Raw genomic sequence first — 115,343 nt, 5'->3', positions numbered from 1 at the left:
TCGGCTTACTGCCTGCTATATCTATGTTTTTAGCTGTGTTAGTTGGCGTCTTGGCTACGCCATCTTTTCGTCAGCGAATATATGCTGCCGATAGTGTTAAAACGATTCGCCGCTCATTCATTCTATCGGGTATTCTGTATTTATTTTTTGCACTGCTACCTGCTTTAATAGGTACAAGCGCCTACCTAATGAATAGCGCGTTAGATAGTGCCGCCTATGCTTTTCCTTATATTGCATTGCATGTTTTGCCTGTTTACTTAGGCGGGTTTATTTTGTTAGCCGGTATTTCAGCCACCTTATCCAGTGCCAGCTCAGATGCAATCGCAGGAGTCAGTGTATTAATCAGCGATATATTCAGCAAGGCTCACAGCGATGTGCATAGTCAGGCTAAACAGTTGCTGTTTTCTCGTCTAGCTATGTTAGGGACGATTATTATAGCTCTGTTACTGGCTCTTTGGTCTGACGATATTGTCAGTTATATCACCAAAATGATTTCTATTTTAATGAGTGGTCTTTGTGTGATGGGTATTTTAGGACGATTTTGGTCTGATTACACTTGGCAAGGTGCTATAGCAACTTTATTGGGAGGCGCTCTAGCGGGAGTGCTGGTGGGGGTAAATCATCAGTGGGCGCTATTTTTTGGTAATCCGATCATCCCATCATGTCTTGCTGCCTTGTTATTAGGTATTGCAATAAGTTTTCTTACTAAAGGCCGAGAAACTGTTTATTCACAGTGTCAAGAAAACGAGCGGTTACAATGAATTACGCACATTTAACAAATATAAAAAGTATCGTGTTTTTTGGTGAGTGCATGGTGGAGAATCGTGCAAATGGCGATACTGGCTTTGCGGGTGATACTTTTAATACTGCTTGGTATTTGGCCCAATTGATTAAACCTGATTCTATTCTAGCTATTTATTATGCAACAGCTATTGGTGATGACCCAGCAAGTTGCGAGTTGAGTGATTTACTAAAATGTTCCGGCATAAAAACAAAATTTATAGCGACTCGAACAGGTATGAGTTTGGGGCAATACTGGGTCAAACTTGATAATCGCGGTGAACGCCATTTTGATTTCGACCGATGTAATAGCCCAGTTAAACAATACATTAAGCAACATCCGGCTTTGTTGCAGGCACTGAGAGAAAATGCGTTTGATGCAATTTATCTTTCGGGGATAAGCCTAGCGGTTTTATGTGATGCACAAAGAGAACTGTTGATTCAAACGCTGATGCAATTTAAACAACGTAGTGGAATAGTTATTTTCGATAATAATTACCGTTCTGCGTTATGGACTGCCTTTGAGGCTAAAGGTTGGTTTAAAAAGATAATGGCCCTAGCAGAGTTTGTTTTTTTAACCGATGAAGATGAATACAGCGTATATGGAACTACAAATGTAGATGAGATTATACAATATCATTTTAGTCAATCTAACCACCCCGAGACTTTAGTTATCCGATGTGGAAGTGACCCATGTATTGTTGCAAATAAAGGGTCTAACACTTTCTTGCGAATCTCACCAAAAGTTATAGCTAGTAGCATAATTACCGACACAACAGCAGCAGGTGATGCTTTTGCGGCAGGGTTTTTAGCCGCTAGTTTAAACGATAAAGATTATGAAGAGTCGGTTAAGTTTGCCCATCGCCTTGCTGGTATGGTGATTCAATACCATGGTGCACTTATTCCTAAAAACGTGCTCATAGATTTTATTGATGAGGAAAGTTAAATGCGTTGTAGCAAATTTATATTTATTTTATTTAGTTTACTATTTTCAAGTCTGACTTTTAGCTCGGTTCATCCTCATTCAGATTTACCCCTTATGCCCATGCCTAAACACATTATTCATAATGGCGCTGAGCTGAGCCTCGGCTCAACTTTATCTGTGTATATCGAGGGGATGAGTCAACAGCGAGAAAATTTTCAGTTACAGCGTTTGCAATTACATTTATCAAGAATAAACCAAAGTAGTGTAAAAATATTACAAGTCAGTAAAGAACTTGCTGATATAAAAATTAATATACATCAACCTGAGCTGGCCTTACTTGTACCTCAGTTCGGTGAAGATGAAAGTTATACTTTGTTAATTAATAACAGCGAAGTGAATATACAGGCAATGACGGTATTTGGTGCTCAACATGCACTGACTACATTAATACAGCTTGCTAATACCGGCGAAGCTCGCAGAGAAAAAAAGGGTATTTCTTTCCCAACACTCAGTATAGATGATGATCCACGTTTTGCTTGGCGTGGTTTATTAATAGACAGCGCACGACATTTTTTATCACTGCAAACAATTAAACGTCAGCTAGATGGTATGGCGGCGGCAAAGCTTAACGTATTTCACTGGCATTTGACGGACGATCAAGGCTGGCGTGTTGAAAGTAAAAAATATCCACGTTTGACAGCAACAGCATCAGATGGAAAATACTATAGCCAACAAGAGATTAGAGAAGTAGTCCAGTATGCCAGCTTGCTTGGGATTAGGGTGTTACCTGAAATTGGTATGCCAGGTCACGCCAGTGCAATAGCGGTGGCTTATCCAAAATTAATGACAAAAAATAAGCACTATAAAATGGAGCGCCACTGGGGAGTTTTTAAACCTTTACTCGATATTGCAAATCCAGAAGTGTATGAGTTTATCGATACGCTGATTGGCGAAATGGTGACTTTATTTCCTGAGCGCTACTTTCATATCGGGGGTGATGAAGTTGACCCTGCGCATTGGCTTGAAGATTTAAAAATTAAAAACTTGATGCAACAATACGCGCTGCGAACAGGTGCTGATCTGCAAAGTTATTTTAATAGTAAAGTTCAGACAATCATCGATAAACATCAACGAGTAATGGTAGGTTGGGACGAAATATTTCATCCCAACCTATCAAATAATATTGTGGTGCAATCCTGGCGAGGGCACGATTCATTAAACGCCGTTGCTAAAGCTGGCTATCAAGGTTTGTTGTCAACGGGGTTTTATATTGATCAACCACAGTATACAGATTACCACTATCGTAATGACCCTCTTTTGCTTTCCCCAAAAATTGACTTAACGCAGCCTAAAAGAATGGCGAAACAGTTCGTTATAGAACGACTAAAAGGCAAAGCTATTCAAGGAGAGCTGCTGTTAATAGGATCGCAACTGTTGATTAAATTAAATAATAATCATCATCAACTGGCTGTGGAAACAACCGAGTTATCTCCTACTCAACATTTATCAGCTCAATTAGATAGTTGGATGGGACCACTAACTTTCGAATTTAACTTTATTGAAAATACAGGTTTTGTATTGATTGGTAATAGCCGATACCCGATCACTATTAAAGACGTGTTATCACCAGCACCCGTTACTTTTTCACAACCATTGTCAAAAACACAGAAAACCTCAATTTTAGGGGCAGAGGCCACGATTTGGAGTGAAATGGTAACCGAAGATAATATTGACTTACGAATATGGCCAAGGCTATTTGCGATTTCTGAGCGCCTCTGGTCACAAGCCCAAGTAAATAATCCACAATCTATGTATGAACGGTTAGAAAGAATTAACGGTTTTACGCATAAGGTCATTAATCTAGCACACGTGAAACAGCAACAATCTGGGTTTAAGGCGCTAATAGACAGCAAGCTTACGAAGCATGAGCAAAGAAAGACGTTAAATTTACTGAACACTATGTCGCAACTACTGGAGCCTAGTCATTATTATACTCGTCATCATATTAAATTTTTAAACGATAAATATCATCAAAATGCATCACTTGATTCTTATGTTGATTTTTTAGCAGTAGAAAGTAAGCAAATACGCTCTTTAAAACAACAGGTAAGCGCATTTAAGGCGGGTAATAAAAAAGCAGCTGAAAACATATATAAACAACTTTTATTATGGGAGCAGGCATTAGCTCTTGAGCATGGCTTGCTGAGTAAAAGCAAGCGATTGAAACCACTTCAACCTGTTTTTGACAAGTTAACGCTGTTTTTAACACACTCTAAAACTGTTCTTGAGGTGTGCAAAAGCAGTAAGGTGGACAAAAAAATAGGGGATGATCTGCTGGCATTACAGTCTTTGAAAGATGAACTTGTGTTAGCCGGTATTTACCCCGTTCGAGATTTATATTTACACTGCGTTTCTTCGCAGGATAAGGAATAAAATGAAAGCGATAATTATATCTAGTTTACTACTTAGTTGTGCCGTGAGTGTAATTGCAGGTGAGAATAAAAAGTCTGATATTTCATATGTGTCAGAGGACTATATTAGTGACGGTATATTTACACAAGGCGTTGAAGGGCCTGCTGTTGATAAAAATGGGGTGTTATATGCCGTTAATTATCAACAACAGGGCACCATTGGAAGAGTTGTTGGCAAGCATAAGGTTGATACCTTACTGACGTTAAAAAATGGTTCAATCGGTAACGGAATTCGATTTGACGGTATTGGTAATATGTATATTGCTGATTATGTGAACCACAATATCCTTAAAGTGTCGGTTTCAGCCTTTAAAAATGCGGGGGATGTGTCTGGCTCAGTGCAGGTATTTGCCCATGAAAACAAGATGAATCAACCGAATGATATAGCAATTATGGATAATGGTATTTTATTTGCCAGTGATCCAAATTGGCCAAATAGCACGGGCAACTTATGGCGAATTGATCAAGACGGCATTGTAACCTTACTTGAGTCAAACATGGGCACAACCAATGGTATCGAGGTGAGTCCTGATAATAAAACATTATATGTAAATGAAAGTGTGCAACGAAACGTTTGGCGTTATGATTTAGATGAAGTTGGCAATGTATCTAACAAACAGTTGCTAATCAAATTTTCTGACTTTGGTATGGATGGTATGCGCTCTGATAAACAAGGAAACCTTTATATTGCGCGCTATGGGGCAGGACAAATTGCGGTTGTTTCACCACAAGGCAAGTTAATCAATACCATTGAACTTAATGGGGAATTTCCTACTAATGTAGCGTTTGGCGGCGAAAATGGCAGGGTTTTGTATATTACCATGCAAAAACGAGGCGCCATAGAGGCCGTATCTTTAGAAACTGCAGGTCGTAATTTTTAAATGTTGTTGAACCAAGATTAAACTACGAAACCTAAACCATCAGGGAAGTAAAACTGACTCTTTGGAGTATTACCTATGAATGACATAGTGTGCTCAGTTGTTCAAGAACTAGACGCGCTCAGAAAATTGATTATAATTTGACTTACACTTTTGGTTTATAAAGTAACCATAATTCGTAAGTTAGGATGGTAATGTCTAATAAAAATCAGCGTGATTTAGAAAAAGAAAATCTTCACTTAAGAGAGCAATTAGCAAAAGTCTCATTTGAAAGAGACAAATATAAAACGCTATTTGAGGTCTCAGGTGATGCTTTATCAATCATCGATTTGAGCTCAGGGAAGTTTATTCAATGCAATGATTCAGCAATCAAGATGCATGGCGTTGAGAGTAAGAATAACTTCTTAAATTTATCCCCATCAGACATCTCACCACCTATACAACCATGTGGTAAATCTTCTGAAGAATTAGCTAATAGGTATGTCGAAAAAGCTCACTCTGAAGGGCCACAGTTATTTCAATGGACGCATTCTAAAATTGATGGTACTGAGTTTCCTTGCCTAGTCTCTTTAAGTGCAGTGCAAATACAGGATAAGAACTTAATATTGGCGATCGGAAGAGATATCTCTGATTTAATGGAAGTTAAAGATCAGTTAGAAACTGCACACACTAATATAAAGCACTACAAAGCGGCGTATCAAAATGAAAAAATAAAATTTGAGAGTTTTGTAAACTTAGCACCTGTTGGTATTGCAGTGAACTCTTTAAAGGATGGCGCATTTTATTATGTGAACAATGAATTTAGCCATATAACAGGGTATACGGTCGATGAAATTAATGCCATTGATTATTGGAAAATCACCCCAGACAAATACAAAGAACAAGAAGAAAAGCAGCTTTTATCTTTAGTAGAGACTGGGCGGTATGGCCCTTATGAAAAGGAGTATATTAATAAAAGCGGGGTGACATTTCCTGTGCGCCTATCCGGTATAAAAGTTATGGATGAAAATGGCGATGATCTTATTTGGTCAGTGGTGCAAGATACATCAGAGCAAAAAAATACCGAACAACAATTATTAGATGCAATTGAAAAAGCAGATTTATTGGCATTAAGGATTCAATTAGCCAATACGTCTGCACAAATTGGTGTTTGGGAGTGGGATCTCATTACTCGCAAGCTATTCTGGGATGAGCTTATGCTCACACTCTATGGGTTGAAAAAAGAGCAGTTTAAAGAGTCTTATGGTGATTGGGTTAAAGCTGTTCATCCTGATGACTTTGAGCTTGCGAATGCGCAATTAAAAGATTCAATTGAAAATGGAGCCCTTTACGAACCAGAATTTAGGGTTGTTCACCCTGATGGAAAAATAAGAACTTTGAAAGCGAGTGCGCGAGTTATACGCGATAAATGGGGCACGCCATTAAAAGTAATAGGTGTGAGTTATGATGTTACCGATAAAATAAAAGCAATAGAAACGTCTGAAAATGCAAGAGTCGCAGCTGAGCACGCCTCTAAAATTAAAAGTGACTTTCTTGCAAATATGAGCCATGAAATACGTACACCAATGAACGCAATACTCGGTGGGCTTCAACTATTAGATAATGCTGAGTTATCTGCAGACTTACGAAAAATATTAGTAAATGCTACTTCATCTGCCAAAAGCCTGCTTACTATAATCAACGATATTCTGGATTATTCAAAAGTAGAGTCCAATAAAATTGAATTAGAAAAAATGCCATTGTCTATTGTGGATATTCTAAATTCAGTAAAATATGACCTAGATGCATTGATAAGCAATCAACAAATCGATTTTAAAATTGAGGTGAGTAAAAATTTCCATGATAACTGGCTAGGTGATCAGGTTCGAGTAAAGCAAATTATCCTAAATTTATCTTCTAATGCGGTCAAGTTTACTAATCAAGGCTGTGTAAAAATAGCCGTTGATTGTATAGAACATAAAAGCCAACAAACAATCCTAATTAAAGTAGAAGATTCCGGTATAGGCATGAGTGAAGAGGCTCAAGGACGTATTTTTGAACGTTTTTCTCAAGCTGATACATCTACAACACGAGAATACGGAGGAACTGGTCTAGGCATGTCCATAACTATTAGTTTGGTTAAGTTAATGGGCGGAGAAATTGCAGTAAATAGTATCAAAGGTAGAGGGACCATAATCGACGTCACTTTGCCATTAGAGAAAACGCATGTTGCACCAAAAAAAGTAAAAGCTCAGTCGTGTACTCCACCTGCCTTAAGAGGTAAACGTATATTAATTGCAGAAGATAATAAGATAAATCAAATGCTGATTAAAACGATGCTAAAAGAAACGGAGTCAGATTTAGTCATTGTTGAAAATGGTTTACTAGCGGTCGATGCCGTTGCAAAAAATACATTTGATTTGGTGTTAATGGATATACATATGCCGGTTATGGATGGTGTTGAAGCCCTGAAATCAATAAAAGCTCTAAACAATTCAATTCCTATTATCGCTTTAACTGCCAATGTAATGGTTGAAGATGTTCAGCAATATCTTAAACTAGGTTTTGATGCCCATGTGCCTAAACCTATAGAATTATCAAGGTTGTATGGGACTCTATTAGAGTACGAATAGCTACAAATATCAATGCAAGAAAGGATAGATATAAACTAATTACTTATGGGGCTGTTCCCTCGGTGTTTGTAAAATCTTTGCTTTTTCATTATCTGATAAAATGATCCAGTCAAAAATTTCGTCATTAGAACGACCGCACCCAGTGCAGTGACCTTTTAAGCGATGGCACTGACCAACACAATCAGTTTTAAATTTAGTCGTGATAGGTTTTTTATCTTTCATGTTAATTTATGTTTTGAAAGCCAGAATTTCTGGCTTTTAATATCAATAGGAACATTACTTAGTCGCAACAGGTTTACCTATTTCTAGTGAGGTAGACCAAGGTTTAGAGCGAGATAAAGTTTTACCCGTATGGATTGAAATCACAGGTTGAGTTTCATCAAGTACAAATGTTGTGCGAAGTGAGTCCGCGGACTCTTTTTGTTGTTCATACCAGTTTTTAGCCGATAAACATTGGCGAGTAAAATCAACCGCTTTTTGATGAAGCGCAACGGCTTTAGCCTGTTCAATGTACTCACCGTGACATCGGTATGTCATTGTATCTTTATCAAGAGCTGTGATTTGGCATTCATCACCTACTAAATTATATTTTGCTGTCCAAGTTTCCATGTATTTTGTGTTAACGCGTGCGCGTTTTAAGCCTTCAAAACGATTATCATAGGCCGACAGTAAACCGCTTATTTTTTCGCATGGTGTAAGGCTGTCAATTTGAGCTTGTTGCTCAGTAGTTAAGCTTGTGCAGCCAGATAAAACCATGGCCGTAAATACTACAGAAAAAGACTTCTTCATAGTGCGCTATCCTTTTGTAATAGCCGTTCCTAAATAATAAGCTAAAGGATACCTAAGGGCTTGAAAAATTGCCATTAACAGACAGAAATAAAATAGCAAAACCCTTAGTTTATATACATCGCGCAAATTTAAAGTTTGGTATTTTCTACATTTTTGACTTTTACTCTACCCGAACCATCAGCAAGCAAGGTAAAGCTTTTTGCTTTATTAACATATATGCCACCAGAACCATCCGTGATAGTAACTGAGCCTGAGGTATCTTCAACATCAATATTACCAGACCCATCGTGAATACTTACATCACCAGTACTCTTTACTAGATCTATGCTGCCAGAGCCGTCATGTATTTCAACATTACCTTTTATATTTTTTGCATCAATAGAGCCTGAACCATCTTCAATTGTTAACGAGCCAGAAATCATGTTTACCACTATTTTTCCTGAGCCATCGTGAATAGTTGTATCGGCGGTATTTTCTATTTCAATTGCGCCAGAGCCATCATTAATGTTTAGCTTAAATGTTCTAGGAATAGACACTGTTAAGTCAATACGTGTCGTGTTTTTATCATAGTTATCACAGCTATTTGCAATTAGTTCGGCGCTTTTCGCACGTTGTTTTAGTGACAAACAATAATTGTCGTGCGCGGCATATTGATAAATTTCAGCTTTTACAGTGATTGCAGCTGTATCACTGCCAACAATATTTAAAAAACCTGATCTTGCCTCTACATTTAATGTCGTTAGCGACTGCGCATCAAGTGTCAGCTGTTTTGTGTCCTGTAATGCCATATCGTCATTCCAAGCCAATGTTTGAGCTGATAGTAATGCTGCTACGATCAGAGTGAGTCGAGTGAATGTGTTAGTCATTATTATTCCTTTTCATTTTTGTGGTGTTATTAGCTTAGTCGCAGGTGCTGATAAAAAAGGTTTAAAGGCTTTAAAAATTTTTTACACAAATAGGCAATAAAGCGCGAGCTTCAGGCATTTATGGTTTTTCACACTGCTATAAACTGAAAGAGTAGAGCAAAACCTAAGCAACCCAAGGAGAAACACATGAGTGATTCAGCGCAAACAAACGATATGCAAGTAATTAAGTCAGGTTCTCAAGATCCAATCGCAGGGCCAGCTGAATGTTTCACAGGTAAAGTGCAAATCAGTACTTTATTTAATGCACCAGCACCTTCTCGCGTTGGTGTTGCTGTGGTGGAGTTTTCAAAAGGTGCTCGCACAAATTGGCATTCTCATCCACTCGGCCAAATTTTATTAGTTACAGAAGGCCAAGGTTGGACACAGTGCGAGGGTGGTGGGAAAACAGTAATCAATCCAGGTGATTTAATTTGGTGTAACTGCGGTAAAAGGCACTGGCATGGTGCGACTGCTGATAGTGCAATGAAGCATGTAGCAGTTCAAGAAGCACTTGATGGTAAACCTGTTGACTGGTTCGAAGCTGTTTCAGATGAAGATTATTTAGCATAAGGTACATTGAAATGTGTGACAAACATGAAACGCAAGACTTATCACGTCGTAATTTTATTAAAACGAGTTCAGCCTTAGGTGCAGGCCTTTTATTAGGCGGCTTTGCGGCGCCTTCATTTGCAGCATCATCTGAGCAGCTTGCAAATGGCAATATAAAATCACGTGGCTATGCGGCTTTTGATAATTCAGGCTTACTAAAACCATGGGAGTTCGAAAGACGCCCAGTAGGCGATAACGATATTTTAATCGACATTAAATTCGCCAGTATTTGCCACTCAGATATTCATCAGATGAAAGGTCATTGGGGCGCACAGCAATACCCTCAAGTGCCGGGCCATGAAATTGCAGGTATCGTAACTGCGGTCGGTAAGAACGTGACTAAGTTTAAAGTGGGCGACCGTGCTGGTGTAGGTTGTATGGTTGATAGCTGTCTTGACTGTAATAGCTGTAAAGATGAGGGCGAGCAATATTGCCCAGAAACCAAATTCACTTATGGCTACCCTGATGAGCGCTCACCGACAGGTATTACACAAGGTGGCTATTCGAATAACATCGTCGTTCGCGATCATTTTGCAGTGCATATTCCTGAAAACATTAGTTTAGAGCATGCAGCGCCTTTATTATGTGCCGGCATTACAACGTATTCTCCGCTGCTTAAATTCAACTTGAAAAAAGGCGATAAAGTAGGTGTTGTTGGTATTGGTGGGCTTGGGCACTTAGCTGTTAAATTGGCTGTGTCGCAAGGTGCTGATGTCTACGCATTCACTAGCTCTAAAGATAAAGTAGCCGATATTAAAGCTTTTGGCGCTAAAGTGGTTGTTGTTGACGGTGAAGACGCTTACAACGAGCATAAATCACAGCTTGATTATTTAATTAATACCTTGCCAGTGAAATATGATATTGCTAAATATGCTTCATTAGTAAAACCATTTGGCACGTACACCCAAGTGGGTATGCCAGAAGAGTTTTCATTAAACATGAATGCATTAGCATTGGCTGCAAGCCGCGTAAACTTTAATGCTTCGTTAATTGGTGATATGCAAGAAACGCAAGAAGTTGTTGATTACTGCGCTAAGAATAATATTCTGCCAGCAACCCAGTTAATTAAAGCGTCTGAAATTAATAATGCATGGCAAAGCGTGGTGGATAAAAAATCGCGTTATCGTTATGTAATTGATGCCTCAACATTTTAATTTCTGTTTAGATTGAGTAAGCCAAACGCCATCCCTAGTATGGCGTTTTTTATTGTTGCTTTTTTATTAGGTGATTTGTCGCTTAAAGAGTGAGTACTACCGTAAAAACATATCAATATTTTTTTCTTTTGCTAATTTAAACTCTTTGGCCCCCAAGGAGTAATAATGAAAAAAATAACTTTCCTGAGTACTTTGTTATGTACTAGCTTTTTTGTTTGTAGCGAAGAAACAGATACAACCTTAAACGCTTATACCGCTGGGTATGTCGCCAATTTTACCTGTAGTGCCACGTTTAACGCTGGCAAAAGTAAAGATCAAATTTATATTGATGAGCTTACCGGTATTTATCCATTAATTGCAGACACAGTAAAAACACTGAAAGCGAACATCGACAGTGAGCATAAACGAGTCATTGTTGATTATGATAAAGATAAGCAGCGCATATAGGTGTGGCGTCCACGTTTAGGCTGTGTTGATTTACCAGTAGGGGCAAGCGTTAAGGCTGCGTCACTTGTGCAATCACCGTTTAAGGAAAACTTAGCTGATAAAAAGGATGATGGTAAGCCATGGCAAACGCTAAATGGTGTTAATAAAGTAACGGGAAATAAGGCGCTTGATGAGGTCATTTCTAAAGCTTTTACTAGTCACTATGGTGAGGGTGCACGTACGTCAGCAATTTTAATAGCCAGCCCCAAGGCGATTTTAGTAGAGCAATATAAAGCAGGTTTTACCCCTGAAACTGCCCAGCGAACTTGGTCTGTGGCAAAAAGTATTGGGGCGAGCATCATAGGTGTCGCGGTAGAGCAAAAGCGACTTGATGTTACAAAGCCTGCAGGGCTTGAAAGCTGGTCTCATCCGCTTGACCCACGTGGTGAAATTACCCTTGAAAACTTACTTCACATGGCATCAGGTTTAGACAGTAATAAAGCGGGTAACCGCACAGATCGTGTCTATATGGGAGGCGGTTTAGTGTCTGATACTGCAACGCATACCGCACTAGAAGTAAAACCTGGTAGCCGCTGGAAATACGCTAATAACGACACTATGTTAGCGCTTCGCACCTTACGAAAAACATTCAACGACGAAGCGAGCTATTTGCGTTATCCATATGACAACTTACTCGATAAAATCGGCATGCAGCACACATTTTTAGAGTCAGATTGGCAAAGTGACTTTATTTTGTCATCGCAAGTGTGGACTACTTCACGGGATCTTGCTCGCTTAGGGCTATTACACCTGAATAATGGCCGCTGGCAAGGGGAGCAAATATTACCAAAAGACTGGTTAAGTTATATTAGTAAACCAGCTCCTGCTCAACCCCCAGAAACAGCACCGGAATACGGCGCACAGTGGTGGCTTTATAACGAACATTTTCCTGAATTACCAAACGACACCATCGCAGCGCGAGGCAACCGTGGTCAATTTTTAGTGATTATTCCAAGCGAGCAGTTAGTGATTGTTAGGCGAGGGTACGACCTTGCTGATCTTAAAGGCTTTAGTGAACATGACTTTAGCCGTGATGTTTTAAAAGCACTGGGTAAAGGTAACTCGTAGTAGAAAGAAAACGCCATGCGATTGCATGGCGTTTTATATATGTTTAAAAAATAGTTAGCTTGATATTATTAATACCTCGCTCAGCTACTGGGCGCCCTTGTGGGCCTAAATGTTGAGCTGTGTGGAACTTAGTGCCGATGGCACTGATCCTGTGTAAAAAACTAATCTCACCATCATACTTCAAAGCTAATGTATTATCAGGGCGATCGCCATCATCTGGCTGCATTACCCGTGCGTACAAGTCAGGCGTTGATGTTGTAAATGTAATCTTATTATCTTTACCCATTAAGCTTAGCCAATGAATATCTGAAAAGTAGCCTTTAAAATCAGGGAAAGCCCAGTTTTCACCGGCAACACCTTCATTGTAATCATTTTCCCAGACTGAGAAATTAACACCCTCTAGGCGATTAGCCCACACTCGATAAGGGCCATCTCCTAACCAACGTTTTTGCTCAATGGCTTGCTTGGGGTAGCTAAAGCCAACACCATGCAGTATATATTCTCCGTTTAACCAGTAGTTTACATCCATCATTAGCTGGCCTTGATTATTTACTGTCCAAATCAGTTTAGTAATACCTTTAGGCGGGTTTTTCACTTCAATAACCAGTGAACCGTCAATGTACTGAGTGATAAGCTCTGTGGCTTTAGTCTCTTGCTTAGCTTCTTCCTCAGCATTAGGGTCATGTAATGTCCAAGTGCCTTTGCCATTATAAACCCCTTTATTCAGAGTGTTATCTGAACGAAGTAACCTAGGGCCATTCGTCAGCTGTGCTGTTTGACCTTGCTTTTGGTAAGACTGCAGTAAGCCTGTTTGAGCATCGAATGTAATCGTACGATCAGCTGCTTTGACAACCAACTGTTCACCTGTTTGTGAGATAAGTTGCACTTTGTCATTATTAACTGAGCTCGCATTTGCAAGCTGCTGTTTAGTAAGGGCTTGAAGTTGTGCAGCCGTTTGAATAGGCCAAGAATCAGTCCATATAGAGTTTTGCTGTGCATCAAAAATCTCAACTTCTAACCAGCCTTGTTGTTGCCAATCTGTAGGTAGGTCAAGTTGTACAGCACCAGTCATATCAGGTTGAATTGCAGGTAGTGATTGTTGCGCACTGGCCACTAACTGTTTTTTATGATTTAGTGCGGTTACAGGTTGATATAAACGCCATTCTAATGAAGCTGTAGAAAGATCGATAAAATCGTACAAGTTTTTGATTTGTAATTGACCATTAAATGATATTGGTAATTGCTTACCATTTTCTAGGTTATCTATTTGTATAGGAGCCCAAACTTCTTTGATGGTAAAATAGCTAGCTTCTTTTTCACCATACGGGCCAACAATACCATCCGGGGCATGGTTAAAATCAGTATCAACCTTACCATTTTGGTCAGTACGTTCAATGCCTTCATCTGCTAAAACCCACAAGAAGCCGCCTGCCCCTAGTGGCGTTGACATCATAAAGTCCCAAAAGTCTCTTAAACCAGCACCGTGGCCGCCATCATATAAACCATGTAAAAACTCCGTTGGCATAAATATTTCGTTTTGTGCTTTTTTAGTCAGCAACTCAGAGTAAGTTGGGTAATGATCAGTATCAAGGTTACGGAATAACTCAAAAGGGTGGAGCACAGGGCGTTTTTGAATATCATAAATATCGTATTCATCATCAACTTCAGTATTCCAACCTCCTTCGTTACCATTAGCCCAAAAAAGTATACTTGGGTGCGTTTGGTCACGTTTAACCATTTGCGCTATCAGGCGTTTAGCAGGTTTAGTATCAAGTACAGGTTTTTGCCATGTACCCAGCTCATTAATGACATAAATACCTAAGCGGTCAGCGGCTTCAAGAAAGTGAACATCCGGCGGATAGTGAGACATTCTCACAGCATTCATATTCATGCTTTTAATTAGTTTGATGTCGTCAATACTTTGTTGCACAGTCATAGTGCGGCCTGTATCAGGTCTAAAGCTATGTCTGTTTACACCTTTAAGAACAATTTTTTCACCGTTTAGATATAAGCCATCATGTGGTTTTAACGCAAAGGTTCTAAAGCCGAACTGCTTGTTTAAACTATGAAGTACCTTTTCGCCTTGCATTAATTTAATCTGCACTTGGTATAAATTCGGTGTTTCTGCATTCCATAATTTAGGTGAATCAACCCGTGTTGTAAGCTGCGTTTTATTGGCAGTTAGCTGACTGCTAAAAGGTTTACTTACAGCCTTGCCATTTAAGTCGAAAATTTGTGCCTCAACATTGCTCGCACTTGAACCTTCAATACCTTGTAAATATACGTCCATAGTAAACGCACCATTAGCTTGCGCATCTAGGCTAACCCACTCTACATGCGTTTTAGGTAAAGCTTGTAAAAATACCTGTCTATAGATGCCACCAAAAACCCAGTAATCAGCAGCACGCTCGGCTGCTTCTATACTTTTATCGGACGATACTTTATCAACAACAACTTTTAGTTCATTACTGCTTTTGGCTTTCACATAATCTGTAATGTCATAGCTAAATCGGTAAAAGCCACCTTGATGGGTAGGGCCTACTTGTTGTTCATTAACATACACCGTGGTGTCTGTCATCACACCATCAAAAACGATTTCAATCGTTTTACCTTGCCAATCATCAGGTGTTGTAAAAGTGCGACGATAGATGCCTTGCTCATTGTGTTTTTCAACAGTGTAACCGTAATCATAGTTGCCAAAGCCTTGCTGCTCCCAATTGGAAGGGACTTTGATTTTTTGCCACTGGCCACAGTTTTGACCTTTGTTGCAATAAAAATCCCATTCAATGGCGTCATCACTGCCTGTGCCACTTAGCATCATTGTTTTAGTTTGTGTGTCGTTGTGCTGCACTTGTTCAATTGATGATTGGCTGTTACATGCCATAATAATCAGCCCAAGTGCCATTACGGCGGGTAATCTCAGGACCCTTATTTGTAAGCGCTTGGCCTTATTTTTGAGGGCTATACAAAGTCGCCTATAATATTCCTTGTTCATAAATCTTGCCTCTACCATGTTGTTGTCTTTCGTTAAAATATAGAAAAATTGAAATGTAAAAAAGTTACATATAAACCAAGTTTATACATATTATAATACAAATGATACCGGTAGCATTCCGTCTTTTTGAAAACTCAAGTGCAAATAGTATTTGATAAAATATCACAACAAATTGATTTTAATAGTTTATTTTTAAGTGGGGGCTTTCATTGGCTACTAACGGCTAACACAAATATTATTTGCAATAAAGGTAATACATTACATGTAGCTAGAACTTACATATGAATTGAAAAATAAGGTTTTAAGCGAAGTTTTGTATTACAAAAGCGGGTTATAAAAGTGGTTTTTGGTAAATTTGTTAATTTTTAACTGTGTAATCAGATTTTTTTTTTAGTTAGTCTGTTGATTTTGCTGTTTTTATGTTTGGCTTTTGTGATTGTTTTTAATAAAGAGTATAATAGTACTTTATTTGTGCTGTTTTGCTATGCTATAAAAATATACAGGCGACGGTCCAATTGAGAAGTTATTTATTTTAAGTTAGACATCGCTTATTACTATTAACGACATAGTTACCCTAAATTTACCATCTGTGGCATTTATTATTTTCTTTAAAAAAACACACAACTAAGTAGTTTAAAATACTAATTAGTAAAGTGATAAGTAGCTGAAAATAAATGGATTTATATTCAGTGACAATACAACAATGATGGGGTTCTGAAATGTTTAAGAAAAGTAAACTGGCAAGTGCTTTGGTTATTGCGCTCACCAGTAGCACACTTTATGGTGCACAGCAGGGTGGCTTAGATGATCCGAAGCAACAAGCTAATTCGACTGATGACCTAGAAATTATTGAGGTAACAGGGATCAGAAGTAGTTTAAACAAAGCTATCAATATAAAACGACAATCAATTCAAGTCGTTGATGCGATTGTTGCTGAGGATATTGGTAAGTTTCCTGATAATAATTTAGTTGAAGCGTTACAACGAGTGACGGGTGTTCAAGTAACAGATCGTGCTTCTGGTGAAGTGAATACCGTGACCATTCGTGGTTTAACAGATGTGACAACGACTATCAATGGCCGTGAGATGTTTACCGCTGCGGGTAGACAGCTTGCCGTAGCAGATATACCCGCGGCATTACTTGAAAGTGTAGAAGTCTACAAAACACGAAATGCAAGCCAATTGGCAAGCGGTATTGCAGGGCAATTAAACGTGCGAACACAGCGCCCATTTAATTTTGAAGGTTCAAAGTTTGTTATTAACGCGAGAGGCGTTTATCAAGACCAATCTGAAGAGACAGATCCAATAGTGAGTATGTTAGCAAGCAACCGCTGGGATTCTGATATGGGTGATTTTGGAGCTTTGGTTAATTTGTCGTTCGCAAGAACAAGCTATCGCGATCAAAATAGTGCCCCAGGAGGTCTTGTTCCATTCAGGGCAGACAACTTAAATCGTATTTACCCTTGGCCTACAGGTCTTGAGCATGGTATGGATAGAACGCCTGGTGCTACTATGTATGATCCTGCGACGGACAGTGACGTAGAGTATTATTTGAGCCGTGATGCACTAAATCAATCTGATGCCACTGGTGAACGTGAGCGTCCTGCAGTTAATTTATCACTGCAGTGGGCACCAACAGATACATCAGAGTATGTTTTTGAGGCCTTTTATAACGGCTATCGGAATGAAAGTAACAACCACCTATTGTTTTCATATGCAGATTCATCACGGGTTGAAACGCAAACAAAACCAGTACTTTTTGAAGGCACGAATGTAATAAAGTCGCGAGCTTGGGGGGATTCAGGTGCATTTACCAGTGGTGATTATGCAACTAGCAAGACTGACAGTTATATGTTTGCACTCGGTGGTAAATGGGAGTTGACCCCAGACGCTTTATTGAATTCTGAAGTTATTTATCAAACAAGTGAGTACGCGCGTGAGTTTGTAGCAATGCAGGCAAATACACGTTTTCCATTTGTCATGGCTGATTTTAACCATGAAGATGGCATTATGGCGTGGGAAGTTTTTGATCAAGAGTTTGGCACACCACTGGACTTAACCGATCCAGGATTGTGGACGACCAGTACCATGTTCGACAATGGCGGTAAGGATAAGGGGGATGCGATTACCTTCACATCTGATCTCGAGCTTTATCTAGACTGGGGGTTTTTTACAAAGGCTAAAATGGGTATTCGTTATGATAAACGCACGGCAGAAAGCTCAAGTCGTGACTCAAATCGATTTAATACAATCCCCTTGAACTCATTAAGTTCAGACATGCACTATGTAAACGATAATTTCTTTGACGGTAAAGTAATCTACCTCGTCAATGGGTAGCCTTCAATGCAAATAGTTTGTGGCAAAACCGTGCAGAATATCGTGACATTTTTAACTTCTATGACACAGCAGATGGTCAAAGAAGAATGGAATTGCAGAAAAACTTTGATATTGACCAAACTTCGTGGGCAGCTTATATCCAAAGTCAATTTGAAACGGAGTTTTTAGGTAGGCCCCTCGATGGTGATATAGGTTTACGTTACACCTATGCTAGTGCTGATATGGAATTTTACCAATGGGATAACGAGGTTGGAGATATTGTCCAGAGTGAAGGTAATAATAGCAGCGCAAAATTTTTACCTAACCTGACATTACGTTATCATTTGACTGATGATTTGATCACGCGCTTTGCTTACACACAGACTTTACGTCGCCCTGAATTTGGTCAATTAAATAGTTTTATTAATCTCAACCCTGATACAACAAATGTTGGTTATGGTAATGCTAATGGTGGTAATCAAGACCTACGTCCAGTAGAGTCAACAAACTATGACCTGTCGTTGGAGTATTATTTTGGTGAAGGAAGCTCAGCTTACGCTACTTACTTTTACCGTGATATCGAAGGGTTTGTTTTTGATTCATTACGCCAAGCTCAGTTTCCTAACCCAGAAACAGGTGAGATGGAAGATTATATTCTGTCGCAACCGGGTAATACTTCAAATGGAACACTTGATGGCATTGAAGTTGGTTTAGTTTACTTCCTAGAAAATGTCCCACAGTGGTTAGATGGCTTTGGTGTTCAAGCCAGTGGTACTTTTTTAGATTCGGAGCAAGATATCCCCATTTTTAGTGATGATGGCGAGTTAACAGGCTACACCACACGCAGTGTGTTTGGTGTGTCTGATGCTTCATACAGTGGTGTATTAATCTATGAAAAAGAGGATTTCAGTACGCGTTTATCTTATGTTTGGCGTGATTCATTCTTAAATCGTTATGGTTCAGGACGCTTTGCTCACCCACGAGGCGTGTATCGTCGCCCCGAACAAAGTTTAGATTTTCAAATAAGTTATAATGTCAGCGATGACTTGGTCCTCACCTTTGATGCAACAAATCTGACCGATGAAGTATATAGGCAGTATTACGAACTTCCTAATGTATTAAATGATAGTGCGTCTATTTATAGTCGTACATTTGGGTTAGGTTTTAGATATAGCTTTTAACGAAAAAATGCCGCCTAATTAGGCGGCATTAATAAATCAGTAATTAGGTTTTATGCTTTCAATCAGCTTCAATTAAAACCTTACCCTGTTCTATATGCTTAAAAAACTGTGGGGTCTGTTCAATTGCCCCAAGCTTAATTAAGCCATTAGCATAGCCTGCATTTTTATAAAACAATGCAAGATTGCCCCAAGGTGCATAGTAAGTAATATCACCTGCTTTAGCATCAGTACCTGCGGATAAGCCTTGTTGGCTTAGCGGTTTTGGTAGTGTGGCAATTTTTTCTGCAGCAGCAAAGTCTTCCATATTTAATGTTAATGGTAGTTGTTTATAAAACTGGATGGCCGCGGGGTTATTATCCAACAGGGCGTATGCAGTTTCACCATTATGGGTAAACTTTATTCTCATCACTATTCTTTTTTTAAATATTGTGCATCAGTGACAGGCTCAAGCCAATCAACAACCTTACCGTCTTTTGACTCTTGAATAGCCAAATGCATCATGGCTGTTTTATCTGTGGCACCATGCCAATGTTTTACATTAGCAGGGATATGCACAACATCACCTGGTTTTATAACCTTAGGTTGTCTATGCCACTGATTAACCGAGCCCATACCTGATGTAACAATTAAGGTTTGCCCAACAGGGTGAGTGTGCCAGTTTGTGCGAGCGCCAGGCTCAAACGTTACCATGGCACCAGCGGCTTTCGCTTCGCCATGAGCTTGGAAGCTAGGCTCGACGCGTACTTTGCCCGTGAAATACTTGTCGAGCCCAGTTATTGGGTACTGAGTGCCATTTTTTTGTACTGTGATTTGCGGTAATTCTAAACGTTGTGAAGAGGCGTTTTCTGCATGACTAAATGCACTCATCGTTAAGATAAGGGAACCGATAATATACTTCATACTTTTCTCCATGTGCTTGTAACCGAATGAATCTTCATTTTGGCTAATAATTGTGCCTTCAAAAAGTACAATGCACGCAAGTTGTTGCCTATTATTCCGAAGGGTTAATTTTTAAACTAGCCAACCTTATGAAATCGAGCGTATAGTTAAGTATCTTAAATTTAATAAGATTGGTTATGCATTCAGATCATGAAACTGTTGCTAAAATGAGTGCCTCTTTAGCAGATAAAATTGCACCGCTTATCGGCCAGCAAGAAACAGCTGATAGCGTAATTGAGGATTTATTTTTTTATCGACAAACACAGGCCGCCACCTCTTGCTCAATGTGTGTGGTTGAACCAAGTATTGCGCTGGTTCTACAAGGGGCGAAAAGCATGACCTTGTGCGAGGATGTGTTCAAGTATGACCCACACAAGTATTTGATCACCTCAATTGATTTGCCTGCAAAAATGCAAGTTCTCGAAGCAAAGGACGATGCACCTTATTTAGGCTTAGTGTTAAAGCTTGATTTGGCCATGTTAGGTGAACTAATTTCGCAAGTGCCGCTCGATAAATTAAACAAGCAATCACTGAACAAGGGTATGACCTTAGGTGAGATGACAGAGCCAATGCTTAACGCTTTTACACGACTAGTTGAGCTGGTTGATGATCCTGAGTCTATGCCTGTGCTTGCGCCATTAATAAAGCGCGAAATTTTTTGGCGTGTACTTAATAGTGAGCATGGGGCGGAGCTTCGCCATATAGTATCGACCGGTAGCCAAGGGCTGAGAATTGCACGTAGTGTTAAGTGGTTAAAGGAAAACTATGATCAACCCTTGAGTGTAGAGGACTTAGCGGGTCTTGCGAAAATGAGTAAATCGACTTTCCATCATCATTTTCGAGACCTAACTTCAATGAGTCCGTTGCAATATCAAAAGCGTTTGAGGTTAATGGAAGCAAGAAGGTTGATGGTTGGCGAGAGTATGGATGCGTCAGGTGCCGCTTTTAAGGTTGGCTACGAAAGCCCCTCACAATTTTCTCGCGAGTATTCTCGGTTTTTTGGTTTATCACCAAAACGAGATGTTGAGGCGTTTTTAGCAACGGCTAAATAAACCATTACGTATAATACCAATCCGCAATAATACTTAATCATTTTGAGGGATTAAACCTGTCGCTATCTGCGTTAAAAATCTCTGATTTAGAACAACTAAATAACGAAATTTTTGCCTTGCTATCAACGAGGTTTCATTGCCTCAAAATAGACCACTTAATTAAGCGAATTGGTATAAAAAAACGAATGGGCATATCCCTGTGTCCCATTCGTTACCATGACACGTTTTACTTAAAGGCTTGCTGTGAAAAACTCAGCAATTTTAGTGAATGGAATTAAACCCACATTATCATATAAATCAACATGACCTGCATTTGGCACAACCAATAATTGTTTAGGCTCAGCCGCTAAATCATAGGCTTGTTGGCTAAACTCAAATGAGTGAGCGTGTTCACCAGCAACAAACAGTAATGGACGTGGTGAAATAGTCTCAATATCGTTAAATGGATAAAAGTTCATAAAACGCACATTGCTGCTTAATGTTGGGTGTGTTGTTAAATCAGCTGATGAGCGCTCTGGTGTATATTCGCCACGCTCAGTGCGGTAAAAGTCATAAAACTCTTTTGCAATTGGGTGTGAGCTTTCATCGATTTGATGCGGGCAACCGCCTGTGTATTGTACTTCGCCACCTAGGTACTCAACATTACGTTGCTCAGCGGCTTCATCAAGCATACCTTTACGCATATCAAGGTCAATAGAGTTGCCTAAACCATTGCGCGTTGCGCCACCCATGTCATACATACTTACTGTTGCCACAGCTTTGATACGTGGGTCAATTTTTGCGGCACTAATGATGAAACCACCACTACCACATACACCTAAACCACCAATGCTTTCTTTGTTGACGTATGAAAGGCTAGCAAGGTAATCGACACCGGCACTGAATGACTCTGCGTATAAATCAGGTAAAACAGTATTACGTGGTTCGCCGTCACTTTCGCCCCAGAAGCTAAGATCAACTGCCAACGTTACAAAGCCAAGTTCTGCAAGTTTAGTTGCGTATAAAGTCGCACTTTGCTCTTTTACCGCACCCATAGGATGACCAATTACAAGTGCCGGAAGGTTCGCTCCTTTCTCAGCATTCTTTGGTGTAAAAAGATTACCGACTACATTCATTTGTAATTGGTTTTTGAAAATTACTTTTTCAAAGTTAACAGCATCGCTTTGGTAAAAATTATCAGTTGAGGTTGTCATAACACTCTCCTATTTTGTGATTAACAGGGACTGCAATTTGTTTTCACAATGCAGCTTTGATGAGGTTATTGTCGGTTATTTGTGCAGTTTAGCGTTATATTAGAACAGTCGATTTATTGCCTAAAAGTGTCGAATGTATTTTTAGGCGCTTAAAATGAATATTAGGTAGCCCAAGTATGAGCTACCTAATGAATTTTTAGTGGATTTTTATAGTGAAATAGCTGGCAATAGCTGCAAAAAATAAGATAGCTGCGCTAACAAAGAAGGTAATAGGGTAGTCATAAACATCGAATAATATGCCTCCGAACGTTGAGCCTAGCGCTATTGAAAACTGAATAATTGCGACCATCAATCCTCCTGCAACTTCAGCATCTTTTGGTAAAGCACGAGCTACCCAGCTCCACCAAGCAACAGGGGCAGCAGTTGCAATTAACCCCCATAATCCAAGTAATATGATGTTGATATTAAAAAGGGATATTTGATTTGCTAAACAAAATGCAACTAAAGCCATAACCGCAGGAGCAGCTATTAATGCAAACGCTAAACTGAGCTTTATGACCTTGCTGATCAAAAAGGTGCCAATAAAGCCTGCAAAACCAATAACAAGTAACACCATAGAAACTTGTTGGCTGGTGGCTTGAAACGCTGACTCTAAAAAGGGCCTTAAATAGGTAAATAAAGTAAATTGCCCCATAAATAGCAGCGCAACAGCTAGCATACCAAAACAAACGAGTGGCTTTTTGAATAATTTAAATGTAGAAAAAGGCCCTTTTGATTGCTGCTGAGCTGGCATGCTAGGCAATGCGTGCCATTGCCAAAATACAGCAATAGCAATGAATGGCACTAAACACATAAACGCGCCTCGCCAGCCAAGAACACTGCCCAAATAACTGCCAAGTGGTGCTGCAATTATCATGGCAAGACCATTGCCACCATTAAATACGGCCAGTGCTTTAGGCACTTTTTCCTCAGGGACTAGGCGCATTGCAGAAACCGTTGAAAGTGACCAATAGCCACCAATGACTAAGCCGATTAACGCTCGACCAAGCATATAAACAGCGTAACTATCAGCTACAGAGATTGTTAAAGTTGACAGTAGCATTATCAAGGTCAGAGTGACTAATAAGGTCTTTCGGTCACTTTTAGCAAATAAAGGACTCATGAATAGACTCGTGATCACCGCAAAAAAACCCGATATTGCTAGCCCCTGACCAACCATGCCTTTACTAATTGATAAATCTTCAGCCATAGGTGTTAATAAGCTTACAGGCATAAACTCACAGGCGATTAAGGCGAATATACATAATGTCATCGCAAAAACCCCACTCCAATTAGCTTGCTGCTCGTGGTCATCTTGATAAGTTGAGTAATTTGTCATGCTAGTCCATACGGTTAAATGTGAGGGAGTATTTTTTCAAACATAGGTTGAATAGACTAGCTAATGAATACTAATATGCTTTATTAGTAATGCTTATTAATGGGCTAGTGGATGATCAAACAAAACCTCAATGAATTGAACTATTTTGTCATTGTGGCAAGAACTGGCAGTTTTACACGTGCTGCTGCGCAGTTAGGCGTGACTCAGTCAGCTTTGAGTCAGGCTATTCGTTCACTAGAAGCAAACTTAGATATTCGTTTGCTAACAAGAACAACCCGAAGCGTATCGCCTACACTCGCCGGAGAGCGTTTACTCAATGCAATAGGGCATCGTTTTGATGATATTGAAAATGAGTTAGAAGCCTTAACTGAACTCAGAGACAAACCTGCGGGTACGGTAAAAATTACCTGTGGTGACTTTATAATTCAGAGCACATTACTCCCTAAACTAGCCAATGTACTAAAGCAATATCCCGATATTAATATTGAGTTTAATGTTAACTATGGCTACACAGACATTGTTGCTCAGCGAATTGATGCAGGTGTGCGTCTTGGCGAAACCATAGATAAAGATATGATAGCAGTACCTATCGGCAAAGAGCTCAATATGGCAGCCGTTGCAAGCTCTGAGTATTTTGCTAAGCATCAAAAGCCTAACACGCCAAAGGAACTTACAGCACATAATTGTATCAACATTCGCTTTCCAACCCATGGCGGCTTGTATGCGTGGGAGTTTGAAAAAGAGGGGGAGGAACTCAATGTGAATGTACGCGGTCAATTAATCTTTAATACCTCTCATCATATTGTTGAGGCGGCGTTACAAGGTTTAGGTATTGCGTTTCTACCTGAAGAAGAGTTTGGTGATCATATAAAAAATGGTAATTTAATTAAAGTGTTGGCTGATTGGTGCCCAGCATTTCCCGGCTATTACTTGTACTATCCAAGCCGTAGGCAACCGTCTCCGGCATTTAAAATTGTGTTAGAAGCATTAAAACAGCAATAGAGTGTGGTATTTAGATACCACACTCTATATTGATTACTTATGGCGACCTTGCAAACATGCGACAACATCTTGCAGCTCAAGGCCTTGGCGCTGTAGTAACACGATTAAGTGATATAACAAATCGGCAGATTCGTTGGTTAGTTCATCGTTGTCGTGCTTCATCGCGGCAAGGGCGACTTCAACGCCTTCTTCACCGACCTTTTGACAGCTGCGGCTTAAGTCTTTGGCAAATAACGATGCGGTGTAGCTTTTTGCTGGGTCATCGTTTTTACGCTCAACAATCACTTGCTCTAGCTGGGCTAAAAAACTCAGGCTTGGTTTTGCAGCATCACCAAAACAGCTTTGCGTACCTAAGTGACAGGTTGGACCCAATGGATTTGCAAGTACTAAGATTGAATCGTAATCGCAATCGGTATGTACCGATACTACCTCTAAGTAGTTTTCAGAGGTTTCGCCTTTGGTCCATAAACGGTTTTTTGAGCGTGAATAGAATGTCACTTTTTGTTTTTCAAAAGTGACTTCAAGGGATTCTTGATTCATAAAGCCTTGCATTAATATAACCCCCGTACGGGCATCTTGTACAATGGCGGGGATCAATTCGCTTTTAGCAAAATCAACTTGGGTCAGGTTTTGTTTAGTTAGTTGCATAGTCGTGCCGCCACTTGGTTATTTATTAAATATTGTTTTAATTCGCCAATATTGATCACATTTTTGTGAAAAACACTTGCTGCGAGTGCGCCATCAACTTGGCTTTGTTGAAATACATCAACAAAATCTTGCATGGTGCCGGCACCACCTGAAGCAATCAGAGGAATATCACACAAAGCGCGCATTTGAGATAGCTGTTGGTTATCGTAGCCGTTACGGACACCGTCTTGGTTCATGCAATTGAGTACGATTTCACCCGCACCTAAGTCTTGTACGCGTTTAACCCATTCCTCGGTTTTGTAACGCGTGCGGCTTGATGCATTAGGATCGCCCGTGAGCTGATACACTAAGTATTCGCCAGTAACTTCATCATAAAAGCTATCAATGCCAACAACAACGCATTGCTTACCAAATTCATCGTGTAACTCTTTGATAAGTTCAGGGCGCGCAATAGCTGGACTGTTGATACTGATTTTATCGGCGCCACGTTCAAGTACGCGGGCTGCATCAGCAACAGATTTAATACCACCGGCTACACAAAATGGAATATCAATGTGGCGGGCAATGCTTTCAACCCAATTTACATCAAGGAGCCGCTTTTCAACGCTTGCGCTAATTTCATAAAAAACCAGTTCGTCTGCGCCTGCTTCATTGTATGCTTGAGCAAGAGTGAGAATATCGCCAACAATTTCGTGCCCTTTAAATTTTACGCCTTTCACTACTTGGCCGTCTTTTACATCTAAACACGGGATTATGCGTTTTGATAACATGCCAACGCCTCCTCAACATTAAATGCACCATCAAGTAGTGACTTACCTAAAATAACACCGCCAACACCAAGCTCTTTGAGCTTTTTAATATCATCAAGCGAGCTTACACCGCCTGATGCTTGTACTTTTATATCGCTATTGTGGTTTGCTAAATCTTGGTACAAAGCAAATGAAGGGCCGGTCATGGTGCCGTCTTTACTGATGTCCGTACATAAAAAATCAATCACGCCAAGGGCAACATAAAAGTCGATGAGTTCAAATAAGCCAAATTCTGATTCACTTAACCAGCCGTGAGTCGCAGGCGCCCAGCCGCTGTCAGTTTTATTGACATCAAGGGCAATCACAAAATGTTTAGCACCAAACTTTTCAATCCAGCCTTTCACCTCATCGCGTTTTTCAACCGCCATTGAACCTATGACAACCTGATTTGCACCAGCGTTTAGCCAATCACTGACGTCTTGCTCAGTACGAATACCGCCGCCCACTTGATAGGGTACGTTCAGTGCTTTGGTCGCGGCCTGAATATGTTGCCACTGCTTTTTACTTGGATCGCGTGCACCTTCTAAATCAACTAGGTGTAATTTACCTGCGCCGCTTTGTGCATATTCTTGTAATCGTGCGCCAAGCTCAAACGGGTAAAATTGTGCAGTATCGTATTTACCTTGATATAAACGCACGATTTGATTTTGTAATACATCTAATGCTGGAATAATCACGTTAAATTCTCTTTTAATTTTGTTTGCCAGCAGCCTATAGCTGCCAGTCTAAAAAGTTTTGTAATAATCGCGTGCCGACTTTTGCGCTACGCTCTGGATGAAATTGCATGCCCGCGTAGTTGTCGTTAGCTACAATCGCTGAGAACGTTTGCCCGTATTCGCCGCTAACCATTGTCGCGTCGTTAACGGTGTGGGCAAAACTATGCACAAAATACACTTGGTCGTTTATATCAAGGCCTTTAGTTAATGCATGTTCGCGATTAAGCGTTAAGTTGTTCCAGCCCATGTGTGGTGATGTTAAATTACCGACATCCAGCGCTTTAACTTGGCCAGGGATTTTACCTAAACATTGCACATTACCTTCTTCAGTGCTGTCGCATAACAACTGCATGCCTAAACAAATGCCCATGAGCGGGCGTTGGTATTCATTAATCGCTTGTTGCCAACCGCCTTCAACTAAACGCTTCATGGCAACGGATGCATGACCTACACCAGGTAAAATAGCACGCTCAAAGTTTTTTAGTTGCTCAGGGGAAGTGATCACCTCAGGTGTTTCACCAAGGCGTTCAAAGGCAAAACGTACTGAGTTTATATTGGCACAACCGGTATTGATGATGGCAATCATAAACACCCCTTAGAGCTGGCTGTTTGTTGGCTTGCATCAGCGGCAATGGCCATACGTAATGCACGTGAGAATGCTTTAAACAAGCCTTCAACTTGGTGATGGCAGTTGCCGTCGCTCACCGATAAGATTAAACTCACAGCGGCGTTATCACTTAAACTTTTAAAGAAGTGCTCAACCATTTGTACGTCTAAATCACCGGCTTTTTCACGGCTAAAGTTGGCATTTAATACAAATGAGGCACGCCCTGATAAGTCAATCTGTGCTTCTGCTTTGCATTCATCCATTGGCAGCGCAAAACCATAACGGGCAATTTGCGATTTAGTGCCTAGTGCTTCTTTTAATGCAAGGCCGAGCGCTATACCAATGTCTTCAACTAAGTGATGCTCATCTATGTGTAAGTCACCTTTAGCTTGAATATCGAGGCCGATGTTTGCATGAGTGCGAATTTGATCCAGCATGTGATCAAAAAAGCCAAGGCCTGTGCTTATCTCACCATTTTTACTTTGGTCTAAATTGAGTTTTACATCAATTTGCGTTTCTTTGGTATTGCGGGTAACACGACCTTTACGGTCGGCTGTAGTGAGCTTAGTGACAATAGCGTTCCAATCGCCGTCATACAAAATACCTTCACAGCATAAGTTTTGCGCCAAGCCAATATCTGTTTGGCGGTCGCCAATCACAAAAGAGCGACCTAAATCGACTTTACCAGAGCGCATAAGTTTGGTGAGTAGCCCCGTTTTAGGTTTGCGGCAATCGCAATTTTGCTCATCAAAGTGAGGGCAAATTAGTACGTCGTCAAACTTAATCCCTTGGCTTGATAAAATATCCATCATTTTATCTTGAGCGATATCAAAGTCAGCTGTTGGGAAGCTGTCTGTGCCTAAGCCATCTTGGTTTGATACCATCACTAAGCGATAACCCGCACCTTGCAGCTGCAAAAGGGCAGGGATCACATTAGGTAAAAATTCTAGTTTTTCAAGGCTATCGACTTGTTTATCAGTAACAGGCTCTGAAATGATAGTGCCGTCACGGTCGATAAATAAATAGGGGTTACTCATGATACTTCCTGCTCTTTTTGCGCGGTTGATTGGCTGAGGCCATCTAACCATATTTTTACTTGTTCTAACTCTTGCTCACTGCCGATAGAAATACGCAGCCAATCGTTTTCACCATACAAGGTAAATGCTCGCATTACTAAACCTTGCTCTAGGGCAATATTAAAACTGTTTTTATTGGCAAGCTTTAGGGTAACAAAGTTACCTTCACCGCTTAGTACGTTTAATACCGCAGGTGAGGCATTAAGCCACTGTTTAAGTTTTTCTTTTAAGGCATTTAAAATACTTACTTGACGGCGCATTGAGGTAATTGCATCAGGGCTTAGAGCACTAGCTGCAATGCTTGCGACGACCGTTGATACAGGATACGGCGCAATGACTTTGCGAATAGGTGCTAGTACTGACTCTTGTGCAAGCGTAAACCCAGTACGCAAACCTGCCAACGCAAATGCTTTAGATAGCGTACGAAGAACAACAACATTTGCGTAATCGTTGATGAGTTTGCTGGCACTTTGCTCTGGGCAAAATTCAATATAGGCCTCATCAACAATCACCAGTGCTTTACCTTCAAGGGCCGTTGCAATGGCTTTAATTTTATCAAGCGAGGTTAAACTACCTGTTGGATTATTTGGGTTACAAATAAACACCAGTTTAGAGTCGCCAACCGCGCTTACAATGTCATTTACTGAACCTTCTAACAGCAGTGCTTGGCTTAAGCCATTAATAGCAACATTGTGGGTATCAGCGGTCACTTTATACATACCGTAAGTGGGTAAAAATAATGCGATGCTGTCTTTAGCTGGTTCACAGTATGTGCGTACCAGTAACTCAATGCCTTCATCTGCGCCGCGGGTCATTAACACTTGCTCGGGGCTAAGCTGTGCATACTCTGCATAGCGGCTGATCACGCTAGTAGGTTGAGGATCTGGGTAACGGTTTAAATCATCAATATTAATATCAATGTTTTTTACATACGGGCTTTCATTAGCATTGAGCCAAGTGGTGCCTGTGAGCTTTTCACTTTTAGCTGAGCTGTAAGCTGCTAATGCATCAATATTGGCGGGTAATAACGCATTATTACTCATAGTTCATTCTCTTTATTAATAGCCTCTAAACGTATCTTTACGGCATTGGCGTGGGCGTCGAGTCCTTCAGCATCAGCCAGAGGTAAAATTGCTTTTGATAAGTTTTTTAAGCCATTTTGGGTAATGGTTTGTACTGTATATGTGCGGAAAAAGTCGAGCAAATTTAAGCTCGAATAGGTTGCACTATAGCCGTAAGTAGGCAATACGTGATTAGTACCTGAGGCATAATCACCGGCTGACTCAGGGGTATAATCACCAACAAACACAGAGCCTGCATTTTTAACTTTAGCTAAATAAGGGTTAGCATCGGCTAATTGCAAAATTAAATGTTCAGGGCCATATTGCGCAGACACATCGAATGCTTGGTCAATTGAATCAACCAATATTAATGATGAGTTGGCCAATGCTTGTGCTGCGATATCTTGGCGCGATAGTTTAGCTAATTGGCGCTCGATAGCTTGTTGTGTGCGCTCGATGGTTAATTCACTATTGCTTAGTAGGATAACCTGAGAGTCAGCACCATGCTCAGCCTGTGATAATAGATCAGCAGCAATAAAATCCGGATTGGCGCGCTCATCAGCGATAACTAAAACCTCTGACGGACCTGCTGGCATATCTATCGCCATACCGGGTATCGTTTGTGCTACTAGTTGCTTAGCCATAGTGACAAAACTATTACCTGGGCCAAAGATTTTATTTACCTTTGGTACAGAGCCAGTACCATAAGCCATTGCGGCGATTGCACCGGCGCCGCCACTTTCTACGATTGTATTGATTCCGCATAATTTAGCCGCATATAAAATTGCTGGATTGATTTGCGCATCACCTTGCACAGGTGTTGCTAAAACGATTGTTTTAGCGCCACTTAATTGGGCTAGTACACCTTGCATAATAACCGACGAAGGTAATGGCGCGCTGCCACCTGGTACATAGATACCCACCGCTTCAATGGCTTGATATTTAAGCTCGCATAACACACCCGGCTGGGTGGTTAGTTTTATATCTTTTGGCAATTGTGCCTGATGAAAGCGTTTAACATTTGCATACGCTGTATCAATGGCATACCTAAGATCAGGGCTTAGTTGTTGTACTGCATTATTTATTTCTTCAACAGGCACTAATAATCGTGGCGTAGGGCGATTATCAAATTCTTTTGCCATGTCGAGCAAGGCATCGTCACCTTGCTCTTTTACATTTGCCATAATTGTTTGGCAAATTTCTTCTACTTTCGCACTCGCAGTTACAGCAGGGCGCATTAGCGCCGCTGCTTGCTTGTCTGCGGATACCTCATTCCAGCGCAGCATTGAGTTACTCCATCATTTTTTCAATTGGCATAACTAAGATAGAGTTTGCGCCTAGCGCTTTTAATTGCTCCATCGTTTCCCAAAATAATGTTTCGCTGCTCACCATGTGCAGTGCTACATATTCATCAGAACCTGCTAATGCAAGAAGCGTAGGTTGGCCAGTGCCTGGGAGGAGGTCACAAATCTCATCAAGCTTATCTTTTGGTGCGTGTAGCATGATGTATTTGCTTTCTTTAGCTTGTTTAACACCGCGCAAGCGTGGCATTAGCTTTTCAATAAGGGCTAATTTGTCAGCATCTTGTAGGTCTTTATTTTGAATCAAGCATGCGTTTGACTCTAAAATAGTGTCGCCTTGCATTAAGCCGTTTGCTTCTAGAGTTGCACCAGTTGATACTAAATCACAAATTGCATCAGCAAGGCCTGCACGAGGGGCTACTTCAACCGAACCTGTTAGCATAACAGTGCTTGCGTTAATGCCTTCACGCTTTAGGTATTGAGTGAGAATTTCTGGGTAAGTGGTGGCAATGCGTTTGCCTTCAAACCAACTTTTATCTTGTGGACCTAGCTCTTGTGGCCATGCTAGGGCTAAACGACAAAAACCAAAATCAAGTTTTGACAGTTTATTTACTTCACTTGGTACACCTTGGCGCTCACGCTCTGCTTGAACTTCTACTAAAACGTTTTCGCCTACGATTCCTAAGTCACACACGCCGTCCATAACAAGGCCAGGGATATCGTCATCGCGCACACGCAGTACGTCAATCGGCATATTAGTTGAGTGTGCGATTAAGCGTTGCTCACGTAAATTAAGTTTAACACCTAATTGTTTTAGTAAGTCTTGGCAATCTTTTGAAAGGCGGCCACCTTTTTGGATGGCGATACGTAGACGGTTGCTGTTACTCATTATTCATTTTCCTTTAATTTAAAAACTAAAAACCCCGAGGGAACCTCAGGGCGAAAATGAATCTTTTATGTTGATTCGCCAGAGGTTCCTTTTAGGAATAACCTCTCAGCGAAAGACCTGACAGGTTATTCCGATGAATGGTGGTGATGATGTACTGTTGTCAGGTTTAAGCGCATTATAAAATCCTAGAAACTTTCGTTTTATTTTGAAGCTGTATTTTACAACTATTCAACAAAAGTTGTTAATCTGTTTAAGTAAATTTCATATATAGAAAAACATATTTTGATAAACACTGGCAAGTCTTTTTTGAATTAATTAAAGAATAAGGTATAACAGCCGATACTAAACGTATTGATTGGAGGTACGTATGGATATGATGATCCCTTTCCTTGGGAAAATATCTCGTTTAGATGTTGAGCATAAAGGTGCATTTTACATTGCTGGGTTAAAGGACTCTAAAATATCGCAAATAGAGCTCGAGAAGAGAAAAAAAGCCGCTTATGAACGAAAAAAAATGTTAGAAAAAAATCAGCCTAAAGAGCAGGAAACTGCTGTGACAACGGATGAGGATGGTCAAAAGCACCTCGATACATGGGCTTAAGCTTATTTAAAATAGTAGATAACACACAAAATTAGTCTGCTATGTTTATAAGGTCCGTTTAAATAATGTGATAGTAAGGTTTTATATGGAAAAGCCCACGCTCCCAGAAAATGAAACAGCTAGATTAGCAATGCTGAGATCACTCAATCTTTTAGACACGCTACCAGAGGAAAGTTTTGACCGTGTAACACGACTTGCAAAGTACATATTTGATGTACCAATTGCATTAATTACGCTGGTTGATGGACAAAGACAATGGTTCAAGTCGTGCATTGGGCTTGATGTAAATGAAACTCCACGGGAAATTTCATTTTGTGGACATACAATCCTGGATGAAAGTTCACTTATCGTTAATGACACATTGAATGACTCGCGCTTTGCAGATAATCCTCTTGTTACCGGTCACCCTCATATTCGTTTTTATGCCGGTCACCCCATTACGTTGTCAGATGGTATTCGTATTGGCACTTTGTGTATTATAGATTCAAAGCCTCGCGAATTTTCAGCAAAAGATATACAAGCATTAAAAGATTTAGCGCTCATTACACAACGAGAATTATCAATAATGCGCTTAGCAACTCGTGATGAGCTCACAGACATTCCAAATCGCAGAGGGTTCAAGTTACTCGCTGAACGCTATCTTGATTTATGTGTTCGCCAACAAACTAATGCAATTACCATATTTATTGATTTAGATTCGTTAAAATACATCAATGATCAATATGGACACCCATGTGGTGATGAAGTGCTACGTATTTTTGCATCAATTATCGCCCAATCTTGTCGTAAATCGGATCTTTATGGTCGCTTTGGCGGGGATGAATTTGTGATAATGTTGACACAAGTAACACATAAACAATGCCAATTACTAATCTCTCGAATCGAAGAAGCTTTTGCTACTGAACCAACTTTGCAATCGTATACTGAAACACTTGGCTTTTCATACGGTATAGCAGAATTTGACCCAACAGCGCCTGTTGAACTTGACCAATTATTAGAGACTGCAGACAGCAAAATGTACGTGTGTAAAATGGCGAAACGCAATGTAGTATAATAATTTGAATTTTATAGATATAATTGTCTAATTTTTTGTAGGACCTCAAGTTAATTTAAGACATGTAATTTAGTACATTGTTGTGCTGATTTTAACTGCATTTTACCTACACACCTTTCATAAACCACACATACTTTTGAGGTTATTGCGTTACTTAAGTTGTATTCGCTTGCTCTGTACACATTGCTTTTGTAAAATCCGTTTATCATTTTTCGTCGAGCGGACGTTATTATCAAACAGCTCTTTAGTGCAACGGGTCCTTTAGCTTTATCTTTAGAGGGGTACACACCTCGTCAACCTCAAATAGATATGGCTGTCGCAGTGAGTCAGGCATTAAAAAACCGTTCTCAGTTAGTTGTTGAAGCGGGAACGGGTACCGGTAAAACTTATGCTTATTTAGCACCAGCATTAAAGTCTAAAGGTAAAACAATTATTTCGACGGGGACTAAAGCCTTACAAGAACAGCTCTACCATCGTGATTTACCTCAATTAGTTAAAGCCCTAAGTGCATCTAAAAAAACGGCTCTATTAAAGGGGCGAAGTAACTATTTGTGCTCCTACAGGCTTAATCAACACGTTGCACATGTACCAACCGATGACTCAGATGTTATGCACCAATTAGCAATGGTGGCAAAGTTTGCAAGTGAGACTCATACTGGTGATTTAGCCGATTGTATTGGTATTGAAGAGGACGCTAAAGTTCTACCCTATGTTAGTTCAACAGCGGATAACTGTTTAGGTAAAGAGTGCCCAGACTTTCAAGAGTGTTATATTCGTAAAGCCAGATTAAAAGCTATGGATGCCGATGTAGTGGTAGTCAATCATCATTTGTTTTTTGCTGATATGGCAGTCAAAGACACCGGGTTCGCTGAGCTTATTCCCACAGCTGATGCCTATATTTTTGATGAGGCACATCAATTAAGTGAGATTGCGAGTGATTACTTTGGTGAAAGTGTAAGTACTAAAAAGCTGGTGGATTTAATCACTGATCTTCGTGCTATATATCGCTCAGACATACCAGATATGCTGCAATTAGGTAAAACGCTCAATAAATTAGAGACTAGTGTTGCTGATCTTCGATTGCAATTTGGTGTAGACGGTAGCCGCGGCGATTGGCGCCAAATGCTAGCCGACAAAGATATTTGCGCAGCACTACACCGAGTCATTAGTGATTTAGATTTCTTATATCAAGTACTTAAACATTGTTTAGATCGAAGCGAAAAGATTGAGCATCCGTTTGAACGTACACTTGCTTTTAAAGGCCAGCTTGAGCGAGTTTTTGATATAAGCCAAACGGGTTACAGTTACTGGTATGAAACAACGCGCCGTTATTTAACTGTGCATGTCACACCGCTCAATGTATCAGTTAAATTTGCACAAATGATGCAAGACACAGGTGCAGGCTTTGTGTTTACCTCGGCAACCTTATCTGTTGATAATGAGCTGGATCATTTCAATGCAAGCTTAGGGTTAAAACCTGAGCAAAGTATGATGGTTGATAGTCCATTTGATTATCAGAATCAAGCCTTACTGTGCTTACCGCGATACTTACCAGAAACGCATGCTGCAAATATGCCTCATGCAATTATTAAATTAACATTAGACTTGATAAAGGCAGCAAAAGGCCGATGCTTTGTGTTGTTCACCAGTTACAGAATGATGCACTTAGTTGCAGAGGGGTTAAGCACGCAAATTGATTATCCCATTTATATGCAAGGGCAAATGTCTAAGCGTATTATTCTAGAAAAATTTACCCGACACGGCAATGCAGTGTTACTCGGTACTGCATCTTTTTGGGAAGGGGTAGATGTTAGAGGTAGTACGCTCAGTTGTGTTATTATTGATAAGCTTCCTTTTGCTGCACCTGATGACCCATTACTTCAAGCAAAAATGCAAGATGCCCAAATGCAAGGACACGACCCATTTGCCTATATTCAGCTACCACAAGCGGTTATTGCGCTCAAGCAAGGTGTTGGTAGGTTAATACGCGATAATCGTGATAAAGGCGTTTTAGTAATATGTGATAACCGTTTAGTTACGCGGCAATACGGGCAAGTATTTTTAAAAAGTTTACCGCCAATGCGTCGAACCCGAAGCATTGAACAAGCGAGTGAATTTTTAGAACAGATAAATTAGAGATTATAAAAAATGAGTAAATCAACTAAAACAGCACCCATCAATTTTTTAGCGCTCGACGCATCTACAGAAGCGCTTTCAATAGTATTAAATGTGAATGGTGATGTTCTCCATCATTTTGAAGAGTGCCCACAACAACATAGTCAAAAAATTCTGCCGCTAGTAGACTCATTGTTAGCGAAAACAAATTGTAATCTTAAAGACTTAGATGTTATTGGCTTTGGTCAAGGGCCTGGTAGTTTTACAGGGGTTCGTATTAGTGTCGCTATTGCTCAAGGCTTAGCATATGCTTGCAAATTGCCACTGGTAGGCGTCTCAACATTACAAATGATGGCACAACAAGCATATCAACAAACAGGCGCAACCCAAGTTTTTAGTGCAATTGATGCACGCATGGGTGAAATCTACTTTGCAGAGTATACACTAGGTGAAAACGGTACGATGGAACTCGTTGCAGAAGAACAAGTGTTAAAACCTGAGCAATTAGTGCTTCAAGGCAAGCAAGGCGTTGCAGTAGGTACAGGTTGGCAAACATATCCGGATGCATTAAAAAGCTGTCCACATATAACAATTGATCCAACAATAACACTGCCTGATGCATTATTTATGTCAGCCTCAGTAACGGGTAACTTTGAGTTAGGTAATACAGTTGAAGCAGCTCAAGCACAGCCTAAGTATGTAAGAGATACGGTCACTTGGAAGAAGCTGCCTGGTAGAGAATAATAGTCATACTCGTGTTTATATCAATCCGCAATAATACTTAATCATTTTGCGGGGCTAAACGTGTCGCTACCTGCGTTAAAAAATTTTCATTTAGAACAACTAAATAGCGAATTTTCTGCCTTGTTATCAACACGTTTTTCTACCCTCAAAATAGATTACTTAATTAAGCGAATTAGTATTATTTATTGCAATTACTTAAGTTGTTTTTGTAAAGAGTAGTTTATTTAACCTGAACTCTGGTTAAGAGATATACTAATGTATTGATATTAAATTACAAATATATTTATTCGTCTCCAGCCGGAGACTTTTAGCGATAACAAGGTGAATTTACGCGTCAATAGCTGGTCTATTGCAAGTAAATTCAACGCAGTTAGCGTTGAAAGTAGCCGCTGGAGATAAATTTATTATCCAGAGTTCAGGTTATTTAATATACTTGCAAGGATGCAAAATATAACACATAATTATTTAATGCGTATCAGTGAGAAACCGCTATGACTTTACCCATTGGCTCAGGTTTTTTTACAGGTGATATACCAGGTAAAATTACACCAAAACAGAATATAGCTAGTAAACCACAAAGTTTATTAGATAATTCTGCTGCAATTGATAAAAAGCCAGAGTTTGTAAAATCCTCACAAGCCGGTATTGAACTTGCTCAACAGCTGCAATCTAAAAGTACGAATGCTTCGGCTGAGTATCAGCAAACTATATACGATCAACCAACTCCAAAAGTTAGCAAAGCTATTTCTACTTACTCAGAACTTGCAAACCTTGAGCGACGTGCCGAGGTGCAAAACCTCATTGGTGTTGATATTTACGCCTAGCCTAGAAGCACGAATTGTTTTCCAGTCCGATTAATACTCCCTCAAAAACCAAACTCTACTAACTTTGAATTTTGTAAATGTTGAGTTAATTAAAGTTAAATTAATTCATCTTAATGTGGATGTTCAAGCTTGTTAATTTTCCTGAAATAGGTATTGTAGTAAGAAAAATAATAAGAATTTATCGTGCTGTTTTCTAAAGTTTTTCATCAGTTTAATCAAAGCGCAGTTAAGGTGTCTTCAAACACTGTTATTTTGTCTTTGCGTGAAGGATATATTGCGCTCATACCATTTTTTATTGTCGCTTCTGTAATTACACTACTAAACCAGTGGTTTGACTTAGCTGATAAAGGCGGGGATCACGCATATTTGAATGATTTCAATCAACTGATATGGGCCCTATTACCAGTTATCACGGTTATTTCTTTTAGTTACTATTTATCAAAAAATTTACGTCTGCACACAATTGCTGCACCTGTTTTAGTTCTTACGTGTTTTTCGGTTAGTACAGGGTATATAACGGCAGATGTTGACAATGTATTGGTAAATAATCGCTCAGGCGTTTTGTATTCAATTCTAATGCCTATTTTATGTTGTTACTTACTGAAGTACTTTTCTTCTTTTAGCGCTTTAAAAATTGTGGGTATTAGTACGATAAGCTTATTTTTAAGGAAGCACTTAAATTTAATATTTCCTTATTTACTCGTAAGCATTATCACACTACTGCTAATTCCATTTATCACTAACTTAGGTGAGTTCTTTCTTAGTTACTTAATAAATTTAGATCACAACCCTTCTATATTGGATAAGCTCAGCTTACAAATGATTAGCGCTCATCTACTATGGTTTGTGGGGATCCATGGTGACAATGCTTACCATATTTTAACGCCGATTACATATACCGAGTATGATGTATTTGAAGGGTTAAGTAGTTACAATTTTTTTAGCACTTTTATTTTATTGGGTGGAACTGGGTGTCTTTGGGGATTAATTATCGCATGCTTTATGATCAAAAATGCAGAGCATGAACGCAGTATAGCCCGTATTTCTATGCCTCTTGCTGTTTTTAATATTAGTGAGGTAATGATTTATGCACTTCCTATAGTATTTAATCCATTTTTTTTAGTGCCATTTTTGCTAACTCCTATCCTCAATGGTGCCATTTCATATGTTCTTATTGATAATGGCTTTTTAATATTAAATACAAGTGAGCAAATTCCATGGTTTACACCTGTTATTCTAAGTGGATGGATGGCAACACATAGTTTGACTGGGGTTGTTTTGCAACTTGGGCTAATTTTACTCAATGCTATTGTTTATTATCCGTTTGTTTTAGCCAATAAACGTCATAACATTACAGGGAAAGCATTAGATATGTTGGTAAAACGATACAGTGCAGGGGAGAGCATTGAAGGGCAGTCAGAGCAATCATTTGCGCGTTCGCATTCGTTAAACCAGCTTGAACAATACAGTTTGAAAGCTGTAACTGATGCGCTTAATTCAGGCGCTTTATCCTTATATTATCAACCTAAAATAGACCCAAAAACCAAAGAGATTGTTGGTTTTGAAGCGTTACTAAGGTTAATTCAATCCGATGGTGTGGTGGCTGGGCCTTGGTTTTTAGAAACTTTAGAACAACATAATTTGATGTACATTATTGATGATTTTGTGATTGACCAACTTGAAGTTGACCTAAGTAACTTTGCAGCTCAAGGGTTCAAGCCTAATATTAGTTTTAATATCTCCCCACAAAACTTGTTAGCCGGGGGCTATAAACGTGTCGTTAATGCGTTTGCTAGATATCCAAATCAGGTTGAAGTGGAAATACTCGAATCAAGTTACATAGAAGACTTTGAAGCGACCGTTAAGCTTGTTAATTATTTAAATAAACATCATATAAAATGTGCAATGGATGATTTTGGCACGGGTTATTCATGTTTATCTGTTTTATCTAAGCTAAACGTTAATACCATAAAGTTAGACAGAAGCTTATTACCAGAAGGCGATAATACAAAATCAGTCGTGTTATACCAACATTTAGCTAAGATATGCGTAGAGCTTGGCTTTAATGTTGTTGCTGAAGGAGTTGAAAGCCAAATGCATGAAGCAGTTGTTAAAAAAGCCCGGATACATTCTGCTCAAGGCTTTTTATATAACAAAGCATTGCCATTCAATGTAGCAATGGCTTTGTTAAATCCTAAGAATTAATTTTTGTTGATGTATCCAATAAGTTTATCCGCAATATCTGTATTGTTCATCGAGCCAACAAAGTCATTCGCACCTTTGCCATAAGCAAAGATTTGTACATCTACAGCGGTATGACCGCCAGTAGTCCAGCCCGTAAAGCTTGCTTTGCTAATAATATCTTTAATTGCAAGGTTTAATGGTTTCTCTCCCATTTTTTTGGCTTGCTCTAATTTGACTTTGTTTTCAGGTGTGAATGCTATCCCGGTATGCTCTTCCCATACTGGCTGAAGGTTTGAAGCGTCGAGTAGTAATTTTGTTAATGTTCCTGCCGTTGCTTTAACGCCCTTGATTACATCGGTTTCCCACTTATACTGACCATGCGCACCAATTGTTAAGCCGCCAGTAGAATGATCAGCTGTAACAACCAATAGTGTATTGGGGTTTTTATCAATATAAGCTTTAGCTAATTCGATTGATTTCGCAAAATCATCCATTTCAGCCATCGCACAAGCAATATCGTTAGCGTGGCCACACCAATCAATTTGACTGCCTTCAATCATTACAAAAAAGCCGTCGCTTTTTGTATTGTCGAGTAAATTTAAGGCTTTATTAGTCATTTTAGCTAGGCGAGCGGGGTTTTCGTCAAGAGCGAAAGGCATACCTGATGGCGCATAGAGTCCAATTGCAGGAATTTGTTTGATATTTGCTAATTCATTGAAGTTGCCACTGTATTGATAGCCAGCAGCTTTAAATTCAGCGACTAAATCACGATCCTCACGGATAAAATATTTTGTACCGCCGCCAAGCATAAGGTCAACAGGTAACTTACCTGCGATTTTATTATCAATGTAGTCGTTAGCGATTTCATCATAATTGCGTCGAGATTCATTGTGAGCGGCAAAGCTAGCTGGGGTTGCATGGTTTATTTGTGATGTTGCAACTAACGCTGTGATCATACCTTTTTCTTTGGCTATTTCGAGCATGGTTTTTACAGGCTTTTTGTTTGTATCAACCGCAATAGCGCCATTGTAGCTTTTATGACCAGAACTCAGTGCGGTTGCACTTGCAGCGCTGTCTGTCACCACAGTATGATCGTCAGGGTAAGTGTGAGCCATGCCCGTCAATATTGAATCAAAAACTGTTTTTTCAACTTCTTTGGTAGTTGGGTCATCTTTATAGTATCGGTATGCTGTTGTATAGGCTGGGCCCATACCATCACCAATCATATATATTATGTTTTTAGGAGTTTGTTCAGCATAAACTGCGCTTGAACACATTAACGCCAATAGGCTTAATTGTTTTTTCATTTTTGTACCCTATCCATTATGTGTTGTTATTGTATACCTACTGTATTATAAATAAACGTCTTTTTCGTTGAACAGACTTAAATTAAAGAGGAGTAACTTAGTGCAACCTTTTTCAATTCAAAGTGGCAAATTAGCACTTCGTGGCCTAACCTTTGGCGATGGGAATGAAGTCGTCATTGCATTGCACGGTTGGTTGGACAATTGTCACAGTTTTATTCCAATGCTTGAAAACGGAAATTTAAATGAAAAATGGTATTGCATCGACTTTCCCGGACATGGGTTATCGGATTGGCGAAGTGAAGACGCACATTACTATTTTGTAGACTACGTTGACGATGTTTATAATTTGATTAACCAAATTGGTGCAGAAAAAGTCCATTTGGTTGGTCACTCTATGGGCGCTATGGTTGCTGGCTTATTCGCAAGCTGTTTTGCAGAAAAGGTCAAGTCAGTCACTATGATAGAAGGGGTTGGAGTTATTACAACGCCAAGTGACGATGTTGTAAAGCAGCTTAGGCAAGCGATTCTAAAGCGTTATGAGGTTAAAGGCAGAACGCAACGCGTATATAAATCAAAAGAACAAGTATTTAAAGCGCGTGCGGTGTCGAGCGACTTACCGCATAAAGAAATTGCTCTTTTAATGAACAGAAACCTGACAGGTACAACTCAGGGGTTTATGTTAACAACGGATCCTAAGCTTAAAAATCACTCAGGTTTTAGATTTGATGAACAGCAATGTATAGCAGTAATAAGTAAAATAAATGTACCCTGTCAACTCATTATAGGTGATGATGGTTATTCCTTTGTTAGCGATAATTTAGAGAAATATAAATTATATTTCAAAGGTTTAAATGTAATTTCAGTCAAAGGGGGGCATCACTGTCATATGCAAAGCGCACAGCGGTGTTTAGTGCAAGTTCATGAGTTTATGCAGCAAAATGGTGCATGTTAATTGTATATCTGCCCCAAATGTGGGATTATTTACTCATTAGAGTATTTGCTCGATTGTTAAAGTGCCTTACATAGTTTAAGGTTTAATAAAAATAAATTATAAATAGAACAGGAGCTAAGAGTGGAAAAGATCTGGCTTAAGCGCTACCCAAAAGGTATGCCTGAAACTATCGACCCTGAACACTACAACTCGTTACTAGAAGTGTTTGAGAAAAGCTTCTCGGATTATAAAGATTTACCCGCATTTACTAATATGGGTAAAACACTAAGTTATAACGAAATGGACAGCGCCACAAAACGTGTCGCTTCATATATTCAAAATGATTTAGGGTTGAAAAAAGGTGCTAAGGTCGCGGTTATGATGCCGAACCTATTGCAAACACCGATCACGATTTTGGGTATCTTACGCGCGGGCTGTGTTGTTGTTAACGTAAACCCACTTTACACTGTGCGAGAACTTGAACATCAGTTAAATGACTCAGAATCAGAAGCAATCTTTATACTTGCGAACTTTGCAGATACGTTGGAAAAATCGCTATCTAAGACCAATGTAAAGCATATTGTCGTAACGCAAGTGGGCGATATGGTAGGTGGCCTTAAAAAGCACATTGTAAATTTAGTTGTCAAGCATATTAAAAAAATGGTTCCAGCTTATAGTTTACCAAACCCAATTAAGTTTTCAGAGGTTTTAAAGGGCGATGAAAGCCGCTATATCAAACCAGATGTGAACTTAAATGACTTAGCTTTCTTACAGTACACAGGTGGAACAACTGGTGTATCTAAAGGAGCAATGCTAAGCCATGGTAATATGGTAGGTAACCTTGAGCAGGTTTCAGGTTGTTTAGACAACGTGCTGGAGCGTGGCAAAGAAGTAGTTGTTACGGCTTTACCGCTTTATCATATCTTCGCCCTTACAGCTAACTGTTTAACGTTCATGAAATATGGCGGATTAAACCTACTGATCACCAACCCACGTGATATGCCAGGTTTTGTGAAAGAACTTAGCCAGCATAAATTTACAGCTATTACTGGTGTTAACACATTATTTAATGGTTTGCTAAATACGCCGGGTTTCTCAGATTTAGATTTTAGTCATCTTAAAATGTCTTTAGGTGGCGGTATGGCTGTTCAGCGACCTGTAGCTGAAAAATGGCAAAAAGTAACACACTCTAAGCTTATGGAAGGCTATGGCCTAACTGAATGTGCACCACTTGTAACAATTAGCCCTTATGACTTAGATGCTTACAATGGATCTATTGGATTACCTGCACCAAGTACTGAGTTAAAGCTTATTTTAGACAATGGCCAAGAAGCAGCGAAAGGTGAGCCAGGTGAGTTATGGGTTAAAGGCCCACAGGTCATGTTAGGTTATTATAATCGTTCGGATGCGACATCTGAGTGTTTAAAAGATGGCTGGTTTGCAACTGGTGATATTGCAACATATGACGATGAAGGTTTTTTCTACATCGTTGACCGTAAAAAAGACATGATTATAGTGTCTGGCTTTAATGTTTTCCCAAATGAGATAGAAGAAGTTGTGGCAATGCATGATGGCGTTCTTGAATGCGCTGCGATTGGTATCCCTCACGACGTTAGTGGTGAACAAGTTAAAGTTTTTATTGTTAAAAAAGACCCATCTTTAACTGAAAAAGATATAATAAAGCACTGTCGTGATAATTTAACTAATTACAAAGTTCCAAAACTCGTTGAGTTTAAGGATGAGCTGCCAAAAACAAATGTTGGCAAAATACTCAGAAGAGCTTTAAAAGATTAGCAACTATAAAAAAACCGGCAATTGCCGGTTTTTTTATTGTAGGAGCACAAGTGCAATACCAATTGATTCAAACACAAATTCAATTAAACACGTTTGTTGAGCAAATTCGCAATAAACCGTTACTGGCAATTGATACAGAGTTTATGCGCAGACGTACTTTGTATCCTGAAGTAGCGCTTATTCAAGTCTATGATGGTGAGCATTTAGCGCTTATTGATCCCCTATCCGAGTTATCATTATTTGATTTTTGGGAAATCTTGCGTGATGAAAGTGTACTAAAAATACTTCATTCACCATCAGAAGACATTGAAGTATTTCAAAAGTACGCAGGGTTTGTTCCATCTCCTTTATTTGATACTCAATTTGCACTGCAATTACTAGGTCATGGAAATTGTATGGGGTTTGCCCATATGGTTAAGTCATTACTTAATATTGAAATTGATAAAAGTGAATCAAGAACCAACTGGTTGCAACGCCCGCTAACAAATAGTCAGCTTGATTATGCAGCCGCTGATGTGTTTCATTTATTACCGTGTTTTGACATCATCATTGAGCAGATCAATGCTGCAAACTATTTTGAGTTAGTGATAAATGAAAGTAATTTGGTTGCTCAAAAGCGCGCTTATCAAACTCCAGATGAGTTATTATATAAAGATATTAAAAATGCATGGCAGTTAAAGCCTTCTGAACTTGTTGTTTTAAAAGAGCTTGCTGCTTGGCGAAAGAACAAAGCAATACGCAAAAACCTTGCACTAAACTTTGTGCTTAAAGAGCATAACCTTGTTGAGATTGCTAAACGCAAACCCACTAGTCTCAACGGCCTTCGCAATATTCCAGAAGTAGAGAATATTGAGGTGAATCGCTCTGGGGTAGAAGTTTTAAAGTGTATAGAAAAGGCAAAAGTAGTACCTGTGTCTGATTACCCTGAGCAATTAAAGCGATTAATCGACTTTCCTACATATAAAAAAGCAGCAAAAGATATTAAACAAACAATTACTAAAGTTGCAAAAGAGCAGGGCATTCCTGAGGATGTAATGGCATCTAAAAAGCAAATAAACCAGCTTATCAGTTGGAACTGGAAGCTCACACCGGAACAACGTAAAACCCATTTAAAGCCTGATTTACTCAATTCTTGGCGTTATGAATATCTTAAAGATGCCCTCAAAGAATGGGATGTCTAAATAGACTGAGGAACTCGTTTTACATTAAACGAGTTCCAATAGTTTAGTTTTGCATGGCTTTTAAAACTTTATCTAAGTTTGCTTTTGATTTAGCAACGCTTTGTAATGGAGTCATACCCACTGGAAACTCCTCTTGTTCTATTACCAACCATTTTGTGCCTCCATCGGTAATAAGAGAATTGATTATTTTTTTCCATGGATAGTTGTTTTCACCAAATATAGGGTTTAAGCCGTCTTCTTTGCGGGTGCGTACTTTTAAATGCGCTGCGTAAGTCCTACCAGCGTATTTCTGTATAAAATGCATAGGCTCTTTACCTGCATAATGTAGCCAACCTATATCAAGTTGCAGTGGCAAGTTATTTGGAGTATTGCTGGCTAAGGCATCCCAATAAGTTTCATTATTAAATTGTTCAAACTCTTTGTTGTGATTGTGAAAACCAATATGCATATCATATTTTTGTGCAACTTCATTAAGTTCTTTTAGTTGTTTTGCCAATGGCATTATACCTTTGGGGTCCCATGCTCGCTCATCCCACGGCACGAACAAATTAGTCACGCCGAGTGTCTTATAAAATAATAAAGTACCCATTAAGTGAGTGTCAGAAAGCTTATCAAAGCCAATATGTGCACTACTGGCAACTAAGTTTAAATCATTTAGTTTGTTTCTTAATGCGCTTGGATTATCTGCATAGGGACCAAAATCACCTGCAAACTCAAGTCCTTCAAAACCCATATCAGCAAGTGCTGTGATGGTTGCATTAAAATCAGCCTTTAAATCATCTTTAACGGACCATAATTGCACGCTTACCTTAGGTGGCTCGAACGTACTTGCGTTACTTGTGAAAGGGAGCAGCATAAGCATGATTAAAATGCTCACAACAGAATTAATTAAGAAGGAATGAGAGGATTTGAACATAAGATTACACCTAAATATAAGCAGGGAATAAATCCCTGCTTGGACTGGGCTTAGAAAAATGGGACTTAGATTACTGATTAGTCAGTGTAAGCATATTGGCTTAAACCAAGTTCACTCAACACGCTATCAAGATGCTGCTTTGCTTCATCTGTAGGGCCAGGGTAATCACCAGCTATAGGCACATTACCTAAGTAACCAATGTCTTTACATCCTTGTGGTGAGCAAAAATAAGCGCCAAGAACGAGATTCTTTAAACGTAAAAATGCATTGCCAATTTGCTGAAACTGCTCTGGCGTAGTGTCATCGAAATACGCAATATCATTCAATATTGCTGTTTGCTTTTCACGGTTTAGCGCAACAAATTTGGTTTTAAATCGCATAACTGATTCATCATCAATCCAAGCGAGGCCATGTAGAATAGTGACGCGATCTTTTTGTTGGCCGTTATAGGGTGAGCTGACCCACTCATCGATAACACTGGGAACATTTACCTCGGTTGCACTTGGGTTATCACCTTCCCTAGGTACAATATAATCTGATAAAACTGCTACTAGCGATAGTTGTTCTTGCGATAATGTGAGCGGCCAAGGTGATTCAGGTGGTATAACTAAATTAGGATCAGTGCCATAGCCTTTCGCAGTGATAGGCTTTATATCTATAGTAGGCCAATGACCTTTTGTACTGATACTTTCTTCAAGTGCTTTACTGCAACCAGCTGAGAGCGACACTGCTGAGCCCGCAGCTAATAATCCAAGCCATTTAAGTGATTCTCGGCGTGTCATTCCGGAAATATATTTGTAAGAGTCAACACGATCATCATTATGCATATCAAAGTACTCCTTGTTCTATTTGTTTGGAGATCCAAGTTGAGTTGCGCATGGCTAAAGTCATAATTGTTAGCGTACAGTTTTTGTGTGGGTTAGAAGCAAAGGTACCTGCATCCATTACAAATAAGTTGTCACAATCCCAAGTTTGTCCCCATTGATTAGTGACCGACTCTTTAGGTGAGCTGCCCATACGGGTTGTACCAACTTCGTGAATTATTTCACCTCCTTTTGAAATTGCTTTTTCAGCAGGGGGTAATTTACCAACTTTAGCACCCATGTTTTCGAGGATTTGCTTTGCTGTTTTTAAACCGTGCTCAATCTGTTTGAGCTCTCTATCAGACCATTTAAAATGAAATTTAGAAACTGGAATACCCCATTTATCTTTTTTATTTTCATCAATTTCCATGAAAGAGTCATCGTTTGGTAGCATTTCACCGCGCAGTGCTAGGCCTACATATGAACCATAAGCATCACGTACTTGCTGTTTAAGTTCTACACCAAGACCCCGTTTATCACCTGAAACACCTGAACCTGGCTGGTTGAAACCACTGCTTATTTCAAAGTGATAGCCTCGAGGGAAATCAAGTTCACCTTTTGACTGGGCTTTATGGCCCCACCAAGGAATAAATAAGTGGTTACCTGTATGTCCATCTTCGTTATAACGAGGTCGGCCTTTTAAAGCTGGGATTTGAGCACCTAACCATGCACCCGTCGAGTCCATCAAGTTTTTACCGATTTGACCACTCGAGTTAGCAAGGCCTTTAGGGTGCTTTTTGTGTTTTGAGTTCAGTAGAATACGCGCTGATTCGCAGGCACTTGCAGCAAGTATAACAATATCAGCATTTAGTGATTGTTCAGTGACTGACTTTTTATCAACATAAGTTACACCAGTCACTTTACCATCATCATTCACTGCAACAGACTTAACCATAGCATCAGTTATAATTTCTAAGTTACCAGTTGCTTTGGCCATTGGTAGAAGAGACGTAGTTGTTTGAAATGCAGCACCAATAGAACAACCAGAACCACAAGGTGTTGCATAAAAACACGCCAAGCGGTCATCTTTAGGGCGCGTTAATACTGCTCTATGCATCGGGACTGCTGGGATCCCAAGCTTTTTCGCTGATGCTGCAATCAATAACTCAGGAATTCTGGGTGTTGGTGGTGGCTGCAATACACCTGGTGCCGATGGTGGCATATCATCAAGACCTGTGTTTGTACCACAAATGCCCACTAACTCTTCAGTTTTGTCATACCATGGTGCTATATCTTCGTAGCTAAACGGCCAGTCTGCACCGTTTCCGTCTTGGCTTTTTCCTTTGAAGTCGTGCTCACTAAAACGCAACGAATAACGGCCCCAGTGGTTTGTTCGGCCACCAAGCATGCGTGCACGCCACCAATAAAAGTCAGTGCCTTTGGCATTTGTATAAGGTTCATCAGGTACTTGCCAGCCACCATCAACGGTTGCATCATAAAAGCCAAAGTTTTTATCTTTATTACCAGCGCCCATTAACGGAGCCTCACTGTTTCGGCGAAACATCGGGCTTTCTGTTTTAGGGTCGTAATCACGACCGGCTTCCAGTAACAAAACTTTGTGACCAAGTTTAGTTAAGGTATATGCGGCCATTGCACCGCCGGCACCAGAGCCAACAACGAGCACTTTATGGTTGAATTTTGTCATCGTTATAGCTCCTTAATTTTTATATTTTTGAACCAGACTTTGTCACCATGATCTTGCAAGCCAATATGGCCTTGTTTTGAGGTTGCAAAGTTAGACCATGTAGCAAATTTACTGTTGTTTACTAATGTGTTCCAAGGGCTACTGCCTATCACCATACTGACGGTACTCACGCCGTTCTGCCAAACTTGTAAGTGGTTATTGAGCATTTTTATACGTACTGTATTCCATTGCATCGCTGGTTTATGTGAAGCAGTCGGTGCTGAAAGTAAATCATAAATTGACCCCGCTAAATGCGAATCTATTTCGGTATCCGCATGGCGTTCATTATCAATTATTTGAATTTCTGGGGCGTGAGAGTAAATATAACTTCCTAGTTCATCAGCAAGGACAAAAATACCACTATTGCCAACTTCACTAATTTTCCAATCGAGTTTTAGGTCAAAATTCTTATAGATTTTTTTTGTTAAAATGTCACCGCCACCTTTAGTAAGTAACATTGCATTATCGTCTATCTTCCATTTAGAGCTAAGTTTATCACTTTTAAAGTTACGCCAATGAGACATATCTTTGCCATTGAATAGTAAATGCCAGCCTGTGGCGCGTTCTTCTTTTGTTAATTCATTATCTTGAGTCTGTGCAATTACACTGCTACTGAAGAGCAGTGCAAGTGACATAATCGAAATTGATTTAAGCATATATTACCCCTTTATTTTGTGTGCTACTTATTGCTATTAAACGCATTTTTCTACATTTTTTTGTTTTGTTATAAATAAGTGAAAACCAAAAAATACAACAATCAATATAATTGGAAAGATTAATAGGTTCTGTAAAACAGCTTGTCCAGCAACGATTTCAATTTGTTCAATTGAGATATTGCTCGCTTGCGCTTGTTGTTTGGCATCATCAATCCAATAACCTATCACTGGATTCCATAGGCTCATTGCAAACATGCCTGCACCACCAATTAACGACATACCTAATGCGCCGGTTTTAGGTGTATATTCGGCAACACAGCCAATCATGGTCGGCCAGAAATACGTTACACCAATGGCGAATAGCGCTGCGGCAAAATAAATTGCACTTCCTTGAGCTTGGCTCATTAAAAAAATGCCGATTGTTGAAAATACCGCTGAGCCTAGAAGCACGCCAGATGGACTAAAGCGATGAACAATTGGACCTGCAAAATAACGACCCAGTGCCATAAGGCCAGTAATAAGCGCTAAAATGACCATTGGGGATGCGCCTGAAGACCCTAATATTTGTTCAATCCATTGCTGAGTGCCAAACTCTGTTACCGCAGTTATCGTCATACAAATGATTAAAAATATATACAAAGGTGAAACGAGGTTTCTCACATTACTGCTGGTGGAGTTTTGCTGTGCATCAAATTTAGGAAATTGCGCTGTAAGCATCATCGCGCCATAAATAGCGGTAGGAATTAATATCAAAGCGACTTGCCATTGCCAGTTAAAGCCTGATGCTGTCATTGCACTTGAAGCTAATGCGCCTATAACTATACCGCCGGGAAACCAAACATGGAATCGGTTCAACATCGTTGTTTTGTTATTTGGATACATTTGCGCAATAAGCGGATTACAGCCGGCTTCGACAGAGCCATTAGCAAAACCGATTAAAAATGTTGAGATAAGTAATGCCCAAAAACCATCTGCTGAGATTGTTAGTAACAGGCCAAATAAATGACAAACAAACGCGAGTGCGACTAATTTTTTAGCGCCAATGGCGTTATAGATAATACCGCCAAGCATAGTCGCTATCGGAAACCCTAAAAAGGCCATTGCATTGACCCAACCAAGTTGGGTGCTCGTTAAGCCAAACTGTTCACCAAGTTGACCTAGAATACCGGCACGAATCGCGAATGTCATTGAGGTGACTATTAACGCGATACAACATAGTCGAAAAATGAGGCTGTGATTATTATTGTTATTCATTGTGTAGTCCTATCTAGTTGATACCCAATATCCGCTTATTACGTTGGGGATTGGTATTCATTGCACTAAAATCATCAAACGCTTTGCTGGCAGGAGTAATTATGTGCTGTTCAATAAACGGTGCGCCTTCTTTGGCCCCTTGTTCAGAATCTTTAATGCAACATTCCCATTCCAAAACAGCCCAGCCTTCAAATCCATATTGGGTTAATTTACTGAATATTGATTTAAAATCTATTTGACCATCACCGAGCGAGCGAAATCTGCCCGGTCGATCTTGCCAATCTTGATAGCCACCATAAACACCACTGCGGCCGCTTTGATTAAACTCTGCATCCTTCACGTGAAAAGCTTTTATTCGCTCGTGGTAAATATCAATAAATGCAAGATAATCAAGTTGCTGCAATACTAGATGACTTGGATCGTAAAGAATATTTACCCTTGGATGATTACCTGTTGCAGCTAAAAAACGCTCAAATGTAATACCATCATGCAAGTCTTCGCCTGGGTGTAATTCATAGCAAACATCTATTCCCATTTCGTCAAAGTAATCTAGTATCGGTAGCCAGCGTTTAGCAAGCTCGTTAAAGCCTTCTTCAACTAAGCCTTGTGGTCGTTGCGGCCAAGGGTAGAAGGTATGCCAAAGTAGCGCACCCGAAAATGTGACATGGGTTTTAAGTCCTAAATTTTTACTTGCTTTGGCAGCAAACATTAATTGTTTAATTGCCCATTCAGTTCTTTGTGTTGGGTTACCACGTAACGCTTCTGGGGCAAAATTATCAAACATTTCATCATAAGCAGGGTGCACAGCAACTAACTGCCCTTGTAAATGCGTTGATAACTCGCTGATTGTAAGCCCTGCTTGTTTAGCAATGCTAGTCACTTCATCGCAGTATTCTTGGCTTTGAGCCGCTTTTTCTAAATCGAATATCTCAGTATCTGATGTTGGTAGTTGAATTGCTTTATAACCGAGCTCTGCCGCCCATTGGCAAATATCTTTAAAATTATTAAATGGTGCTTCATCGCTGATAAATTGCGCTAAAAATATTGCTGGGCCTTTTATTTTTTTCATACTCTCTCTATCCAATTTTAAATGAGTGCCATTTAGTCTCTTCTTTAGAGGCGGCTACTGCATTTTCAATAAATGCCATGCCTCTAATCGCATCTTTTATACCGGGTACATCGAACTCTTCATTTGTTGCTGTTTTCCCTGCTTTTTTCGCGTTTATTTGATTTGCAAAGTTGACGTATATATTGGCAAAAGCTTCGAGGTAACCTTCTGGGTGGCCTGCGGGTGCTCGAAGCGAGTTTTGTGCTGCTTCACTTATTAGCCCAACGCCCGCACGTAATAATGTTGTTGGCGCGTTATGACTTTTGAGCCATAAACTATTTGGCTCCATTTGATTCCACTCTAAACTTGCTTTATCACCGTAAATGCGAAGAGATAAATTATTCTCTTCGCCAAGAGCGACTTGGCTCGCGAGTAGCACACCTTTACTATCATTATTAAAACGCAACAAAACTGTACCATCATCATCGAGTGTTCTGCCCGGCACAACGTGATTCAGATCAGCACAAAGTGAGCTAATCTCAAGGCCGCTAACATACTCTGTTAAATTAGCTGCATGTACGCCAATATCAGCGATACAACAGCTTATTCCAGCTTGCTTTGGGTCTAAGCGCCATTGGGCTTGCTTTACTTGTTCGTCTTCTGTATCACAAAGCCAACCTTGAGAGTATTCAACAATGACTTTACGAATTGTGCCTATCTCGCCTTGGGAGATGCGATATTTCGCTTCTTTAATCATTGGGTAACCGGTATAGGTATGGGTTAAGCCGTATAAACAATCACTGTTATCTAAACTTAGTTTTAAGCTCAGTGCTTCTTGTAGGTTTAATGTGGCAGGTTTATCTGATAAAACGTGAAAACCGCTCTCAATGGCTAATTTAGCGATTGGGAAATGAAGGTGGTTAGGGGTAACAATAACTACAAAATCTATGCGCTGATCAACAGGTAACTTTGTTTCTTCAATAAACATCTGCTGGTAAGTGTCATAACTCCTACAGGAGTCAATACCAAGCATGGCTGCTGTTTTTTCTGTGAGAGCTGGATTAGAGCTAAAAGAACCCGCTACAAGATCAATTAACCCATCGAGTCTAGCTGCAATACGATGAATTGCACCAATAAATGCACCTTCAGCGCCACCCACCATTCCCATTCTGATTTTGGGATTATTCATCTAAAATACCACCTCAATAGCAATCTATTGAATTTAGTTAATATCATGTTATTAATAATAGTGAATGGTCATCGTCAGGGGTAATAAAAATTCGGTTGACAATGCAACAAAATCGGCGTTTTATATATTTAGTTTCAAGTTAATTATCGAGGTTAAGTGTATTGGATATTCAACAAATTATTGATAGAGCAGGGGTCAATCAACTAATATCAGCATTTGATTTGTTGCCTGATATTTTGTTTTGGGTAAAAGATACTGAAAGTCGGGTTCTTTTTGCTAATCAACACTTTATTGAACATCAGGGTTATAAAACGTTTGAGCAAATAGCGTTAAAAACTGATTACGATTTTTCACCAAAGCATCTTGCGTTCCAATACGTAAATGATGACAAGCGAGTAATGCTAGGGGGAACTGTCACCGACAGGCTTGAATTAAATCATACATCAAATGGAGAACTAGCCTGGTTTTCTACATCTAAAAAAGCAATTTATTTGGATAAAGAAATTGTCGGTACTTATGGTATTACACGCCACCTTCAAAAAACCTCTAAAGCCTTGTCCCATGTAAGAGCAATAGAAGGGCCGGTAGATTATATTCGCGAACATTATTCACGCCCTATCAACATAGAGCACTTAGCGGAACTTGCACACTTATCTGTGAGTGCATTAGAAAGGCGCTTCAAAAAACATTTAGCTAAAACGCCGAACCAATTTATTAACGAAATACGTTTAGAAAATGCACGCAAATTGTTAGTTGAAACACGCTTACCTATTTCGCAAATAGCTTACCAATGTGGCTTTGCAGAACCCAGCTATTTTAGTAAACAATTTAGACGTTTATTTGGTGAAGTACCTTCACAAATGCGTGAAAACATTAACCGTTAGTATAATTTCTAGCCAGTTGAATAGCCCCTTGCTCCGGTGAATACTTCGCATCACATAGGTATCCTTGTATATTTGTGGATAAGTAAGCGCTTATTTTATCTGCGACGCCACCGACTAAGGATATATCTGTAAATCCAAGCTGTACTAAATGTTCGATGTAACGGGTGGTGTAGTCTACTGCTTTTTGAATAATAGACTTAGCAATAGGGTCTTCATGCATAGCAAATACCAGTGGTGCGAAACGTGCGAAATAAGCTGGTTTTTCGTTCATTGCATGTTGAGTTAGCTGGTGCGCAGTGGCAAACTTGGTCTGAGCTAAAAACTCCTCAACTAATGGCGTACTTGAATAAAGGCCATCTAGCACTTCTAAAGTATGACGAAAAAGAGCAAGACCAATCCAGCTACCGCTGGCACCATCACTTAAAAGTAGTCCATGGCCACCTAGTTCTGTTACTTTGTTATTATTAATTACACCAGCACAAAAACCTGTACCAAGAATGATAATTGCGCCATTGTTACTTTCGTGTGCACCATGACAGGCTATATGTAAATCTGTAGAAAAATTAAATTGTGCAAACGGGTGCAACCATTCAGACATAGCAATTTTTGCGCTTTCAATGTTTGCCCCTGCAAGTCCCGCATAAGCATTTATAGAAGGCAGTACAGAGGCTGGTAAATTTGCCTCTTTTAGTGCCTGCATTGTTGCATCAACAATAGATTTTTGTGCTATTTGTACTGACGTTGCAATATTTGCAGCACTACTTTGTGCTTGAGCGAGTAAATCGCCTTTTGCGTTTTCAAGCCTGACACGGCATTTTGTTCCGCCGCCATCAATACCTAAAAATAACTGTGGTTTTTTATCAATCATTTAATGCCTGCTTTTCAGTATTATCTAAAATTTTACTTATCAATAATGGATTGATAAAGCCCTTGCTGTTAAGTACGCCTGAGTGTGTATGAAGCGATACTAAATTGCCATCCGCGAGTTGCCATAGTTTAGCTGCGTTTTGGGCTGTTACACCACCACCTATAACGACTTCTATGTTATTTTGTGCCTGTTCAATGAGTTGTTCTAATTGATATATGTTATGCAAAATAGGCTGATTTTCATTCCAATGATTGCCATTGGTTAGGACTCGCTCAATACCTAAATCAATAAGTTGCTTTATTGCTTGTTGTTTATTACTTATACAATCAAATGCGCGATGAAATGTTGTTTTTAAACCGTGCTTTTGTGCACATGACACAAGTTGTTGAGTTGCATTTATGTCTACTTCTGATCCACATATTGCGCCAAACACTACACCCGTTGCACCTAGATCTGCTGCACTTATTATTTGAGAGATCATCGTATTTAATAGTGTTTTATTAACAGTAAACTTATTTGCTACAGGTCTTATCATTACAAGAAGCTCACCGTGTGCAGGTATTTGCTGTGCACACATTTTGATTGCAGAACTTTCTGGTGTTAGCCCATCAAGATGCATTGCACTGCACAACTCAACTCTTTTTGCTCCTCCGATAAATGCGCTATTTAAATTAATAGGTAGGCTTATGAGGTTATCGGAATTTATACAAATTTCTAAGTTTTTACCTATCACTACTTTTCCTAAAAATAAATTATTTAACAGATATAAATTATTAATTGCTTGGCGCTAGTCAGAAATAAACTATAAAATCCTTTTTAATTAGTAATATAGCTCTTTATTTTCTGAACAGTTAATACACTTCACAATAACTAATTTAAGTTTTTACGGTTTAAGACTATAAACCAATTCAAATTAAAATAGATAATAAAATATACTAAACGCCGATTTTGTAGCATTGTTAACCGAATTTCTATTATCGCTTTTAATTGTAAAACCCTATTCTGGAATTGTGATTTAACAACAATTTAACCTTGAAATTATTTATTGGTTTTTAGGTTTAACTCATTGTTTGACCTCATTAAGGCTTACACAACACAAGAATACACACAGTGAATGGAGATAAACATGAACAATAATAATAGTTTAGGCTCGCCAAACCTTGCTTGGCGGTTTCGAAAGTCAGCATTGATGTTGGCGATAATTGCAAGCTCGAGTAATGCATTGGCGCAAAATGAAAAAAACGAACAAGAAGATGACATTGAAGTTATAGAGGTGCGAGGTATTCGTTCTTCAATGGCAGAGAATCTAGCTATTAAACGTCTTTCAAATTCAATTGTTGATGCTATAACGGCTGAGGATATTGGTAAATTTCCTGATAAAAATGTAGCAGACTCCTTACAGCGTGTACCCGGTGTTGTGATCTCTAGAAGTGGTGGCGAAGGAGAAAATGTGAGTATTAGAGGGCTTTCATCTGATTTAACCCTTACCCAGTTAAATGGTAACTTTATAGCGTCGTCTCCGGGCTCTCCATCACGTTCCTTTAGTTATTCTTTATTGCCATCAACCATGGTTAAGTCTGTTGAAGTGTTTAAATCATCTGAAGCTCGTTTAGATGAAGGGGGAGTTGGTGGTACTGTTATTCTAAATAGCCGAACACCCTTAGACATGGAAGCTAACTCTGGTGTATTGAATGTTGAGTATACTTACGCTGATGTTACAAAAGAATATGAACCCAACTTTAGTGGTGTTTACTCTTGGAAGAATGAAGATGAAAATTTGGGTTTTTTACTTGGATATACAAATCAAGAGCGTACAAACAGATCGCTTACAGGCAATATGTCAGGCGGCGGGGGATGGCGCTGGGCAACGAGCAGTGATTTACCTGCAACAGATACTAATGGCAACGAAATAACAGATAGTACTAGACGTTTTGATGCATTAGAAGATGCATACGGCAACACATACGATGGTGTTTGGGCACCTCAAGTTGCTGGTGTTGGAATTACGCAAGAGGCCCGTGAACGAGTTGGAATTCAAGCGACTTTTCAATGGCGCCCATCAGATAATTTAGAACTTACCTTTAATCATTTTCACTTCGAACTGGGGCAAGATCGCACGACATCTCAATTAATGATCCCAGAATGGAAATACAATCCTGATTACTTAACAGGCGTTTTACTCGATGAAACTGGAACAATTGTCACCGGAATGGATTTTACCAGCGGGGCAGGTGGCAGTGAGGGTAATTTAGAGTTTCCTTGGATTATAGGTAGCTATACAAAAGAAAAAGACACATCTGATACTTATGACTTTTCATTTGAATATGCAGGCGACCTCTTTGACTTAAGCGGTAAATTTGGTCGAACAGAAGCAAGTGGTGGGCCTTCTGAGTCATTTAATGCGGCTTATAAAAGTGGTCAACCAGCAAGCCGAAGTGATTCAGGCGTTAATGAAAATGCCGCATCATTTGCAGGTTGGCGTTTAGGTGATCGCGTATCACTTTATGCAGATCCTGCACTATTAGCAAACTTACAATCGGGCGTTGCAGGCGACCCCGATCCTGGTTCAACTGGCTCAAGCTTTATTGTCAGTGACTTGGTTGAAGATTATGGTCAATTGGATTTAGATTACCACATAGCTTATGGCATCGTAGATACAATTCGTGTGGGTGTTAAACATCGAAAAGCAAGCTTACACCGTGAAACCAACAATACATTTTTTATAACACAAGAGGGCGCTAACCGCATCGCGAGTGGAGATTTAGACCCATTCAGCCAAGGTGCGATTGACGAAGTAGCCTATCAATGGATCGGTGGAATGCCAAGCCTTCAAGACGTGCTTAATGCAGAGTCAGAACAAAACATAGCGGGTGGTTTTGAAGTTAATACTATGCCAAGCATCAACTGGCAAAAGTACCGCAGTATAGTTACCAGTGAATACGCTAAATATACCAGACGAGAGCCAGATTTTGTGTTTGATATTGAAGAAGAAATCACAGCGGCTTATTTACAAGCTGACTTTTCGTTTGGTGATTTCCGCGGCAATGTCGGTGTACGTTATGTTGAAACACAAACCCAAATTATGTCGTCAGACAAGATTAATTATTTTTTAGATGATATTAACGATGTAACTGGCGAAGACATCTTAGGCGATGAGCGTTTAGTTGATGTGGAAACAATGACCACGCGCAGGGTAAAAGATGAACGTTTTCTGCCTAGTTTAAATCTAGTCTGGGAAGCAAATGATTCACTTGTGGTTAGAGCCGCTGCTGCTAAAACCATGTCACGAGCACCATTTAATGATTTAGGTGCGCCAGAACAACTTACTTTTATATCCCAAGAATGGGCTGATGATCGCCTTGAGTTTAGAGGTAACCCAGTTGATCAAGGGTGGAGTGGCTCGGGCGGCAATAAAGCCCTTGAACCATTTGAATCAGTACAATTAGATTTGTCGGCTGAATATTACTATGGTGTTGGCTCTGCCGTTGGTGTTGCTTTATTTAATAAAGATGTCGATAACTTTATCGTGCCATTAATTATAACCTCAGAGCGCCCATTTGAAGGTTTTACAAACCCATTCACAAATGAAGAAATAGTACCTGCAGGTGATATTACCGTTACTCCATTTACAACAACAGCAAATGGTACTAACGCAACATCTCGCGGCATTGAAATCTTTGCACAGCATTCTTTTGAAAATGGTTTTGGGATCAATGCTAACTACACCTTAAATGATACAAATCAGGCTGATGTTAGTGTGGATGGTGAGAAAGTTGGTGAGTCTGCACTTGTTGGCAGCGCAGATGATCAATTTAACTTTTCTGCATACTTTGAAAATCAAGACTACAGCGTTAGAGCTTCTTATAACCGTCGAGGAAAAATGGCATTAGGCCTTGCAGATGGCTTAACCGTTTCACAAGAACCCTATCAACAAGTTGATTTGAACGCGTCTTATAACATTATAGAAAATCTTATTCTGTCTGTATCGGTAATCAACTTAACCAAGGAAGAAGCGCGTACTTATTATGGTGACGATAGTAAAAATCGCCTGCGTAGTAGTAGTTACAGTGGACGTAGATACTATGCCGGCATGACTTATCGTTTTTAAAACCATATCAATAAGTACATATTAATACACTAATAAAATCAACTGGCTACGCCATAAAAAATAACGACTAAGGCAAGTTGGTGTGTAAACGATACCTGAATTTTTAAGGCACTATTATGAATAAACTAAAATTTTTTAAACTTGTAGGGACTCCTATTCTCACTGCTGGATTATTAAGTGGCTGTGGAGGAGGGAGTAACGATCCTCAAAAAGAGGATGTTCCTGTTAAACCAGATATGACATATGCAGAAATTGCAGGTTCAGTAGTAAAAGGTTCAATTGCAAACGCAGATATATCAGTAAGCGCATTAAATGGTACTGAGCTAACAATTAGTGGCACTCAATTTACAGACAATGAAGGAAAGTTTTTTGTCGAATTGGCATCAGCCCCTGGCTTTGGAATTAACACCACCGTTAAGCTAAATGTTGTAACGAGTGAAAGCTCAACTATGTTGTGCGATGCTTTGCAGTGTGGTGAGACAGACTTTGCACAGTTAACAGCAGAAGGAGCAATTGCAGGAAACACCTTTACTACTTTAGGTCAATTATCTGTTGATTATGGTAATACAAACAATGGCGTAGAGGATACAACACTTCAAGCTAATGCACTTACCACACTTGCAACACAATTATTAGAACAACAGATTAATGAAGGTAAGAATGTATCCACACCAGAATTGATGGTATTAGCACAAAGTCAGGTGTCTGATCTGTTATTAAGGTTGTTGGGTTGGAACACAAGTAACAGTAATGTATTTACAACACCGGTAATTGGCGCGGATAAACTTGAAAACTTTATTGAGGGTGAAAACTGCGAAGAAAATGATGCTGGTGAGCAGGTCTGTTCAATTAAATATGCTGATGAAACAACCATTAAATTGTCTTTACTTAATGCATCATTCGCTCAATACAGTGACACTCAAACATTAAAAACAATTTTAGATTCTGCCCAGCAGAATATTCAGTTGGCACTCGCAGAGGATAGCGTTGCTTTAGAGACGCTTCGTCAATCAACCTTTGATGCTATCAGTATTCATCCGTTAACAGAGCAACTTGGATTAACGGCTGATCTAATTGTAGATGTATCACTGTCATTATTTGATGAACCCGTATCAACGGGTCCATTACAAGAGGTAACAACACAAGCAAATTTAGCGGGTGCTGTTTACACTGCAAGAAATGCAATAAGTGATGCCGAGGATGCAGCAAAAGCATTTGATTCAAATATTGATACTAAATGGTTAGACCACAATGATTGGTTAGGCGCACCTACTGAGGAGGATCCTTCTTGGATACAGGTTGATTTTACAAATCCTCATGCAGTGAACAGTCTATTTATTACAAGTGCTAATGATGCTCCTGAGCGAGACCCAGAAAACTTCACAATCTTAGGATCGAATGATGCTGGAGAAACATGGTCAAACCTTGCCAGCTTTGTCGGTGCATCATTTGATGAACGTTTTTTGCGACAAGAGTTCAGCTTTACTAATGCTCAAAAATTTAAAAGCTATCGCATCAATATAACAAAGAACAAAAATAATGACGGCTTAGTGCAGTTATCAGATATTCAAATGATTGGCCCAGTGTTTAATAGTGTTGACCATACGAATGAAATGAATGGCGTAGCAACGGCTCGATACAGCATTGGCGATGCAGAAAACCAAGATAAGGCATTTGATAACGACCCATCTACTAAATGGCTTGATCATAATGACTGGAACGGCGCTCCAACCGAAGCTGATCCATCGTGGATACAAATGGATTTCGACAGTGCTGTTGCAGTTGATACGTTAGCGATTACAAGTGCTAATGATGCACCAGAGCGCGATCCAGAAAACTTTACATTATTTGCCTCAAATGATGGCGGAACAACTTGGCTTGAACTTGCAAATTGGGTAGGTGAATCATTTGATGAAAGAGCGCAAAGAAGAGCCTTTACATTTCAAAATCAAGTAGCATTTACAAGCTACCGATTAGAAATCAGTAAAAATAAGAATAATGATGGGTTGCTGCAAATAGCCAATATAGACTTAATCGGCCCTGTGAAACCAGGTTTAGATCACAGCAAAGCAGATGGCGTGAAGTATAGTGCGCGCTATAGTATTAGCGACAGTGAAAGTGCAGCCCAAGCTTTTGATAATGACGTTAACACAAAATGGCTTGACCACAATGATTGGCAAGGCGCACCAACTGACGAAGACCCTGCTTGGATACAAGTTCAGTTACCCCAGGGAAAAGCGGTGAATGTATTGTCAATAACCAGTGCTGGGGATGCACCAGAGCGTGACCCAGAATCATTTAGTATTTTGGGTTCTAATAATGCAGAGGATTGGGTTAATTTAGCTTCGTGGGTTGGTGAAACATTTGAACAGCGTTATGAACAAAAAAACCTCCCATTTAGTAATAACTTAGCTTATAGCTATTATCGTTTGTCAGTAAGCAAAAATGCTAATAATGATGGTTTAGTACAAATTGCTGAAATCGCCACGGTTGGCCCTGATTATGCCTACACAGACTTAAGTCGCTTACCTGATGCTATTTACAGCGCTCGCTATAGCATTGGCGATGGTGAAAGTGCTGATAAAGCGTTTGATGGTGATGTTAATACAAAATGGCTTGATCACAATGATTGGCAAGGCGCACCTACAACTGATGACCCTTCTTGGATCCAAGTAGATTTTACTCAAAAACAAGTTGTTAGCGGTCTAGCTATTACAAGTGCAAATGATGCGCCAGAGCGTGACCCAGAAAACTTTAGTTTACTGGGCTCAAATGATGGTGGAGAGACATGGGTTGAAGTTGCAGCATGGGTAGGAGAAAGCTGGGCTACCCGTTTTGAACGCCGTACCTTTGATTTCAGTAATGGTTTTGGCTATTTAAGCTATCGTTTAAACATTAGTAAAAATGCAAACAATGATGGACTCGTTCAAATCGCAGAAATTGAGTTACTAGGCTTAGAGCAGTAATTTTAACAGACCAAAGGTCAGAGCTTATTCTGGCCTTTTTTATTATTGATGAAAAGCTAGGTTAACCAATGAATACTAAACGAACATTTTTAAAACAATCAATTACAACTTTACTTGCTTTAGGTGCCTCAACATTAACGAGTAAAAGTATGGCAAGCTCGCCTCAGATTACAGCTAGAACCAACAAGTCAAAAATACGCAATATGCCTATCGTCGTGTCAACTTGGCAGCATGGCTTAGCCGCAAATCAAGCCGCTTGGCAGGTTCTTAGCCAGCAAGGCAAAGCTATAGATGCAGTTGAAGCAGGTGTTAGAATCCCTGAAGCCGACCCAGATGTAATGACTGTTGGGTACGGTGGGTACCCAGATAGAGAAGGTAACGTCACCCTTGATGCATGCATTATGGATGAAAATCAAAATTGTGGCTCAGTGGCCTATCTGCAAAATATTAAACACCCAATTTCAGTTGCTCGTCTAGTAATGGACAAAACACCGCATGTGATGTTGGTTGGTGAAGGCGCACTGCAATTTGCTAAAACACAAGGATTTGTAGAGGAAAACTTACTCACAGCAAACGCCAAGAAAGTCTGGCAAGATTGGCTGGTGGAATCAAAATACGCACCTGTTATCAATATTGAAAATCACGACACCATAGGTATGTTAGCACTAGATAGCCACGGTAACTTATCAGGAGCGTGTACCACCAGTGGTGCAGCATTTAAAATGGCAGGGCGAGTGGGTGATTCACCTATTATTGGGGCTGGCTTATATGTAGACAATGACATTGGTGCTGCGACAGCAACTGGAATGGGCGAATTGATGATGAAAACTGTAGGGTGTCACCTTGTGGTTGAAATGATGCGCCAAGGTATGTCACCTACGGAGGCATGCAAAGCAGCTGTTGAGCGTATTGCCAGCAAGTTAGGTGATTATAAGCGATTTCAGGTAGGGTTCTTAGCATTAAATAAAGCGGGTGAGTATGGCTCATATTGCATTCAACCAGGTTTTAATTATGCGGTTAAATCAAAACAAGAAAATAAGTTAATCGATGCAAATAGCTTGGTTTAGCGCAATAGAATAGTACTCAATAACCAGGCTGCAAGTGACCTATAAACATGTATTTGGATATATATTTATAGGTTAAGGTGCATTTCGTTGAGATGGTGAGCTTTTAAAATTGCCTATCATATCATTCGGTTTTACTTCATTTTTGTATTGGTTTGTTGCTGATGCCCACCACATTAACTGGTTAAATGTGCGGCTGTAATAGTTCATCCATGCACTTTCCTCTTCGGCTATTATATTAGAACCATCCTCTTTAAACACATCTTGTGCTTTAGAAATATGAATCATTGCAGAGACCGATAAGCAACCAAGTTCAGCTAAAAACGTACGCATACCAATCGCTGCTCGCATTCCGCCCCATTGACCTGCAGAATAGGTAACAATCGCGCTCGGCTTATAGGCGAACGATGAGCTAGCAAAATGATTTAATAAGTTAGCAAGGGCAGGGCTCATAGAATGATTATATTCAGGGCTTACCATAACATATCCATTAGCTGCGGCTATTTTTTCTGCAAGGGTATTGAGTAGCTCGGGTGCTTTACCTTTGGCATAGACAAATTGCGGTTTAAATACAGGCTCTAATGGATAATCTAATGGATCAACTAATTCAAATTGATGGTCTGAATAAGTGCTTTGTAAATAACTTAGGCATGATTTTGCAACCCGTAATCCTAAGCGAGCAGGTCTTGGTGGAGTACTGTCGCGCACAGTGCCTAAAAAAATAAGAAACTTCATCCACTTTCTCCTGACTGATATTAACAGTTTATTATAAATCGCCATTCATTACTTAAGGTATAAAGTCTAAATGCTAGTTAAAAATTACCTTAAGTAAAATGCCTAAACCCAAACTTTACGGGTTAGTTAAGTATATGGTTAATTGAATAAAGTGTATTTTATTTTTGGGTGTTATGTCATCAAGTAAGCAATTGAATAACATCAATTCTAGCTAATTGAATGGCCTATCATACTAAAATTTTGTAGCTCAACATATATTAAGTGGTTCTAAAAAAGCTAGGAAACAAAATTTTGGTGCTTAGATAAATTTTGTATTCTAAATACTCAGCTAATACGTTAGCTAGTAAATTAAGTTGATATACTATAACATCACTATAACATATCAATTAAAGAGCTATAAAATGAATAAGAAACTGCCCGTCACAGTTTTGTCTGGTTTTCTTGGGGCTGGTAAAACCACCGTATTAAGCCATATTTTAAATAACCGAGAGAGTTTAAAAGTGGCTGTCATCGTAAATGACATGAGCGACATCAACATAGATGCCGCGGTTATTAAAAACGAGGTTTCCCTTAATCATCTTAACGAAAAACTGGTAGAGATGAGTAACGGGTGTATCTGTTGTACCTTGCGAGAAGATCTTCTAATAGAAGTTACAAAGCTTGCCAATCAAGGACAATTTGATTATTTAGTCATTGAATCGACGGGTATCTCAGAGCCTCTACCTGTTGCTGAAACGTTTACGTTTGCCGATGATAATAATGTCTCTTTATCAGATGTAGCAAGATTAGACGCAATGGTGACAGTTGTTGATGCTGTTAATTTCCTACAAGACTATGAGCAAGCTCAATTATTACATGAAGTCGGAGAGTCTTTAGGCGCAGAAGATGAGCGCAGCATTACGGACTTGCTTGTTGATCAAGTTGAATTTGCAGATGTTATTTTGATCAGTAAGACTGACTTGGTAAGCGCAGAACAAGTCTCTCAGCTCACCGCAATCTTAAAAACACTCAATACACAAGCTAAGATTATTCCTATATCGGCTGGTAATGTGGCTGTAGAAGAAATTTTGAATACGGGCTTATTTGATTTTGATAAGGCTCAACAAGCACCTGGTTGGCTTAAAGAAATGCGTGGTGAGCATATCCCAGAAACGCAAGAGTACGGAATAAGCAGTTTAAATTATGTTGCACATAAACCTTTTGATCCTGATAAATTTTATCAGTTCCTACACTCTACTGAGCAATATGGCAAATTGCTTCGTTCAAAAGGTTATTTTTGGCTAGCAACACGGCCTGATTTTTGTGGTCAGTGGAATCAAGCAGGCGGCATTGCCGATTATGGTTTTGCAGGAATGTTTTATAAAGCCTTACCTAAAAGTGAATGGCCGACTGATGAAGAAACATTAGCTGAAATTAATGAAAAATGGCAAGAGCCATTTGGTGATATGCGCCAAGAGTTAGTATTTATAGGACAGTCATTAAATAAAAGTGCGATGAAAGGCGCGCTTGATGCTTGCTTATTAAACGATGATATTTTGCTTAAAGGCAAAGAGTTTTGGGCATCGTTAAATGACCCATTTCCAGTATGGGAGGAAGGTGTATGAATTCCCTTGCAACTGTTACATTAGCTGAAGAGCTTTTAGAGCGTCGTGCGGCTATAGATACTCAACCCAGTATATTTGCTGATATTTATAAACCCGATGTAAACATTGTTATTTGGCAAAGACAACTTGCAGACACACTTTGTGCGGCAGTCGATCAGCTTATAAATTCCAAGCAATTAAAACCAGTAGAAATAGCGGTTGCACCCGAGAATACATATGACGAGCTCACTGGTATTCTCGGTGATTCTAAAGCTACATCAATTTTGAGCCAAGATATTGCGTTGCAAGTGGATATGTTTTGTTGTTTGTTTGATTTAAAGAGAGCAGGCTTGCGCTTAACCATGCTCGACAAAGCGATGTGCCCACGCTTTCACGTTGATAAAATACCGTGTAGATTAGTTTCAACCTATCAAGGCGTTGCTACTGAGTGGCTTGCACATGAGCATGTTGATCGGACTAAGTTAGGTGCTGGCAATAATGGTCTTAAGGATGAAGATTCGGGTTTATTTGATAAATCTGAACATATACAACAATTAACCCAAGGTGATGTTGCATTATTAAAAGGTGAGAATTGGCAAGATACAGAAGGTGCCGGTTTAGTTCATCGCTCTCCAGCAGTTAAAAATAATACTCAGCGTATTTTATTAACGTTGGACTTTATGTAGTCAAAATTAGCTCGAAAATTAACAACAAAAAGGGCGCAATGAAGCGCCCTTTGATTAAACATTTATTTTGTGAAAGCTATTTTTTCTCTTCGTCAGGCAAAGTGACATTAAGCTCAAGCACAGCTAAATCATCTTCATTTTGATCGAATTGTACTTGCACTGCATCTGTATTCACATTGACATACTTGCGTATCACATCAAGAATGTCTTGTTTTAACTGTGGTAAATAATCCGGTGTACCACGCTGTGAGCGCTCGTGGGCAACAATGATCTGCAATCGCTCTTTTGCCAATGATGCGGTATTTTTCTTTTCTGAGCGGAAGTAGTCAAGTAAAGACACATTAACCTCCAAATATCCGTTTAAATAACCCTTTTTTCTCTACATCTAAGAAGCGAAAATCGACAGTTTCACCTAATAATCGCTCAATCGCATCTGCATATGCAAGGCCAGCGTCAGATTCAGAGTCTAAAATTACAGGTTGCCCTGAGTTTGACGCGCTCAACACAGCTTGTGACTCAGGTATTACACCTAACAATGGAATAGAGAGAATGTCTTTTACATCTTCAACTGAAAGCATTTCGCCTTTCTCAACACGCTCTGGGTTATAGCGAGTAAGTAAAAGATGTTCTTTAATATTTTCAAGGCCTTCTTCAGCACGTTTTGATTTGCTGTGTAGAATTCCTAAAATACGGTCTGAATCTCGAACCGATGAAACCTCTGGGTTTGTTGTAACAATTGCTTCATCAGCAAAATACATTGCCATCATTGCACCTGCTTCAATACCAGCGGGTGAATCGCAAACAATGTAGTCAAAATCTTTTTTCAGCTCGTTAAGCACGCGCTCAACACCATCACGTGTTAGTGCATCTTTATCGCGAGTTTGCGAAGCGGGTAGTAAGAATAGCTTCTCTACACGCTTATCTTTTATAAGTGCTTGGTTAAGATTTGCCTCACCATTGATTACATTTACAAAATCATAAACTACTCTGCGTTCACAACCCATGATTAAATCAAGATTACGTAAGCCAATATCAAAATCAATAATAACTGTTTTATAGCCTTTAAGCGCTAAGCCTGTGCCAATTGCAGCACTTGATGTAGTTTTACCCACACCACCTTTACCAGATGTAACGACAATTACTTTTGCCATAAGATTTATCCTTTAACCAAAGCTGAAATTTCTAAAGATTCGTTTTTTTGTTGTATTTGCACAGCCTGTCCCCAGTGTTCACCTTGCAATGAATCACTGATCCAGTAATTACCATCAATTGAAACAAGTTCAGCTTCTAACTTTTGGCAAAAAATGTGCGCTTCTTTTAAACCTTGCGCGCCAGCAATAGCGCGACCACGTAATGTGCCATATATATGGACATTGCCGTCAGCAATTACTTCTGCACCATGGCTAACCGCGCCAAGTACAATTAGATCTCTGTCTTTCGCGTAGACCTGTTGGCCAGAGCGAACCGTGCCATTAATTACTTGTGCGGGTAAATGTACGGCTTTTTCAACAATTGACGTGTTAGATTCTTTTTTAACAGGTTCACTCTTAACGTCTTGTGAATAATTTAAAACAGACAGGCCTGCTGATTTAGCGAGTGCATGTTGTTCATCGGAGCCATTACATACACCAACAGCATTAAAATTGAGCCGCTCAATCAAAGATTTTAAATGTGCAAAGTCTATTTGCTCGTTCTTAACTTCAATTAAGTTAACAACAATAGGCGCACCTTCAAAGAATCGTGGGGCTTGTGATATTTTTATGTAAAGTTGTTCTGCTAAAAGGTTTATATCAGTGCTGTACAGATGCAAGACTGATAGCGTAAATAGATTTCCCTTTAACTCAAATATTTGGTCCGACATATACACTCAATTGTATTATTTGATCAGAAATTAAATCTAGATAAAAACAGGCAAAAACGACCCTAAATTATGTGGATTTAGTTGAAATTTCTAATCTATTTTTTCTAACTTATTATTACTCTCATGGTATAGTGTGCGGCACTGTTACGCAAGAATTTATAGGCTCATAATGCTCACTGCGGTATATAAAAGTAAGAAAAAAGCGGATACCTTTCTTTTTGTCGAAAAAAGAGATGATTTTAGCAAGGTACCTGAACCTCTAATGGGGATGTTTGGTAAACCTGTATACGTCATGCTAATAAATTTAGCGAAACGAGAGCACTTAGGTGTTGCTGATCTAAATACAGTTAAGCAAGCGTTAACCGATGATGGGTTTTACTTGCAGATTCCACCACCACAAGATAATTTACTTGCTGAGTTTAAGAAACAAAATGGAGTTGAGAGTGACTAAAAAAGTATTAACAAAATTGGCTGCTATTATTTGTAGTGCGTGCATTAGCACATCGGCACTGGCCAATACACAAGAAAAATTTGATGCATATGTTGCAAACCTTAAACAGGAAGCAACGCAAAAAGGCTATGATAAACAGCTTATTGATGCTGCGTTTGCAACGGCTAAGTTTAAGAAAAAAGTAATTTCAGCTGATAAAAACCAGCCTGAAGTAAAAGAAACCCTCGAAACATATTTACCTAAACGTGTACCGCAATGGAAAATAGACCGAGCTCGTAAATTGTATGCTGAAAATAAAGAAATTTTAGAACAAGTTGCAGAGGAGTTTGGTGTACAAGCTCGCTTTATCGTTGCACTTTGGGGGCTTGAAAGTAACTTTGGCAAAATTCAAGGTGGACATAATGTTATTTCATCAGTGGTAACACTGGCGTTTGATGGCCGCCGCGAAACCATGTACAAAAACCAACTTTGGGCTGCGCTGGATATTTTAAAAGCTGGGCATATTACGCTAGATAAATTCAAAGGTTCATGGGCTGGTGCAATGGGCCAAACGCAATTTATGCCAACTTCATTTAATGCCTACGCGGTTGATTATGATAAGGATGGCCGTAAAGACATTTGGACCACACAGGCTGATGCCTTTGCATCAATCGCAAATTACTTAAAACAAGCAGGTTGGAATGACGATTTAACCTGGGGGCGCCAAGTTAAGCTACCAGATGGCTTTGATAAAAACTATGTATTAAAACGCGGCACGCGCACCCGTAAGCAATGGCTAGAATACTGGGCTGACTCTGAGCGTTCATTGGCTGACTGGCAAGCGCTTGGCCTTCGTAAAATGGACGGTACAGACCTTCCTAATGTTGATGTGACAGCTGCGCTGGTCATGCCAGATGATATGGGCGGGCGTATGTATCTTGCCTATGATAACTACAAATCATTGATGCATTGGAACCGTTCATACTACTTCGCCACCAGCGTAGGTTACCTATCAGACCGCATTGGTTACCCAGCGATTTAGTAAATTATTGGGTGATAGATTGCTAGGACCTAGGTAACTAGGTCCTAGGGTGTTTGCACAAAGCGCGAGTATATCTCGCGCTTTTGTTTATAAAGAATATAAGCGAGCTAGGAGCGGTAAGCTTTAAGCTTTAAGTTGTAAGCTCGGAGTTCAATTTGGCTACGTAGGTTGGGTAGAGTGCAACGAAACCCAACGAATAAATACCCTATCAGTCTCCATCACGGCTCTGTATTAACAAGCCTTTCATAGCTCTTTATATTGTGGTTAAAAACATTTCAAGTAATTCATTCACAAAGAGGGTAAGAGACGCCGCGCTTAAGAGAAGACAGTAAACTTTTCAGTGTTCAGTTTGTTGTTCAAGTTGGCTACGTAGGTTGGGTAGAGTGCAACGAAACCCAACGAAAAAATATCCTATCAGTCTGCATCTAAGCCTAGCATTAAAGGGTTGTTTAATATTGTTTCTGCCTAATGTTACTATGCTTAAAGTAATATTGAGAATATCAACTTTAATTACAATTGTATTTATAGCTTGTGAAAGCTATCTTTTCACCAGCTTCAAATTATAAAAATTATCCCTTATAAACTTATAAAGTCTTAAATTGGGCCCATGTTCTACTAAGTCCTTAATGGGTAAAGTCCACTCATCAAAGCCTTTCATTTTAATAACCAATATGTGCATCTCAGCTTCCTCAGCATTACTACCTGCGACAGCCCGCTTATGGCCAATTTCATAACGCATAGATTCTAGTAAATCTTTATGTATAATATCAGTGCCGAATACGCCATCTCGGATATGTAGTTTACTTTTGGTAATCCATGCTGCTGGCTTACTTGCGTTCTTGAACCAAAATATTAATGAAGCCAAGTAACAAAGAATAATTATGGCTAACGAATATGCCCATTCAAACTGCAACTCTGCGAGAATAATTAATACGAATGCCATTGGTGATAATGATGCAAAAAATATTTGAAAGTAATTTCTATTTCTAGCTAGTACCATGGGTTAATTTAAATTCCTTGTATAGTTATTTATGACCTTTGTACTCTTTTTCACTTCTCGATGAACTCTGTGGTTAAAATTTTTAGAACCTAGAACCTAGAACCTAGAACCTAGAACCTTGAACCTAAAAACACAACGCGATATAAAATCGCTGCTACGGTTTCTTCAATATCTTATCTTTAAAGTCGAGTACTTTACCTATGCCTGAGCCGAGCTTCATTAAGCTTTGGAGTTGTTCTGGGCTAAGACGCTGCAGTTCAGAAGACCATTTAGTCACGGTTTCGAGTAAGTCGTGAATTTCATGCATTTGTTGTTGGGCAAATTTTTCATCATCGTTAGTGGGTGTTTCGAGGATGTTGTCACGGAGTAGGCTGAGTGTTGGATCTATCTCGCGTTTTTTGCGCTCTTCAAATACACGGTTGGCCATGTCCCAAATTGTACCCGCAGGGGCATAATACTCTTTACGGTCGCCGGGAATATGCTGCACTTTAATTAAACGCCACGATTGCAGCTCTTTTATACCCATACTGACATTACCGCGAGATATGCTAAGGGCATCTGCAATTTCATTGGCCGTCATGGGTTCTTTAGTAATAATAAGTAAACCGCACATTTGACCAATTGTACGATTAAACCCCCAGCGACTGCCCATTTCGCCACAGTGCATTACAAATGCGTAGTTTTTTTCTGATAATGTCATAGTTTTTAAGTTTCAATAAACAATGAAACTAATGCTAGCACGCTTAAATGGTATAGCAAGCACTACAGTCATTGATAATACTCGTTGTGTATTTTTTGTGCGACCAAAGTTTGATTTAGATTAAATCACATTCCTTTATATTGGCGTAAGCTATACCCATAACGATGACAACTCTCACAAGGAATTAAATATGAAAGCTGCTATAAATACTGAATATAAAGGACGCTTAGAAATTACTGATTTACCTATTCCAACGGTCGGTGTAAATGATGTGCTGGTAAAAATTGCTGCATGTGGCGTTTGCCATACAGACTTACATGCATGCCATGGCGATTGGCCTGTTAAACCTAAAATGCCTTTGGTGCCGGGGCATGAGGGAGTGGGGGTTATTGAACAGTTGGGCAGTAATATACATCATTTAAAAGTGGGTGATAGGGTCGGTGTGCCTTGGCTTTACAGTGCGTGTGGGCATTGTGAATTTTGTTTAGATGGCAAAGAAACGCTTTGTTTGTCACAACACAATACAGGGTATTCAATTGATGGCGGTTATGCTGAGTATTGTTTAGCGCATGGTGATTACGTGGTTAAAATTCCTGATGGTTTAGGCTTTGCTGAAGCTGCTCCCTTATTTTGCGCGGGCGTTACTACTTATAAAGCGTTAAAAGTATCAGATGCAAAACCAGGGCAGTGGGTTGCTATTGTTGGCGTGGGTGGCCTTGGGCACCTTGCAGTGCAATATGCAAAAGCCATGGGGTTTAACGTAATCGCAGTTGATACGGGTAATGAAAAGCTCGCTTTAGCTGCAAAGCTCGGTGCAGATATCACTCTTGATTTCAAAGAGTGTGTGCCAAGTGAAACAATTTTTCAAAAAGTAGGTGGAGCCCATGCAGTTGTATGTACAGCTGTTTCAAAGCCAGGTTTTGAACAAGCGTATAAAAGTGTAAGGCGCGGTGGTAAGTGTGTATTAGTTGGCTTGCCGCCAGAGGAAATGCCACTGCCAATATTTGATACAGTTTTAAATGGAGTTTCTGTCGTGGGTTCAATTGTTGGTACGCGTAAAGATTTACAGGAATGTTTAGAATTTGCAGCACAGGGCAAAGTAAAAGCAATTATTGAGGAGAAACGCCTTGATGATATTAATGACATTTTTGATGATATGTTAAAAGGCGAAATCAACGGCCGGATTGTAGTAACTATCTAATAGTAAATTAATTATAGCGCACAAGAAGTGCGCTATAATTAGCAACATGGTAAAAGCCTACAACTTATAACTCAACGTTAATTTTGCATTACGCTCTTCACCTGGCATACCGCCCAAAAACATGGCTTTTGAATAATATACTTTATTAAATAAGTTATTTAAGTTTAGCTGTACGGCCCATTTATCAGCGTTATAACTCAGTGCGGCATCATAAACGGTATAATTGGGTACATACCCGTCAGGAATACCGAATGATGATGAATTTGTACTGCGATCATCCACATATTTAACACCGGCACTTATTTTTAGCGGCTCTGACAGTTCAAACCATTGGGCGCTATAGGTCACCCAGGTACTTGCTGTTACATAAGGCACGCCTTTTTGACGGCTATCAAATGCGCTAGAGTTAGGGTTTTTCTTATCACGGGCATCTTGATAAACACCATTGATATTCACTTTCCACTGCTCATTTAAATACGCATTTAAATCAAGCTCCACTCCTTGAGTTTTTTCTTCTCCATCAAAATAGCTTTGTGGTACTGATGCAGGTGAAGTAGCTTCATCGTAATCAGGGTTTGCGTATTCTAAATTAGTACGTGCTGTATCAAACAATACAATAGAGGCGAGTAGTTGATCGTCAAACCCTTTTACACGTAAACCTAGATCAGTGCTGAGTGATTCAGCGTCTTCTCTGTCTGCTTCATTACCTGATACAGACCCTAAAACACTATACGCTGTACGGCCTTTTGAATGATTAATAAATATTGATATATCATCGCTAGGTTGATAGGTTGCGCCTAAATTATAGGTTAAACCATTATCTGAGGTGCTTGCCTCTGGAGTTGCAGCTGCTGCACTTGTGCGGTAACGGGCATCAACACCAAAGTGTTCATATTTTTGTGTTATTTCGTTATAAGCAAAACCTACACGAGTGGTAAAAGTATCGTGAATATAGGCAACATGTTGCATGCCTACACCCCACGCTTGTACTTTTTTATTGTAGTTGCTTGTTTTAAGTGGGTCGTAATCACTAAACTGACCATCGCCCCAGTTTGGCGTTCGTATATCAAAAATATACGGTAGCGACCCTTGGTATGTTACATCGCCATTCTTATCAGTTAACACATAGTCTTTATCCCAAATAGAATATTGCGTGAAGCGTACGTCACGGTCTTCGTAATTGGCATTAACTAATAGCTCATTATCGATATCACCTAGGCTAAAGTCATAGCGTAAATCAGCAAAGTACTGCCACGATTTTTCATCAGCTTGAACTTGGCGATATTCTTGTCTGCGCGCTGCAAAAGGATATAGTACGTCGTCAATAACCAGAGGCGCACGTGGGTTTGCGTTAATCACACCTCTGCGGTTCCAATATACATAGTTGTAAGCACCAGTTTGACGAGCAAAGCTAGATTCGTAATTGCGATATTGCAGTTGTTGGTTTAAAAACAAATCATCAGTAAGGTAATAATTATGCGTTAACTTAAAGCGCAGTTCTTCACCTTCGTTGTCTTTAGCCATGGGAGAAATTATTCCGTTGTGGCCAAATGTATAAGGCGTTAAACCATCGGAACTGGCTAATGAATCAGCAAGTTGTTGGCGTTGCGTTTGTGTTAACTGTAAACCAGCCATGGATGGGTCATTTACTAAATCATCGCCAGTTACCTGGTTTGGTGTCTTCCCATTAACCGACTCTGCATTATAAATACGAATAGGGTGGCCGATAGAATCAACAGCAATGGCATCTCTAATATAAGCTGCCGATAACATGATGTCTTGGTCATCATTAAATACATATTTTAGTGAGGAATATATTTCATCGCGGTCATCTTTTAAATCACGGTAGCCGTCACTGCGAGCCGTTTTCGCGTTTACGCGATAAGCTAAGTTATCCGTAATTGCATCTGTACTATCAAATGCAAGCGAGTAAGTGTTCCACTGACCAACTTCAGCTTGCACTGTATGCTTTGCTTCAAATTGCGGTTTTTTTTCAATCAGGTTAATAACACCACCAGCGCTGCCCATACCGTACAAACCGGTTGCAGGGCCTTTGAGTACTTCAACAGCTTCAACATTAGTTAGCGAGCGAGTCGGGTTAAAGGTATTGCCTAAGCCTGCACCCCCGTACATGCCATCATAGGTGTAATTAGCACCTAATCCACGAATAACCAAGTTATCGCCAATACCATAGTTATTCCCTGCTTGCGTAACACCGCTGACATTTCGAGCAAGGTCTTGAAGGTTATCAACCCCTTGTGAATTTATTAATTCTTGATCGACCACCACAATAGGGGCAGGGGTTTCCATCAATGACATATCAGATTTAGTTGCTAAACCAGAATTTAGCACAACATGATTTTGCTTTTGATATACAGTGATGTGTTCAAGTTCAGACTCTTGAGCTGAGAATGCATTAAATGATGTTAAGCACGCGAGTGTAATTAAAGAAAGTTTATGTGTTGTCATACATAGTCGCCATTAAAGTTTTTCGCAATGATAATGGGTTGTATTTGCATTACAAGTAAAACTTACCTTTTATAGGAATTAAATTGGCTGTACACATTTTACTAACGTTATGTTTTATATGTATTTACTTTTGATGGGTAGCATGGTGGGTAAATAGGTTAATACGTGGGGGGAGGATACCCCACGTTTTAAAAAATAGCGCTTTGGTTTATTTAATACGTACACCCTGTTTCATAATAAACTCAATTTGTTCTAAGCGGGTAATATCATCTAATGGGTTTCCTTTCACTGCGATTATATCAGCGGCAAAGTTTGGTTTGATCTGCCCTAAAGTTTGGTCAACCTTTAAAAGTTTAGCACTGTTAATTGTTGCCGACTGTAACGCCTGTAATTCAGTCATACCTAATTTGACCATGCGTGAAAATTGTTTAGCATTATCACCATGCGGATAAATTGCAGCATCAGTGCCAAACACCATGTTAACACCCGCTTTAACTGCACGAGAAAAACTATCGCGCTGTCTTTTAGATACTAAGCGCTCTTTGGCGAGATTTTCTTCTGCAACACCGTTTTTTTCACCGTAGGTCAGAGTGTATTCAGTATTATAAATATCCATTGAAAACCACGTGCCATGCTTTTTAGCAAGGGCGATGGCTTCATCATCAACATAACTTACGTGTTCAACACTGTCTACTCCCGCCACAATAGCTGCCTTAATGCCACTGGTTCCATGTGCGTGTGCTGCAACGGTTAAACCTCGCATGTGGGCTTCATCAACAATCGCATTCATTTCATCTTGGCTATATTGCTGAATACCCACCTTTGTGCCCTTTGAAAAAACACCGCCCGTTGCGCAAAACTTTATAGCATTGGCACCGTACTTTATATTTTCGCGTACTTTTGCTCTAACAGCCCAAGGGCCATCGGCAACACCCGTTGCCGTATACTTTAGTTCGGGCGGTAGTCGATTATTATCACAGTGACCACCGGTCACACCTAAAGAAGGGCCTGCTGCCCAAATGCGCGGGCCGATTATATCACCTGCGTTTATTCCGTCTCTTACAGCAATGACACTGTAACCGTCTGCGCCTACATTTCTCACTGAGGTAAAACCAGCATGTAGAGTTTTTTTAGCAAAATAGGCAGCCTTAATTGCTTTACGTGGGATTGACTGCCCAATGCGTTCGCTCCTTGGTACGGTAGGATCGCTAGTTAAATGTACATGCATATCCATTAAGCCTGGGAGCAGGGTCAATTCATCAAGCTGAATGTGCTCATCGCCTGGTTTTAAGTTTGGTTGCTTGGCGTACTCAATATGTGTAATTACACCGTCATCAATACTTAAAAGGGGTTGGCTTTTTAACTTGCCTGTTTGTACATCTACCATTGCTTTGGCTGTTATATAAGTAGTTGCGTCTACCATCGGGCTACACAAGGTAAGCGCACTTAAGCTCAGTGTTATTATTTTTATATTCATTATTTTCGTTTTGCCGTTTAATTAATGCATTTAATTTAGCAATGCGCACCTAACAAGTAAATATAATGTCAAAGTAAATACAAAGCTTGCTATGCAATGTGCTCAAACCGCATAATCTACCACTCTCTCATTCAAGGAATAAATTATGAAAAAAATAAAATTAGCAGTGCTAAGTACTGCTATTGTGTTGTCGCTGAGTGCATGTAGTGGTCAAAACAAAGACAATAATCTCAGTGTTAATAATCAAACACCTCTCAGCACAGAGCAGGTTATGAATGAGAGCGAAAAATTAACCCAGTTATTGACACATTATTTTGATGATGGACTGGCATTTAATCCCATTGGTGGCACATTTTTAGGCCGTAGTGAATATAACAACCAATTTATTGCACCAATTACGCAGGCAAACATTGATGCCAAGCGTGATTTTTATGCCTTATATCAAGACAAGCTAACTAACATTGATAAGTCCGCTCTACAAGGGCAAGACTTATTGAGCTATGAAATACTTGAACGTGATTTAGTATTAGCACTACAAAGTGCACAGTTTCCAAGTCATTTAATGCCGATTAATCAAATGGGTGGGGCGCATAATACGTTTGCTGGTTTTGGCTCAGGAAAAAGCGCACAACCTTTTAATACACCAGAAGATTACATTGCGTTTATAGAGCGAGCGCAAGCATACACTGCGTGGTTGCAAAGCGTTGAGAATATGATGCGACAAGGGATTAAAAAAGGGGTTGTATTGCCTAAACCGCTAGCACAAAAATTACTTCCTCAGTTTCAAGCGCATATTGTATCAAAGGCAACAGACTCTTTGTTTTGGGGACCTATAGAAAATCTCCCTGAAGATTTTACTCAACAACAACGGGTTGAAATAAGTACTGCCTATAATACGATGATTTTGCAAACCTTAGTACCTGCCTACCAACAAATGAGCGACTTTTTAGCAAGCGAGTATATCCCAAATAGTCGCGATACAATTGGCTATGCTGACTTACCAAATGGTAAATCTTGGTATGAGTATGAAATTAAAAAACACACCACGCTTGAATTAAACGCTGATGAAATCCACCAAATCGGTTTAGACGAAGTCTCGCGTATTTTAAGTGAGATGAAAAAAGTTAAACAGACTGTTGGGTTTGAAGGTGACTTAAGCGCATTTTTTGAACACTTACGTACCTCAGATGAATTTTATTATGATACCCCTGAGGAATTAATTGCGGCTTATGAAGCTGTTAAAGCCAAAATAGACGCTAAGGTCCCTTTGTTATTTGATGTAGCACCGAAAGCGGATTACGTTGTAAAAGCAGTTGAAGATTTTAGAGCCGAGTCAGCGGCGGGGGCTTCTTATCAATCACCTGCGCCAGATGGCTCACGCCCAGGTATTTTTTATATCAATACATTTAACTTAAAAGCACAGCCAAAATTTTTACTTGAAACTCTGTCAATTCATGAAGCAGCACCGGGCCACCACTTTCAAATTGCATTACAACAAGAAATTGAAGGGCTTCCGTTATTTCGTAAATTTGGCGGTTACACGGTTTTTGCCGAAGGCTGGGCTTTATATGCTGAAAGCCTAGGCAAGGAGATGGGCTTATTTACAGACCCTTACATGTGGTATGGGCGTTTATCAGATGAGCAGTTACGTGCAATGCGTTTAGTACTTGATACGGGGTTTCACGCTAAAGGTTGGACTCGCCAACAAGGTATTGACTATATGTTAGCTAACTCATCGATGGCTAAGAGTGACATCGTTGCAGAGGTTGAGCGTTATATTGCATGGCCTGGTCAGGCATTATCGTACAAACTTGGGCAGTTTAAAATTCAAGCTTTACGCGATTATTGTAAGCAAGCCTTGGGTGAAAAGTTTGATATTAAGGCCTTTCATACGCAAATATTAATTGATGGCGCATTACCTATGCCTATTCTTGAAGCTAAAATAAAACGATGGGTTGCTCAACAGCAATAATCATTACGCGCATGGCTGCTAGCTTTGCGCGATGACCTTGTTTACGGTAAACTGCGCGCTCTTAGGGGCGCTGAGTTTTAACATGTTAGATAATCAATTTTGGCTAAAAAAATCATTAGAGCAGATGTCTCAACCAGAATGGGAAGCCATTTGCGATGGTTGTGGTAAATGCTGTTTAAACACTTTTATAGACAGTGAAGATGAAGACGAATTTACGGCTACGGATCAACTCCGTGAGGGCGAAGAGCTCATTTTTACAAATATTGTATGCCAATACCTAGACAATAATACATGTGGCTGTAGTGAATACGAAAACCGCCAAACACTTGTACCGTCATGTGTAAAACTCACCAAAGAAAACCTCGACAGTATTTTCTTTATGCCACAAAGTTGCAGCTATCGACGTTTACATGAAGGACGTGGTTTAGCTTCATGGCATCCATTAAATAATAACGGTAGCAAAGAATTGATGCACGAACTGGGTATATCAGTGCGAGACAAGACCGTTAAAGATTGTGATGTAGACTTGGACGACTTTGATTTATATGTTGCTCAATGGCCCACACAGGACTTCGATTAATGACCCAGCTACTCTCAACAATAGGATTAATTAACCCTAAAAGCCCTACTAATGTTGGCGGTGTGCTACGTGCCGCGGGTTGTTATGATGCAAAACAAGTGTTTTTTACAGGCACGCGATATTTGAATGCCCAAAAATTTCATACCGATACAAAAAATGTGGTTGAGCGAATCCCATTGACGGCCGTTGATGATCTAAAAAATGCAATTCCAGCAGGTGCAAAAGTGGTTGTCATTGAGTTGATAGAAGGAGCGACGCCGCTACCTGATTTTAAACATCCTGAGAATGCGTTTTATGTTTTTGGACCAGAAGATGGCTCAATTAGCAAAGACGTCCTTAAATGGTGTGATGAAGTGGTGTATGTACCGACGATTGGCTGTATGAACTTGGCTGCGACGTGTAATGTTGTGTTATACGACAGGCTTGCAAAGTTAGGTGGGGTTGAATGCTCAGATAGTACAATTATCAAAAGCCGTGATACAAACAACAAAATGAGCTGGAAAAAGTCTGGCTAAAACTGGAATGATGCACTGATCACAGGCCCATGCGTTAGTGCTTCGTAATCAAAGTTGTAGTTTTCTACAGTATTACGGCTATCAAGCTCCAAATAACTGCCTTTATAAAGGGCTGAGACATCCCATCGAGGCGTCAATTTATATGTCACTCCAAGCTTAACACTCCCCGATAAGGTATCTTTAAACCCGTAACCGCCAATATCACCTGATGATGTTAACTCCCAATTATACCCAATAGGCTGGCTTATCTGATAAGCTAATTTTAAACCATCTGACTTATAATTGATTGGACCAATAAGGTGAGGAATTTTAATTTCATCATACAAATCAACTTGTGCGTTAGAATAGGAGTGATTTAGGCCAAAAGAATTTACCCACTTTGATACAGACGACTTGGCTGAATAATTAGATTTTAAAAAAGGAGCAAGCGACACTGATATAAGCGTTTCAGTTTTAACAACAGCAAATGAATGATTGTTTGTTGAAGTAGCATATAAATTGTCTAAAGCAGCATGTTGACTACTAATTAACTCTCTAACCTTGGATTGCATTTGCAATGTGTCATTCTCGCTAACACTTACAGCGGTTGTATGGTCTAATTTAAGTTCCCACGATTCGCAATATCCATTTAATGTATACAAGCTCATAAGCATTACAGATAAATTCAACAATTTGTTGTTCATTCGCTCTCCAATAAGCCACATTCATTTATGTAAAATAAAATTTTTAGACCTTAGGGTCTGTTCTTTTTATAGGTTGAAGAAAATTGCATCCTGAAATACGTTTGAATCTTAAATTATAAAATTGAAATTTAACTATAGTCGTAAAAAATGCTAAATGAAAAATACCTATTTAAAAATAGCTGTATAAACTTATCAAGCAGAGGTATCACCGCGCCAGCTAAATTCACTATTTTAACTCGCTAAAGCTAGTTATAGGTAGTTGAGCATTGGAACGTTCCTAATAATAGTTTGTGATCTTCTTGGTGCTATGTGTAGAATCGATAGCAACTTGTTAATGGAGTGAAAACCACGTGAGTGAAATAAATACAAACGAACATTTTGAAACAAATGAGCAGCAGCAAAATAAAAACTATCTGCCCGCTTTAACGGCGATGACCACCCTGTTTTTTTTATGGGGATTTATAACGGTTTTAAATGATGTGTTAATTCCACGTTTGAAAGGCGTTTTTGATTTAACTTATACCGAAGCAATGCTGGTACAGTTTTGTTTTTTTGGTGCTTATTTTATTGTTTCTTTACCTGCTGGCTTATTAGTTAAAAACTTTGGCTATAAAAATGGTGTTTTATCGGGCTTGGTAGTTGCTTCAATAGGGTGCTTATTGTTTTACCCTGCGGTTGTTGTACATGAATATTGGCTATTTTTAACAGCTTTGTTTGTACTTGCTGGTGGCATTACCGTATTACAGGTTTCGGCAAACCCTTATGTTGCCGCGCTTGGGCCAGAAAAAACTGCTTCTTCGCGTTTAAATTTAGCTCAAGCATTGAATGCATTGGGTACTACAGTAGGCCCGTATGTTGGAGGTATTCTTTTCTTTGGTGCTGCCGGGTCTTTAACCGCCGGTGCTGCATCAGCAGAGTCGGTTAAGATTCCATATTTAATGCTCGCCGCTGCATTATTAACCATTGCTGTTGTATTCGCATTTTTAAAATTGCCTGAAATAAAAGCCCACAAAGAGCAAAACGACTGTAAAGCGAAGGATCATTCGTTAACTAAAGCGCCTCATCTTATTATGGGTGTTGTTGGTATATTTTGTTATGTAGGTGGTGAGGTTGCTATTGGTAGCTTTTTAGTTAACTTTTTTGGTGAAGCACATATCGCAGGGTTAGAAGAGCATGCAGCTTCAGCACTGATTGCGTATTATTGGGGTGGGGCAATGGTCGGTCGCTTTATCGGTTCAGCTTTGATGCAAAAAGTTGCGCCATCTAAAGTACTAGCCTTTAATGGGTTTGCAGTTATAGCATTGCTGTTAATCACTATATTTACGCAAGGAAGTGTTGCTTTGTACAGCGTGCTTGCGATTGGTTTATTTAACTCAATCATGTTTCCAACCATATTCTCTCTGGCGATTGAAGGTTTGGGTTCTCAAACAAGTAAAGGTTCTGGTTGGTTATGTTTGGCTATCGTAGGCGGTGCACTGATCCCATTACTACAAGGGTTTGTAGCAGATACTGTGAGTATTCAAGATAGTTTCTTTGTACCTGTTATCTGTTATGTTTTCATAGCATGGTACGGCCTTAATGTTGTTAAATTATCAAATAGATGGCAACAGCTAGTGAGTAAATAATAGTTCATAGAGTACATCGTTTTTATAAATGCACTTACTTAGGTAAGTGCATTTTTTATTTACTGTATTTATAAAGTTAATTATTGAACCGAGACAATTAATGCTGGAAAGCATTAAATAACCTGCCAATGAAAATCACTGAATACGTATTCAAAACTAAAATAATGAAAAGCTCTAGGAACGTTCCAATATTTGCTTTGCATGAATAATTGATAATTTCTACTACACTGAAATAACAATACTTAAGTGAAATTGTTAACTATTATATTTACCTAACCTGAACTCTGGTTAAGAGATGTAATAATGTATCGATATTACATTACAAATATATTTATTAGTCTCCAGCCGAAGACTTTTAGCGATAACAAGGCGAATTTACGCGTCAATAGCTAGCCTATTGCAAGTAAATTCAACGCAGTTAGCGTTGAAAGTAGCCGCTGGAGATAGATTTATTATCCAGAGTTCAGGTTACCTAACATGCTTATTCATTCATATTAAATAAATGATAAGCAGTACTAAATACTTATTTTTGTTGTTAATAGCGTGACAAATAGCGATTAAGTGAGACAAATTCACTGTTATTTGTTAAAACTAAGATGCTAATAAAGAAAAATAAATAGGCTCCCTATGCAAAGCTCCCTAAAGTTTACAACCAAAGTTACTATTGCTGCATCGATTGTTTTAGTGCTGGTACTTGGTTTGTTTACTATCAATAATTTTATTTCAATGCGGACCCAAACCCAGCAGCAATTATCAGCAGTGTTGCAAGAAAGCTCTCAATCGGTGTCACAAAATATTGCTAACTGGCTTAATAATAAACTGGCGATTGTTGTTTCCGTTGCCAAAACTCACCAACAAGCAGACAGTGAAGCTGTAACCTTGAGTCAACTGAACACCGCTGAAATGGCTGGTAGTTTTAAAAATACTTATATAGGTAAGCCTGATGGTACATTTGTACTAAACGATCAAAGTATCGTTCTCCCTGCGGATTATGATGCCACTAAGCGCCCTTGGTATAAGTTAGTCGAAAATAAAACTAACACTGCATTTACTACACCTTATATAGATGTAACAACGAATGAGCTTACAATATCGGCTGTTGCACCAATCACCATCAATGGTTCATTTAATGGTGTAGCAGGCGCGGATATTGACATGAAAACAATTACTAAAATTGTAAATGAGATTGATTTTTTAGGGTTTGGTTATGGCTTTTTACTTGATAGTAATGGTCGGATTTTAAGTCATCCAAATACTAAATTGAACGATCAAAATATGGATAAATTGTTTTCTAAAAACCTTCCTTTAGAATCTCAATTTGTCGAAGTTGACATTAATGGCGATGACTTTCTTGTTTCTTTTACCAAAATTAAGGGAATTGAGAATGTTAATTGGTATCTAGGTGTTGTAATTAATAAAGAGATTGCGTATTCCTCTGTTGCATCATTTCGCAATATGGCTGCAATCTATATGGTTTTAGGCGTGTTTGCTATTGTTCTTATGATGCAGTATTCACTGCGTTACTTAATGCGCCCAATGCGAAGATTAAATGATGCTATTAAAGATATTGCTCAAGGTGAAGGTGATTTAACACGCCGCTTAGAAATAGAAAACGACGATGAATTTGGCGAGCTATCAGCCTATTTCAACGCATTTATTGATAAAATACATACTTCAATTGATCAAGTTAAAACCACAACAGTGCAACTAGAGCGCTCTGTTGAAAGCCTTGTAGAACAAACAGAATCAACCTTGAATATGTATAGCGATCAAACTAAACGAACAGATAGTGTTGCAACTGCAATTAACCAACTTTCATCCAGTGCTGTTGAAATATCTAATAGTGCAAGGCATGCCTCTAGCCTCGCTACTGATGCAAACGCGCAATCGGTGCAAAGCCAAAAATCGTTAAACGAAAATATAGCGGCAATTAACTCACTCTCTACCAATATGGAAAAAGCCCAAACAACTATTAACAGTGTTGCCAAACACTCTGCCAGTATCGAACAAGTGCTTGAGGTAATAAAAGGTGTGAGTGAGCAAACCAATTTACTCGCATTAAATGCAGCAATAGAAGCCGCGCGAGCAGGAGAGGCTGGCCGAGGTTTTGCTGTTGTTGCGGATGAAGTGAGACAGCTTGCTCATCGAACGCAGCAGTCTACAAAAGAAATTGAAGACACCGTAGTTCAATTACAAAAAGGTTCTGAGAGCGCTGTAAATGTTATGAAAGCAAGTCTACTCGAGAGTGACAACAGCGTAAAACAGGCTCATGTTGCTGGCGATAAAATGGCTGATGTAACTAAAGCAATTGAGTCAATTGATAATGTTAATCATAGCGTTGCCAACGCAACAACAGAGCAAAATCATGTAATTCAATCACTTGATAGTGATATTCATAATATAAGTGAGTTGTCACAACAAGGCCAAAGTAATCTTAATAACACGTTAGAGGAATGCACTCGGTTAAAATTACAATTTGATGATCTTGAGAAGATGGTTCTTCGCTTTAAAGTATAACTGATAAGAATTACAGACAGTAATGCCAAAATTTGATAAAAAAGCTAGTTGGTTAAATTTAATCAATATTGAAAATGTCTATAGCGCGGAGAATCAACGACGCGCTTTCACTTTTTTTACCATGATATTCGTGGCTTTAATTCTAATCACTACGTTAGTTGTTTCAAATTATGATGTTTATCCTATATTTTTAACCGTTACGCTTATAGTGTCTGACATTAGCTTATTGATATTTGCCTTGTATTTTTCTAAAACAGGGCGTTTCAACACAATCGCAGTAATAGTGTTAACCATTATATGTGTTTTATGTTTAGCGCTGGTTTATACCGGTGGAAAAGAAAATACAGCGCTTTACTGGGTAATGTTTTACCCCGTTGTAGCATTCTCTACGTTGGGTTATCGATTAGGTTTTGTCCTAGTATCACTTTTGTTATTTTTTACCTCCTTATTACTTTTCGGGCCGAGTATTGGTCAAGTTGAATACCCTGTTACCGAAAAAGGACGATTTGTTGCGGCGTTTTCGCTTGTTTTTCTATTTAGCTTGATAGGTGAGTACTTCAGAAATAAGAGCCACTTAGAAATAGCTCGTATGACCTTGTCACAAAAACAAGATGCTCATACCGATCAGTTAACAGGTTTAGCTAATAGGCGTTTTATATTAAGCCACTTTTTACCACTTACTAACGCCAACCCTGCTAAGTATTTACCGTTAAGTATATTATTAATCGACTTAGACCATTTTAAAGTTATTAATGATACCTACGGTCATAATATTGGTGATAACGTCTTGGTTGATTTTGCTACTTTACTTGAAGAGCAATTAAGAGTGCATGATATTAAAGTACGCTACGGTGGCGAGGAGTTCATGGTCATTTTACCTGAAACAGCACTTTCAACAGCTGTAACGATAGCCGATACTTTATTAAAGCAAGTCGATAATAAAGCGTTTATTTATGAAAATATAAAAATTGATCTCACATGTAGCATCGGCATCTCAGAGGTTAAGCATATTGAACAGTTTAATGAAGGGATTAAGCTTGCTGATGACAGGCTCTACAATGCTAAGCACAGTGGCCGTAATCGTGTGGTATATTCTGGAAGTGATTTTTTATAATGTCTGATACAGCAAAGCTTATTTATGTTTATGACCCTATGTGTAGTTGGTGCTGGGGTTTTACACCTGCTTGGCAGCAATTAAAGCAAGCTCTTGACGGTATTGTAACTATTGAATACCGTGTTGGTGGCTTGGCCCCTGATAGTTCAGAACCAATGCCAGAGCAAATGCAGCATATGTTACAAAATACATGGCATACAATAAGTAACAAACTCGGTACCAAATTTAACTTTGACTTTTGGCTCACATGCCAGCCTAGGCGTTCAACTTACCCTGCTTGCAGAGCTGCTTTACTTGCGCGTAAAGTTAAAAAAGAATCACAAATGATTGAAGCGATTCAACATGCTTATTACCTTCAAGCACGTAATCCCTCAAACAAAAGTGTGTTGGCTGAAATAGCTCAAGAATTAGGCATAGCGAGTCAGGAAGATTTTGAACAACAGTTAAACTCAACCGTTTTAGATCAAGAGTTAATGACAGAGATAGCTCAGGTTAGAACGTTACCTATTCAAGGCTTTCCTTCATTAATTTTAATTGCACACGGCAGCGTATACCCTATTCCTATTGATTACACGCACTGGCAACTTACTCACACTACAATTGAGCGTATTGTTAGCCAGGTATAATGCGGCGGATTAGCGCGCTTACTTCTTAGTAACCTAACTTGGTTCTAACTTTGTTTTACGCATATTTATTTTTGGTTGAGTGTCAGTAATACCAATCCGCAATAGGTATAATAATATTTGTTTCTGCAGCTTAAGTTGTGCACCTTAAATTTATATATAAATTTCAATTGCTTAAAATTATAATTTCGCCTTAGTTGTATTATTTGTTACAGCTGTAACAAAAAAGACTTTTTCAAGCAACACTCTTGTCATCTTTAATCTCTAAACTCTCGCTCATTAAAACAAACCAATAGTAATTAACGAGTAAGGTGTATGCGATGATAGGCGTTAAACCATTGATTCTTGCAGGTATTGTAGCAGCAACTGCCACAGTACAAGCTAATGAGCTTAATACGGTAATTAACAAAAGCAGTGAAATTAATAAATCAGCTGCGCAATCACAAACAAAAATAGACAAGATTGCAGACTCTATGCAAGGTCGTCTTCAGCAATTTACAGCACTAAACAAAGAGATCGACGGTTTAGCTGTATACAATGCACAGCTGACCAAACAACTCAATAATCAGATTACTGAAATGGAAGACTTAAATGCTTCTATGGATAAAGTATCTGTGATTGAACGTCAAATTACACCATTAATGATCCGCATGATTACGGGTCTTGAGCAATTTGTATCGCTTGATGTGCCTTTCTTAAAAGATGAACGTGCAAAACGAATTACATCACTAAAAGGCATGATGGACCGTGCAGACATCAACTCAAGTGAAAAATTCCGCCGCCTTTTAGAAGCTTACCAAGTTGAAGTGGATTACGGTCGTACCATTGAAGCCTACACAGCGCTACTCAGTGTAGAAGGCCAAGAGCGCGAAGTTGATTTTTTACGTATCGGTCGTTTAGAGCTTATCTATTTAACGCGTGACGGTAAAAAAGCAGGCAGTTGGGATCAACAAACAAAGTCATTTGTTGCGCTACCAGATTCAACAATTAGCCAAATCAGTAAAGGCTTACGCATTGCGCGTAAGCAACTTGCCCCAGATATGTTAACACTACCAGTACACGCGGCTGAATAAGAGGTTTTTGACGATGAAATTACTTACCAAAATGACAAAAATGGCCGCACTTGTAACAGGCTTAGGCTTTGCTGCAAGCAGCATGGCAGCAGAACCAATGGATTTAGATGCGTTATTAAAAACCTTAGAGCAAGGTAAATCAGCGCAATCTGCACAAAATCAGCAACGTGAACAAGAATTTAAATCACGCCAAAACGAACAAGTGCAAATGCTTCAAGACACGCAGGCCAAACGTAATCAAATGCTTGCACAGTCTGAGCGCCTTGAAACACAGTTTGAAGAAAACGAAGTTAAGCTTGCTAATTTAACAGACACATTATCAAACCGTATGGGTTCACTAAAAGAATTGTTTGGTGTTCTGCAACAAGTTGCAGGGGACTCAAGCAATAAATTTATGACCTCGGTTGTATCTGCCCAAATTCAAGATCGCAGCAAATTTATGGATGAGCTTGCGGTTAAGATGGGTTCAACCTCAAACCTTGCTTCAATCGAAGATATTGAACAAGTATGGTACGAGCTTCAACGTGAAATGACAGAGCAGGGTAAAGTTTCTCGCTTTACAACAGACGTTATCGTAGAAGGCGGTGCTAAAGCACAACAAGAAGTTGTACGAGTAGGTGCATTTAACCTTATTTCTAACGGCAAATACTTAGAATATAACGCAGCTACAAATACGATTAGCCAACTTACTCGTCAGCCAGTGTCGCGTTTTACTGCTACGGCGCAAGATTTACAGAGTGCTGATTCAGGTGTTGTACAATTTGCACTTGACCCAACAGGTGGTTCTATCCTTGGCTTATTAGTACAAGCACCTGATACGCAAGAACGCGTTCACCAAGGTGGTACAGTCGGGTACGTTATTTTAGGTGTAGGTGTTATTGCCTTACTAATTGCGATTGAACGATTCTTATCACTGATGCTAATTGGCGGTAAAGTTCGTCGTCAACTTAAAGACACCGTCGCACGTGATGACAATCCACTAGGGCGTGTAATGAAAGTTAAAGACCAGTACCCTGATGTTGCTTACGATACACTTGAGCTTAAATTAAGCGAAGCTATTTTACGTGAAATGCCTAAAATTACACGTAACCTAACGCTGATTAAAATTATCTCGGTAGTTGCTCCATTACTTGGTCTACTTGGTACAGTAACCGGTATGATCAACACCTTCCAAGCAATCACTTTATTTGGTACTGGTGACCCTAAACTAATGGCGGGCGGTATTTCACAAGCACTTGTAACAACAGTACTGGGTCTTGTTGTAGCAATTCCAACCGTATTTTTATACACCTTGCTTAACACTCGCGCTAAAAACATCTTGTTAATTATCCAAGAGCAAAGCGCAGGCATCATTGCTGAGCGTAGCGAGAAGGGAGCATAAACCATGGTGCAGTTGATTGATTCAATCAATGCTATCCGTGATTTTCTCGACACTGGTGGCCAAGTTCTCTTGGTCATCGGAGTGTTAATCTTCGCGATGTGGTTATTGATACTCGAGCGATTTATATTTTTCTTTCAAGGTTACAAGCAATACAAACGCGATGTTAAAGCGACTTGGCATAACCGCAGTGAGCGTAACAGCTGGAATGCAGAGCAAATTCGTCAAGCGATGATCTCACGCGCAGGAATGCAGCTTAACACCAACTTAGCGTTAATTAATGTGATGGTTGCACTTTGCCCGTTACTTGGTCTACTTGGCACAGTAACAGGCATGATAGAAGTTTTTGATGTAATGGCAGTGACAGGCACAGGCAGTGCTCGTTCAATGGCATCTGGAGTGTCAAAAGCAACTATCCCGACAATGGCGGGAATGGTTGGTGCGCTCTCTGGTGTATTTGCCTCTACATTTTTGCAACGCCGAGCGAAGCGCGAAGTAGAGCTACTTGAAGATAATATGGTTTTAGACCACTAATAAAATTTTTGTAAAGCAGCCAAGCGCTGCTTTGCCAAGGAGTAAAAAATGAGAGCCCCATTAGGTAATTTATTACAAGAAGACGAAGCAGAAGAAATTAACATGACGCCAATGCTAGACGTTGTTTTTATCATGCTTATCTTCTTCATTGTGACAGCTTCGTTTGTTAAAGAAGCGGGTATTGATGTGAACCGCCCTGAAGCAGCAACAGCTGTTAAAAAAGAACGCGCAAATATTTTAGTAGCTATTTCTGATACGGGTGAGATTTGGATAAATAAACGTAAAGTAGACGAGCGTGCAGTACAAGCAAATATAGAACGCTTAAAAGCAGAAAACCCACAAGGTAGTGTGGTTATTCAAGCAGATAAAAAAGCCACCACCGAAGTATTGATTAAAGTGATGGATGCATCACGTGCTGCTGGTGCGTTTGACGTTTCAATTGCTGCGCAAGAAGCGTGATAAGGAACTGATATGTTGCGATATTTAGTTGCATTAGTGATTGCAGGTGTTGTTACTTTTTTACTGTTTTTAGGTATGCAAGCATTGATAACGGGTGGTGAAGGCGCTATGAGCGAGCCAGCTAAAGGGAATGTACTTGATTTTGTTCGTTTAAAAAAAGAAGAAACGGTACAAAAGAAAGAGCGTAAACCACAAAAGCCACCAAAGCCGAAAGAGCCGCCTCCGCCAATGGATTCACCGCAAATGCAAAACAGTGATCCTAACGCGAGTGCATCAAACTTTGATTTTGGTGCCAATGTCGAGACCGACGTAAATCTTGCAGGTGGTTTAGCACTTGAATCCAGTGATGGCGAATATTTACCGATTGTAAAAGTGGCGCCTGTTTATCCTAGAAGAGCCCTATCAAGAGGCATAGAAGGGTATGTCATTGTTGAATTTACTGTAACGAAACAAGGCACCGTTCGCGACCCACAAGTTATTAGAGCAGAGCCTGAGTCATTGTTTGACCGAGCAGCGATGGATGCAGCTCTTAAGTTTAAATACAAACCACGCGTAGTAAACGGAGAAGCCGTTGAAGTTGCGGGTGTACAGAACAAAATCTCATTCCAAATAAACGGATAGAGTAGCGAGGCGATTATGAAACCATTAAAAATTGCACTGATTTGTGCCACAGCATTCACCACCAGCGTAGCGTTGCCAACAGTTGTTAGCTTTATACCTGGTGTAAACATCGCGACAGCCTATGCGGCAGAGCAAAAAACTAAGCGTGTACCAGCACTGCGTGAAAAAGTATACAGCCAGCTAGCACGTGCGCAAAAGTTAGCTGATGACGGAGATGCAAAAGCAGGGTTAGAAGCGCTTAATAGCATTAAAGAACGTTCATCAAGTATGAATGACTATGAAATAGCCATGATGCATAACTTTTATGGTTTTATTTATTACAACGAGAACGATTTAGCGAAAGCAATTGCTTCATTTGAGAATGTTGTTAATGCAGAGGCTATCCCTGAGACATTACGGTTAAGCACGACTTTCAGTTTAGCGCAGTTGGCAATGGCCAATGGTGATTACGACAAGGTTATCTCATTTTTAAATGATTGGGATAACATTAACACTAAGCCAAAAACTGATGCATATTATGTGCTTAAGGCCCAAGCTTTTTATCAAATGAAAGATTATAGCAAAGGCATTAACAGCATTAATCAAGCAATTGCTCAGGCTGATAGTGAGGGTAAAGAACCTAAAGAAAACTGGTTAGTCTTGCAACGCGCAATGTACTATTCACTAAATCAACCACAAAAAGTAGTTGATGTTCTTGAGCGCATGGTAAAACTTTACAATAAGCCTGAGTACTGGGTACAGCTAGGTGGTATGTACGGTGAAACGGGTGCTGAGAAAAAACAGTTGGCTGTTTTAGAAGCGGCTTACCAGCAGGGCTTTTTAAACTCTAAGTCAGGGTTAACCCAGCTTTCACAAGTGTATATGTATAATGGGCTTTCTTATAAAGCAGCCGATGTGATGCAACAAGCTATGGCGTCGGGTGTAGTTGAAAAAACAGCTAAAAATTATGCCTTTATTGCTGAAGCAATGGTACAAGCGAAAGAAGATGAAAAATCTGCACAATTTTTCGCAAAAGCCGCTGATTTATCAACTCACGGTAAGTATGACCAGCGATTAGCAGAAGTGCTAATTAATACGCAGAATTACAATAAAGCGGCCGATGCTGCACGTGCAGCATTAGACAAAGGCGGGTTAGACTTTGAATCAAACGCGTATGTTGCATTGGGTATGGCACAATATAATTTAAAGAATTTTGATGCGTCTATTTTAGCATTTGAGCAAGCTGAAAAGCATAAAAAATCACAACGTTTAGCGACACAATGGATCAAGTACGTTAAAAACGAAAAAGTCCATGCAGAGACACTTCGCACCGCTTTACTTTAAGTAATTGCATACGCGTTTACTGACCAATTTATAATCGCAACACCAAAGCCGCCTTCGGGCGGTTTTTTTCGTTTCTATAAGCTTAAGTTATTGTAATCAAATAACTTAGATTGTCATTTTATGTTTATTAAAGTGTAACCTCCCTGTCATACAGCTCCCGTAAGGTAGTCACGTTGAAAAACTCAAGTGACCTTAAAGCATGTCAATCGTGTTTTAAGCTGACTTGGGTTTTTATTTAAATGCACTAACAAAATAATTAAATATCTTAACGGAGTGAACAATGAAATTATCTGACTTATTTAAAGTTAGTTTAGTAGCAGCAGCGGTTTCTTTAGCAGGTTGTGGTGGTGACTTAGTCGTAAAAGAAGGCGACGCTAATACAACAGTTAATGAAGGCGACACTATTAATAATAATTATGAAAATGGTGGCGACAATGGTGGTGATAATGGCGGCGACGATTCAAGCCGCGATGATTCACAAAATGCTACAACTGGTTTCCCTACCGATATTGATAATGCATTAGTTCAAGGTTTAGCGACTGATGTTTCAAGCTCTTTCCCACAAATTACTGACAAGCCAGTTTATAAATTAGCTGCTGATACTGTATTTACAGCAGATGTTTCGCTTACAAACGATGCGCATTGGATATTACAAGGGCGTACAGCGGTTGGTAATGACCGTGCTGACAATACCGTTCTTTATATTCAACAAGGTACTACACTAATTGGCGAAACAGGCGATGATTTCCTTGTTGTACGTCGTGGTTCTCAAATTGAATCAGTAGGTACTGTTTCTCAACCTATCACAATGACATCAATTCAAGATGTAACGGGTGCTGAAACAGGCATTGGCCAATGGGGCGGTTTAGTTCTTTTAGGTAATGCACCAGCGAACTCGTGTGGTGACCAAAAAGGTGAAACAACAACTGAAGAGCTTGCAGGTTGTGGTGTTCCAGCTGAAGGTGATGCTGGCTTGTTCGGTGGTGAAGACGAAGCTGATAATTCAGGTACTATCAAGTACGTTGTTGTTAAACAAGCAGGTAAAACGCTTGGCAATGGTGATGAATTAAACGGTATTACGTTTGGTGGTGTTGGCTCTGCAACGACTGTAGAGTACATCCAGGTTCATGAAAACCTTGACGATGGCATCGAGTTTTTTGGTGGCACAGTGAATGTTAGCAATGTTGTTTTAACTAGCATTGGTGATGACTCATTAGATTGGTCATTTGGTTGGACAGGTAAAGCAACTAATGTATACATTCAACAAGCTGCTAACCTTGGCGATAATGCAATTGAAGCAGATAACTCAGAGTTTGATTCAGAAGCATCACCGCTTACAAATCCTACTATCGAGAATGTAACTATTGTTGGTGCAGAAGGTAATAACGGTATCCGCTTACGTGCAGGTACAGCAGGTGTTTTAAAAAATGTATTTGTTACAGGTCCTGCTACATATGAAAATTGTTTACGTGTAGGTTCAGACTCTGTACCTCGTGCAGAAGATGGTTCTTTAACTATCACTAACTCAATTGTTGCGTGTCAAACGCCGGCTAACAACTTTGGTAGCGAAACAATTAACGGCGGTACAGTTCAAGCTTGGTTTGAAGGCCAAGATGACAACCAAACACTGACACCAGCGCAGCTTATGTTAGACGATAACGGCTACATGCCATTAGTGGGTTCTCCACTTGTTGCTGGCACACAAATTGGTGCGTTTAATACATCTAATAACTGGATGGAAGGCTGGACTGTTGCAATCAACGGCGGTTTCCCTACAGATATAGCTAATGCACAAGAGCAAGGTTTTGCAACAGATGTATCAAGCGAGTTCCCACAAATTACCGATAAACCAGTGTATCGCCTAACTGAAGATACTGAGTTTAACGCCGATGTTACCCTAACAAATGACGTACACTGGATCTTAAACGGCCGAACTGCTGTAGGCGGCGATAGAACAAATAGTGCAACATTATATGTTCAAGCGGGTACAACGTTAATTGGTGAATCAGGTGATGACTTCTTAGTAGTACGCCGTGGTTCACAAATCAATGCAAATGGTACTGCAACAGCACCAATCACCATGACATCTATTCAAGATGTAACAGGTGCAGAAACAAATATTGGCCAATGGGGTGGCGTAGTATTACTTGGTAATGCACCAGCTAACTCATGTGGTGATCAAAAAGGTGAAACGACCACTGCAGAGCTAGAAGGGTGTGGTGTACCAGCTGAAGGTGATGCTGGATTATTTGGTGGTACAGACTCAGAAGATAACTCAGGTGTTATCCGTTATGTAGTTGTTAAACATGCTGGTAAGACATTGGGTAATGGTGATGAACTAAACGGTATTTCGTTCGCTGGTGTAGGTTCAAATACTAAGGTTGAATATATTCAAGTTCACCAAAACCTTGATGATGGTATTGAGTTCTTCGGCGGTACAGTAAATGTGCGTAATGTTGTATTAACAGATATCGGTGATGACTCTTTCGATTGGTCATTTGGTTGGACTGGTCGCGCTCAAAACGTTTACATTCAGCAAAGTGCTGCGGGTGGTGATAACGCGTTTGAAGCAGATAACTCTGAGTTTGATTCAAATGCCACACCACTCACTAAGCCGCTTGTATCAAATGTAACAGTAGTAGGTGCTGATGGCGTTAACGGTGTTCGTTTACGTGCAGGTACAGCCGGTGTGTTACGTAATGTAGTAATTACGGGTCCTGATGGTTACAAAAACTGTTTACGTGTTGGCTCAGACTCAGCTGCAAATGCAGAATCAGGTGAGCTATCAATTGAAAACTCGGTAGTTGCATGTAACACAGACAATAACTTTGGTGACGAAGCAATTGGTTCTGGGAATGTTCAATCATGGTTCGAAGGTCAAACAGGTAACCAGACGCTAACATCTGCAACATTAAACCTTGCGACTGACGGTTTTACGCCAAAATCAGGTTCTCCACTGCTTGGTGCCGGTGTAGATGCATCTGACCTTGACCCGTTCTTTACCAAAACAGATTACATTGGTGCGTTTGACGGTGATAACAATTGGATGGACGGCTGGACTGTTGCTGTAACGCCTAACTTCCCGCAATCAGTAACCAATGCACTTGAGCAAGGTTTAGCAACGGATGTATCGGCAAGCTTCCCGCAACTGACTGATAAGCCAGTATATCAACTTAACCAAGATGTGGTCTTCACGTCTGATGTTACATTAACAAATGATGCACACTGGATTCTAAAAGGTCGTACTGCTGTTGGTGGTGACCGTGTTGATAGCGCAACTCTATACGTTCAGTTTGGCACAACGTTAATTGGTGAATCAGGTGATGACTTCTTAGTTGTTCGTCGTGGTTCCCAAATTGAAGCAGTGGGTACAGCTTCTCAGCCTATCGTTATGACATCAATTCAAGATGTAACGGGCGGCGAAACAGATATCGGTCAATGGGGTGGTTTAGTATTACTAGGTAATGCACCTGCTAACTCTTGTGGTGACCAAAAAGGTGAAACAACGGATACTGAACTTCTAGAGTGTGGAGTACCAGCTGAAGGTGATGCCGGCTTATTTGGTGGTAACGAGCCTGAAGATAACTCAGGTACATTAAAATATGTTGTTGTTAAGCAAGCAGGTAAAACACTGGGTAATGGTGATGAACTAAATGGTATTACTATTGCGGGTGTAGGTAGTCAAACAGAGCTTGATTACATCCATGTACATGAAAATCTTGATGATGGTGTTGAGTTCTTCGGTGGTACTGCAAGCATTAGTCACTTAGTACTAACTAATATTGGTGATGACTCATTAGATTGGTCTTTTGGTTGGACAGGTAATGCGCAATACGTCCTAATTAAACAAGACTCAACAAATGGTGATAACGCTATTGAAGCTGACAACTCTGAGTTTGATTCAGATGCGTCGCCGTTAACTACTCCTACCATTTCAAATGTAACAATTATTGGTGCTGACGGTGTAAATGGTGTTCGTCTTCGTGCAGGTACAGCGGGTGTTATCAAAAACCTAGTTGTTACAGGACCTGATGGATACAGCAACTGTTTACGAGTAGGTTCTGACTCTGTGCCACGCGCAGAAGATGGTTCACTTAACATCAGTCATTCAGTAGTAGCATGTACAGCGGCGAATAACTTCTCTGATGAGGCAATTGCAGATGGCAATGTTGAGTCTTGGTTTAGTGCGCAAGATGGTAACTCTGTAATGGAAGCTGCAATGCTTGGTTTAAGTGACAATGGATATATGCCAACGGCTGAATCAGCGCTACTTGGCGCAGGTTTTGACTCATCAAGCCTTAATAGCTTCTTTGATAAGGTCGATTACGTCGGTGCAATGGATGCACAAAATGACTGGACAGCAGGTTGGGTAAAAGTAGGTCTTGAATAACCCTCTTTTTTATCCCGGGCGAGAGCATGCTCTCGCCCAGCTTCTAGTTCATGTTTCGGAGTATAATAATGAATTCTTTTAACCTCTCTAAACTTGGTCGTTCAAAGCTAAATCAAGCAGTTGTTGCTGCTATTTTAGGTTTGTCTATCCACTCAGCTCACGCAGAGCAGGAATCAGACCAAGCAATAGAAGAAGTGGTCGCAGTTGGTCAACGTTTAAAAGGAAGTGCGGGTGCTGTACTTCAAGAGCGTCAAAACCAAGCGTTTGTTGCGGACATTATGGGGGCTGATCAAATCTCACGTACGGGTGATGGTGATGCCGCTGCTGCACTACGCCGTGTAACAGGTTTGACACTTGTTGATGGCAAGTTTATTTACGTACGCGGTTTGGGTGAGCGTTACTCAAGTACGCAGTTAAATGGTATGTATGTTCCCAGCCCGGATCCAACTCGCTCGGTTGTACCATTAGACTTATTTCCAGCAGACATTATTGAAAGTCTAAGTGTACAAAAATCATTTTCACCGGATATGCCTGCGCATTTTGGTGGTGGTAATGTCAATATCAGAACCAAGTCAATTCCAAGTGATTTCTTGTTTAAAGTTGAAGTAGGCACCTCTTACGATACAAATAACAGTGAAACAGGTTATTTTTATGAAGGTGGTGACGATGATTGGATGGGTCGTGACGATGGAACTCGTGGATTACCTCAACAGTTTAAAAATGCCTTCGCAGCTGATGGTATAGAGGGTAATTTAGACACCACTTTAGAAGAGCGTAAAGCGTTGATGTCTTCGCTTGACTGGAATATTGGACCAACAGAGAAAGATGTACCGCCTGAAATCGATTTTTCAATTTCACTGGGTGATCGCTTTGATAGTGATTTAGGTACGTTTGGTGTACTTGCTGCTGTATCTTATGAAAATGAGTGGGAAGTAAGCAAAGAGGAAAACGGCACAAATCTAGGTAGTTTAGGCTGTGAAGATAAGTGCTTTGCGCAATATTATGACGGTACATCTACTGAACAAAATGTTCGCTGGAGTGGAACGTTAAATCTAGGGTATGAGTTTAGTTCTAATCATAAAGTTGAACTAACTAATATTGCTTTACATGATATGCGTGACCGTGTTCGTGATCGTAACTTCTATGATGCCAATGAAACTGAAGATGGTGTACGTGACTTACGTCGGGTTGACGTGGTGTATGAAGAGCGAGAAATGTTTGCTAGCCAGCTAAAAGGCACGCATAACTTTGCCGAGTATAATAACTTATTCGTTGATTGGTATGCCGGCACCAGCCGTGCAAACCGAAATGCGCCAGGTATGGTAGATGCTGTTTTTCAACGTAATTACGATGATGGTGTATATGTATCAGAGCAGCTGCAAGATGTTTCAGCCACTAACTTAAGCCGTGAATTCCAAAACCTGCATGATAAAGTGGATACATGGGGTTGGAATATGGGCATGCCGTTTTATGGTGATGGCTATGAACTTGAGTTAAAAGCCGGTGGAGATTTCTCTGAAAAATCGCGTGATGCTGCAAATACACGCTTTGGTATAACGCACCGTGGTATCGCTGACGAGTATACATTTGGTTCGCGCTTAGATGAAATTTTTGCTAATGATAATATTAACAACGATGATTTCTATGCAAGCTCTACAGGTGCAGGAATTTTTGATGATAGAACAGCTGACGGTGACAAGTATACCGCTGCTAATAAGCTTGATGCTTATTACTTTATGGCTGATTTTTTCTTAGATAACACCTGGCGTTTCACAGGCGGTGTTCGTTGGGAAGATTTTACCCAAGTATCTATCCCATTCAAAGCACACAGCAATCTATTTGATGCAACAACCGATGAAATCGTTGATGTAGCTGTAAAAGATGACGACTTATTCCCGTCATTTGCTGTGACATACATTATGGATGATGAAATGCAGTTCCGCTTAAACTTAAGTGAAACAACAATTCGCCCTGATATGCGTGACGTTAGCTCAACGTATTATGTTGACCCGTTAACGGAGTTTTTAGTTCGCGGTTCGCCTAGTTTACAAAGCTCTAAACTAAAAAATATTGATTTTAGATTCGAGTGGTATATGCAATCGGGTAATAATTTCTCAGTGGCACTTTTTCATAAAGACATTGAGAACCCAATTGAAATGGTTGAACTTGCAGCTGTTGGTGGCGCAGCGCCTCAATTATTAACAGCCAATGCAGAATCCGGCGAACTAACGGGTATAGAGTTTGATTTTTTATCTGACTTTAGCTTTATTGATTCATCACTGGCTAATATATTCGTCTCAGGTAACTTAACTATCTCTGACTCGAAAGTTGATTTAGGAATTGATGACTCAGACGGTGCAGACTCTTTGTTTGAACAACAGCTAAAAGCTGCGTTAGAAGCAGATTCAGTGTCTAACATCGTGACAAATAACGAGCGTCGCTTAGTTGGTCACTCAGAATGGGTAACTAACTTACAAATGGGTTATGACTCTGACGATGGTTTTCATTCAACATCATTAGTGTATAACGTATTTGGCCCGCGTATTATCGTACCAGGTACACGTGGTAATGAAGATGCGCAAGAGCAAGCATTCCATTCATTAGATTTAGTTTATTCTTATTTCCCTAACTTCAATAGTAAAGTGAAGTTTAAAGTAGAAAATATTCTTGGCCAAGATAAAACAATTGAGCAAGAAGGACTTACTTTATGGAAAAAAGAAGAAGGCACCAAATTTAGTGTTTCTTACTCTTACGAGTTTTAAGTTTGTTCCGCCCAGGAAGGCAAATATAAAAAACCTAACTACAATTGCCCTACTTACGTAGGGCTTTTTTTTGCCTTCTCGTTTGTTATGCTAATTTTAACTTAAATACGCCAATTCATAAGGAATTGTTGTGCACACAGTTAGTACAATCAAACTAAGAGAACCAACATTACAGCTAGATAACCCAGAACAACAGTGGCCTAGCATTAAAGATAAAAAAACCTATAAACAAGAGTTAAAACGTTGGCAAATTGAATTACTGCATGTTCAGCAGGCCTATTTTCATCAAGGGCGGCGAGCTATTATTGTTTTAGAGGGGTGGGACGCAGCAGGTAAAGGAGGTGCAATCAGGCGTTTAACTCAGCGTTTAGACCCTAGAGGGTTTAGTGTTTATCCGATAGCTGCGCCAACGCCTCAGGAACAAGGAAAACATTACCTTTATCGCTTTATGACTAAGCTACCAGCTACAGGAACCATTGCCATCTTTGACCGTTCATATTATGGGCGTGTTTTAGTTGAGCGTGTGGAGGGATTTGCGAGTGACGAGCAATGGCAGCGCGCGTATCAAGAGATTAATGAATTCGAACGCTTATTAATAGATGACGATGTACGTATTGTTAAGTTGTTTTTAAATATCAGTAGTGAAGAGCAACTCAAACGCTTTGAAGGTCGTTTGCAAGACCCTTATAAACGCTGGAAATTAACCAGTGAAGATATCCGTAATCGCGAAAAAAGAAGTGAATATGTCACTGCCATAAACGAAATGTTTGCTAATACCGACACTATTGCAGCCCCATGGCATGCTATTGCTGCGCAGTACAAATGGTATGCTCGCATAGAAGTGTTAAAAACGGTGGTTAAGCAATTACGCAAAGGAATAGATATTACACCGCCTAGTTTAGATCCCAATTTAGAGGATATAACCATTGATTGATGTTTAAGTTACAGAATCAATATGAAATATTTTTATGTTCTATGACTATTGCTGGTTTTGCATTTACTGCAATGCTAGATTGAAGTAGCTAAAAATTAAATCTCACGCAATGAATTTTAATTTTTAACGTATTAGGTATTTCTTATGACTCAAACAGTGGAACAAACAATGAAAAAAGTAGGATTAGTCGGTTGGCGGGGCATGGTTGGCTCAGTGTTATTAGAACGTATGCAGCAAGAAAAGGATTTTGCCAATATTGACACCACTTTTTTTACAACCTCACAAGCTGGTCAATTAGGACCTGACATTGCAGGGACAGCTAAACCTTTACTTGATGCTACTAGCATTGAAGAACTTGCTAAAATGGACATTGTAATTACGTGCCAAGGTGGTGATTACACTAAAGCAGTCTACCCACAACTTAGAGAGTCAGGTTGGAATGGCTATTGGATTGATGCAGCTTCAGTTCTGCGCATGAGCGACGATAGCATAATTGTGCTCGATCCAGTTAATAAAGACGTAATCGAGCAAGGCCTTGAACAGGGTGTCAAAACCTACGTAGGTGGTAACTGCACGGTTTCATTAATGTTACTTGCCTTAGGTGGTTTGTTTGAGCAAGACTTGATCGAATGGGTAAGCCCTATGACTTACCAAGCTGCATCAGGTGCAGGCGCTCGCAACATGAAAGAGCTCATTGCTCAAATGGGCTCTATTCACGCAAGTGTTGCTGATAAACTTGCTGACCCGCAAGCTGCCATTTTAGAAATTGATAAGCTGGTAACTGAGCAAATTGCTTCAAGCGATTTACCACAAGATCAATTCGGTGTGCCATTAGCTGGCAGTTTAATTCCGTGGATTGATGTGCCAATGCCATCTGGGCAATCAAAAGAAGAGTGGAAAGCGCAAGTAGAAGCAAATAAAATTTTAGGTTCATCTAAGCAACCAATACCTGTAGATGGTTTATGTGTTCGTATTGGTGCGATGCGTTGTCATTCACAAGCTATGACCATCAAATTACGTGAAGATATCAGCGTTGAAAAAGTAGAAGAGATCTTAGCCTCTCACAACGAGTGGGTTAAAGTCGTACCTAACGAGCGTGATATTACTGCCACTGATTTAACACCTGTAAAAGTAACGGGCACGCTTGATATTCCAATAGGTCGCATCCGTAAACTATCTATGGGGCCAGAATATATTAGTGCGTTCACTGTAGGTGACCAATTACTGTGGGGTGCTGCAGAGCCTTTACGCCGTATGCTACGAATTATTGTTGCTAAAGACTGTTAATTTTTACGAGTTATTGCTGAGGCCAGCTTTTGCTGGTCTTTTTATTACTTTTCCTCAGCTTTTATCATTTTTACATATTTAACCTTTGTATTATTTGCTCAATAGCAACTTAAGCACTATATTTTTAGAAAGTTCTTTAGGTTTTTTTTATGAATATTTCTAAAAAACTGAAGCTCTCTTTTGCTTCAGCAATAGTATTGCCTTTATTCATTATTGCCGTATTAGTCATTACACAAACTCGCCAACAAGCTCATGATAACTTTGCGTTATTAAGTCAGCGTGAAGCAACGCAAATTGACAATGCGATTGTGATGTTTTTTACTGAAATTGCTAAAAACGTCGATTTTCTTGCATCTGATCCTCGTATTCTTCAAGCTCAACAAAATGTGAAAACTCACATGGACGCCACTACCTCTGTTGCCCTTAATCATCTTGAGCAAAGCACTACTGAACAGGAGGTTTTTAAAGCGTTCGATCATTTCGGTCTGACTCACCCTGGATTAGCTTATATTTATATGGGAAATGAACAAGGAGGATACATACAGTGGCCACAGGGTGAAGTTAATGCGCGTTACGACCCACGAGAGCGGCCTTGGTATATAACTGCGGTTCAAGCGAATGGTGAAACCATTCGTACTAACGCCTATTACTGGGCTATAGACGATATGGTAATCGTATCTACTGTCAAGGCGATTAAAGACAATGGCAATATTGTCGGCGTTCAAGGGATGGATGTATCATTAAACGGTCTTACGGATATTATTGCAGATATTAAACTAGGTGAAACTGGTTACTTAATGCTGATCGAAGATAATGGAACTATTTTAGTTGACCCTAAAAATAATGATTACCGATTTAAGCAATTATCCGAGGTTGCTGGTGGTAAGTATCAAGCATTAGCTAATAATAAGTCAGGCCAGTTTGAGCTTACGCTTAATAATACCGATTACCTTGCCAATATATATACATCTCGTAATTTAGGGTGGAAGTTTATTGCGTTAGTTGAAAACTCTGAAGTAATGAGCGCAGCAAATACAATCACCCTTTATATTTTATTTATTAGTGCTGTACTGATCGCTGTTTTTATTTTTATGGCGAGCTATATCGCGAAATTAATTTCTTCGCCTATTGTAGAAGTAAGTGATGGTTTAACTGAAATTTCTCGCGGGGGTGGAGATTTAACGCAACGGCTTTCAATTAAAACAAAAGATGAAACAGCTAAGTTAGCGAATAGTTTTAATTTATTTCTTAATCTTATTGCTGATCTAGTAAAACAGATCAACGAATGTGCACAAAAGGTAAGTGACACATCGTTGCAAACATCATCAGAGGCATCGCAATTAACAAGCTCCACATCACAGCAACAACAGGCCCTTGAAATGGCGGCGACAGCGATAAACGAAATGGCTGCAACTGCGAATGAGGTTTCAGCTAGTTGTGCAAATGCGGCTGACTTAGCCATGCAAACACAAAAAGCCTCTGAGATTGGTCAGTCTGTAATAACAGAAACAGTGCAAAGTGTTGCATCATTAAGTGATGTGATCACAAAGGCAACCTCAGACATTTCACAGTTGGATGCCGAAAGCGAAAACATTATGTCTATTTTAAGCGTAATAAGGGGGATTGCTGAGCAAACTAATTTACTTGCGCTTAACGCCGCTATAGAAGCTGCTCGTGCTGGTGAGCATGGTCGAGGCTTTGCTGTAGTGGCTGATGAAGTGAGGGCATTATCTCAACGTACGTCTGAATCAACAGAGGAAATTGCTGGTCAATTAGATAAATTAAGAACAATGTCAGGCCAGGTTTCAAGTGAGATGAAGAAAAGCTTAGAACGTACTGAAAAAACAGTGGGCTTATCTCAGTCAGCGCAACAGCAGTTTACTGAAATTACTGAATCAATTGTCACTATCAGTGATTTAAATACTCAAATAGCAACAGCTGCCGAGGAGCAGCAACATGTTGCAGAAGACATCAACCGAAATGTAATAGAAATTAAAAACGCAGCGGATGATGTGAGTGAGATTGCCACCAGCACTAGTGAAAATGGTGACAAGCTCAATGTATTATCTGATACGTTGACAGCCCTTGTTGGGAAGTTCAAAGTATAAGGTGATAAATACATATCACCTTATTTTATTACTTCTTGAGGAGTGCCTTTAATTCATCGAGTTGCTGCTTAAGTTCGTTCACTTGCCCTTGAGTTGCAGGTAATGAGTTTGTACCAGCTTTTTCTTCACGGGCGTTACGGTGCTCTTCAGACATCACTTCTAAAATAGCGCCAACCATCATATTTAAAAATACAAATGCAGTTAAAAAGATAAACGTTAGGTAAAAGATCCAGCTCAACTTATAAACCACCATGGTTTCATACATCACATCGGTCCAATCTTCAAAGGTTGCAACTCTGAATAATGTCAGCATCGAGATAGATACATCGCCCCATAGAACAGGGTTTATTTCAGCAAATAGCATACTGCCCATCGCGGCATATATATAGAAGATCACGAACATGAGCAAGGCGATATAACCCATTTGTGGAATCGCTTTTAGTAACGAATTTACCAATAAACGTAACTCAGGGATCATTGAAACTAAACGCAGTACGCGGAATATTCTGAGTAACCGAGCGATAAATATAGTTGAGCCTGCTGCCGGGTATAAACTACCTACTACAATAATAAAGTCAAAAATGTTCCAACCCTTGGAGAAAAAATCTTTAATACCTTTACTGGCAATGTAGCGGATAACGAGTTCAATAAGAAAAAATACAGTGATCCCTATATCCATCCAATGCAAAGCAAGCTCTGCTGTAGGGTGTAAAGAATAAGTGTGAGCGCCTACAGTTAGCGCGGATATCACAATAACGGCAATAACAAATGATTGAAATATTTTACTTTTATCGATACGCTGGAACAGCTCTTGTAACTGCGACAACATCATAATTCGGCCTTAACGGTAATTAATTCAAAACGTGTGCAATATACAGCAAAATCACGTCAGATGAATTATTTTTTCGGCATAAAATGTAAGGAATTTTTAATGGTTTTCAATACACTGAAGTTGTTACTTAGTGTTTTATTTGTACTTTTTTTATCGGGTTGTACATCGGACAGTCGTTATCATGAGATTCAATCAGCGCGATTAAACGAATGTAACTACATGGCCGATAAAGAGTACCATGAATGTGTAAAGCGCCAAGAAAGCGGTTACGACGAATACAAAAATAATAGGGCAAACGAGCAAGCATCTAAAAATGACAAAAACTGAAAAACGACTAGATAATACACTTCGCAAAGTACTGACCATTGCCTGCGAAAATATAAAAGACACGCACCGCTACTTTAGTCACCTTACGCATACGATTAATTTGAAAAAGCCAGAGAATACATTACAAGTTACGTGTTTTTTTATTGATGAGCTCGCACTCACCCAAGCAAAGAGCCAACAGTTATTATCCTCTATTGAGAGAGAGTTAACCGAGCAGCTTCAAATCGTGGGTTTAAAGCCTCAGACAATTAATTTTTTAGCAGTGTAAGGTACTCATGTTATCAAACTTAACTCACAAGAAAAAACAACGTAGCTTATTGTCGCTGGCTTTTGTTTTTTTTATTTTAGGTATTTATCAAGTCACTATGTCACCTAATGGCACTCCTATACCTGTTTTTAGTAATGGGTTTGTCATCGCAATCGCATTTTGGGCTTTTTCTCGTCGTTATAGTGCAAAGTTTATAGAGCAACATTCGCTTGCGAATGCTATTACCAGAGACAACAACCAGCTAATTGTAAAACAGGCACCTATACAAAAAGTATCTGAGGTTGATATTACTCGAATCAGCCAAATTACAATCGCAGACAATTACCTTAGTTGTATACTTGATAACAATGGCCAAGGCTTTGATTTTCAAATAATTGGTAAAGCGTGCGACATTGAGTTGCATTTGGCCTCAATTTTAACAGCGAGTGAACGCGAAGCGATCATTATTAGCCTCGTTTAATTTGGTATAGTTTTCACATACAGTTATAATCTAGCAAAATAGTAAAAGAGATATATTATGGCTGTACCTACTCGTTCTGAAATTTCCCTAGGCACTGAAGTCAACATCGTTTTAAAGCAAGATCAGCGAAGTGGCACATTAACTAACGGCATTGTTTCGCGTTTATTAACTAAATCACCAAATCATCCTCATGGTATTAAAGTGCAGTTAGAAGACGGCCAAGTAGGCCGTGTTAAAGAGATTGTTTCATGAATGAATTTACAGAGTCTGACTTTTGGCGATTAGTCACCGTTGATGACAAAACAGCTGATCCCGAATCGGTTACTCAACGTTTAAAACAGTTACTTGCTGATTTAGATGACGATAGCCTGATTTCGTTTGATAAGCATTTTAGCCTTTGCATGCGTAAAAGTTATACGTGGGAATTATATGGTGCAGCGTTTGTGATGGCAGGGTGTAATGATGAGTATGGTTTTTCAGAGTTTCGGTGCTGGTTAATCTCGCGTGGTGAAAGTGCTTTTAACACAGCAATTGAAAACCCCGACTCTTTGGCTGATTGTACTCCCGTTTATCATTTAAACGAACAGCCATACCCTTACCTAGATGAATACGATCTCATAGCTGGCTTACTCTATGAAGAGCGTAACGAAGATGAGTTACCTTTTGTTCCGTCAGGTCTCGAACAGCCAAAGGGCAAACGTTTTAAAGATAAGCCTAAATTTTTAAAATTAGCTTATCCACGACTGTTTGATAAATACTGGCAGTAACTCTTACTTTATAAACAAGTTAGCTTGTTTTATTTTTATTTTAACGGGTACACCATACTGTAGCAATTGATTATTTAAGTAGGTATTTAATGCATTATTCGAAGATAGCTTTTATCATTGCTTTCGCTTTATTTTCACAATTATGTGATGCTAAAAGTGTACTGCCTAGTAATAAAAGCCAATTTGTTAAACTATTGAATGCCAATTTAGGTAGTTATAAATTAACTACTGGCACGAGTGAGTTATGCGCTAGTGGTGAGCTGCAGTGGATTAACAAAAATAATACTAACCTTGGCTTCAGTTTGGGCAGTGGAATTACTTTTAACGCTTTACATAACGGTACACAAACCAATAAAGTGCCCAATTTTTGTTTAGTCACGACTAAATTTAAATACACCAGTGAAGGTATAACCATGTCCCTTCGCCATGATCGATGTGACAACCCAGAAGACTCACTTGATAGCAGCCAAACATTGCGTTTCTTGGCTGGCAATAAACTACAGTACACTGTTGAAAATACGGATGTTTTATGCAACTTTGAGCAGCAACGTTTATAAGTCACATGTTATTTTAGGTAATGCATGCCAACGAGTTGTGTAGTGGGGTGATAAGTACTCACGTTTCATATGCCATGACTGCGTTTGTTGCTGACTTGCCAATGATAATGTATTGCTGCCGTAACGTTTGTTTATGGTATCTAAGCAGTTCATAAGTTTACTATTATCTCTTGATACAGCAAATAAATCCGGTTGTTGAAATTGTACAGAGCTTAACTCTAACGCCCCCACACCACACTTATAAAATTGTATGCCAGGCTGGTAGAGTTGATCAAATAACTGATTAACAGCGCTGGCTAATACGCAACTATCAGAGCTTGGGGTCGCAAAGTCATAAACCAAAGATTTTTTATAGTAGACTTGTTCGTGTGCAGAGCTTGCAACAAACAATAAAAGCCGTTGAGTGACAGAGCGTTGTTGACGAAGTTTTTTACCAACAGTAACGCAGTGACTGACTAATGCTGTTTTTAGTGCAATCGGATCAGTTAACCGTTTACCAAAGCTGCGAGTCGAAAATATTTCGCGTTTATCTTGACGTACTTCATCCCAGCTCAAACAAGCTACTCCGTTAAGCTCGTTAACAGTGCGCTCAAGTACCACACTAAATTGCCTTTTCATGCGCCGGGGTTCTTGTTGCGCCAAATCAAGTGCTGAATGTATATTCATTAATTTTAATTTTTTTGCAATCCGTTTGCCCACGCCCCATACATCGCTTACATCCATCATTGCGAGTATATGGTTACGGCTGTGTTCGTTATGAATAACAGCTACACCATCAAAACCTGCAAGCTTTTTGGCTGCATGATTCGCAGCCTTAGCAAGCGTTGGAGTTGTCCCAAAGCCAACACCTACAGGCAGTTTAGTTTCTTGCCACACAGTACGACGGATCTGATGGCCATACTGATGCCAATCTCTTATTAAGGGTGTAAAACCGTTAAAGTGTAAAAACGATTCATCAATACTATAAATATGTTGGTTATCACAAAAACGGCTGATCACATTCATCATTTTGTCGCTTAAGTCGGCATAGAGCTCATAGTTAGATGAACGAACAATCACGTTATGCTTAGCAAGTAAGTGTTTTACTTTAAAGTAGGGCTGAAATTTAGGGATATTTAACTTACGGGCAATAGGGCACACGGCACAAATACAGCCATCGTTGTTGGTTAATACAACCACGGGTTTTGTTCTAATTGCGGGGTCAAACACTTTTTCAGCACTGGCATAAAATGACACCGCATCGACTAAGGCATACATTGGTGTAACTCAGGACTTAAACGGTGCAGACGAATTGAGCGCGTGACTACACCTTCTAATTGAAATTCATCATCGGCTGAAAGCTGAACAGGCCCATATGCAGGAGACGCTGACAATAATTGTGCATTTGTTCTATCAAGCAATTTACACACAAATAAGCCATTTAAGTTGGCAACAATCACATCGCCATTTTTGGCGTCTTCAGCTCTGTCAACTAACAGTAAATCACCATCAAAAATACCCACACCTTGCATAGACTCTCCAGAGGCAACACCGATAAACGTGGCATCTGGGTGTTTTATTAATAATTGATCAAGCGATAAGCCTAACTCTTTGTATTGGGCCGCGGGGGATTCAAATCCACACACGCCAGCTTCGATATAAATTGGGATAACACGCATACTAAAACACACTTAACTGTATATTTGTACAGTATAGTGCTTAGCAGGTTAAAATGCCAAGGGTTAGATCAGTTTCGCAACCGCATACGGCCTATTTTATTCATGTTTTATATTGCTGATCATAGTGTTAGCTGTATGCAAAAAATTATCAATTTGGCTTTGATCTAACCCTTGGCATAGTAAAGCATCAACACTTTGCTCAGCGGCACGCAATTTTTGTAATAGCTGTTCGCCTGTTTGGGTGAATGACAGGATAAAGCAGCGTTTATCGTTTTCATCGGCACATTTAGATATTAAGTCGAGTTTTAGTAACTCTTTGATCAAACGTGCTATTTGAGCTTTATCACGCTGTGTTTGCTGAACAATATCGTTTGCAGTGCAATGAGGTGTTTGGGCAATAATATGCAAGCAACGCACATGCAATGCATTGATACCTAACTCGTTAGCGTTAATAGAATTTCGTACAGTCACACGGTAGCTTTGAGCAAGAGCAAATAAAGTAGCGGCTAAATTTTGTTGTGTCATGAAACACCTGGTTAGTTGACAAAGTCAATTAAAAGTATATAGTTGATTTTATCAACCAATGGGGCGTTGTGCAAACAATCATTATTATTATACCAATCGTGTTAAGTTAGTGAGCATTTATAGCGACAGATAAATGGCGTGATAACAAGGTATAAATTTTTAACATGTAGTTGTTCTACCTGAAAAATTTATAACGCAGTTAGCGCTTTATTTAGCTCGCTAGAATAGTTAAATATATAAGCCGATTGGTACTAAATCATTGGAGGTAAACATGGGTAAAAAAATACGTCGAGCACACGTGATCAGTACCACACAAATAGCGCCGCATTTAATGCGTATTGTCGTTGGCTCAGAGGAGTTTGAAGACTTTCCACGTGATCAACAAGGTGCTTATGTAAAAGTACTCTTTCCTCATGAAGGGCAAACCGACGTTGAACTTGATCTTAAAGCGGATAAGCCTGCGGTTAGGCGCTCATACACAATACGTGAAATAGACTCACAAAGCGGGGCAATCAGCTTGGATTTTGTTATTAATCAACACAGCGGGATTGCAACGAATTGGGCTAAGCGTGCCAAAGTGGGTGACAACATAGGTATTGCAGGGCCTGGGCCCAAAAAGCTCTCAGACTTTAGTCAATCAGATTACCTAATGTTAGGAGATTTAACCTCCGTTAATGCAATAAATGGTTACTTACAGAAGTTACCAGCCAGTGCTACCGTGAATGCTATTATTCACGTACCAGATAAGCAGGATATTATTGAGCTCGATGTAACCCAAAGTAATCACCGTGTTAATTGGCTTGTTAGCGAGCAACCAAACACCGATTTAATTAATACAGTGATAGCCCAGTTGAGCCAAAGTCATACTAAGCCGTTAGTGTTTATGGCCCTTGAATCTTCATTAGTTCGGCAAATAAACACCCTTGTTGGTGAACGCTTTGCGATTGAACGCGAAAATATTGTGTGCTCAGCCTATTGGAAACAAGGTATAACAGCCGATGGTTTAAAAGTCGAAAAACAGCGCCAATCAAATGCTTAAATGCTGATTAAAAATGACCTCTATGTAATCACAGTAGAGGTAAATATATTAATGGTACTTTGTGATATCACCTCGTGCGGCGATACTCTTTTTGTTACTCGGATTAAGCCTATCAGCCATTAGCGGCTCTGCGAATATTAACTATGAGCTTAAGACGATAGTTAGAGTGCTCGGGATAGATGAGTTTATTTTTTACCAATGGCTATACCAAAGCCAACACAGGCACAACCTCCTTGAAATCATAAGCAGATTAAATAATAGCTAAATTAAGCAAGCATACATTTTGTACTTGTTACTCTAGTTATACATCAAAACAGAGGTAAGCCAAAGGTTTATCGTTCTATTTTATTAATCAATTAGATTCATACAATCAATTTTAACGTTTTAACAAAATTCATTAAAATGAAGGCATAAACCAAGCAGCATATTTAAAGGAAGGCTCACTGTGAAATCTCAAGACCCTACATCCAAAAAAACTTTCAATAAAACAGCATTGATAGCTGAAGGGGGCGGTCAGCGAGGAATTTTTACAGCAGGTGTGCTTGATGCATGGCTTGAGCATCAATACGACCCATTCGACTTATTTATCGGCACATCGGCAGGTTCACAAAACCTCACGAGTTTTTTAGCACGTCAAAAAGGCTATGCTAAACGCCTTATTCGTGGTTTATCACGTCATAAACAATTCTTTCAACTTGGCAGAGGGCTTCTTGGTAAAAGTATTGTGGATCTTGATTGGTACTTTGATAAAACGACTGAGTTTAACCGTGCCCTGGACTTTAAAACGGCTAAAATAAGTTTAGGTAATAGAGAGTTACTGATCACAGCTACAAATTCACGTGATCGTAAACCCTACTTTTTAACCCCAACTGGTGAGGGTAAGCAATGGCGAGACTTACTTAAAGCTTCAAGTGCTTTACCTTTTTTATATAAACAAGGAGTTAGATTAACGCCTTGGCTTGATAAACCCGCTGCAAATGAAGCATCAGAATGCAGAGAGTGTACTTTTACGAATGATGATTTCTTTTTAGATGGCGGGCTTGCTGCGCCGTTGCCTGTTAAAGAGGCCTACAATCGTGGTGCACGCAAGATAGTTGTTATTCGTACTGTCGATGCTAGTTTACCGGTGCAATCAGCATGGGTAAATAAACTGAGAACGTTTGTATGTGCATCAGGCTATTGCCCTAAAACCATCGATTATTTATTACAGCATGAACAAGCTTATTTGGATGAACTCAAATTTATTGAAAATCCGCCTGAAGATGTCGAAATAATCCAAATTTTTGCGGATAGTAAATTACACAGCAAATTACTCGGCAGTACTAACAGTGATTTACGAAACGATTATAAATTAGGTATAGCTGCAGGGAATCAATATTTAATTGAGCAATACCAACAAACACAGACAGATCAAGCTCTGTATGGTTAATACCTATTAATGAACAAAATGTTATACAAAGGCCTTGTGTATTTTATAAATAAAGATAAAGTGAATATAGTTAAATATTCTTAAATAAAGAATTTATATTCCCTCTTTGTTTCATAAAAATAATAAAGGCAAAGTATGTTCGATTTGATAGTAGGCACCATAAATAACTTTTTGTGGGGTGAAGGGCAAATACTCATTTACATCTTGTTGTTTACGGGTATCTGGTTTTCAGTGCGTTTAAAGCTTATTCAAATCTTAAAATTTAAGCACATGTTCTCATTATTGCGCGGTAGCAGTAAGTGCAACAAAGATGATATTAGTTCATTTCAGGCACTTTGCACTGGCTTAAGTGCTCGTGTAGGAACCGGTAACTTAGCTGGAGTTGCCGTTGCTATATCACTTGGCGGCAGTGGTGCAATTTTTTGGATGTGGATGATTGCCATTTTAGGGATGGCCACTGGCTTTGCCGAAAGCGTATTAGGGCAAGTATATAAAGTACGTGATAGTAACGGCGAATTTAGAGGCGGGCCAGCCTATTATATTCAACAAGGCATTGGCAGTAAAACACTCGCAATCGCCTTTGCTCTGTGTTTATTCTTAGGTTATGGTTTTACCTTTAGCGCAATGCAAACAAACACCATAACCGATGCACTAAATTACGCGTTTGAAATTCCAACCTTTTATTCTGGCATTATTATTACTATTCTTGCGGGGTCAATTATACTCGGCGGCTTTAAAGCAATTGCCCGTTTTGCAGAGCGCGTTGTGCCCATCATGGGCATTGTGTTTGTATTAGCCGCAGTGATCATAACCGTTATAAATATCAGCGAAGTACCTGCAATGCTTAAAGATATATTTTTATCAGCATTTGGCCTACAAGAAGCGGGTGCAGGCGCAATGGGCGCAGCCATTAAAAACGGTATACAACGCGGGCTTTATTCAAACGAAGCGGGTGCGGGTAGTGTGCCCCATGCATCAGCAAGCGCAACGCCAATTCCAAACCACCCCGTTACCCAAGGTTATATTCAAATGTTGGGAGTATTTTTCGACACCATAGTGTTGTGTAGTTGTACTGCCGTGATCATATTACTAGCTGATATAAATATTAGCGGAGAAATGGAAGGTATACGCCTAACGCAAGAAGCTATGACCGCGCATTTAGCGCAAGGCGGCGTGTATTTTGTTGCTGCAGCCATTACTTTATTTGCCTTTACCTCGGTTGTTGCAAACTACGCATATGCTGAAAGTAACCTGCACTTATTTAAACTCGATAACAAACTCGGGCGCGGTATTTATACTTTGTTGTATTTATCAATGATGCTCTGGGGCGCATCGGCTACATTAAAAGAAGTATGGTCATTAGCTGATGTAGCACTTGGCTTAATGACTGTCGTTAATGTAATTGCTATTATAATATTAACGCCAACAATACTCGCAGTAACTGCTGATTATAATAAACAAAGGTCGCAAAACGCAGAGCCAGAATTTAACGCAGATAAGGTTAAAATTCAGGGTAAAACAGAAAAAGGCATTTGGCATTAATCCATAATAATAAGTTTTAATTTGCATAACTATGCACTTTAAACGCTAAAGTAAAAGCTAAGATATTGAATGATTGAGATACATGCAGGCAAAACGGCTGCAAGAATAATAAACGAACAAGGCTTAAAACCTGAGCTATTTACATCATTTTTAGGCGCAAGCGGTGGGCCTAAATGGTTTACTTTATTTGGTTTAGATAAATACCTATTTGGTGAATTTTTTAAAGGTAGAACACAGCAATTAAACTTAATTGGTTCATCTGCCGGTGCTTTTCGTGCAGCCTGTTTTTCACAAAAAGACCCAGTAGCTGCCATAACTCGGTTAGCAAAATCGTACAGTGAAACTCGTTACTCAACCAATAAACCATCTTCAGAAGAAATAACTCAAAAAGCTCGCGCCTTACTTGAAGAGGTTTTTGGTGATAACGGCGTTGCTGAAATCATTAATAACCCTGTTTTTAAATCACATTTTATTGTAGCAAAATCAAATGGTTTAGTAGCAAGTGAGAAAAAAGCATTACAGTTATTGGGTTTAACTAAAAGCTATTTGAGTAATCGCGTACATCGCCGATTTTTAACCAAGCAGTATGAGCGTTTTATATACCAAGCGCCAAACAGTGATTTTACTATTAAAGACAGTTATAAATTTAAAACCACACAATTAGATTTAACCACTGATAATTTAAAAGATGCATTATTAGCATCGGGTTCAATACCCCTTGTAATGCAAGGCATAAAAAATATCGCCGGCTCACCACCTGGTATGTACCGCGACGGCGGAATTATTGATTACCACTTTGATTTAAAGATAAATAATCCAGGTTTAATTTTATATCCACACTTTAACTCAACGCCAAAAGCAGGGTGGTTCGATAAAAGTTTAAAACGTAATGTCGACCCTGGAAATTACGATAACGTAGTCATGATTTCACCATCACAAGAATTTGTCGCGGGCTTACCTTACGGAAAAATTCCAGACAGAACCGACTTTACAGATCTCGATGCCGACACACGAATTAAATACTGGCGCACAGTATTCAGCGAAACCGAAAAATTAGCAGAAGCATTGGATAAACAGTTAAACAACACGTTAAAACTCATTCCATATCCTTAGGTATTATTGATAGGGTAATTGCAATTGCTTATTTTTATGATTCAACTATCATTGAACTAGTTGATTTCGAATGAAGAAACATCATGTTATGGCTTTTAGCACAATAGATTTACTTGAAAACGAAAAGCAAAGCATAGCTTATGAAAAACGTACGCGCTATGTGGAAATTGTCGCAAAAGCATTAGCGCTTGGCTGTATTTTACTTTCCTTTTTATCTGTCTCAGGTTACATTTTTTCCGCACCACAATTATATAGGCCGATAGTCGGGGGCTCAGCAACGCACCCACTTACTGCAATTACAATTATACTCATTGGTTTCAGTGTCTTTTTAGAACATAAAAAAAACTTTACAATTTTAAATCCCTTGTTGGCAATCGCTGCATTAATTACGTCACTCATGGTGATCTGTGATATTACTTTTAATACTACTCTTACTAGTAAAATTACACCCTTTTCAGAAACTATACGTTCAGAAGTGAGTGCTGGCTTGTCTAATTCAATGGGCATAAATACAGCGATCATGATGGTTTGTTTATCCTGCGCATTGTTATTTGGTAGTTTGAATAAAGTAATGATTGCGCAATTTACAGCTTTTGTCGGTTTAGCTGTGCCAATGCTGTCAATCATTGGATATGCCTATGGTATTGAAAGTTTCTTTGGGAATATGTCAATACTAAAAACGACCTATGGTATTTTTCTTGGCCTAAGTGTTTTGTTTATTCATGCAAAATATGGTGCTGTACATGCATTATTATCACCGCATATTGGTGGGCGGATCGCACGATTTCAAGTACTAATAGGGTACTTTGTTCCAATAACAATTGGCTATTTATTTATTCAGTCATTGGTTTCAGTAAAACTAGAAGATTTGTTTGGTTTATACGTTGTTGTGATTTCATGGTTTATAATTTTATTGATTATTACGAGTGCAATATTTCAGGAAAAAATTGATGAGAAAAGGCGCGCTGCAGAATTGGCATTACTACAAGCGGCAACACATGACAGTTTAACGGGGATAGCTAACAGACGTTACTTTATGAATTTAGCCCATAAAGAATTTCAGCAGAATGTAAAGACTACAGCTGAAACTTATATATTAATGATGGATATTGATCACTTTAAATCTGTGAATGATAAAGCAGGCCATACAATTGGTGACAAAGTTTTAATTGCCATCGCCAATACATTAAAAAACAATGTAAGAGAGATAGACTCTGTCTGCAGGTTGGGTGGTGAAGAGTTCGCTGCTCTAATGCCAAATACGGATCAAGGTGGTGTAGAAAAAGCAGCTGAGAAAATAAGAGCAGCTATAGAGAGAACAGATATCCCTGGATACACTGAAATTTATGGCCAAGTTACAACATCGATAGGTATTGCAAAAGCTGAACAAAACGAAAGTATTGATACTGTTTTGACAAATGCTGATAAAGCACTTTATTTAGCAAAAGAGTCTGGTCGGAATAAATCCATATTGTATATAGCATAAGAGTTGTAAAACAAAGTTGCATGGGATATTTGGATAACGTGAAGTTAATAAGTTTGATTTTTGAAGATGAAATCTAAGTTATGAATAACAACCCATAAATTACGTTATGTTAAATTGGTTTAATTAAATTAAAGTGGGCGTAATCATACGAACTAGCCCACTTTTAGAAGGGTTTTAAAGGCTTAATTTAGCTCAGAATCTAGCCAAAATTTAGTGCCTTTTAATACAGCTTGTAATGCAAGGCCATTTTCGGTTAAAGAATACACTGTAACTTGATCTGCAATGGCTTCAGCAGCTATAGCTCCACCTTGATTTTGGTATTTTGCGGCTGCATCTGCATTTCCACCGAATGCCCAGCCATTTTCAATAAACCGATTAATTGCGTCTTGATTATGAAAAACCATAACAACATTAAAGTCTTTAACACCTAAGCCAAGTCCTAAACCGGCCTCACCCATATTCATATAAGTCGATTTTCCAGTAAGGTTATTTTTTACCACACCGTAACCACCACCAAAACTGGCAAGTACAACATTTACATTGGCGTTATCAAATACAGCATAACCAGCAGAACCTGCAATTTGCTGTTTCACATCGGGCTTTTGTGTATATAATTTAGCTAACGTATCTGCACGCATGTTTTGTACTAAATTACGTTTTTCATTTGGCGAAGCGCTACCTGTTGTAGCACACCCAGATAAAACTAAAGTTAGTGTAACTAAACTTAAAACAATCAAATTTTTCATATGCTTTCCTTGAACACCGGACAATAGCAATAACTAAACAACAGTTTGCATTAGTTTAATGTCCAATACTAGACAGTATCGGACTTAAATATTAAACTGTAACTAATTTATTTTAATAGAAATTAGCTCAATATGCTTGTTGCTTTGGTCGATACATTAAAACAATTACGGTATCAAATTGCTCATCTTGAAGATGATACGTTGCAATCAGAATACCCAGAACTTAACACCTTTATACAGCAGATTGGCTTGACTGTGGCTGAATCAAAAGATGATCTGGTATTTTTATATCAATTTTTATATGTATACGGCCGAAAATCTGAAGCGACCTATAATCGTTTTCGTAATGAGCTTGAGCGATTTTATTTATGGTCTTGGCTTGTGGCCGAGAAGTCAGTTTTCGAATTAAAGCGTGAAGATATTGAAGGTTATGTGGATTTTATGGTTGAGCCCGACTCAGCCTGGGCAACTACCTCTGTACAATGGCGCTATAAAGATGAGCAAGGAATACGAAGGCTGAATGAAAATTGGCGCCCTTTTATGCGCAAAGAATCAATTGCGAGCCAACAAACATTAGCTGCTATGTTTACTGCACTGAACGTATTTTATAAATTTGCAATTTTAGAAGAAAAAACATTCGCAAACTTTGTTCCTGTTGTTAAAAAGAATAGTCCATATTTGGTTGTTCAATCGCAGATTAAAATACCAGACACATTAAGTGATATACAATGGGAGTATGTTTTTGGTGTTACCCGCGATAAATGTGAACAACAACCTAACTTTGAAAGAAATCTTTTTACTTTAGCCTGTTTAAAAGGTTTATATCTACGTATTTCAG

The 115,343-nt window shown here is 39.4% G+C and carries 101 protein-coding genes (2 of these 101 cut by a window edge); 61 read left to right on the top strand and 40 right to left on the bottom strand.

Going from position 1 to position 115,343, the window contains the following annotated elements; genetic code table 11:
- The 5 genes from ACHUE3_RS02170 to ACHUE3_RS02150 all read left to right on the top strand — a co-directional run.
- Positions 1–761 carry the 3' portion of a sodium:solute symporter family protein gene (locus tag ACHUE3_RS02170; RefSeq protein ID WP_394189724.1) on the top strand. It extends 676 nt beyond the left edge of the window, so the window shows 761 of its 1,437 coding nt (coding positions 677–1,437); the start codon falls outside the window, past its left edge; its stop codon occupies positions 759–761.
- A complete protein-coding gene (locus tag ACHUE3_RS02165) occupies positions 758–1,726 on the top strand; it encodes a PfkB family carbohydrate kinase (protein WP_394189722.1) in 969 nt (322 codons plus the stop codon). Before ACHUE3_RS02170 ends, ACHUE3_RS02165 begins: the two co-directional genes overlap by 4 nt.
- Positions 1,727–4,138, top strand: coding sequence for a family 20 glycosylhydrolase (locus ACHUE3_RS02160; protein ID WP_394189720.1), 2,412 nt, complete (start codon positions 1,727–1,729; stop codon positions 4,136–4,138).
- 1 nt (position 4,139) lies between these two features.
- Positions 4,140–5,057, top strand: a complete 918-nt coding sequence (locus ACHUE3_RS02155; protein ID WP_394189718.1) for an SMP-30/gluconolactonase/LRE family protein — start codon at positions 4,140–4,142, stop codon at positions 5,055–5,057.
- 191 nt (positions 5,058–5,248) lie between these two features.
- Positions 5,249–7,666, top strand: a complete 2,418-nt coding sequence (locus ACHUE3_RS02150; protein ID WP_394189716.1) for a PAS domain-containing hybrid sensor histidine kinase/response regulator — start codon at positions 5,249–5,251, stop codon at positions 7,664–7,666.
- A 39-nt stretch (positions 7,667–7,705) separates the two neighbouring features.
- Here ACHUE3_RS02150 and ACHUE3_RS02145 read toward each other — a convergent pair whose 3' ends face one another.
- The 3 genes from ACHUE3_RS02145 to ACHUE3_RS02135 all read right to left on the bottom strand — a co-directional run bounded on the left by ACHUE3_RS02145 (position 7,706) and on the right by ACHUE3_RS02135 (position 9,321).
- A complete protein-coding gene (locus ACHUE3_RS02145; protein WP_394189714.1) occupies positions 7,706–7,888 on the bottom strand; it encodes a DUF1289 domain-containing protein in 183 nt (60 codons plus the stop codon).
- Between the two features lie 54 nt (positions 7,889–7,942).
- On the bottom strand, positions 7,943–8,455 hold the full coding sequence (locus tag ACHUE3_RS02140) for a hypothetical protein (RefSeq protein ID WP_394189712.1): 513 nt from the start codon (positions 8,453–8,455) through the stop codon (positions 7,943–7,945).
- Positions 8,456–8,583: 128 nt separating this feature from the next.
- The gene (locus tag ACHUE3_RS02135) at positions 8,584–9,321 is read right to left on the bottom strand and encodes a DUF4097 family beta strand repeat-containing protein (protein ID WP_394189710.1); all 738 of its coding nucleotides are present in this window, start codon (positions 9,319–9,321) and stop codon (positions 8,584–8,586) included.
- Positions 9,322–9,507: 186 nt separating this feature from the next.
- Here ACHUE3_RS02135 and ACHUE3_RS02130 point away from each other — a divergent pair, with 186 nt between their 5' ends.
- The 4 genes from ACHUE3_RS02130 to ACHUE3_RS02115 all read left to right on the top strand — a co-directional run bounded on the left by ACHUE3_RS02130 (position 9,508) and on the right by ACHUE3_RS02115 (position 12,677).
- Positions 9,508–9,930: a (R)-mandelonitrile lyase gene (locus ACHUE3_RS02130; RefSeq protein ID WP_394189708.1), complete on the top strand. Its 423-nt coding sequence runs from the start codon at positions 9,508–9,510 to the stop codon at positions 9,928–9,930.
- 11 nt (positions 9,931–9,941) lie between these two features.
- Positions 9,942–11,123, top strand: a complete 1,182-nt coding sequence (locus tag ACHUE3_RS02125) for an NAD(P)-dependent alcohol dehydrogenase (RefSeq protein WP_394189706.1) — start codon at positions 9,942–9,944, stop codon at positions 11,121–11,123.
- Positions 11,124–11,288: 165 nt separating this feature from the next.
- Positions 11,289–11,570: a hypothetical protein gene (locus ACHUE3_RS02120; protein ID WP_394189704.1), complete on the top strand. Its 282-nt coding sequence runs from the start codon at positions 11,289–11,291 to the stop codon at positions 11,568–11,570.
- The gene (locus ACHUE3_RS02115) at positions 11,571–12,677 is read left to right on the top strand and encodes a serine hydrolase domain-containing protein (protein ID WP_394189702.1); all 1,107 of its coding nucleotides are present in this window, start codon (positions 11,571–11,573) and stop codon (positions 12,675–12,677) included.
- A gap of 43 nt (positions 12,678–12,720) precedes the next feature.
- On the opposite strand, the gene ACHUE3_RS02110 is transcribed toward ACHUE3_RS02115, so the two are convergent.
- Entirely contained in the window at positions 12,721–15,561 is a 2,841-nt protein-coding gene (locus ACHUE3_RS02110; protein WP_394189700.1) for a glycoside hydrolase family 2 TIM barrel-domain containing protein, read from the bottom strand.
- 830 nt (positions 15,562–16,391) lie between these two features.
- On the opposite strand from ACHUE3_RS02110, the gene ACHUE3_RS02105 reads away from it, so the two are divergent.
- Positions 16,392–18,008, top strand: coding sequence for a TonB-dependent receptor plug domain-containing protein (locus tag ACHUE3_RS02105; protein ID WP_394189698.1), 1,617 nt, complete (start codon positions 16,392–16,394; stop codon positions 18,006–18,008).
- Between the two features lie 17 nt (positions 18,009–18,025).
- Positions 18,026–19,168 carry a TonB-dependent receptor domain-containing protein gene (locus ACHUE3_RS02100; RefSeq protein ID WP_394189696.1) on the top strand — a complete coding sequence of 381 codons (1,143 nt, stop codon included), beginning with the start codon at positions 18,026–18,028 and terminating at the stop codon, positions 19,166–19,168.
- A 58-nt stretch (positions 19,169–19,226) separates the two neighbouring features.
- Here ACHUE3_RS02100 and ACHUE3_RS02095 read toward each other — a convergent pair whose 3' ends face one another.
- Together ACHUE3_RS02095 and ACHUE3_RS02090 are read right to left on the bottom strand one after the other, a co-directional pair.
- Positions 19,227–19,574 (bottom strand): cyclophilin-like fold protein, encoded by a 348-nt coding sequence (locus ACHUE3_RS02095; RefSeq protein WP_394189694.1) that lies wholly within the window; start codon positions 19,572–19,574, stop codon positions 19,227–19,229.
- A 2-nt stretch (positions 19,575–19,576) separates the two neighbouring features.
- Complete coding sequence (locus tag ACHUE3_RS02090; RefSeq protein WP_394189692.1) at positions 19,577–20,068, bottom strand: (R)-mandelonitrile lyase; 492 nt, start codon at positions 20,066–20,068, stop codon at positions 19,577–19,579.
- Between the two features lie 176 nt (positions 20,069–20,244).
- Between ACHUE3_RS02090 and ACHUE3_RS02085 the strand changes: the two genes are divergently transcribed.
- Positions 20,245–21,159, top strand: coding sequence for an AraC family transcriptional regulator (locus ACHUE3_RS02085; RefSeq protein ID WP_394189690.1), 915 nt, complete (start codon positions 20,245–20,247; stop codon positions 21,157–21,159).
- Between the two features lie 230 nt (positions 21,160–21,389).
- Here ACHUE3_RS02085 and ACHUE3_RS02080 read toward each other — a convergent pair whose 3' ends face one another.
- A complete protein-coding gene (locus ACHUE3_RS02080) occupies positions 21,390–22,352 on the bottom strand; it encodes an alpha/beta hydrolase (protein ID WP_394189688.1) in 963 nt (320 codons plus the stop codon).
- A 196-nt stretch (positions 22,353–22,548) separates the two neighbouring features.
- A complete protein-coding gene (locus ACHUE3_RS02075; RefSeq protein ID WP_394189686.1) occupies positions 22,549–23,730 on the bottom strand; it encodes an MFS transporter in 1,182 nt (393 codons plus the stop codon).
- 111 nt (positions 23,731–23,841) lie between these two features.
- Between ACHUE3_RS02075 and ACHUE3_RS02070 the strand changes: the two genes are divergently transcribed.
- Complete coding sequence (locus ACHUE3_RS02070) at positions 23,842–24,732, top strand: LysR family transcriptional regulator (protein WP_394189684.1); 891 nt, start codon at positions 23,842–23,844, stop codon at positions 24,730–24,732.
- A 33-nt stretch (positions 24,733–24,765) separates the two neighbouring features.
- On the opposite strand, the gene hisIE is transcribed toward ACHUE3_RS02070, so the two are convergent.
- The 8 genes from hisIE to hisG are packed head-to-tail and all read right to left on the bottom strand — an operon-like array spanning position 24,766 to position 31,839.
- Positions 24,766–25,380, bottom strand: coding sequence for a bifunctional phosphoribosyl-AMP cyclohydrolase/phosphoribosyl-ATP diphosphatase HisIE (gene hisIE, locus ACHUE3_RS02065; protein WP_394189682.1), 615 nt, complete (start codon positions 25,378–25,380; stop codon positions 24,766–24,768).
- Positions 25,371–26,150, bottom strand: a complete 780-nt coding sequence (gene hisF / locus ACHUE3_RS02060; protein WP_394189680.1) for an imidazole glycerol phosphate synthase subunit HisF — start codon at positions 26,148–26,150, stop codon at positions 25,371–25,373. The genes hisIE and hisF overlap by 10 nt, the downstream gene beginning before the upstream one ends.
- Entirely contained in the window at positions 26,132–26,866 is a 735-nt protein-coding gene (locus ACHUE3_RS02055; protein WP_394189678.1) for a 1-(5-phosphoribosyl)-5-[(5-phosphoribosylamino)methylideneamino] imidazole-4-carboxamide isomerase, read from the bottom strand. The genes hisF and ACHUE3_RS02055 overlap by 19 nt, the downstream gene beginning before the upstream one ends.
- A gap of 34 nt (positions 26,867–26,900) precedes the next feature.
- Complete coding sequence (gene hisH / locus ACHUE3_RS02050) at positions 26,901–27,491, bottom strand: imidazole glycerol phosphate synthase subunit HisH (RefSeq protein ID WP_394189676.1); 591 nt, start codon at positions 27,489–27,491, stop codon at positions 26,901–26,903.
- Positions 27,488–28,549: a bifunctional histidinol-phosphatase/imidazoleglycerol-phosphate dehydratase HisB gene (hisB, locus tag ACHUE3_RS02045; protein ID WP_394189674.1), complete on the bottom strand. Its 1,062-nt coding sequence runs from the start codon at positions 28,547–28,549 to the stop codon at positions 27,488–27,490. Before hisB ends, hisH begins: the two co-directional genes overlap by 4 nt.
- The gene (gene hisC, locus ACHUE3_RS02040; RefSeq protein WP_394189672.1) at positions 28,546–29,631 is read right to left on the bottom strand and encodes a histidinol-phosphate transaminase; all 1,086 of its coding nucleotides are present in this window, start codon (positions 29,629–29,631) and stop codon (positions 28,546–28,548) included. The genes hisB and hisC overlap by 4 nt, the downstream gene beginning before the upstream one ends.
- Positions 29,628–30,935, bottom strand: coding sequence for a histidinol dehydrogenase (gene hisD / locus ACHUE3_RS02035; RefSeq protein WP_394189670.1), 1,308 nt, complete (start codon positions 30,933–30,935; stop codon positions 29,628–29,630). The genes hisC and hisD overlap by 4 nt, the downstream gene beginning before the upstream one ends.
- A gap of 4 nt (positions 30,936–30,939) precedes the next feature.
- Entirely contained in the window at positions 30,940–31,839 is a 900-nt protein-coding gene (gene hisG / locus ACHUE3_RS02030; protein ID WP_058559343.1) for an ATP phosphoribosyltransferase, read from the bottom strand.
- A 367-nt stretch (positions 31,840–32,206) separates the two neighbouring features.
- On the opposite strand from hisG, the gene ACHUE3_RS02025 reads away from it, so the two are divergent.
- The 6 genes from ACHUE3_RS02025 to ACHUE3_RS02000 all read left to right on the top strand — a co-directional run bounded on the left by ACHUE3_RS02025 (position 32,207) and on the right by ACHUE3_RS02000 (position 39,382).
- A complete protein-coding gene (locus ACHUE3_RS02025) occupies positions 32,207–32,440 on the top strand; it encodes a hypothetical protein (RefSeq protein ID WP_394189667.1) in 234 nt (77 codons plus the stop codon).
- Between the two features lie 85 nt (positions 32,441–32,525).
- Positions 32,526–33,494 carry a sensor domain-containing diguanylate cyclase gene (locus ACHUE3_RS02020; protein WP_394189665.1) on the top strand — a complete coding sequence of 323 codons (969 nt, stop codon included), beginning with the start codon at positions 32,526–32,528 and terminating at the stop codon, positions 33,492–33,494.
- 309 nt (positions 33,495–33,803) lie between these two features.
- Positions 33,804–35,630: an ATP-dependent DNA helicase gene (locus tag ACHUE3_RS02015; protein WP_394189663.1), complete on the top strand. Its 1,827-nt coding sequence runs from the start codon at positions 33,804–33,806 to the stop codon at positions 35,628–35,630.
- A 12-nt stretch (positions 35,631–35,642) separates the two neighbouring features.
- Positions 35,643–36,353 carry a tRNA (adenosine(37)-N6)-threonylcarbamoyltransferase complex dimerization subunit type 1 TsaB gene (gene tsaB / locus ACHUE3_RS02010; protein ID WP_394189661.1) on the top strand — a complete coding sequence of 237 codons (711 nt, stop codon included), beginning with the start codon at positions 35,643–35,645 and terminating at the stop codon, positions 36,351–36,353.
- Between the two features lie 491 nt (positions 36,354–36,844).
- Positions 36,845–37,177 carry a hypothetical protein gene (locus tag ACHUE3_RS02005; protein WP_394189659.1) on the top strand — a complete coding sequence of 111 codons (333 nt, stop codon included), beginning with the start codon at positions 36,845–36,847 and terminating at the stop codon, positions 37,175–37,177.
- Between the two features lie 183 nt (positions 37,178–37,360).
- Positions 37,361–39,382 carry an EAL domain-containing protein gene (locus ACHUE3_RS02000; protein WP_394189657.1) on the top strand — a complete coding sequence of 674 codons (2,022 nt, stop codon included), beginning with the start codon at positions 37,361–37,363 and terminating at the stop codon, positions 39,380–39,382.
- Here the strand turns inward: ACHUE3_RS02000 and ACHUE3_RS01995 are convergent.
- On the bottom strand, positions 39,379–40,668 hold the full coding sequence (locus tag ACHUE3_RS01995) for an alkaline phosphatase (protein WP_394189655.1): 1,290 nt from the start codon (positions 40,666–40,668) through the stop codon (positions 39,379–39,381). The genes ACHUE3_RS02000 and ACHUE3_RS01995 overlap by 4 nt on opposite strands.
- Before the next feature lie 100 nt (positions 40,669–40,768).
- Here ACHUE3_RS01995 and ACHUE3_RS01990 point away from each other — a divergent pair, with 100 nt between their 5' ends.
- The 3 genes from ACHUE3_RS01990 to rnd all read left to right on the top strand — a co-directional run bounded on the left by ACHUE3_RS01990 (position 40,769) and on the right by rnd (position 44,574).
- Positions 40,769–41,620: an alpha/beta fold hydrolase gene (locus ACHUE3_RS01990; RefSeq protein ID WP_394189653.1), complete on the top strand. Its 852-nt coding sequence runs from the start codon at positions 40,769–40,771 to the stop codon at positions 41,618–41,620.
- Positions 41,621–41,740: 120 nt separating this feature from the next.
- Positions 41,741–43,393 carry a long-chain-fatty-acid--CoA ligase FadD gene (gene fadD, locus ACHUE3_RS01985; RefSeq protein ID WP_394189651.1) on the top strand — a complete coding sequence of 551 codons (1,653 nt, stop codon included), beginning with the start codon at positions 41,741–41,743 and terminating at the stop codon, positions 43,391–43,393.
- A gap of 50 nt (positions 43,394–43,443) precedes the next feature.
- The gene (rnd, locus tag ACHUE3_RS01980) at positions 43,444–44,574 is read left to right on the top strand and encodes a ribonuclease D (RefSeq protein WP_394189649.1); all 1,131 of its coding nucleotides are present in this window, start codon (positions 43,444–43,446) and stop codon (positions 44,572–44,574) included.
- Positions 44,575–44,617: 43 nt separating this feature from the next.
- Here rnd and ACHUE3_RS01975 read toward each other — a convergent pair whose 3' ends face one another.
- The 7 genes from ACHUE3_RS01975 to ACHUE3_RS01945 all read right to left on the bottom strand — a co-directional run bounded on the left by ACHUE3_RS01975 (position 44,618) and on the right by ACHUE3_RS01945 (position 52,184).
- The gene (locus ACHUE3_RS01975; RefSeq protein WP_394189647.1) at positions 44,618–45,490 is read right to left on the bottom strand and encodes a sugar phosphate isomerase/epimerase family protein; all 873 of its coding nucleotides are present in this window, start codon (positions 45,488–45,490) and stop codon (positions 44,618–44,620) included.
- A gap of 77 nt (positions 45,491–45,567) precedes the next feature.
- Positions 45,568–46,317: a gluconate 2-dehydrogenase subunit 3 family protein gene (locus tag ACHUE3_RS01970; RefSeq protein ID WP_394189645.1), complete on the bottom strand. Its 750-nt coding sequence runs from the start codon at positions 46,315–46,317 to the stop codon at positions 45,568–45,570.
- Position 46,318: 1 nt separating this feature from the next.
- Positions 46,319–47,998, bottom strand: coding sequence for a GMC family oxidoreductase (locus ACHUE3_RS01965; RefSeq protein WP_394189643.1), 1,680 nt, complete (start codon positions 47,996–47,998; stop codon positions 46,319–46,321).
- 2 nt (positions 47,999–48,000) lie between these two features.
- Positions 48,001–48,693 (bottom strand): 3-keto-disaccharide hydrolase, encoded by a 693-nt coding sequence (locus ACHUE3_RS01960; protein ID WP_394189641.1) that lies wholly within the window; start codon positions 48,691–48,693, stop codon positions 48,001–48,003.
- A 36-nt stretch (positions 48,694–48,729) separates the two neighbouring features.
- Positions 48,730–49,947 carry an MFS transporter gene (locus ACHUE3_RS01955; RefSeq protein ID WP_394189639.1) on the bottom strand — a complete coding sequence of 406 codons (1,218 nt, stop codon included), beginning with the start codon at positions 49,945–49,947 and terminating at the stop codon, positions 48,730–48,732.
- Positions 49,948–49,960: 13 nt separating this feature from the next.
- Complete coding sequence (locus ACHUE3_RS01950) at positions 49,961–51,016, bottom strand: sugar phosphate isomerase/epimerase family protein (protein WP_394189637.1); 1,056 nt, start codon at positions 51,014–51,016, stop codon at positions 49,961–49,963.
- Between the two features lie 7 nt (positions 51,017–51,023).
- Complete coding sequence (locus ACHUE3_RS01945) at positions 51,024–52,184, bottom strand: Gfo/Idh/MocA family protein (protein ID WP_394189635.1); 1,161 nt, start codon at positions 52,182–52,184, stop codon at positions 51,024–51,026.
- Positions 52,185–52,345: 161 nt separating this feature from the next.
- On the opposite strand from ACHUE3_RS01945, the gene ACHUE3_RS01940 reads away from it, so the two are divergent.
- Positions 52,346–53,068: an AraC family transcriptional regulator gene (locus ACHUE3_RS01940; protein WP_394189633.1), complete on the top strand. Its 723-nt coding sequence runs from the start codon at positions 52,346–52,348 to the stop codon at positions 53,066–53,068.
- Here the strand turns inward: ACHUE3_RS01940 and ACHUE3_RS01935 are convergent.
- Together ACHUE3_RS01935 and ACHUE3_RS01930 are read right to left on the bottom strand one after the other, a co-directional pair.
- A complete protein-coding gene (locus tag ACHUE3_RS01935) occupies positions 53,058–53,936 on the bottom strand; it encodes a glucosamine kinase nucleotide-binding domain-containing protein (protein ID WP_394189631.1) in 879 nt (292 codons plus the stop codon). The genes ACHUE3_RS01940 and ACHUE3_RS01935 overlap by 11 nt on opposite strands.
- Entirely contained in the window at positions 53,929–54,669 is a 741-nt protein-coding gene (locus tag ACHUE3_RS01930) for a copper homeostasis protein CutC (RefSeq protein ID WP_394189629.1), read from the bottom strand. Before ACHUE3_RS01930 ends, ACHUE3_RS01935 begins: the two co-directional genes overlap by 8 nt.
- Before the next feature lie 393 nt (positions 54,670–55,062).
- On the opposite strand from ACHUE3_RS01930, the gene ACHUE3_RS01925 reads away from it, so the two are divergent.
- From ACHUE3_RS01925 to ACHUE3_RS01915, 3 genes are all read left to right on the top strand, one after another.
- Positions 55,063–58,044, top strand: coding sequence for a TonB-dependent receptor (locus tag ACHUE3_RS01925; RefSeq protein WP_394189627.1), 2,982 nt, complete (start codon positions 55,063–55,065; stop codon positions 58,042–58,044).
- 116 nt (positions 58,045–58,160) lie between these two features.
- Positions 58,161–61,010: a discoidin domain-containing protein gene (locus ACHUE3_RS01920; protein WP_394189625.1), complete on the top strand. Its 2,850-nt coding sequence runs from the start codon at positions 58,161–58,163 to the stop codon at positions 61,008–61,010.
- A gap of 68 nt (positions 61,011–61,078) precedes the next feature.
- A complete protein-coding gene (locus ACHUE3_RS01915) occupies positions 61,079–62,077 on the top strand; it encodes an isoaspartyl peptidase/L-asparaginase family protein (protein ID WP_394189623.1) in 999 nt (332 codons plus the stop codon).
- Positions 62,078–62,149: 72 nt separating this feature from the next.
- Here ACHUE3_RS01915 and ACHUE3_RS01910 read toward each other — a convergent pair whose 3' ends face one another.
- Positions 62,150–62,809 carry an NADPH-dependent FMN reductase gene (locus ACHUE3_RS01910; RefSeq protein ID WP_394189621.1) on the bottom strand — a complete coding sequence of 220 codons (660 nt, stop codon included), beginning with the start codon at positions 62,807–62,809 and terminating at the stop codon, positions 62,150–62,152.
- Between the two features lie 401 nt (positions 62,810–63,210).
- On the opposite strand from ACHUE3_RS01910, the gene zigA reads away from it, so the two are divergent.
- Both zigA and ACHUE3_RS01900 read left to right on the top strand, forming a co-directional pair.
- Positions 63,211–64,413: a zinc metallochaperone GTPase ZigA gene (zigA, locus tag ACHUE3_RS01905; protein WP_394189619.1), complete on the top strand. Its 1,203-nt coding sequence runs from the start codon at positions 63,211–63,213 to the stop codon at positions 64,411–64,413.
- A complete protein-coding gene (locus tag ACHUE3_RS01900) occupies positions 64,410–65,078 on the top strand; it encodes a DUF1826 domain-containing protein (protein ID WP_394189617.1) in 669 nt (222 codons plus the stop codon). Before zigA ends, ACHUE3_RS01900 begins: the two co-directional genes overlap by 4 nt.
- A 76-nt stretch (positions 65,079–65,154) precedes the next feature.
- On the opposite strand, the gene minE is transcribed toward ACHUE3_RS01900, so the two are convergent.
- Genes minE through minC form a run of 3 tightly spaced genes read right to left on the bottom strand, consistent with a single transcriptional unit; the run spans position 65,155 to position 66,939 of the window.
- Positions 65,155–65,418, bottom strand: coding sequence for a cell division topological specificity factor MinE (gene minE, locus ACHUE3_RS01895; RefSeq protein ID WP_087531477.1), 264 nt, complete (start codon positions 65,416–65,418; stop codon positions 65,155–65,157).
- Between the two features lies 1 nt (position 65,419).
- Entirely contained in the window at positions 65,420–66,229 is an 810-nt protein-coding gene (minD, locus tag ACHUE3_RS01890) for a septum site-determining protein MinD (RefSeq protein ID WP_394189615.1), read from the bottom strand.
- Positions 66,230–66,234: 5 nt separating this feature from the next.
- Entirely contained in the window at positions 66,235–66,939 is a 705-nt protein-coding gene (gene minC / locus ACHUE3_RS01885; RefSeq protein WP_394189613.1) for a septum site-determining protein MinC, read from the bottom strand.
- 169 nt (positions 66,940–67,108) lie between these two features.
- Between minC and ACHUE3_RS01880 the strand changes: the two genes are divergently transcribed.
- Complete coding sequence (locus tag ACHUE3_RS01880) at positions 67,109–67,390, top strand: YcgL domain-containing protein (RefSeq protein ID WP_394189611.1); 282 nt, start codon at positions 67,109–67,111, stop codon at positions 67,388–67,390.
- Entirely contained in the window at positions 67,371–68,411 is a 1,041-nt protein-coding gene (locus tag ACHUE3_RS01875; RefSeq protein ID WP_394189609.1) for a lytic murein transglycosylase, read from the top strand. The genes ACHUE3_RS01880 and ACHUE3_RS01875 overlap by 20 nt, the downstream gene beginning before the upstream one ends.
- Before the next feature lie 538 nt (positions 68,412–68,949).
- On the opposite strand, the gene ACHUE3_RS01870 is transcribed toward ACHUE3_RS01875, so the two are convergent.
- Together ACHUE3_RS01870 and ACHUE3_RS01865 are read right to left on the bottom strand one after the other, a co-directional pair.
- Positions 68,950–69,411, bottom strand: coding sequence for a hypothetical protein (locus ACHUE3_RS01870; protein ID WP_394189607.1), 462 nt, complete (start codon positions 69,409–69,411; stop codon positions 68,950–68,952).
- Between the two features lie 154 nt (positions 69,412–69,565).
- On the bottom strand, positions 69,566–70,111 hold the full coding sequence (locus ACHUE3_RS01865) for a GbsR/MarR family transcriptional regulator (protein ID WP_394189605.1): 546 nt from the start codon (positions 70,109–70,111) through the stop codon (positions 69,566–69,568).
- Between the two features lie 190 nt (positions 70,112–70,301).
- Here ACHUE3_RS01865 and adhP point away from each other — a divergent pair, with 190 nt between their 5' ends.
- Entirely contained in the window at positions 70,302–71,312 is a 1,011-nt protein-coding gene (gene adhP, locus ACHUE3_RS01860; RefSeq protein WP_394189603.1) for an alcohol dehydrogenase AdhP, read from the top strand.
- Positions 71,313–71,369: 57 nt separating this feature from the next.
- On the opposite strand, the gene ACHUE3_RS01855 is transcribed toward adhP, so the two are convergent.
- Both ACHUE3_RS01855 and ACHUE3_RS01850 read right to left on the bottom strand, forming a co-directional pair.
- Entirely contained in the window at positions 71,370–73,781 is a 2,412-nt protein-coding gene (locus tag ACHUE3_RS01855; protein ID WP_394189602.1) for a TonB-dependent receptor, read from the bottom strand.
- 208 nt (positions 73,782–73,989) lie between these two features.
- Positions 73,990–75,204, bottom strand: coding sequence for a Xaa-Pro dipeptidase (locus ACHUE3_RS01850; RefSeq protein WP_394190262.1), 1,215 nt, complete (start codon positions 75,202–75,204; stop codon positions 73,990–73,992).
- 199 nt (positions 75,205–75,403) lie between these two features.
- Here ACHUE3_RS01850 and ACHUE3_RS01845 point away from each other — a divergent pair, with 199 nt between their 5' ends.
- The 3 genes from ACHUE3_RS01845 (at position 75,404) to ACHUE3_RS01835 (ending at position 78,325) form a co-directional block, all read left to right on the top strand.
- The gene (locus ACHUE3_RS01845; RefSeq protein ID WP_394189600.1) at positions 75,404–77,230 is read left to right on the top strand and encodes a DUF885 domain-containing protein; all 1,827 of its coding nucleotides are present in this window, start codon (positions 75,404–75,406) and stop codon (positions 77,228–77,230) included.
- Between the two features lie 82 nt (positions 77,231–77,312).
- On the top strand, positions 77,313–77,810 hold the full coding sequence (locus tag ACHUE3_RS01840; protein WP_394189598.1) for a YcgN family cysteine cluster protein: 498 nt from the start codon (positions 77,313–77,315) through the stop codon (positions 77,808–77,810).
- Positions 77,810–78,325, top strand: a complete 516-nt coding sequence (locus ACHUE3_RS01835; protein WP_394189596.1) for an RNA methyltransferase — start codon at positions 77,810–77,812, stop codon at positions 78,323–78,325. The genes ACHUE3_RS01840 and ACHUE3_RS01835 overlap by 1 nt, the downstream gene beginning before the upstream one ends.
- Here the strand turns inward: ACHUE3_RS01835 and ACHUE3_RS01830 are convergent.
- A complete protein-coding gene (locus tag ACHUE3_RS01830) occupies positions 78,322–79,008 on the bottom strand; it encodes a hypothetical protein (RefSeq protein WP_394189594.1) in 687 nt (228 codons plus the stop codon). The genes ACHUE3_RS01835 and ACHUE3_RS01830 overlap by 4 nt on opposite strands.
- Positions 79,009–79,358: 350 nt before the next feature.
- Here ACHUE3_RS01830 and ACHUE3_RS01825 point away from each other — a divergent pair, with 350 nt between their 5' ends.
- From ACHUE3_RS01825 to ACHUE3_RS01755, 15 genes are all read left to right on the top strand, one after another.
- Positions 79,359–80,633 (top strand): sugar MFS transporter, encoded by a 1,275-nt coding sequence (locus ACHUE3_RS01825; protein WP_394189592.1) that lies wholly within the window; start codon positions 79,359–79,361, stop codon positions 80,631–80,633.
- 627 nt (positions 80,634–81,260) lie between these two features.
- Complete coding sequence (locus ACHUE3_RS01820) at positions 81,261–83,150, top strand: methyl-accepting chemotaxis protein (protein ID WP_394189590.1); 1,890 nt, start codon at positions 81,261–81,263, stop codon at positions 83,148–83,150.
- A gap of 22 nt (positions 83,151–83,172) precedes the next feature.
- Complete coding sequence (locus tag ACHUE3_RS01815; protein WP_394189588.1) at positions 83,173–84,264, top strand: GGDEF domain-containing protein; 1,092 nt, start codon at positions 83,173–83,175, stop codon at positions 84,262–84,264.
- A complete protein-coding gene (locus ACHUE3_RS01810; RefSeq protein WP_394189586.1) occupies positions 84,264–84,890 on the top strand; it encodes a DsbA family protein in 627 nt (208 codons plus the stop codon). The genes ACHUE3_RS01815 and ACHUE3_RS01810 overlap by 1 nt, the downstream gene beginning before the upstream one ends.
- Positions 84,891–85,207: 317 nt before the next feature.
- The gene (locus tag ACHUE3_RS01805; RefSeq protein WP_394189584.1) at positions 85,208–85,960 is read left to right on the top strand and encodes a DUF3450 domain-containing protein; all 753 of its coding nucleotides are present in this window, start codon (positions 85,208–85,210) and stop codon (positions 85,958–85,960) included.
- A gap of 13 nt (positions 85,961–85,973) precedes the next feature.
- The gene (locus ACHUE3_RS01800; protein WP_394189583.1) at positions 85,974–87,341 is read left to right on the top strand and encodes a MotA/TolQ/ExbB proton channel family protein; all 1,368 of its coding nucleotides are present in this window, start codon (positions 85,974–85,976) and stop codon (positions 87,339–87,341) included.
- A gap of 3 nt (positions 87,342–87,344) precedes the next feature.
- A complete protein-coding gene (locus ACHUE3_RS01795; RefSeq protein WP_394189581.1) occupies positions 87,345–87,872 on the top strand; it encodes a MotA/TolQ/ExbB proton channel family protein in 528 nt (175 codons plus the stop codon).
- Between the two features lie 48 nt (positions 87,873–87,920).
- Positions 87,921–88,331 (top strand): ExbD/TolR family protein, encoded by a 411-nt coding sequence (locus tag ACHUE3_RS01790; protein ID WP_058559390.1) that lies wholly within the window; start codon positions 87,921–87,923, stop codon positions 88,329–88,331.
- A gap of 15 nt (positions 88,332–88,346) precedes the next feature.
- The gene (locus ACHUE3_RS01785) at positions 88,347–88,952 is read left to right on the top strand and encodes an energy transducer TonB (protein ID WP_394190260.1); all 606 of its coding nucleotides are present in this window, start codon (positions 88,347–88,349) and stop codon (positions 88,950–88,952) included.
- Positions 88,953–88,967: 15 nt separating this feature from the next.
- Positions 88,968–90,275, top strand: a complete 1,308-nt coding sequence (locus ACHUE3_RS01780; protein WP_394189578.1) for a tetratricopeptide repeat protein — start codon at positions 88,968–88,970, stop codon at positions 90,273–90,275.
- 280 nt (positions 90,276–90,555) lie between these two features.
- On the top strand, positions 90,556–94,665 hold the full coding sequence (locus tag ACHUE3_RS01775) for a hypothetical protein (protein WP_394189576.1): 4,110 nt from the start codon (positions 90,556–90,558) through the stop codon (positions 94,663–94,665).
- Between the two features lie 68 nt (positions 94,666–94,733).
- Positions 94,734–97,427, top strand: a complete 2,694-nt coding sequence (locus ACHUE3_RS01770) for a TonB-dependent receptor domain-containing protein (RefSeq protein WP_394189574.1) — start codon at positions 94,734–94,736, stop codon at positions 97,425–97,427.
- A gap of 130 nt (positions 97,428–97,557) precedes the next feature.
- Positions 97,558–98,361: a polyphosphate kinase 2 family protein gene (locus tag ACHUE3_RS01765; RefSeq protein WP_394189572.1), complete on the top strand. Its 804-nt coding sequence runs from the start codon at positions 97,558–97,560 to the stop codon at positions 98,359–98,361.
- A 144-nt stretch (positions 98,362–98,505) separates the two neighbouring features.
- Positions 98,506–99,648 carry an aspartate-semialdehyde dehydrogenase gene (gene asd, locus ACHUE3_RS01760; RefSeq protein WP_394189570.1) on the top strand — a complete coding sequence of 381 codons (1,143 nt, stop codon included), beginning with the start codon at positions 98,506–98,508 and terminating at the stop codon, positions 99,646–99,648.
- A gap of 149 nt (positions 99,649–99,797) precedes the next feature.
- Positions 99,798–101,756 (top strand): methyl-accepting chemotaxis protein, encoded by a 1,959-nt coding sequence (locus ACHUE3_RS01755; protein ID WP_394189568.1) that lies wholly within the window; start codon positions 99,798–99,800, stop codon positions 101,754–101,756.
- A 28-nt stretch (positions 101,757–101,784) separates the two neighbouring features.
- Here ACHUE3_RS01755 and ACHUE3_RS01750 read toward each other — a convergent pair whose 3' ends face one another.
- A complete protein-coding gene (locus ACHUE3_RS01750; RefSeq protein ID WP_394190258.1) occupies positions 101,785–102,585 on the bottom strand; it encodes an ion transporter in 801 nt (266 codons plus the stop codon).
- Positions 102,586–102,687: 102 nt separating this feature from the next.
- Between ACHUE3_RS01750 and ACHUE3_RS01745 the strand changes: the two genes are divergently transcribed.
- The 6 genes from ACHUE3_RS01745 (at position 102,688) to ACHUE3_RS01720 (ending at position 104,967) form a co-directional block, all read left to right on the top strand.
- On the top strand, positions 102,688–102,915 hold the full coding sequence (locus ACHUE3_RS01745; RefSeq protein ID WP_394189566.1) for a hypothetical protein: 228 nt from the start codon (positions 102,688–102,690) through the stop codon (positions 102,913–102,915).
- A complete protein-coding gene (locus ACHUE3_RS01740; protein ID WP_394189564.1) occupies positions 102,902–103,183 on the top strand; it encodes a hypothetical protein in 282 nt (93 codons plus the stop codon). Before ACHUE3_RS01745 ends, ACHUE3_RS01740 begins: the two co-directional genes overlap by 14 nt.
- A 7-nt stretch (positions 103,184–103,190) precedes the next feature.
- Positions 103,191–103,643 (top strand): hypothetical protein, encoded by a 453-nt coding sequence (locus tag ACHUE3_RS01735; protein WP_394189562.1) that lies wholly within the window; start codon positions 103,191–103,193, stop codon positions 103,641–103,643.
- Positions 103,644–103,700: 57 nt separating this feature from the next.
- Complete coding sequence (locus tag ACHUE3_RS01730) at positions 103,701–103,895, top strand: YwbE family protein (RefSeq protein ID WP_394189560.1); 195 nt, start codon at positions 103,701–103,703, stop codon at positions 103,893–103,895.
- Entirely contained in the window at positions 103,892–104,410 is a 519-nt protein-coding gene (locus ACHUE3_RS01725) for a DUF4240 domain-containing protein (protein WP_394189558.1), read from the top strand. The genes ACHUE3_RS01730 and ACHUE3_RS01725 overlap by 4 nt, the downstream gene beginning before the upstream one ends.
- A gap of 89 nt (positions 104,411–104,499) precedes the next feature.
- The gene (locus ACHUE3_RS01720) at positions 104,500–104,967 is read left to right on the top strand and encodes a hypothetical protein (protein WP_394189556.1); all 468 of its coding nucleotides are present in this window, start codon (positions 104,500–104,502) and stop codon (positions 104,965–104,967) included.
- Here ACHUE3_RS01720 and ACHUE3_RS01715 read toward each other — a convergent pair.
- From ACHUE3_RS01715 to ACHUE3_RS01705, 3 genes are all read right to left on the bottom strand, one after another.
- Positions 104,962–106,224: a Y-family DNA polymerase gene (locus ACHUE3_RS01715; protein ID WP_394189554.1), complete on the bottom strand. Its 1,263-nt coding sequence runs from the start codon at positions 106,222–106,224 to the stop codon at positions 104,962–104,964. The two genes, ACHUE3_RS01720 and ACHUE3_RS01715, sit on opposite strands and share 6 nt — an antisense overlap.
- Positions 106,212–106,625 carry a LexA family protein gene (locus ACHUE3_RS01710; protein ID WP_058559405.1) on the bottom strand — a complete coding sequence of 138 codons (414 nt, stop codon included), beginning with the start codon at positions 106,623–106,625 and terminating at the stop codon, positions 106,212–106,214. Before ACHUE3_RS01710 ends, ACHUE3_RS01715 begins: the two co-directional genes overlap by 13 nt.
- 96 nt (positions 106,626–106,721) lie before the next feature.
- Positions 106,722–107,150, bottom strand: a complete 429-nt coding sequence (locus tag ACHUE3_RS01705) for a MarR family winged helix-turn-helix transcriptional regulator (protein WP_394189552.1) — start codon at positions 107,148–107,150, stop codon at positions 106,722–106,724.
- Between the two features lie 271 nt (positions 107,151–107,421).
- Between ACHUE3_RS01705 and ACHUE3_RS01700 the strand changes: the two genes are divergently transcribed.
- The 5 genes from ACHUE3_RS01700 to ACHUE3_RS01680 all read left to right on the top strand — a co-directional run bounded on the left by ACHUE3_RS01700 (position 107,422) and on the right by ACHUE3_RS01680 (position 113,759).
- The gene (locus ACHUE3_RS01700) at positions 107,422–108,189 is read left to right on the top strand and encodes a siderophore-interacting protein (protein WP_394189550.1); all 768 of its coding nucleotides are present in this window, start codon (positions 107,422–107,424) and stop codon (positions 108,187–108,189) included.
- A gap of 445 nt (positions 108,190–108,634) precedes the next feature.
- Complete coding sequence (locus tag ACHUE3_RS01695) at positions 108,635–109,618, top strand: patatin-like phospholipase family protein (protein ID WP_394189548.1); 984 nt, start codon at positions 108,635–108,637, stop codon at positions 109,616–109,618.
- A 135-nt stretch (positions 109,619–109,753) separates the two neighbouring features.
- Entirely contained in the window at positions 109,754–111,160 is a 1,407-nt protein-coding gene (locus tag ACHUE3_RS01690) for an alanine/glycine:cation symporter family protein (RefSeq protein WP_394189546.1), read from the top strand.
- A 69-nt stretch (positions 111,161–111,229) separates the two neighbouring features.
- Positions 111,230–112,273, top strand: coding sequence for a patatin-like phospholipase family protein (locus ACHUE3_RS01685; protein WP_394189544.1), 1,044 nt, complete (start codon positions 111,230–111,232; stop codon positions 112,271–112,273).
- 70 nt (positions 112,274–112,343) lie between these two features.
- Positions 112,344–113,759 carry a GGDEF domain-containing protein gene (locus ACHUE3_RS01680; protein ID WP_394189542.1) on the top strand — a complete coding sequence of 472 codons (1,416 nt, stop codon included), beginning with the start codon at positions 112,344–112,346 and terminating at the stop codon, positions 113,757–113,759.
- A 182-nt stretch (positions 113,760–113,941) separates the two neighbouring features.
- Here the strand turns inward: ACHUE3_RS01680 and ACHUE3_RS01675 are convergent, their stop codons facing one another.
- A complete protein-coding gene (locus ACHUE3_RS01675) occupies positions 113,942–114,505 on the bottom strand; it encodes a lipid-binding SYLF domain-containing protein (RefSeq protein WP_394189540.1) in 564 nt (187 codons plus the stop codon).
- A 132-nt stretch (positions 114,506–114,637) separates the two neighbouring features.
- Between ACHUE3_RS01675 and ACHUE3_RS01670 the strand changes: the two genes are divergently transcribed.
- Positions 114,638–115,343 carry the 5' portion of a tyrosine-type recombinase/integrase gene (locus tag ACHUE3_RS01670; RefSeq protein ID WP_394189538.1) on the top strand. Its footprint extends 506 nt past the window's final position, so only the first 706 of its 1,212 coding nucleotides appear in the window; its start codon is at positions 114,638–114,640; its stop codon lies beyond the right edge, outside the window.

The organism is Pseudoalteromonas atlantica (assembly GCF_043641955.1).
GTDB lineage: Bacteria > Pseudomonadota > Gammaproteobacteria > Enterobacterales > Alteromonadaceae > Pseudoalteromonas > Pseudoalteromonas atlantica_A.
The sequence above is the reverse complement of the archived record's forward strand: the minus strand, read 5'-3'. Positions and strand labels throughout refer to the sequence as shown.

Coding starts and splice junctions, on each gene's coding strand:
- ACHUE3_RS02165 (WP_394189722.1), top strand. CDS start 758: ATGAATTACGCACATTTAACAAATATAAAAAGTATCGTGTTTTTTGGT.
- ACHUE3_RS02160 (WP_394189720.1), top strand. CDS start 1,727: ATGCGTTGTAGCAAATTTATATTTATTTTATTTAGTTTACTATTTTCA.
- ACHUE3_RS02155 (WP_394189718.1), top strand. CDS start 4,140: ATGAAAGCGATAATTATATCTAGTTTACTACTTAGTTGTGCCGTGAGT.
- ACHUE3_RS02150 (WP_394189716.1), top strand. CDS start 5,249: ATGTCTAATAAAAATCAGCGTGATTTAGAAAAAGAAAATCTTCACTTA.
- ACHUE3_RS02145 (WP_394189714.1), bottom strand. CDS start 7,888: ATGAAAGATAAAAAACCTATCACGACTAAATTTAAAACTGATTGTGTT.
- ACHUE3_RS02140 (WP_394189712.1), bottom strand. CDS start 8,455: ATGAAGAAGTCTTTTTCTGTAGTATTTACGGCCATGGTTTTATCTGGC.
- ACHUE3_RS02135 (WP_394189710.1), bottom strand. CDS start 9,321: ATGACTAACACATTCACTCGACTCACTCTGATCGTAGCAGCATTACTA.
- ACHUE3_RS02130 (WP_394189708.1), top strand. CDS start 9,508: ATGAGTGATTCAGCGCAAACAAACGATATGCAAGTAATTAAGTCAGGT.
- ACHUE3_RS02125 (WP_394189706.1), top strand. CDS start 9,942: ATGTGTGACAAACATGAAACGCAAGACTTATCACGTCGTAATTTTATT.
- ACHUE3_RS02120 (WP_394189704.1), top strand. CDS start 11,289: ATGAAAAAAATAACTTTCCTGAGTACTTTGTTATGTACTAGCTTTTTT.
- ACHUE3_RS02110 (WP_394189700.1), bottom strand. CDS start 15,561: ATGGCATGTAACAGCCAATCATCAATTGAACAAGTGCAGCACAACGAC.
- ACHUE3_RS02105 (WP_394189698.1), top strand. CDS start 16,392: ATGTTTAAGAAAAGTAAACTGGCAAGTGCTTTGGTTATTGCGCTCACC.
- ACHUE3_RS02095 (WP_394189694.1), bottom strand. CDS start 19,574: ATGAGAATAAAGTTTACCCATAATGGTGAAACTGCATACGCCCTGTTG.
- ACHUE3_RS02090 (WP_394189692.1), bottom strand. CDS start 20,068: ATGAAGTATATTATCGGTTCCCTTATCTTAACGATGAGTGCATTTAGT.
- ACHUE3_RS02085 (WP_394189690.1), top strand. CDS start 20,245: ATGCATTCAGATCATGAAACTGTTGCTAAAATGAGTGCCTCTTTAGCA.
- ACHUE3_RS02080 (WP_394189688.1), bottom strand. CDS start 22,352: ATGACAACCTCAACTGATAATTTTTACCAAAGCGATGCTGTTAACTTT.
- ACHUE3_RS02075 (WP_394189686.1), bottom strand. CDS start 23,730: ATGACAAATTACTCAACTTATCAAGATGACCACGAGCAGCAAGCTAAT.
- ACHUE3_RS02070 (WP_394189684.1), top strand. CDS start 23,842: ATGATCAAACAAAACCTCAATGAATTGAACTATTTTGTCATTGTGGCA.
- hisIE (WP_394189682.1), bottom strand. CDS start 25,380: ATGCAACTAACTAAACAAAACCTGACCCAAGTTGATTTTGCTAAAAGC.
- hisF (WP_394189680.1), bottom strand. CDS start 26,150: ATGTTATCAAAACGCATAATCCCGTGTTTAGATGTAAAAGACGGCCAA.
- hisH (WP_394189676.1), bottom strand. CDS start 27,491: ATGATTGCCATCATCAATACCGGTTGTGCCAATATAAACTCAGTACGT.
- hisB (WP_394189674.1), bottom strand. CDS start 28,549: ATGAGTAACCCCTATTTATTTATCGACCGTGACGGCACTATCATTTCA.
- hisC (WP_394189672.1), bottom strand. CDS start 29,631: ATGAGTAATAATGCGTTATTACCCGCCAATATTGATGCATTAGCAGCT.
- hisD (WP_394189670.1), bottom strand. CDS start 30,935: ATGCTGCGCTGGAATGAGGTATCCGCAGACAAGCAAGCAGCGGCGCTA.
- hisG (WP_058559343.1), bottom strand. CDS start 31,839: ATGAGTAACAGCAACCGTCTACGTATCGCCATCCAAAAAGGTGGCCGC.
- ACHUE3_RS02025 (WP_394189667.1), top strand. CDS start 32,207: ATGGATATGATGATCCCTTTCCTTGGGAAAATATCTCGTTTAGATGTT.
- ACHUE3_RS02020 (WP_394189665.1), top strand. CDS start 32,526: ATGGAAAAGCCCACGCTCCCAGAAAATGAAACAGCTAGATTAGCAATG.
- ACHUE3_RS02015 (WP_394189663.1), top strand. CDS start 33,804: ATGGCTGTCGCAGTGAGTCAGGCATTAAAAAACCGTTCTCAGTTAGTT.
- tsaB (WP_394189661.1), top strand. CDS start 35,643: ATGAGTAAATCAACTAAAACAGCACCCATCAATTTTTTAGCGCTCGAC.
- ACHUE3_RS02005 (WP_394189659.1), top strand. CDS start 36,845: ATGACTTTACCCATTGGCTCAGGTTTTTTTACAGGTGATATACCAGGT.
- ACHUE3_RS01995 (WP_394189655.1), bottom strand. CDS start 40,668: ATGAAAAAACAATTAAGCCTATTGGCGTTAATGTGTTCAAGCGCAGTT.
- ACHUE3_RS01975 (WP_394189647.1), bottom strand. CDS start 45,490: ATGTTCAAATCCTCTCATTCCTTCTTAATTAATTCTGTTGTGAGCATT.
- ACHUE3_RS01970 (WP_394189645.1), bottom strand. CDS start 46,317: ATGCATAATGATGATCGTGTTGACTCTTACAAATATATTTCCGGAATG.
- ACHUE3_RS01965 (WP_394189643.1), bottom strand. CDS start 47,998: ATGACAAAATTCAACCATAAAGTGCTCGTTGTTGGCTCTGGTGCCGGC.
- ACHUE3_RS01960 (WP_394189641.1), bottom strand. CDS start 48,693: ATGCTTAAATCAATTTCGATTATGTCACTTGCACTGCTCTTCAGTAGC.
- ACHUE3_RS01955 (WP_394189639.1), bottom strand. CDS start 49,947: ATGAATAACAATAATAATCACAGCCTCATTTTTCGACTATGTTGTATC.
- ACHUE3_RS01950 (WP_394189637.1), bottom strand. CDS start 51,016: ATGAAAAAAATAAAAGGCCCAGCAATATTTTTAGCGCAATTTATCAGC.
- ACHUE3_RS01945 (WP_394189635.1), bottom strand. CDS start 52,184: ATGAATAATCCCAAAATCAGAATGGGAATGGTGGGTGGCGCTGAAGGT.
- ACHUE3_RS01935 (WP_394189631.1), bottom strand. CDS start 53,936: ATGATTGATAAAAAACCACAGTTATTTTTAGGTATTGATGGCGGCGGA.
- ACHUE3_RS01925 (WP_394189627.1), top strand. CDS start 55,063: ATGAACAATAATAATAGTTTAGGCTCGCCAAACCTTGCTTGGCGGTTT.
- ACHUE3_RS01920 (WP_394189625.1), top strand. CDS start 58,161: ATGAATAAACTAAAATTTTTTAAACTTGTAGGGACTCCTATTCTCACT.
- ACHUE3_RS01915 (WP_394189623.1), top strand. CDS start 61,079: ATGAATACTAAACGAACATTTTTAAAACAATCAATTACAACTTTACTT.
- ACHUE3_RS01910 (WP_394189621.1), bottom strand. CDS start 62,809: ATGAAGTTTCTTATTTTTTTAGGCACTGTGCGCGACAGTACTCCACCA.
- zigA (WP_394189619.1), top strand. CDS start 63,211: ATGAATAAGAAACTGCCCGTCACAGTTTTGTCTGGTTTTCTTGGGGCT.
- ACHUE3_RS01900 (WP_394189617.1), top strand. CDS start 64,410: ATGAATTCCCTTGCAACTGTTACATTAGCTGAAGAGCTTTTAGAGCGT.
- minD (WP_394189615.1), bottom strand. CDS start 66,229: ATGGCAAAAGTAATTGTCGTTACATCTGGTAAAGGTGGTGTGGGTAAA.
- minC (WP_394189613.1), bottom strand. CDS start 66,939: ATGTCGGACCAAATATTTGAGTTAAAGGGAAATCTATTTACGCTATCA.
- ACHUE3_RS01880 (WP_394189611.1), top strand. CDS start 67,109: ATGCTCACTGCGGTATATAAAAGTAAGAAAAAAGCGGATACCTTTCTT.
- ACHUE3_RS01875 (WP_394189609.1), top strand. CDS start 67,371: ATGGAGTTGAGAGTGACTAAAAAAGTATTAACAAAATTGGCTGCTATT.
- ACHUE3_RS01870 (WP_394189607.1), bottom strand. CDS start 69,411: ATGGTACTAGCTAGAAATAGAAATTACTTTCAAATATTTTTTGCATCA.
- ACHUE3_RS01865 (WP_394189605.1), bottom strand. CDS start 70,111: ATGACATTATCAGAAAAAAACTACGCATTTGTAATGCACTGTGGCGAA.
- adhP (WP_394189603.1), top strand. CDS start 70,302: ATGAAAGCTGCTATAAATACTGAATATAAAGGACGCTTAGAAATTACT.
- ACHUE3_RS01855 (WP_394189602.1), bottom strand. CDS start 73,781: ATGACAACACATAAACTTTCTTTAATTACACTCGCGTGCTTAACATCA.
- ACHUE3_RS01850 (WP_394190262.1), bottom strand. CDS start 75,204: ATGGTAGACGCAACTACTTATATAACAGCCAAAGCAATGGTAGATGTA.
- ACHUE3_RS01845 (WP_394189600.1), top strand. CDS start 75,404: ATGAAAAAAATAAAATTAGCAGTGCTAAGTACTGCTATTGTGTTGTCG.
- ACHUE3_RS01840 (WP_394189598.1), top strand. CDS start 77,313: ATGTTAGATAATCAATTTTGGCTAAAAAAATCATTAGAGCAGATGTCT.
- ACHUE3_RS01835 (WP_394189596.1), top strand. CDS start 77,810: ATGACCCAGCTACTCTCAACAATAGGATTAATTAACCCTAAAAGCCCT.
- ACHUE3_RS01830 (WP_394189594.1), bottom strand. CDS start 79,008: ATGAACAACAAATTGTTGAATTTATCTGTAATGCTTATGAGCTTGTAT.
- ACHUE3_RS01820 (WP_394189590.1), top strand. CDS start 81,261: ATGCAAAGCTCCCTAAAGTTTACAACCAAAGTTACTATTGCTGCATCG.
- ACHUE3_RS01815 (WP_394189588.1), top strand. CDS start 83,173: ATGCCAAAATTTGATAAAAAAGCTAGTTGGTTAAATTTAATCAATATT.
- ACHUE3_RS01810 (WP_394189586.1), top strand. CDS start 84,264: ATGTCTGATACAGCAAAGCTTATTTATGTTTATGACCCTATGTGTAGT.
- ACHUE3_RS01805 (WP_394189584.1), top strand. CDS start 85,208: ATGATAGGCGTTAAACCATTGATTCTTGCAGGTATTGTAGCAGCAACT.
- ACHUE3_RS01800 (WP_394189583.1), top strand. CDS start 85,974: ATGAAATTACTTACCAAAATGACAAAAATGGCCGCACTTGTAACAGGC.
- ACHUE3_RS01795 (WP_394189581.1), top strand. CDS start 87,345: ATGGTGCAGTTGATTGATTCAATCAATGCTATCCGTGATTTTCTCGAC.
- ACHUE3_RS01790 (WP_058559390.1), top strand. CDS start 87,921: ATGAGAGCCCCATTAGGTAATTTATTACAAGAAGACGAAGCAGAAGAA.
- ACHUE3_RS01780 (WP_394189578.1), top strand. CDS start 88,968: ATGAAACCATTAAAAATTGCACTGATTTGTGCCACAGCATTCACCACC.
- ACHUE3_RS01775 (WP_394189576.1), top strand. CDS start 90,556: ATGAAATTATCTGACTTATTTAAAGTTAGTTTAGTAGCAGCAGCGGTT.
- ACHUE3_RS01770 (WP_394189574.1), top strand. CDS start 94,734: ATGAATTCTTTTAACCTCTCTAAACTTGGTCGTTCAAAGCTAAATCAA.
- asd (WP_394189570.1), top strand. CDS start 98,506: ATGACTCAAACAGTGGAACAAACAATGAAAAAAGTAGGATTAGTCGGT.
- ACHUE3_RS01755 (WP_394189568.1), top strand. CDS start 99,798: ATGAATATTTCTAAAAAACTGAAGCTCTCTTTTGCTTCAGCAATAGTA.
- ACHUE3_RS01750 (WP_394190258.1), bottom strand. CDS start 102,585: ATGTTGTCGCAGTTACAAGAGCTGTTCCAGCGTATCGATAAAAGTAAA.
- ACHUE3_RS01745 (WP_394189566.1), top strand. CDS start 102,688: ATGGTTTTCAATACACTGAAGTTGTTACTTAGTGTTTTATTTGTACTT.
- ACHUE3_RS01740 (WP_394189564.1), top strand. CDS start 102,902: ATGACAAAAACTGAAAAACGACTAGATAATACACTTCGCAAAGTACTG.
- ACHUE3_RS01735 (WP_394189562.1), top strand. CDS start 103,191: ATGTTATCAAACTTAACTCACAAGAAAAAACAACGTAGCTTATTGTCG.
- ACHUE3_RS01730 (WP_394189560.1), top strand. CDS start 103,701: ATGGCTGTACCTACTCGTTCTGAAATTTCCCTAGGCACTGAAGTCAAC.
- ACHUE3_RS01725 (WP_394189558.1), top strand. CDS start 103,892: ATGAATGAATTTACAGAGTCTGACTTTTGGCGATTAGTCACCGTTGAT.
- ACHUE3_RS01720 (WP_394189556.1), top strand. CDS start 104,500: ATGCATTATTCGAAGATAGCTTTTATCATTGCTTTCGCTTTATTTTCA.
- ACHUE3_RS01715 (WP_394189554.1), bottom strand. CDS start 106,224: ATGTATGCCTTAGTCGATGCGGTGTCATTTTATGCCAGTGCTGAAAAA.
- ACHUE3_RS01710 (WP_058559405.1), bottom strand. CDS start 106,625: ATGCGTGTTATCCCAATTTATATCGAAGCTGGCGTGTGTGGATTTGAA.
- ACHUE3_RS01705 (WP_394189552.1), bottom strand. CDS start 107,150: ATGACACAACAAAATTTAGCCGCTACTTTATTTGCTCTTGCTCAAAGC.
- ACHUE3_RS01700 (WP_394189550.1), top strand. CDS start 107,422: ATGGGTAAAAAAATACGTCGAGCACACGTGATCAGTACCACACAAATA.
- ACHUE3_RS01690 (WP_394189546.1), top strand. CDS start 109,754: ATGTTCGATTTGATAGTAGGCACCATAAATAACTTTTTGTGGGGTGAA.
- ACHUE3_RS01685 (WP_394189544.1), top strand. CDS start 111,230: ATGATTGAGATACATGCAGGCAAAACGGCTGCAAGAATAATAAACGAA.
- ACHUE3_RS01680 (WP_394189542.1), top strand. CDS start 112,344: ATGAAGAAACATCATGTTATGGCTTTTAGCACAATAGATTTACTTGAA.
- ACHUE3_RS01675 (WP_394189540.1), bottom strand. CDS start 114,505: ATGAAAAATTTGATTGTTTTAAGTTTAGTTACACTAACTTTAGTTTTA.